At 70.8% G+C, this 85,117-nt stretch carries 79 protein-coding genes, 5 tRNA genes and 3 pseudogenes; 70 read left to right on the top strand and 17 right to left on the bottom strand.

All coding sequences use genetic code 11. The features are described 5' to 3' along the window. Positions 1 to 3,093 (bottom strand): sensor histidine kinase (locus tag ACXJMZ_RS17270; protein ID WP_457030922.1); only part of this gene is annotated, 3,093 nt, incomplete at its 3' end. A gap of 775 nt (positions 3,094 to 3,868) precedes the next feature. Here ACXJMZ_RS17270 and ACXJMZ_RS17265 point away from each other — a divergent pair. The 7 genes from ACXJMZ_RS17265 (at position 3,869) to ACXJMZ_RS17235 (ending at position 6,906) form a co-directional block, all read left to right on the top strand. Continuing rightward, positions 3,869 to 4,669, top strand: coding sequence for a fumarylacetoacetate hydrolase family protein (locus ACXJMZ_RS17265; protein WP_457030921.1), 801 nt, complete (start codon positions 3,869 to 3,871; stop codon positions 4,667 to 4,669). Further along, positions 4,662 to 6,170, top strand: coding sequence for a glutamate--tRNA ligase (gene gltX, locus ACXJMZ_RS17260; protein ID WP_457030920.1), 1,509 nt, complete (start codon positions 4,662 to 4,664; stop codon positions 6,168 to 6,170). The genes ACXJMZ_RS17265 and gltX overlap by 8 nt, the downstream gene beginning before the upstream one ends. A 207-nt stretch (positions 6,171 to 6,377) precedes the next feature. Continuing rightward, positions 6,378 to 6,449, top strand: a tRNA-Gln gene (locus ACXJMZ_RS17255). Positions 6,450 to 6,468: 19 nt separating this feature from the next. Continuing rightward, positions 6,469 to 6,541 (top strand) — tRNA-Glu (locus ACXJMZ_RS17250). Between the two features lie 19 nt (positions 6,542 to 6,560). Then, positions 6,561 to 6,636, top strand: a tRNA-Glu gene (locus tag ACXJMZ_RS17245). Positions 6,637 to 6,707: 71 nt separating this feature from the next. After that, positions 6,708 to 6,783, top strand: a tRNA-Glu gene (locus ACXJMZ_RS17240). Between the two features lie 48 nt (positions 6,784 to 6,831). Beyond that, positions 6,832 to 6,906: transfer RNA gene (locus tag ACXJMZ_RS17235), tRNA-Gln, on the top strand. 106 nt (positions 6,907 to 7,012) lie between these two features. Here ACXJMZ_RS17235 and ndgR read toward each other — a convergent pair. Next, positions 7,013 to 7,726 (bottom strand): IclR family transcriptional regulator NdgR, encoded by a 714-nt coding sequence (gene ndgR / locus ACXJMZ_RS17230; RefSeq protein WP_057232382.1) that lies wholly within the window; start codon positions 7,724 to 7,726, stop codon positions 7,013 to 7,015. Positions 7,727 to 7,958: 232 nt separating this feature from the next. Between ndgR and leuC the strand changes: the two genes are divergently transcribed. The 4 genes from leuC (at position 7,959) to ACXJMZ_RS17210 (ending at position 11,256) form a co-directional block, all read left to right on the top strand. After that, positions 7,959 to 9,380: a 3-isopropylmalate dehydratase large subunit gene (gene leuC / locus ACXJMZ_RS17225; RefSeq protein ID WP_457030919.1), complete on the top strand. Its 1,422-nt coding sequence runs from the start codon at positions 7,959 to 7,961 to the stop codon at positions 9,378 to 9,380. A gap of 6 nt (positions 9,381 to 9,386) precedes the next feature. Next, positions 9,387 to 9,983, top strand: coding sequence for a 3-isopropylmalate dehydratase small subunit (leuD, locus tag ACXJMZ_RS17220; RefSeq protein ID WP_457030918.1), 597 nt, complete (start codon positions 9,387 to 9,389; stop codon positions 9,981 to 9,983). Between the two features lie 134 nt (positions 9,984 to 10,117). Next, the gene (locus ACXJMZ_RS17215; RefSeq protein ID WP_457030917.1) at positions 10,118 to 10,399 is read left to right on the top strand and encodes an SCO5555 family protein; all 282 of its coding nucleotides are present in this window, start codon (positions 10,118 to 10,120) and stop codon (positions 10,397 to 10,399) included. A 134-nt stretch (positions 10,400 to 10,533) separates the two neighbouring features. Beyond that, positions 10,534 to 11,256 (top strand): HU family DNA-binding protein, encoded by a 723-nt coding sequence (locus ACXJMZ_RS17210; protein ID WP_457030916.1) that lies wholly within the window; start codon positions 10,534 to 10,536, stop codon positions 11,254 to 11,256. On the opposite strand, the gene ACXJMZ_RS17205 is transcribed toward ACXJMZ_RS17210, so the two are convergent. After that, on the bottom strand, positions 11,244 to 12,002 hold the full coding sequence (locus ACXJMZ_RS17205; protein ID WP_457030915.1) for a GntR family transcriptional regulator: 759 nt from the start codon (positions 12,000 to 12,002) through the stop codon (positions 11,244 to 11,246). The genes ACXJMZ_RS17210 and ACXJMZ_RS17205 overlap by 13 nt on opposite strands. Before the next feature lie 164 nt (positions 12,003 to 12,166). On the opposite strand from ACXJMZ_RS17205, the gene ACXJMZ_RS17200 reads away from it, so the two are divergent. Both ACXJMZ_RS17200 and ACXJMZ_RS17195 read left to right on the top strand, forming a co-directional pair. Further along, positions 12,167 to 12,397: a hypothetical protein gene (locus tag ACXJMZ_RS17200; protein WP_457030914.1), complete on the top strand. Its 231-nt coding sequence runs from the start codon at positions 12,167 to 12,169 to the stop codon at positions 12,395 to 12,397. Further along, on the top strand, positions 12,394 to 12,657 hold the full coding sequence (locus ACXJMZ_RS17195) for a hypothetical protein (protein WP_457030913.1): 264 nt from the start codon (positions 12,394 to 12,396) through the stop codon (positions 12,655 to 12,657). Before ACXJMZ_RS17200 ends, ACXJMZ_RS17195 begins: the two co-directional genes overlap by 4 nt. A 9-nt stretch (positions 12,658 to 12,666) precedes the next feature. Here ACXJMZ_RS17195 and ACXJMZ_RS17190 read toward each other — a convergent pair whose 3' ends face one another. Beyond that, positions 12,667 to 12,894: a hypothetical protein gene (locus ACXJMZ_RS17190; protein ID WP_457030912.1), complete on the bottom strand. Its 228-nt coding sequence runs from the start codon at positions 12,892 to 12,894 to the stop codon at positions 12,667 to 12,669. 192 nt (positions 12,895 to 13,086) lie between these two features. Beyond that, positions 13,087 to 13,782 carry a 2-phospho-L-lactate guanylyltransferase gene (cofC, locus tag ACXJMZ_RS17185; RefSeq protein WP_457030911.1) on the bottom strand — a complete coding sequence of 232 codons (696 nt, stop codon included), beginning with the start codon at positions 13,780 to 13,782 and terminating at the stop codon, positions 13,087 to 13,089. Between the two features lie 76 nt (positions 13,783 to 13,858). Here cofC and ACXJMZ_RS17180 point away from each other — a divergent pair, with 76 nt between their 5' ends. From ACXJMZ_RS17180 to ACXJMZ_RS17170, 3 genes are read left to right on the top strand one after another with little or no spacing between them, the layout of a single operon-like run. Next, positions 13,859 to 14,677, top strand: a complete 819-nt coding sequence (locus ACXJMZ_RS17180) for a lysophospholipid acyltransferase family protein (RefSeq protein ID WP_457030910.1) — start codon at positions 13,859 to 13,861, stop codon at positions 14,675 to 14,677. Continuing rightward, positions 14,674 to 15,675, top strand: a complete 1,002-nt coding sequence (locus tag ACXJMZ_RS17175) for an NAD(P)H-dependent glycerol-3-phosphate dehydrogenase (RefSeq protein WP_457030909.1) — start codon at positions 14,674 to 14,676, stop codon at positions 15,673 to 15,675. The genes ACXJMZ_RS17180 and ACXJMZ_RS17175 overlap by 4 nt, the downstream gene beginning before the upstream one ends. Before the next feature lie 59 nt (positions 15,676 to 15,734). Further along, entirely contained in the window at positions 15,735 to 16,874 is a 1,140-nt protein-coding gene (locus tag ACXJMZ_RS17170) for a D-alanine--D-alanine ligase family protein (RefSeq protein WP_457030908.1), read from the top strand. Between the two features lie 170 nt (positions 16,875 to 17,044). Here the strand turns inward: ACXJMZ_RS17170 and ACXJMZ_RS17165 are convergent, their stop codons facing one another. Both ACXJMZ_RS17165 and ACXJMZ_RS17160 read right to left on the bottom strand, forming a co-directional pair. Continuing rightward, complete coding sequence (locus tag ACXJMZ_RS17165; protein ID WP_457030907.1) at positions 17,045 to 17,542, bottom strand: DUF3515 domain-containing protein; 498 nt, start codon at positions 17,540 to 17,542, stop codon at positions 17,045 to 17,047. 20 nt (positions 17,543 to 17,562) lie between these two features. Then, positions 17,563 to 17,796, bottom strand: coding sequence for an Lrp/AsnC family transcriptional regulator (locus ACXJMZ_RS17160; RefSeq protein ID WP_057232247.1), 234 nt, complete (start codon positions 17,794 to 17,796; stop codon positions 17,563 to 17,565). Positions 17,797 to 17,954: 158 nt separating this feature from the next. Between ACXJMZ_RS17160 and ACXJMZ_RS17155 the strand changes: the two genes are divergently transcribed. The 3 genes from ACXJMZ_RS17155 (at position 17,955) to thiD (ending at position 20,947) form a co-directional block, all read left to right on the top strand. Further along, on the top strand, positions 17,955 to 18,923 hold the full coding sequence (locus tag ACXJMZ_RS17155; RefSeq protein WP_457030906.1) for a thiamine-phosphate kinase: 969 nt from the start codon (positions 17,955 to 17,957) through the stop codon (positions 18,921 to 18,923). A gap of 179 nt (positions 18,924 to 19,102) precedes the next feature. Further along, positions 19,103 to 20,128, top strand: coding sequence for a 6-phosphofructokinase (locus ACXJMZ_RS17150; RefSeq protein WP_457030905.1), 1,026 nt, complete (start codon positions 19,103 to 19,105; stop codon positions 20,126 to 20,128). A gap of 24 nt (positions 20,129 to 20,152) precedes the next feature. After that, the gene (thiD, locus tag ACXJMZ_RS17145; protein WP_457030904.1) at positions 20,153 to 20,947 is read left to right on the top strand and encodes a bifunctional hydroxymethylpyrimidine kinase/phosphomethylpyrimidine kinase; all 795 of its coding nucleotides are present in this window, start codon (positions 20,153 to 20,155) and stop codon (positions 20,945 to 20,947) included. Positions 20,948 to 21,075: 128 nt separating this feature from the next. Here the strand turns inward: thiD and rpmB are convergent, their stop codons facing one another. Further along, positions 21,076 to 21,261, bottom strand: a complete 186-nt coding sequence (gene rpmB / locus ACXJMZ_RS17140; RefSeq protein WP_082598345.1) for a 50S ribosomal protein L28 — start codon at positions 21,259 to 21,261, stop codon at positions 21,076 to 21,078. A gap of 306 nt (positions 21,262 to 21,567) precedes the next feature. Here rpmB and ACXJMZ_RS17135 point away from each other — a divergent pair, with 306 nt between their 5' ends. The 9 genes from ACXJMZ_RS17135 to mutM all read left to right on the top strand — a co-directional run bounded on the left by ACXJMZ_RS17135 (position 21,568) and on the right by mutM (position 31,189). Continuing rightward, positions 21,568 to 23,184, top strand: a complete 1,617-nt coding sequence (locus ACXJMZ_RS17135; protein WP_457030903.1) for a DAK2 domain-containing protein — start codon at positions 21,568 to 21,570, stop codon at positions 23,182 to 23,184. Between the two features lie 36 nt (positions 23,185 to 23,220). Continuing rightward, entirely contained in the window at positions 23,221 to 25,428 is a 2,208-nt protein-coding gene (gene recG, locus ACXJMZ_RS17130) for an ATP-dependent DNA helicase RecG (protein WP_457030902.1), read from the top strand. Between the two features lie 662 nt (positions 25,429 to 26,090). Further along, a complete protein-coding gene (gene rsmD / locus ACXJMZ_RS17125; RefSeq protein WP_457030901.1) occupies positions 26,091 to 26,675 on the top strand; it encodes a 16S rRNA (guanine(966)-N(2))-methyltransferase RsmD in 585 nt (194 codons plus the stop codon). Between the two features lie 37 nt (positions 26,676 to 26,712). Next, complete coding sequence (coaD, locus tag ACXJMZ_RS17120; RefSeq protein ID WP_057232264.1) at positions 26,713 to 27,201, top strand: pantetheine-phosphate adenylyltransferase; 489 nt, start codon at positions 26,713 to 26,715, stop codon at positions 27,199 to 27,201. A 196-nt stretch (positions 27,202 to 27,397) separates the two neighbouring features. Then, positions 27,398 to 28,579 carry a cell division initiation protein gene (locus ACXJMZ_RS17115; protein WP_457030900.1) on the top strand — a complete coding sequence of 394 codons (1,182 nt, stop codon included), beginning with the start codon at positions 27,398 to 27,400 and terminating at the stop codon, positions 28,577 to 28,579. A gap of 142 nt (positions 28,580 to 28,721) precedes the next feature. Then, on the top strand, positions 28,722 to 29,366 hold the full coding sequence (locus ACXJMZ_RS17110) for a YceD family protein (protein ID WP_457030899.1): 645 nt from the start codon (positions 28,722 to 28,724) through the stop codon (positions 29,364 to 29,366). A 2-nt stretch (positions 29,367 to 29,368) separates the two neighbouring features. Beyond that, a complete protein-coding gene (gene rpmF, locus ACXJMZ_RS17105) occupies positions 29,369 to 29,542 on the top strand; it encodes a 50S ribosomal protein L32 (protein ID WP_030056747.1) in 174 nt (57 codons plus the stop codon). Positions 29,543 to 29,559: 17 nt separating this feature from the next. Further along, positions 29,560 to 30,333 (top strand): ribonuclease III, encoded by a 774-nt coding sequence (rnc, locus tag ACXJMZ_RS17100; RefSeq protein ID WP_057232270.1) that lies wholly within the window; start codon positions 29,560 to 29,562, stop codon positions 30,331 to 30,333. Between the two features lie 22 nt (positions 30,334 to 30,355). Continuing rightward, positions 30,356 to 31,189, top strand: a complete 834-nt coding sequence (mutM, locus tag ACXJMZ_RS17095; protein WP_457030898.1) for a bifunctional DNA-formamidopyrimidine glycosylase/DNA-(apurinic or apyrimidinic site) lyase — start codon at positions 30,356 to 30,358, stop codon at positions 31,187 to 31,189. A gap of 174 nt (positions 31,190 to 31,363) precedes the next feature. On the opposite strand, the gene ACXJMZ_RS17090 is transcribed toward mutM, so the two are convergent. Continuing rightward, positions 31,364 to 32,275 (bottom strand): hypothetical protein, encoded by a 912-nt coding sequence (locus ACXJMZ_RS17090; protein WP_457030897.1) that lies wholly within the window; start codon positions 32,273 to 32,275, stop codon positions 31,364 to 31,366. 169 nt (positions 32,276 to 32,444) lie between these two features. Here ACXJMZ_RS17090 and ACXJMZ_RS17085 point away from each other — a divergent pair, with 169 nt between their 5' ends. From ACXJMZ_RS17085 to smc, 7 genes are all read left to right on the top strand, one after another. After that, positions 32,445 to 33,776 (top strand): hypothetical protein, encoded by a 1,332-nt coding sequence (locus ACXJMZ_RS17085; protein WP_457030896.1) that lies wholly within the window; start codon positions 32,445 to 32,447, stop codon positions 33,774 to 33,776. Between the two features lie 88 nt (positions 33,777 to 33,864). Then, positions 33,865 to 34,179 (top strand): WXG100 family type VII secretion target, encoded by a 315-nt coding sequence (locus ACXJMZ_RS17080; RefSeq protein ID WP_457030895.1) that lies wholly within the window; start codon positions 33,865 to 33,867, stop codon positions 34,177 to 34,179. Next, a complete protein-coding gene (locus ACXJMZ_RS17075) occupies positions 34,176 to 35,198 on the top strand; it encodes a WXG100 family type VII secretion target (protein WP_457030894.1) in 1,023 nt (340 codons plus the stop codon). The genes ACXJMZ_RS17080 and ACXJMZ_RS17075 overlap by 4 nt, the downstream gene beginning before the upstream one ends. Then, entirely contained in the window at positions 35,195 to 35,788 is a 594-nt protein-coding gene (locus tag ACXJMZ_RS17070; protein WP_457030893.1) for a hypothetical protein, read from the top strand. The genes ACXJMZ_RS17075 and ACXJMZ_RS17070 overlap by 4 nt, the downstream gene beginning before the upstream one ends. A gap of 44 nt (positions 35,789 to 35,832) precedes the next feature. Then, on the top strand, positions 35,833 to 36,117 hold the full coding sequence (locus ACXJMZ_RS17065; RefSeq protein WP_457030892.1) for an acylphosphatase: 285 nt from the start codon (positions 35,833 to 35,835) through the stop codon (positions 36,115 to 36,117). A gap of 403 nt (positions 36,118 to 36,520) precedes the next feature. Further along, the gene (locus tag ACXJMZ_RS17060; protein ID WP_057232290.1) at positions 36,521 to 36,724 is read left to right on the top strand and encodes a hypothetical protein; all 204 of its coding nucleotides are present in this window, start codon (positions 36,521 to 36,523) and stop codon (positions 36,722 to 36,724) included. Positions 36,725 to 36,951: 227 nt separating this feature from the next. Further along, entirely contained in the window at positions 36,952 to 40,542 is a 3,591-nt protein-coding gene (gene smc, locus ACXJMZ_RS17055; protein WP_457030891.1) for a chromosome segregation protein SMC, read from the top strand. On the opposite strand, the gene ACXJMZ_RS17050 is transcribed toward smc, so the two are convergent. After that, complete coding sequence (locus ACXJMZ_RS17050) at positions 40,529 to 40,924, bottom strand: hypothetical protein (RefSeq protein ID WP_457030890.1); 396 nt, start codon at positions 40,922 to 40,924, stop codon at positions 40,529 to 40,531. The genes smc and ACXJMZ_RS17050 overlap by 14 nt on opposite strands. Positions 40,925 to 41,016: 92 nt before the next feature. Between ACXJMZ_RS17050 and ftsY the strand changes: the two genes are divergently transcribed. Next, the gene (gene ftsY, locus ACXJMZ_RS17045; RefSeq protein ID WP_457030889.1) at positions 41,017 to 42,192 is read left to right on the top strand and encodes a signal recognition particle-docking protein FtsY; all 1,176 of its coding nucleotides are present in this window, start codon (positions 41,017 to 41,019) and stop codon (positions 42,190 to 42,192) included. A 104-nt stretch (positions 42,193 to 42,296) separates the two neighbouring features. Here the strand turns inward: ftsY and ACXJMZ_RS17040 are convergent, their stop codons facing one another. Then, positions 42,297 to 42,977 carry a bifunctional DNA primase/polymerase gene (locus tag ACXJMZ_RS17040; RefSeq protein ID WP_457030888.1) on the bottom strand — a complete coding sequence of 227 codons (681 nt, stop codon included), beginning with the start codon at positions 42,975 to 42,977 and terminating at the stop codon, positions 42,297 to 42,299. 477 nt (positions 42,978 to 43,454) lie between these two features. Between ACXJMZ_RS17040 and nsdA the strand changes: the two genes are divergently transcribed. The 7 genes from nsdA (at position 43,455) to ftsH (ending at position 53,641) form a co-directional block, all read left to right on the top strand. Then, the gene (nsdA, locus tag ACXJMZ_RS17035; RefSeq protein WP_457030887.1) at positions 43,455 to 44,909 is read left to right on the top strand and encodes a transcriptional repressor NsdA; all 1,455 of its coding nucleotides are present in this window, start codon (positions 43,455 to 43,457) and stop codon (positions 44,907 to 44,909) included. Positions 44,910 to 45,262: 353 nt separating this feature from the next. Then, a complete protein-coding gene (locus tag ACXJMZ_RS17030) occupies positions 45,263 to 46,591 on the top strand; it encodes an ammonium transporter (RefSeq protein ID WP_457030886.1) in 1,329 nt (442 codons plus the stop codon). Next, positions 46,591 to 46,929, top strand: coding sequence for a P-II family nitrogen regulator (locus tag ACXJMZ_RS17025; RefSeq protein ID WP_057232299.1), 339 nt, complete (start codon positions 46,591 to 46,593; stop codon positions 46,927 to 46,929). Before ACXJMZ_RS17030 ends, ACXJMZ_RS17025 begins: the two co-directional genes overlap by 1 nt. 103 nt (positions 46,930 to 47,032) lie before the next feature. Further along, on the top strand, positions 47,033 to 49,456 hold the full coding sequence (locus tag ACXJMZ_RS17020) for a [protein-PII] uridylyltransferase (RefSeq protein ID WP_457030885.1): 2,424 nt from the start codon (positions 47,033 to 47,035) through the stop codon (positions 49,454 to 49,456). A 99-nt stretch (positions 49,457 to 49,555) separates the two neighbouring features. After that, entirely contained in the window at positions 49,556 to 51,130 is a 1,575-nt protein-coding gene (ffh, locus tag ACXJMZ_RS17015) for a signal recognition particle protein (RefSeq protein ID WP_457030884.1), read from the top strand. A 63-nt stretch (positions 51,131 to 51,193) separates the two neighbouring features. Beyond that, on the top strand, positions 51,194 to 51,742 hold the full coding sequence (locus ACXJMZ_RS17010; protein WP_457030883.1) for a GNAT family N-acetyltransferase: 549 nt from the start codon (positions 51,194 to 51,196) through the stop codon (positions 51,740 to 51,742). A 66-nt stretch (positions 51,743 to 51,808) separates the two neighbouring features. Next, positions 51,809 to 53,641, top strand: a complete 1,833-nt coding sequence (ftsH, locus tag ACXJMZ_RS17005; protein WP_457030882.1) for an ATP-dependent zinc metalloprotease FtsH — start codon at positions 51,809 to 51,811, stop codon at positions 53,639 to 53,641. 76 nt (positions 53,642 to 53,717) lie between these two features. Here ftsH and ACXJMZ_RS17000 read toward each other — a convergent pair whose 3' ends face one another. Then, complete coding sequence (locus tag ACXJMZ_RS17000; protein WP_457030881.1) at positions 53,718 to 54,527, bottom strand: class I SAM-dependent methyltransferase; 810 nt, start codon at positions 54,525 to 54,527, stop codon at positions 53,718 to 53,720. A gap of 199 nt (positions 54,528 to 54,726) precedes the next feature. Between ACXJMZ_RS17000 and proS the strand changes: the two genes are divergently transcribed. From proS to ACXJMZ_RS16910, 18 genes are all read left to right on the top strand, one after another. Further along, a complete protein-coding gene (gene proS / locus ACXJMZ_RS16995; protein ID WP_457030880.1) occupies positions 54,727 to 56,139 on the top strand; it encodes a proline--tRNA ligase in 1,413 nt (470 codons plus the stop codon). A 415-nt stretch (positions 56,140 to 56,554) separates the two neighbouring features. Further along, positions 56,555 to 57,133: a hypothetical protein gene (locus tag ACXJMZ_RS16990; protein WP_057232311.1), complete on the top strand. Its 579-nt coding sequence runs from the start codon at positions 56,555 to 56,557 to the stop codon at positions 57,131 to 57,133. Positions 57,134 to 57,446: 313 nt separating this feature from the next. Beyond that, a complete protein-coding gene (gene rpsP / locus ACXJMZ_RS16985) occupies positions 57,447 to 57,878 on the top strand; it encodes a 30S ribosomal protein S16 (protein WP_457030879.1) in 432 nt (143 codons plus the stop codon). Between the two features lie 2 nt (positions 57,879 to 57,880). Further along, on the top strand, positions 57,881 to 58,120 hold the full coding sequence (locus ACXJMZ_RS16980) for an RNA-binding protein (protein WP_030306741.1): 240 nt from the start codon (positions 57,881 to 57,883) through the stop codon (positions 58,118 to 58,120). A 219-nt stretch (positions 58,121 to 58,339) separates the two neighbouring features. Further along, positions 58,340 to 58,933, top strand: coding sequence for a ribosome maturation factor RimM (gene rimM, locus ACXJMZ_RS16975; RefSeq protein WP_457030878.1), 594 nt, complete (start codon positions 58,340 to 58,342; stop codon positions 58,931 to 58,933). Between the two features lies 1 nt (position 58,934). After that, positions 58,935 to 59,753, top strand: coding sequence for a tRNA (guanosine(37)-N1)-methyltransferase TrmD (gene trmD, locus ACXJMZ_RS16970; RefSeq protein WP_457030877.1), 819 nt, complete (start codon positions 58,935 to 58,937; stop codon positions 59,751 to 59,753). 153 nt (positions 59,754 to 59,906) lie between these two features. After that, positions 59,907 to 60,257, top strand: coding sequence for a 50S ribosomal protein L19 (rplS, locus tag ACXJMZ_RS16965; protein WP_057232319.1), 351 nt, complete (start codon positions 59,907 to 59,909; stop codon positions 60,255 to 60,257). Positions 60,258 to 60,439: 182 nt separating this feature from the next. After that, complete coding sequence (gene lepB, locus ACXJMZ_RS16960) at positions 60,440 to 61,282, top strand: signal peptidase I (protein ID WP_457030876.1); 843 nt, start codon at positions 60,440 to 60,442, stop codon at positions 61,280 to 61,282. Positions 61,283 to 61,442: 160 nt separating this feature from the next. Next, positions 61,443 to 62,282 carry a signal peptidase I gene (gene lepB / locus ACXJMZ_RS16955; RefSeq protein ID WP_457030875.1) on the top strand — a complete coding sequence of 280 codons (840 nt, stop codon included), beginning with the start codon at positions 61,443 to 61,445 and terminating at the stop codon, positions 62,280 to 62,282. A gap of 237 nt (positions 62,283 to 62,519) precedes the next feature. Next, positions 62,520 to 63,422 (top strand): signal peptidase I, encoded by a 903-nt coding sequence (gene lepB / locus ACXJMZ_RS16950; RefSeq protein WP_457030874.1) that lies wholly within the window; start codon positions 62,520 to 62,522, stop codon positions 63,420 to 63,422. Positions 63,423 to 63,575: 153 nt separating this feature from the next. Next, on the top strand, positions 63,576 to 64,319 hold the full coding sequence (gene lepB / locus ACXJMZ_RS16945; RefSeq protein WP_457030873.1) for a signal peptidase I: 744 nt from the start codon (positions 63,576 to 63,578) through the stop codon (positions 64,317 to 64,319). A gap of 70 nt (positions 64,320 to 64,389) precedes the next feature. After that, positions 64,390 to 64,926 carry an NUDIX hydrolase gene (locus tag ACXJMZ_RS16940; protein ID WP_457030872.1) on the top strand — a complete coding sequence of 179 codons (537 nt, stop codon included), beginning with the start codon at positions 64,390 to 64,392 and terminating at the stop codon, positions 64,924 to 64,926. Continuing rightward, entirely contained in the window at positions 64,923 to 65,249 is a 327-nt protein-coding gene (locus ACXJMZ_RS16935) for a DUF2469 domain-containing protein (protein WP_057232326.1), read from the top strand. The genes ACXJMZ_RS16940 and ACXJMZ_RS16935 overlap by 4 nt, the downstream gene beginning before the upstream one ends. Before the next feature lie 193 nt (positions 65,250 to 65,442). Next, positions 65,443 to 65,973 (top strand): YraN family protein, encoded by a 531-nt coding sequence (locus ACXJMZ_RS16930; protein WP_457030871.1) that lies wholly within the window; start codon positions 65,443 to 65,445, stop codon positions 65,971 to 65,973. A 1-nt stretch (position 65,974) separates the two neighbouring features. Then, positions 65,975 to 67,624, top strand: coding sequence for a YifB family Mg chelatase-like AAA ATPase (locus tag ACXJMZ_RS16925; protein WP_457030870.1), 1,650 nt, complete (start codon positions 65,975 to 65,977; stop codon positions 67,622 to 67,624). A 188-nt stretch (positions 67,625 to 67,812) separates the two neighbouring features. Then, on the top strand, positions 67,813 to 68,985 hold the full coding sequence (dprA, locus tag ACXJMZ_RS16920; protein ID WP_457030923.1) for a DNA-processing protein DprA: 1,173 nt from the start codon (positions 67,813 to 67,815) through the stop codon (positions 68,983 to 68,985). 269 nt (positions 68,986 to 69,254) lie between these two features. Beyond that, positions 69,255 to 70,169 (top strand): RNA polymerase sigma factor WhiG, encoded by a 915-nt coding sequence (gene whiG / locus ACXJMZ_RS16915; RefSeq protein WP_457030869.1) that lies wholly within the window; start codon positions 69,255 to 69,257, stop codon positions 70,167 to 70,169. 134 nt (positions 70,170 to 70,303) lie between these two features. Further along, on the top strand, positions 70,304 to 70,933 hold the full coding sequence (locus ACXJMZ_RS16910; RefSeq protein ID WP_457030868.1) for a TetR/AcrR family transcriptional regulator: 630 nt from the start codon (positions 70,304 to 70,306) through the stop codon (positions 70,931 to 70,933). 92 nt (positions 70,934 to 71,025) lie between these two features. Here the strand turns inward: ACXJMZ_RS16910 and ACXJMZ_RS16905 are convergent. Beyond that, positions 71,026 to 71,619 (bottom strand): annotated as a pseudogene (locus tag ACXJMZ_RS16905) (peptidoglycan DD-metalloendopeptidase family protein); the annotation flags it as partial. A gap of 502 nt (positions 71,620 to 72,121) precedes the next feature. Between ACXJMZ_RS16905 and rpsB the strand changes: the two are divergent. From rpsB to rlmN, 6 genes and pseudogenes are all read left to right on the top strand, one after another. Beyond that, positions 72,122 to 73,051 carry a 30S ribosomal protein S2 gene (gene rpsB / locus ACXJMZ_RS16900; protein WP_457030867.1) on the top strand — a complete coding sequence of 310 codons (930 nt, stop codon included), beginning with the start codon at positions 72,122 to 72,124 and terminating at the stop codon, positions 73,049 to 73,051. A gap of 130 nt (positions 73,052 to 73,181) precedes the next feature. Then, on the top strand, positions 73,182 to 74,021 hold the full coding sequence (gene tsf, locus ACXJMZ_RS16895) for a translation elongation factor Ts (protein WP_057232335.1): 840 nt from the start codon (positions 73,182 to 73,184) through the stop codon (positions 74,019 to 74,021). A gap of 270 nt (positions 74,022 to 74,291) precedes the next feature. Beyond that, on the top strand, positions 74,292 to 75,047 hold the full coding sequence (gene pyrH, locus ACXJMZ_RS16890) for a UMP kinase (RefSeq protein WP_403041950.1): 756 nt from the start codon (positions 74,292 to 74,294) through the stop codon (positions 75,045 to 75,047). A 120-nt stretch (positions 75,048 to 75,167) separates the two neighbouring features. Continuing rightward, a complete protein-coding gene (gene frr, locus ACXJMZ_RS16885; RefSeq protein WP_369824227.1) occupies positions 75,168 to 75,689 on the top strand; it encodes a ribosome recycling factor in 522 nt (173 codons plus the stop codon). Continuing rightward, the gene (locus ACXJMZ_RS16880) at positions 75,689 to 76,708 is read left to right on the top strand and encodes a phosphatidate cytidylyltransferase (protein ID WP_457030866.1); all 1,020 of its coding nucleotides are present in this window, start codon (positions 75,689 to 75,691) and stop codon (positions 76,706 to 76,708) included. The genes frr and ACXJMZ_RS16880 overlap by 1 nt, the downstream gene beginning before the upstream one ends. 81 nt (positions 76,709 to 76,789) lie before the next feature. Continuing rightward, positions 76,790 to 77,752: pseudogene (rlmN, locus tag ACXJMZ_RS16875) on the top strand (23S rRNA (adenine(2503)-C(2))-methyltransferase RlmN); the annotation flags it as partial. 28 nt (positions 77,753 to 77,780) lie between these two features. Here the strand turns inward: rlmN and ACXJMZ_RS16870 are convergent. The 4 genes from ACXJMZ_RS16870 to ACXJMZ_RS16855 all read right to left on the bottom strand — a co-directional run bounded on the left by ACXJMZ_RS16870 (position 77,781) and on the right by ACXJMZ_RS16855 (position 81,738). Further along, entirely contained in the window at positions 77,781 to 78,929 is a 1,149-nt protein-coding gene (locus tag ACXJMZ_RS16870; RefSeq protein ID WP_457030865.1) for a hypothetical protein, read from the bottom strand. A gap of 2 nt (positions 78,930 to 78,931) precedes the next feature. Beyond that, positions 78,932 to 79,660 (bottom strand): ABC transporter ATP-binding protein, encoded by a 729-nt coding sequence (locus ACXJMZ_RS16865; protein WP_057232348.1) that lies wholly within the window; start codon positions 79,658 to 79,660, stop codon positions 78,932 to 78,934. 216 nt (positions 79,661 to 79,876) lie between these two features. Next, positions 79,877 to 81,268, bottom strand: a complete 1,392-nt coding sequence (locus ACXJMZ_RS16860) for an aspartate aminotransferase family protein (RefSeq protein WP_457030864.1) — start codon at positions 81,266 to 81,268, stop codon at positions 79,877 to 79,879. After that, the gene (locus ACXJMZ_RS16855) at positions 81,265 to 81,738 is read right to left on the bottom strand and encodes an Lrp/AsnC family transcriptional regulator (protein ID WP_057232352.1); all 474 of its coding nucleotides are present in this window, start codon (positions 81,736 to 81,738) and stop codon (positions 81,265 to 81,267) included. Before ACXJMZ_RS16855 ends, ACXJMZ_RS16860 begins: the two co-directional genes overlap by 4 nt. A gap of 265 nt (positions 81,739 to 82,003) precedes the next feature. Here ACXJMZ_RS16855 and ACXJMZ_RS16850 point away from each other — a divergent pair, with 265 nt between their 5' ends. The 3 genes and pseudogenes from ACXJMZ_RS16850 to ACXJMZ_RS16840 all read left to right on the top strand — a co-directional run. Then, positions 82,004 to 83,449, top strand: coding sequence for a gamma-aminobutyraldehyde dehydrogenase (locus tag ACXJMZ_RS16850; protein ID WP_457030863.1), 1,446 nt, complete (start codon positions 82,004 to 82,006; stop codon positions 83,447 to 83,449). Between the two features lie 133 nt (positions 83,450 to 83,582). Next, positions 83,583 to 84,941 (top strand): aminotransferase class III-fold pyridoxal phosphate-dependent enzyme, encoded by a 1,359-nt coding sequence (locus ACXJMZ_RS16845; protein WP_457030862.1) that lies wholly within the window; start codon positions 83,583 to 83,585, stop codon positions 84,939 to 84,941. A gap of 21 nt (positions 84,942 to 84,962) precedes the next feature. Beyond that, positions 84,963 to 85,117: pseudogene (locus ACXJMZ_RS16840) on the top strand (spermidine/putrescine ABC transporter substrate-binding protein); the annotation flags it as partial.

Raw genomic sequence — 85,117 nt, 5'->3', positions numbered from 1 at the left:
GCCGTCCGCGGTCCGGGCCCGGCCGGGCAGCGGCTGGCCGCCGCCCTGACCCTGCGGGCCCTGGGGCTGCGGGCGCTGGCCCTGGCCCTGCTGCGGAGCCTGCCGAGGCCGGCCCGCCTGTGCGTCCTGCGGACGCGTCCACTGCTGAGTGTCCTCCGTGCCGGGCCCGGTCGGCAGCGCCATCGGCTGCTGCTGGACCGGCTGGGGCAGCGGCTGCGGGGCGTGCTGCTGCGGTGCCGGGGTGGGCACGGTGGGCAGCACCGGCTCGACCAGCCCGAGCCCGAGCGGGTCACGCGGGTCGATCTCGCTGGCCTCGAACCGGGGCCGGGCGAACTGCACGGTGCCGTCCGGCGTGCCGGACTCCAGCGGGGCCGGAGCCTGCTGCTGCGGGGCCTGGACCTGCTGCTGGGCGGGAGCCTGCGGGGCGCCCGGCCCGAACGGCTGACGCTGGGCCGGCTCCTGCGGACGACGCCGGGCGGGGTCGGGCGAGGTGGCCCGGCCGTGCTGCGGCTGGTCGGCCCAGGCGGTGTCGGCGGCGTTCCCGGTGGGCTCGCCGACCGGCTGCCGACGCTGCTGGCCGGGGCCGGGACGGCCCTGACCCTGGCCGAAGCCCTGCTCCTGCGGAGTACGGCGCTGCTGGCCGGCCCCGGGGCCGGTCAGGCCCTGCAGGCCGGGCGCACCGGAGGCGCCGGGGACGCGACGCGGCGGCTGCCCGTCGCCCTCGCGCATCGGCTGGGCGGACTCGCGGGTCGGCAGTGCACCGGCGGGAGCGCCGAACAGACTGCCGGTACCGGGTGCGGCAGGAGCGCCGCCAGGACCGCCGGGGCGGCCACCCTGAAGCTGCGGGCGACCGGCCGGAGCGGCGCCGGGGCCACCCTGGCCGAGCGCGGCCGCGCCACGGCCGGCCAGCGCCTCGGCGACGTTCGGACGGTTCTGCTGACGCGGCGTCGGGCCGACGCCGCGCTGCTGCTTGCCCTGGGCGGAGCCGGGGCGGCCGGGGCCGCGCCGGTCACCCGAAGTGGTGACGTCGAGCGGGAGCATGACCAGCGCGGTGGTGCCGCCGGAGTCGCTCGGGCGGAGCTGGATCCGGATGCCGTGTCGCAGCGACAGCCGGCCGACCACGAACAGGCCCATCCGGCGGGAGACCGAGACGTCCACCACGGGCGGGTTGGCAAGACGCTCGTTGATGTCGGCCAGGTCGTCGGGGGAGAGGCCGATGCCGGTGTCGTGGATCTCGACCAGCACCCGGCCGTCCGGCAGCGCGTGGCCGGTGACCCGGACCCGGGTCTGCGGGCTGGAGAACGAGGTGGCGTTCTCCAGCAGCTCGGCGAGCAGGTGGACGAGGTCGTTGACGACGCGTCCGGCGACCTCGGCCGACGGGACCGAGGCGAGTTCGATGCGCTCGTACTGCTCCACCTCGGAGGCGGCGGCGCGGAGCACGTCGACCAGCGGGACGGGGCGGGTCCAGCGGCGGCCCGGGTCCTCGCCCGCGAGGACGAGCAGGTTCTCACCGTTACGGCGCATACGGGTCGCGAGGTGGTCGAGCTTGAACAGGTTGGCCAGCTGGTCCGGGTCGGCCTCGCGGCTCTCCAGCTCGGAGATCAGCGAGAGCTGACGCTGGATCAGGCCCTGGCTGCGGCGCGAGAGGTTGGTGAACATCGCGTTGATGTTGCCTCGGAGCAGCGCCTGCTCGGCGGCCAGCGAGACCGCCTGCTTGTGCACCATGTCGAAGGCGTGCGCCACGTGGCCGATCTCGTCCGCCGAGTCGACACCGACCGGTTCGACGGTGACGTCGACGTCGTGCGGGTCGCTCTCGGAGAGGGTCTTGACCAGCTCGGGCAGGCGGCGCTCGGCGACATCCTCGGCCGCGACCTGCAGCCGGGTCAGCGAGCGCACCATGCCACGGGCCACCAGGGCGGCGCCGGCGATGGCGACGATCAGCACCAGGGCGATCAGCGCACCGTTGACCAGGGCCTCGGTGTCGGCCTCGTCCTGGAGCTCGCCGGCCTTGCCGTCCAGCGCCTCGAGCAGCTTGGTCTCGCTCTTCTGCTGGGCGTTGATCTTCACGCTGGCCTGGTCGTACCAGAGCTTGTACGAGAGCGGCTCGGTCTGCTTGATGCCGTTCGCGCTCAGCACCCGCTTGGTGTAGCGGTCCGAGTCGGCGATCTGCTGGTTGCGGGCCATCCCGGCGTTGAGCGCCTGGGCCTCGCCGTCACCGTAGATCGCGGTGAAGTTGGTGAGCGCGTTGCCCTCGGAGATCTGCAGCCGGATGCCGAAGGACTCGTCGGAGGAGTTGAGGTGCGGTCCCTCGGGGCCGGGGAAGGCCAGTGCGGCGCTGATCAGCGCGCGCTGCATGGAGGTGTTCTCCTTGGCCAGCGAGAACTGCTGCAGCGCACGGGTGATCTTGACCAGCTCGGTCGAGTTCGACGCGATCGCGATGTCCTGCGTGATGGACAGCAGGTTCTTGATGATCACGTCGTAGTTGGTGATCGTCGCCTGGATGTTGTCCGGGTCCCGGTAGGCGTTGCTGCGGGCCTCGGAGAGCTGGTTCAGGTCGCGGCGGACCTGCAGCAGCAGGGCCTTGCCACCGGCCAGGTCGAGCTCGTCGAAGTTGTCGGAGCTGGTCGCGAAGGCCTTGCTCAGCGCGTCCGAGTTCTTCCGGGCGGTGACGATGTCATCGTCCTTCGCCCGCTCGGGGCCGCCGTTGGTGAGCGGGCCCGCGCTGATGTCGCGCTCGGTCTGCAGGGCGCTCGCCAGCGCGGTGGCCTTCTTCGCCAGGTCGGCGAGGTTGGCCATCTGCGAGAGCTGCTTGGAGTTCTGCAGCGAGGACTCGACCCGGAGGCCGCCCAGGACCAGCGCGACCACCACGGGGAGCAGCAGCAGGGCGATCAGGCGGGTACGGATTCGCCAGTTGCGCATCGCGAACCGGCGCAGACCGGTGGCCCGGCGCCTGGTCAGCGTGTTGCGCAGCCGGGAGCGGCCGCGGTCGGAATGCTCCGCGCCCTCCGGGCCGTCCTGCGGCTCTGGCTCGCCGCCGCCGACTATCTGCTCACCGGGGCCGGTGAGCGGCGTTGCCTGGTGGGGGCCTGCCACGGGCTCACGCGACTCCGGGTCTCCCGCGGCGCCGCTGCCCCTCTTGAAACGTCCCTGCACTGGCGTCGCAACCTCTGGACCGGGCGCCCCTCCCCGCTTGCGCGGATGGGGCGGTGTCGAGTTTTTCCGTCGCATTCCAGCACAGCGGGAGAAGTCCAACAAGGGGCGTTACCTGTCGGTGTCCTGGGCTACCCACTGCGCGCACCGTCTCACGGAGTGTGCGACAACCGGCCCGGAATACCACCCTTTTCGGACACTCGCCTGATACATGCCAACTGGACCGTAGATCACCCGGAGTCGCAGACGTGCCTGAATGTCCGAGATATCGGAATTGTCGCAATGCCTCGTCTGTGCGAAATGCCCGACATGACGGCATTGTTCGTCAATTTGTGAGCAAAATCACAGCCGGAAATGTAGCCGGGATCAGGACGCCTGTGGAAAGAGCTCCGGATATCGGACTTCCGGACCGTCTACCCTAGGGCGCGTTGCCCAGGCGACAGCCTGCCCAGAATCACCGTCGCCGACTCCTGCGAGCGACCCCGAACCCGAAGGTGTGACGCAATGTCCCAGCCGGCGAACCAGGCCACCACGTCCACGCTCGCGAGCGGCTCGACCGCGAATCCGCGCCGGACGTCGCTGGCCTCGATCGAGGACTTCGGCCAGCTGCCCGGCGTGCGGCAGACAGCCGGGTCGGCGCCCCTCTCGCGATAGCCTGGGGACCGTTCGAGCAGGGCCCGGTAAGGCCGGCGCCCGACAGACCGAGAGGCTCCCCACCGTGCGAATTGCCAGGTTCTCTGTCCGGGAAGGGAGCCCTGCCGCCGGCAGCGTCTCCTTCGGCGTGGTGGAGGGTGACCCCGCCCAGCCCGAGTCTCTGGTGGTGCACGGCCTGGCCGGCCACCCGATCGTCTCGATGCAGCTCAGCGGCGAGAGCTACCGGATGCAGGACATCCGCCTGCTGTCGCCGATCCTGCCGAACAAGGTGGTCGCGGTCGGCCGCAACTACGCGGCGCACGCCAAGGAGCTCGGCAACGAGGTCCCGGACGTCCCGCTGACCTTCTTCAAGCCGTCCACCGCCGTGATCGGCCCGACCGAGGCGATCGCGTACCCGCCGTTCTCCTCGGACGTCCAGCACGAGGCCGAACTCGCCGTGGTGATCGGCCGGATGGGCCGCGAGGTCCCGCTGGAGCGGGTCCCCGAGATCATCTTCGGCTACACCTGCGCGAACGACGTGACCGCCCGCGACGTCCAGCAGCGCGAGGGCCAGTGGGCCCGTGCCAAGGGCTTCGACACCTCCTGCCCGCTCGGTCCGTGGATCGAGACCGAGCTGGACCCGAGCGACCTGGCGATCACCTGCACCGTCAACGGTGAGCTCAAGCAGACCGGCCGGACCTCCCTGATGGTCCGTTCGATCGCCGAGCTGATCGTGCACATCTCGGAGGCCATGACCCTGCTGCCCGGTGACGTCATCCTCACCGGCACCCCGGCCGGGGTCGGCCCCATCAACGTCGGCGACGAGGTCGCCGTCTCCATCGAAGGCATCGGCACTCTCACCAATAGGGTGATCAAGCGTGGCTAACACCGCTGACCTGGACCCGACCGTCCGGGTCCGTTTCTGTCCCTCCCCGACCGGCAACCCGCACGTGGGCCTGGTCAGGACCGCCCTCTTCAACTGGGCCTTCGCCCGCCACCACGGCGGCAAGCTGGTCTTCCGGATCGAGGACACCGACGCGGCCCGGGACTCCGAGGACTCGTACCACCAGCTGCTGGAAGCGATGCGCTGGCTCGGCTTCGACTGGGACGAGGGCCCCGAGGTCGGCGGCCCGCACGAGCCGTACCGGCAGTCGCAGCGGATGGACATCTACGCCGACGTCGCCCGCAGGCTGGAGGAGGGCGGTCACGCCTACCGCTGCTACTGCTCGACCGAGGAGCTGGACGCCCGCCGCGAGGCGGCCCGCGCGGCCGGCAAGGCCTCCGGCTACGACGGCCACTGCCGCGAGCTGACCGCCGATCAGGTCGAGGTCTACCGGCAGGAGGGGCGTCAGCCGATCCTGCGGTTCAAGATGCCCGACTCGACCATCGTCTTCGACGACCTGGTCCGCGGGAAGCTCAGCTTCGAGCCGGAGAACGTGCCGGACTACGGCATCGTCCGGGCCAACGGCGCGCCGCTCTACACCCTGGTCAACCCGGTGGACGACGCCCTGATGGGCATCACCCACGTGCTCCGCGGTGAGGACCTGCTCTCCTCGACGCCCCGTCAGATCGCCCTCTACGCCGCGCTGGCCGAGATCGGCGTCGGCGACGGCTCCACCCCGCGCTTCGGCCACCTGCCGTACGTGATGGGCGAGGGCAACAAGAAGCTCTCCAAGCGCGACCCGCAGGCCAGCCTCAACCTGTACCGCGAGCGCGGCTTCCTGCCCGAGGGCCTGCTCAACTACCTGGCGCTGCTGGGCTGGTCGCTCTCCGAGGACCAGGACCGGTTCTCCATGGAGGAGTTCGTCGCGGCCTTCGACATCGCCAAGGTGAACGCCAACCCGGCCCGCTTCGACCTCAAGAAGTGCGAGTCGATCAACGGCGACCACCTGCGCCTGCTCGACCCGGCGGAGTTCGTCCGCCGCCTGGTGCCGTACCTGCAGGCCCCCGGCCTGCTGCCGGCCGAGCCGACCGCCGAACAGCTCGACCTGCTGGCCAAGGTGGCGCCGCTCACCCAGGAGCGGATGGTCGTGCTGAGCGAGATCGTCAACATGGCGGGCTTCCTCTTCGTCGACCCGGCCGACTTCACGGTCGACCCGGAGGACGCCGCGAAGGTGCTCACCGCGGACGCCCGCCCGGTGCTGGCCGCCAGCATCCAGGCGCTGACCGAGCTGGCCGACTTCACCCCGGAGCCGATCCAGGCGGCGCTGCGCGAGGCGCTGGTGGACGGCCTGGGCATCAAGCCCAAGTTCGCCTTCACCCCGCTCCGGGTGGCCGTCACCGGCCGCCGGGTCTCCCCGCCGCTCTTCGAGTCGATGGAGCTGCTCGGCCGCGCCGAGACGCTGCGCCGGCTGACGGCGGCGCTGGAGCTCACTCCGCAGGCCTGATCCTGCCTGCCCCGAGGGGCTGCGTTGACCAGCGACGCAGCCCCCCGGGGGCCTGCCTGCGGTTATGGATTTTGGAGCGGGGCCGGGTGTCGGGTAATGTTCTTTCTGCGCCGCCCGGGAGGGACAGGGCGAGGGACCAGAAACCTCGTCAGGGACAGACCAGCGGTCGCAACGCCGAGCAAAACCCCGTCAGGGGTTGAACTCTGGTGGGGTATGGTGTAATTGGCAGCACGAGTGATTCTGGTTCATTTAGTCTAGGTTCGAGTCCTGGTACCCCAGCGCAGTAAGTGAAGTACAAGCCCCCGTTGTGTAGCGGCCTAGCACGCTGCCCTCTCACGGCAGTAGCGCCGGTTCGAATCCGGTCGGGGGTACGCAACAAATAGAGATCAAGCCCCCGTTGTGTAGCGGCCTAGCACGCTGCCCTCTCACGGCAGTAGCGCCGGTTCGAATCCGGTCGGGGGTACCAGATCCTTTCCACTGTCACCACCGGACGAGTTCGCAACCCCGGTCCTGACGAAGCATGGGATCACCAAGTTTGCCCCCGTTGTGTAGCGGCCTAGCACGCTGCCCTCTCACGGCAGTAGCGCCGGTTCGAATCCGGTCGGGGGTACCAGAGCAGAACGGCCGGTGGGCTTCGCAGTCCACTGGCCCGATGCTTTGTTGGGGTATGGTGTAATTGGCAGCACGAGTGATTCTGGTTCATTTAGTCTAGGTTCGAGTCCTGGTACCCCAGCCAGTAGGACAGCCCCGGAGATCCGGGGCTTTTTTGCTTTTCTGCCCCGCGTACGGGAAAAGGAACGGCCCCCGCCTCGGCGGGGGCCGTTCGTCGTTTCCGGACGGTTCTAGCCGCGGCGCAGGGCCTCGGTGAGGCGGTTGGCGGACTCGATGATGGCCTGGGCGTGCATCCGGCCGGGGTGGCGGGTCAGGCGCTCGATCGGTCCGGAGACCGAGACGGCGGCCACCACGCGGTTGGAGGGGCCGCGGACGGGCGCGGAGACGGACGCCACGCCCGGCTCGCGCTCGCCGATCGACTGGGCCCAGCCGCGCCGCCGTACGCCGCTCAGCGCGGTCGCGGTGAAGCGCGCGCCCTGGAGGCCGCGGTGCAGCCGCTCGGGCTCCTCCCAGGCCAGCAGGACCTGGGCGGCGGAGCCCGCCTTCATCGGCAGTGTGGAGCCGACCGGTACGGTGTCGCGCAGACCGGAGAGCCGCTCGGCGGCGGCCACGCAGATCCGCATCTCGCCCTGCCGACGGTAGAGCTGGGCGCTCTCGCCGGTGACGTCGCGCAGGTGCGTGAGCACCGGCCCGGCGGTGGCGAGCAGGCGGTCCTCGCCTGCTGCGGCGGAGAGTTCGGAGAGTCGGGGGCCGAGGATGAACCGGCCCTGCATGTCCCTGGTGACCAGGCGGTGGTGTTCGAGTGCGACGGCGAGTCGGTGGGCGGTGGGCCGCGCCAAGCCGGTGGCGGCGACCAGCCCCGCCAACGTGGCGGGGCCCGACTCCAGTGCGCTGAGCACCAGAGCGGCCTTGTCGAGAACGCCGACGCCGCTAGAGTTGTCCATGCCCTGATACTGCAGTCTCATTCCGCGAGACGCAAGTTCAATTCTCCGGGAAAAGCGCCACTCTTGGTGGAGCAGCCCGGGAGACACCCAGCTTCGGACCATCATCCAACGTCCGCATGCTGGACACGATCCGGCGTGCAGGTCGTCCGGACAAGAGCCTCACCAGGCCGGCGGGACATACGACCTCGATCACACGAGAAGGCCGGCAGAGCGGCCGGCTGGAGGGAAAGCGATGGGACGGACACTCGCAGAGAAGGTCTGGGACGACCACGTCGTCCGGCGCGCCGAGGGCGAGCCCGACCTGCTCTACATCGATCTGCACCTGCTGCACGAGGTGACCAGCCCGCAGGCCTTCGACGGTCTCCGGCTGGCCGGCCGGAAGGTCCGCCGGACCGATCTGACGATCGCGACCGAGGACCACAACACCCCGACGCTGGACATCGACAAGCCGATCGCGGACCCGGTCTCCCGGGTCCAGCTGGAGACGCTGCGCGCCAACGCCGCCGAGTTCGGGGTCCGGATCCACTCGCTCGGCGACGTCGAGCAGGGCGTCGTGCACGTGGTCGGCCCGCAGCTCGGTCTGACCCAGCCCGGCACCACGGTGGTCTGCGGCGACTCGCACACCTCCACCCACGGCGCTTTCGGGGCACTGGCGTTCGGCATCGGCACCAGCCAGGTCGAGCACGTGCTGGCCACCCAGACGCTGCCGCTGGCCCCGTTCAAGACGATGGCGATCACGGTCGAGGGCGAGCTGCCCGAGGGCGTCACCGCCAAGGACCTGATCCTGGCCATCATCACCAGGATCGGCACCGGCGGCGGCCAGGGCTACGTCCTGGAGTACCGCGGTTCGGCGATCCGCAGCCTCTCCATGGAGGCCCGGATGACGATCTGCAACATGTCGATCGAGGCGGGCGCCCGGGCCGGCATGATCGCCCCGGACCGGACCACCTTCGACTACCTGGAGGGCCGCCCGCACGCCCCGCAGGGCGCCGACTGGGACGCGGCGGTGGAGTACTGGAGCACGCTGGCCACCGACGAGGACGCGGTCTTCGACGCCGAGGTGGTCATCGACGCCACCGAGCTGACCCCGTTCGTCACCTGGGGCACCAACCCGGGCCAGGGCGCACCGCTCGGCGCCAACGTGCCGGACCCGGCCTCGTTCGCCGACCCCTCGGAGCGGGTCGCGGCCGAGAACGCGCTCAAGTACATGGGCCTGGAGGCCGGTACGCCGCTGCGCGAGGTCAAGGTCGACGCGGTCTTCGTCGGCTCCTGCACCAACGGCCGGATCGAGGACCTGCGGGCCGCCGCGGCCGTCGTCGAGGGCCGCACCATCGCCGAGGGCGTCCGGATGCTGGTCGTCCCCGGCTCGGTCCGGGTCGCCCTGCAGGCGATCGAGGAGGGCCTGGACAAGGTCTTCACCGCCGCCGGCGCCGAATGGCGGCACGCGGGCTGCTCGATGTGCCTGGGCATGAACCCGGACCAGCTGGCCCCGGGCGAGCGTTGCGCCTCGACCTCGAACCGCAACTTCGAGGGGCGGCAGGGCAAGGGCGGCCGTACCCACCTGGTGTCCCCTCAGGTCGCCGCCGCCACCGCCCTGCTGGGCCGGCTGGCCGCGCCCGCCGATCTGTCGTCCGACGTCGCTGTGGAGGTCTGAGCAGCCATGGAGAAGTTCACCACGCACACCGGCCGGGCCGTTCCGCTGCGCCGCAGCAATGTCGACACCGACCAGATCATCCCGGCGCACTGGCTGAAGAAGGTCACCCGCAGCGGATTCGAGGACGGGCTGTTCGAGGCCTGGCGCAAGGATTCCGAGTTCATCCTCAACCAGCCCGAGCGGCAGGGCGCCTCGGTGCTGGTGGCCGGCCCCGAGTTCGGTACCGGTTCCTCGCGCGAACATGCGGTCTGGGCACTTCAGAACTACGGTTTCCAGGCCGTCATCTCGTCCCGATTCGCCGACATCTTCCGCGGTAACTCGCTGAAGAACGGTCTGCTCACCGTGCTGCTGCCGCAGGAGACGGTGGATCAGCTCTGGGCGCTGACCGAGGCCGATCCGACCGTCGAGATCACCGTTGACCTGGAGACCAGGGAGGTTCGCGCCCCCGGCGTGACCGCCTCTTTCGAGTTGGACGACAACGTCCGCTGGCGCCTGCTCAACGGCCTGGACGACATCAGCATCACGCTCCGGAACGAAGGCGACATCGCCGAGTTCGAGGCCACCAGGCCCAGCTTCAAGCCGCGTACGCTGCCGGTGCTCTGAGCCCCTGATTCCTGACGGTCCGCCGGATGGCCCACCCCTCCCGAGGGGTGGGCCATCGGTCTGTTCCGGGCCCGAGTTGAGCCCCGGATAAACCCCCGGGCAGCGCAACTCCGTACAGATGGCACAATCGTTGCATGCACCGGCACCATGAACCTCCGTACGGGGACTGCGAACCAGCGTCCTCGGAGGGGATGGTCGACCCGGAAGTCACCGCGCTCTTCGCGCTGGTGGCCGAGCGGTTGAAGCAGGCACACGCCCGCGTTCATGCGCTGAACGTGTCAACCGAGGCAAAGACCGCTCTCACCCGCCAACTGTTGATCGTCACGGAGACCGCCAAGCGCGATCTTCCGGGGGCGGCAAGGCGGTTGGCGCGCTTTGTGCAAGACCTCGACGAGGGGCACCTGCCTCTCGGGTGAGGTCCCGGACGCGCAAATCCATTGCGACACTAGGGTGATTCGCGCGTTTGGTAATTGAAAGTCCGCAGATACATACCTAACGTGCGAAATGAACGGATGGAATCATCCGGCGCCCGTTTCCGAAGGGGAAGACGTTGAACAAGGCTCAGCTTGTCGAAGCGGTGGCCGAGCAGCTGGGCGGTCGCAAGGCTGCCGCAGAGGCCGTCGACGCAGTGCTCGACACCATGGTGCGTGCCGTTGTGGCCGGTGACCGGGTGTCGGTCACCGGCTTCGGCACCTTCGAGAAGGTCGACCGCTCCGCGCGGTTCGCCCGCAACCCGCAGACCGGCGAGAAGGTCAAGGTCAAGAAGACCGCCGTGCCGCGGTTCCGTCCCGGCCAGGGCTTCAAGGACCTGGTCAGCGGCAGCAAGAAGCTGCCGAAGGAGGGCCCCTCGGTCAAGAAGGCCCCCAAGGGCTCGCTGACCCCGGGCAAGAGCGGCACCACCGCTGCCGTCAAGCGCGCCGCCACCAAGCGCGCTGCCACGGCCGCCGCTGCGACTCCGGCCAAGCGCACCGCGGCCAAGAAGGCCACGGCGGTCAAGGCCACTGCGGCGAAGACCACCGCGGCGGCCAAGAAGGCCACCCCCGCCAAGAAGGCGACGGCGGTCAAGAAGGCTGCCGTGGCCAGCAAGACCGCGGCCGCGAAGAAGACCACCGCGGTCAAGAAGGCCACCCCGGCCAAGACCACCGCGGCGGCCAAGAAGGCCGCTCCCGCCAAGAAGGCGACGGCGGTGGCGAAGAAGACCGCTCCCGCGAAGACCCCCCCCCCCCCCCCCCCCCCCCCCCCCCCCCGGGCTCTTTTCCGTTATGACTCCTGACGTCCGATCGGGAGTTCGTAGCTGATATCCCAGCGCGAATCCGGTACGACCAGTTCGGCGGTCTCCACCGCCCGGCCCTCACGGTCGTAGTAGGTGCGCTCGATCAGCGTCACCAGGTCGCCGGCCGAGACGCCGAGCAGGTTGGCCTGCTGCGCGGTGGCGCGGGAGGGGCGGGTCCGCTCCACCGCACGCTCCACCTGCACTCCGATCGCCGCCATCCGCCGCACCACGCCCTGGCCGGCCAGTGGGCCGTACTCGGGGCAGATCACCGGCGAGCCCTCGGTCAGCGCCAGCGGCTCCCAGCTGTTGGCCAGCAGGACGGGCTGACTGTCGATCAGGAACTCGTAGACGGTGTGCACCGTAGGCGCCCCGGGGTCGAGGCCCAGCCGGGCGGCCACCTCCGGCGGGGCCGGACTGTTGGTCTCGGTGGTGGACTCCCAGCTGCCGGTGCCGTCGATCTCGCCCAGATCGGCCCGGAAGGACGCCGGGGTGCCGATCCTGGAGCGGACCATCGCGCGGCGCAGCACGGGGCGGCGGACGTAGGTGCCGGAGCCGGTGCGCCCCTCCAGCAGGCCCTCGGTGATCAGCAGCTGCTGGGCGCGCTGGAGCACGTTCGCGTCGACGTCGTACTCGATCGCCAACTTGGCGCGGGACGGCAGGACCTCGCCGGTCTGCCACTCGCCCCGGCCGATGCGGAGGCGCAGATCGGCGGCGATGCGCTGGTACTGGCGCTCAGCAGGTGACATCTGGCTCTCCCGGCGGCAGGCACGACCCGGCCGAGTTCGGCAGGGCGGGTGATTCAGCGTTGACAATCTAATGCATCAGGTGGAATCTAATTACTTAGATTCACGTTCCGTAACCAGCTGCTCGCGGGGAGAGTCGTTGCGTGCGAACCACCAGGGTGTTTGACGTGGCGAACCGCCTGGCCAGGGCCACCGGAGGGCGGCCCAGGGTCCGCATCGGGCTGGACGGCGGCTGGCGGCTGTACCTGGTGCTGCCGGAAGGGCTGAGCGCCGACGCCCAGCTCGCGGTGCTGGATCTGCTGGCCGGGGCGGACCGCTTCGGCCATGACCGGACCGACACGGCCCAGCGGGTCTGGGCCGACTTCGACCGTGACCACGAGCAGGAGCCGACGCTGTGAGTACCACCGGGGGCTACACCGTCTCCATCGAGGACATCGCCCCGCCCGCGACCTTTCAGCACCTGCCGGACGCGCTGGCCGCCCTCTGGCAGGCCCTGCGGGTGCTGCCGCTGGGCTGGACCCAGTACGAGGCCTACCGCTTCTTCCTCGGTGCGGGAGCGGTCGAACGGGTCACGGAATTCCTCGACCGCGACGGCGAGTTGACGCTCAGTTTCGCGATCGGCGGCCGGTCCCACGCGATCCAGCTGACCCTGGCCTGAGGCCGGGCGTCAGCTCGCCCGGTCCGCCGGGTCGGGGAAGGTCTGCAGGGTCAGGAAGACCACCCGGCGGGCCTCGCCGCTGCCCTCGGTGCGGATCCGCAGCCGCTGGCCCGGGCGGAGCAGCCGCAGGCCGCCCGCGTCGAAGGCCGCGGCGTCGAACGGGACGGGGGTGCCGTCGTCCAGAAGGACCGAGCCGGTGTGGGTGGCGGGGTCGAAAGTGTACGAGGTGGCCTGCATGGCAGCAGCATAGCGACGGGCCAGGGCGCGTCGTTCGGATCGCGCCGGGCGGCCGACGCCGGGGCACGCACCTCGCCGACTTCTCGTCGGTCGCCGATGCTCCGCATGGACTCCCTCCTCGGCACCGCCGAGGCACGCACCCCGACGCCGCCCGCTGATCCGGCGCGATCCGAACGACCCGCCCCCCCCGCGTCAGGAGCAGACCGGGCTCAGTCCGCGCGCGGAGGCGACGGCGGCGGTGTGCGGCCCGACGCCGAGCGCCAGCGCCTCCAGGAGGTCCGCCCCGGTGTCCACGTCCCGGCGCACCGACGGCACGTCACCCGGGCTCAGCTCGGCGGCGCCGCCGGCCGCGTGCCGGGCCCGCGAGCCGTCGCCGAACCGGGGAGCCAGTGGGTGGCCCGGCGGACAGGCCAGCACGGTGGTGCCGAGCCCGGGGGAGTCGGCCAGGAAGGACCGTCCGCCGTGCGCCGCGGCGGCGGCCAGCACCCGGCCCAGCTCGGCGCTGCGCAGGGCGGGCAGGTCGGCCGAGAGCACCGCCAACGGGGCGTCAGGAGCCAGCCGCCGGGCCAGCTCGGCACCGTACGTCAGCGCCGGATTGAGCCCGCCGCCGGGCTCGTCCGCCACCACCAGCGCCCCCAGCCGGGCCAACTGAGCCCCGGCAAGCGCGTCCTGGGTGACCACCAGCACCCGGGCCACCAGCGGACACGCCAGCGCGGCCGCCACCGTGTCCAGCGCGAACGCCAGGGCCAGCGCGGGCCTGCGCGCACCGGCGTACGGCTCCAGCCGGCTCTTCGCCACGGCGAGCGGCTTCACCGGCAACACCAACGACCACTCGGGGTGGGGCGTGGGCACGGGCGGCACTGCGAGGCGTACGGTGTCCTGGGTCATCGGCGCCATTCTTACGCCGGTGGCAGACCCCTGACCAGGCGGCCCACATGCCGCAGCCCTAGGAAGAGGAGCAGGAGTGGCTCGCCGCTCGTACGCCAGGTTCGGCAACGCCGACTACGGGATCTGGTACCGCTTCGCGGCCGCGCTGGTGAAGCCGGTGACCACCGCGCTGGTGAAGCCGGACTGGCACGGGTGGGAGCAGTTGCCCGAGCGGGGCGGCTTCCTGGTGGTGGTGAACCACAACTCGCTGATCGATCCGCTGATCTACGCGCACTGGCAGTACAACAGCGGCCGGCCGCCCCGAATGCTCGGCAAGGCCGGGGTGTTCTCGGTGCCGTTCATCGGCTTCATGCTGAGGAAGACCGGCCAGATCCCGGTGTTCCGCGACTCCACCGACGCGTCCAAGGCGTTCCGGGCCGCGATCGCCGCCGTCGAGCAGGGCCAGTGCGTGCAGTTCTACCCCGAGGGCACCCTCACCCGGGACCCGGACGTCTGGCCGATGGCCGGCAAGAGCGGCGCGGCCCGGGTCGCGCTGATGACCGGCGCGCCGGTCATCCCGGTCGCGCACTGGGGCGCGCACGAGATCATCCCGCCGTACGGCCGGGGCGGGAAGGGCAAGTTGAACCTCTTCCCCCGGCACAAGGTGACCGTGGCGGCCGGGCCGCCGGTGGACCTGACCAGGTACCAGGGCCGGGAGCTGACCGCCGAGGTGCTGCGGGACGCCACCGAGGACATCATGACCGCGATCACCGAGGTGCTCGCGGGGATCCGCGGCGAACAGCCGCCGGCCGAGCGCTACGACATGCGGAAGGCGGCCCAGCAACGGGCCGACGACCACGCCGCCAAGAAGGACCGCGCCGCGGGCCGCCGGAACGACGAAGAGAGCACCAAGTGACCCGCTGCGCCGTGTTCGGGACCGGGTCCTGGGGGACCGCGTTCGCGATGATCCTGGCCGACGCCGGCTGCGAGGTGAGCCTCTGGGGCCGCCGCCAGGAGCTGGTGGACGCGATCAACGCGACCCACGCCAACCCGGACTACCTGCCGGACACCCGGCTGGCCGAGACCGTCCGGGCCACCACCGACCCCGCCGAGGCGCTGGCCGGGGCGGAGTTCGCGGTGCTCGCCGTGCCGTCCCAGACGCTCCGTCAGAACCTCGCCGCCTGGGCGCCGCTGCTCGGCCCCGACACGGTGCTGGTCTCGCTCATGAAGGGCATCGAACTCGGCACCGCCAAGCGGATGTCCGAGGTGATCCAGGAGGTCGCCAAGGTCGGCCCCGAGCGGGTCGCCGTGGTCAGCGGCCCCAACCTGGCCCGGGAGATCGCCAACAAGCAGCCCGCTGCCAGCGTGGTCGCCTGCACGGACGAGCTGGTCGCCAAGCGGCTCCAGCGGGCCTGTCACACGCCCTACTTCCGCCCGTACACCAACACCGACGTGGTCGGCTGCGAGCTCGGCGGCGCGGTGAAGAACGTGATCGGCCTGGCGGTCGGGATGGCCGACGGGATGGGCCTGGGCGACAACACCAAGGCCACCCTGATGACCCGTGGGCTGGCCGAGATCACCCGGCTCGGGCTGACCCTGGGCGCCGACCCGCACACCTTCGCCGGGCTGGCCGGGATGGGCGACCTGGTGGCGACCTGCTCCTCGCCGCTCTCCCGCAACCACACCTTCGGCACCAACCTCGGCCGCGGCATGTCTCTCGAGGAGACCATCGCCGCCACCAAGCAGACCGCCGAGGGCGTCAAGTCCTGCGAGTCGGTGCTCGACCTGGCCCGCCGGCACGGGGTCGACATGCCGATCGTGGCGGCCGTGGTGGACGTGGTGCACCACGGCCGGCCGACCCAGGAAGCGCTGGCCGGACTGATGGCCAGGTCGGCCAAGCCCGAACGTCACTGAACTCACCACAGCGCGGGTTACTTTCACCGAAACGCCCGCACGGTAGTCTCGAACACGATATGAGCATCGAAAAGACCTCCCCCAACGCGGCCAAGCCGCGCGTTGCGATCGTCTTCGGCGGCCGCAGCTCCGAGCACGGCATCTCGGTCGTCACGGCCGGCAGTGTGCTCAGGGCGATCGACCGGAGCAAGTACGAGGTGCTGCCGATCGGCATCACCCATGAGGGCCGCTGGGCCCTGGTCGGCGACGAACCGTCCCGGATGGCCATCACGGACGGGAAGCTCCCGGACGTCGACGGCGTCTCCGAGTCCACCGAGGGCCAGGTCGCGCTGCCCGGCAGCCCGGTCAGCCGCGAGGTGGTCTGGAGCGAGCCCGGCGCCGCGCCCAAGGTGCTCGGCGAGGTGGACGTGGTGCTGCCGCTGCTGCACGGCCCGTGGGGCGAGGACGGCACCATCCAGGGCCTGCTGGAGCTCTCCGGCGTCCCGTACGTCGGCTCCGGCGTGCTGGCCAGCGCGGCCGGCATGGACAAGGAGTTCACCAAGCGGATCCTGGAGTCGCACGGCATCGGCGTCGGCACCTACACCGTGGTGCGCCCGCGCGAGTGGGAGACCGAGACCGGCCGCGCCGCCGCCCGGGAGCGGATCGCCGCGCTCGGCCTGCCGCTCTTCGTGAAGCCCTGCCGGGCCGGCTCCAGCATGGGCATCACGAAGGTCAAGAACCTGGCCGACCTGGACGCCGCGATGGCCGAGGCCCGTCGGCACGACCCCAAGGTGATCGTCGAACTGGGCGTCGAGGGCCGCGAGATCGAGTGCGGCGTGCTGGAGTTCGAGGACGGCCCGCGGGCCAGCCTGCCGGCCGAGGTGCTGGTCGACGGGGACTACGAGTTCTACGACTTCGAGGCGAAGTACATCGACTCCTCCGAGGTGCAGATCCCGGCCCGGCTGACGGAGAGTGAGACGGCCGAGATCCGCCGGCAGGCGGTGCTGGCCTTCGACGCGCTCGGCTGCGAGGGCCTGGCCCGGGTCGACTTCTTCCTGCTGCCGGACGGCAGCTGGATCGTCAACGAGATCAACACCATGCCCGGCTTCACCCCCATCTCGGCCTACCCCAAGATGTGGGAGGCCACCGGCCTGCCCTACTCGGAGCTGATCGACCGGCTGCTCACCGCAGCCCTCAACCGCTCCACCGGCCTCCGGTAAAGGCATCCGCCGAGCTTTTTGGCAGGTGCTGAGGCATCTACGGTCAGGGGCTCGGGGAACTGCGACGCCGACCTCGTAAAAGGGTGATCCGGGCGTAAACGGTCAGGCACTTTCGCAGTGACCCGCACGCCAGATCTCGTCGCTGTTCCCCGATCCCCTGGGTAGTGCACCTACAAGCCGTCCGGAACAGTCGCCTTGATGGCGTCCGTCAACGAGCTGAGCGGGTCCAGGTAGTTGGGGTAGGCGCCCTTGGGCACGGTGACCTCGACGTACGCCTTCCGCAGCGTGGTGACGAAGCGGTAGCCGCCGTCCGGATCCTGGGTCATGCCCCACTGGACGTCGTTGACCTCCGGGGCGGCGGCCAGCGGGTCGTCGTCCAGGTAGCCGGGCCGGGCCAGCCCGCACTTCAGCACCGTCCGGGGCGAGCTGCCCCAGGCAGCGGTGTATGCCGAGGCGGGTGACGGGTCGTCACGGTCGTGACCGAGTACGGTCCCGGGCAACGCCTTGTCGAGCGCCTCGCAGAAGCCCGCCTCGGCGGCCCGGGGCGTGGGGGGAGTGACGTCGGCGGGCAGGCTCCAGCTCCAGCCCAGCAGACCGGCACAGGTCAGCAGGACGGCGGGCGGGACACCCCAACGAACGGTCGCAGGCAGGCTGCGCAGACGGCTCATCCCGCGATGGTAGCCAGCCCTTACAGCCGGACCACCGGGCAGGTCAGTGTCCGGGTGATGCCCTCGACCTGCTGGACCTGGGCGACCACCAGGCGGCCGAGGTCGTCGATGGTCTCGGCCTCGGCGCGCACGATCACGTCGTACGGCCCGGTGACGTCCTCGGCGGTGAGCACTCCGTCGATCTTCGCGATCGACTGGGCCACCGCGGTGGCCTTGCCCACCTCGGTCTGGATCAGGATGTATGCCTGTACCACGGGGGACCTCCAGCGGGGTGGGCTGATCGGCAGTCTGATCACCACGCTACCGCCCGGTGGGCCAGGTACGGGAGACCTCGGTACGGCCCGAGGGCGTACGCTGCGCGCGGGGGCGCGCAGGAGCGGCCTGGAGTCAGGTCAGTGAGAGAGGACGGCAGATGCAGGGGACCGTGGGCGAGCTCGGCGAGTTCGGACTCATCAGGGAGCTCACCGCCCGGCTGCCGCTCACCCCGGCCGTGGAGCTCGGGCCGGGCGACGACGCGGCCGTGGTGAAGACGCCCGACGGCCGGGTGGTGGCCACCACCGACGTGCTGATCGAGGGCCGGCACTTCCGCCGGGACTGGTCCACCGCGTACGACGTCGGCCGTAAGTGCGCCGCGCAGAACCTGGCCGACATCGCTGCGATGGGCGCGGTGCCGACCGCGATCCTGCTCGGCCTGGTCACCCCCGCCGACCTGCCGACCACCTGGGCCACCGAGCTGATGGACGGCCTGCGGGACGAGTGCCAGGTGGCCGGGGCGACCGTGGTCGGCGGCGACGTGGTGCGCGGGGAGACCATCACGCTGGCGATCACCGCGCTCGGCGACCTGCAGGGCCGGGCCCCGGTGAAGCGCTCCGGCGCCCAGCTCGGCGACGTGGTCGCGGTGACCGGCTGGCTGGGCTGGTCGGCCGCCGGGCTGACCGTGCTGTCCCGGGGCTTCCGCTCGCCGCGGGCCTTCGTCGAGGCGCACCGCCGTCCGGAGCCGCCGTATCACGCGGGCCCGGCCGCCTCCGACCTCGGCGCCACCGCGATGATCGACGTCAGCGACGGTCTGGTGGCCGACCTCGGCCATGTCGCCAAGGCCAGCGGGGTGGACATCGACCTGCGGGCGGCCGACTTCGACGTGCCTGCCCAGATGGCGGACATCGGCCAGGCGGTCGGGGTCGATCCGCTTGTATGGGTGCTGTCCGGTGGGGAGGACCACGCGATCGTGGCCACCTTCCCGAGCACCGTCCAGCTGCCCGCCCGATGGCGTGTGGTCGGCGAGGTGGTGCGCACGGCGAGCGCGGCCCGGGGTGGACAGGTCACCGTGGACGGCGCTCCGTGGGACCGGGCCGGCGGCTGGGACCACTTCGCTGCGGAGTAGCGAGATTGACACTTCGCTGCGGAGTAGCGGCTTCGAGGCGCAGGATTTGAGCTGACGCAAGGTCGGGCGGGTAGCCTGAGCGCTGTCGGCATGTCCGGTCTGTCCGGGGTGTCCGGTTCGTACGAGAATCCATCAACTCGGGGGCCTGCGCTGCCCCAGGAGCGGGAGAGCACGCCCCCATGAGAATCGGCGTCCTGACCAGCGGCGGAGACTGCCCCGGCCTCAACGCGGTGATCCGCTCGGTGGTACACCGCGGCACCGACGTGCACGGCGACGAGATCGTCGGCATCGAGGACGGCTTCCTCGGCCTGATCGAAGGCCGTGCCCGGCCGGTCTCGCACGACGACGTGACCGGTCTGCTCACCCTCGGCGGGACCATCCTCGGCTCGGCCCGGGTGCAGCGGGAGCGGATCGACTGGGCGGTGGAGAACGCCGACCGGCTGGCGAAGAACATCGGCATCGACGCGCTGATCGCGATCGGCGGCGAGGGCACGCTGACCGCCGCCAAGATGTTCAGCGACGCCGGGCTGCCGGTGGTCGGCGTACCGAAGACCATCGACAACGACATCGACGCCACCGACGTGACCTTCGGCTTCGACACCGCCGTGCACGTGGCCACCGAGGCGATCGACCGGCTGAAGACCACCGCCGAGTCGCACCAGCGGGTGATGGTGGTCGAGCTGATGGGCCGTCACACCGGCTGGATCACGCTCACCGCCGGGATGGCCGGCGGCGCGCACGGCATCCTGATCCCGGAGAAGCCGTTCGACATCGAGGCGGTGGCCCGGATGATCGAGGAGCGCTTCCAGCGCGGCAAGAAGTTCGCCATCATCGCGGTCGCCGAGGGTGCGAAGCCGATGCCGGGCACGCTCCGCTTCGACCACGGCGCGGTCGACCAGTACGGTCACCAGACCTTCGGCGGGATCGGCACCAAGCTCGCGCACGAGCTGGAGGACCTGCTCGGCAAGGAGTCCAGGCCGGTGATCCTCGGGCACACCCAGCGCGGCGGCACCCCCACCGCGCGGGACCGGGTGCTGGCCACCCGGTTCGGCTGGCACGCCGTGGAGGCTGTGCACAAGGGGGCGTTCGGGCACTTCACCGCGCTGCGCGGGACCGAGATCGTGCTGGCCCCGGTCGCCGAGGCGGTCACCCGGCTGAAGACCGTGCCGCAGGACCGCTGGGCAGAGTCCGAAGCCGTCCTCTGACGGCTGGTTCGGTAGGTTGGCGGCATGGTTGCTCCTCCTCGCGTACTCACCGTGGCCGGCTCCGACTCCGGCGGCGGCGCCGGCATCCAGGCCGATCTCAAGACGATGCTGGCGCTCGGCGTGCACGGCATGAGCGTGCTCACCGCCGTCACCGCGCAGAACTCGGTCGGGGTCCAGGGCTACTGGGAGCTGCCCGCCGAGGCGGTCCGGGCCCAGTTCCGCTCGGTGGTCGACGACATCGGTGTGCAGGCCGTGAAGACCGGCATGCTCGCCTCGGTCGAGTTGGTGGAGACCGTCTCGGAACTCCTCGCCGGGGTCGACGCCCCGGTGGTGGTCGACCCGGTCGGCGTCTCCAAGCACGGTGACGCGCTGCTCGCCGCCGAGGCGGTGGCCACCGTACGGGAGCGGCTGCTGCCGGTGGCCACCCTCGCCACGCCCAACCTGCACGAGGTGACGCAGCTCACCGGCCTCGAGGTGACGGGCGAACGGGACATGGCGGCCGCCGCCGAAGCCCTGCTCGGGTACGGCCCGGCCTGGGTGCTGATCAAGGGCGGCCACCTCGAAGGGGAGGCCGCCGACCTGCTGGTCGGCGCGGACGGTTCGGCGCACTGGTACCGGGCAGCCCGGTACGACAACCGGCACACCCACGGCACCGGCTGCACGCTGGCCAGCGCGATCGCGGCCGAGCTGGCCAAGGGCGCGGCGATGCCGGAGGCGGTGGCGGGCGCGAAGGAGTACGTGACCGGCGCGATCCGGGGCGGCTTCGCGCTGGGCGCGGGCATCGGCCCGGTGGACCACGCCTGGCGCTGGCGCGACTGACCGCGGAACGACCGAAGGGCGGACCCGAGGGTCCGCCCTTCAACCGGTGCGGTGGGGCAGTAAGACAGAAAGCCGACCCACCCGAGGGTGAATCGGCGATCTGGAGGACCGGCTAACCGGTCTGCGCGTCAGCGCGAGACCTTACCGGCCTTGATGCACGAGGTGCAGACGTTGAGCCGCTTCGGCGTCCGACCGACCGTCGCACGCACCGTCTGAATGTTGGGGTTCCAACGACGGGGAGTACGGCGGTGCGAGTGGGAGATGCTGTTGCCGAAGCCCGGCCCCTTGCCGCAGACGTCGCAGTTGGCAGCCACAGGAGTCACTCCAAGACTTCAGATCATTTACGTTCGAAAACCCCGGCTGAACCAACCGTGCCACTCGCGTGGACCGGACCGCTTCAAGGGGTGAGCCCGGACTGTTCCAGGCAACCGGGAGAGCATACAACGACGACTCCCGTTCAATGAAATTACCACGGTCCGGCCCTTGATCATCCCCCGGCAGCCCGTCGGCCAGCAGCGATCGCCACCCCGGCCCGATAACCTGCCAGCATCGCCCCAGCCACCGCGTCCACCTGTGTCCCGCCCAGGGTTCGGGTGGCGTTCACCCGGAGGAGAGACCTGGTGCTGGACACGCTCGACGCCACCACCGTCCGCACCTGGTGCCGCCTCGCCCTGACCGCGCTCGGCCAGGCCCGCGAGGAGATCGACGCGCTCAACGTCTACCCCGTCCCGGACGGCGACACCGGCACCAACCTCTACCTCACCGTGGAGTCCGCCGCCGAGGCCGTCGAACGGTGCTTCGCCGAACAGGCCGACCCCGAACTCGGCAGCGCGATGGCGGCCGGCGCCCGGGGCGCGCTGATCGGCGCCCAGGGCAACTCCGGGGTGATCCTGGCCCAGTGGCTGCGCGGCCTGGCCGAGGTGCTCGCCCTCGGTGGCGAGCCCGCCGACCTGCGCAAGGGCCTGCTGCGAGCCGCCGAATCCGCCTACCAGGCCGTCGCCGAGCCGGTCGAGGGCACCCTGCTCACCGTCGCCGCCGCTGCCGCCCGGGCCGCCGCCCAAGGCGCGGGCTCGTTGGCCGAGGCCACCGACACCGCCTACCGGGCCGCCCGGGAGGCACTGCTGCGCACCCCCTCCCAACTCGCCGTCCTCGCCGAGGCCGGCGTGGTGGACGCCGGCGGCCGCGGACTGGTCGCCATCCTCGGCACCCTCTCGGACGCCGTCACCGGCAAGACCCCGATGGGGCCGCTTCGGCAGGAGTTCGTCCGCGAGGTCCGGCCGGCCGGCTGCGAGGGTCACGAACGCCCGCCGGGCCCCGGCCACCCCGCCTTCGAGGTGATCTACCTGTTGGACGCCCCGGACCAGGCACTGCCGACGCTCCGTGCCGAACTGGCCGGGCTCGGCGACTCCCTGGTGGTCGGCGGCGGCGACGGCCTGTGGAACGTCCACGTCCACGTGGACGACGCGGGCGCCGCCGTCGAGGCCGGGGTCCGGGCCGGACGGCCGTACCAGATCCGGATCACCCACTTCGCCGAGGCCGCCGCCCGGGCGGGGGAGCGCGACCGGGAGACCACCGCGGGCCGGGCGGTGCTCAGCGTGGTGGCCGGCGCCGGACTGGCCGAGCTCTGCGAACAGGCCGGGGCGCACGTCCTGCACGCCGACCCGGACCGGCCGCCCGCCAGTGCCGAACTGGTCACCGCCGTCCGCCGCTGCGCCGCGCACGAGGTGATCCTGCTGCTCAACGACCCCGAGCTGCGGGCCGCCGCCGGTGCCGCCGCCGACCAGCTCCGGCAGGACGGCGTACGGATCGCCGTGCTGCCCACCCGCTCGCCCGTGCAGGGCCTGGCCGCGCTGGCCGTGCACGAGCCCGCGCGCCGGTTCGACGAGGACGTGGTCGCGATGACCTCCGCCGCCGGGGCCACCCGGTACGCCGAACTCGCGGTCGCCGAGGGTGAGTCCTGGACCATGGCGGGGGTGTGCCAGGCCGGGGACGTACTCGGCCTGATCGACGGCGACGTGGTGGTGATCGGCGAGGACCTGGTCGTGATCGGCGAGGAACTGCTCGGCCGGATGCTCGCGGCCGGCGGCGAACTGGTCACCCTGGTGCTCGGCGAGGGTGCCCCGGCCGAGCTGGCCGACCGGCTGGTCGCGCACGCCCGTCGCCAGCGCCCCGAGGTGGACACCGTGGTCTACGACGGCCGCCAGCAGTCGGCCACCCTGCTGATCGGGGTGGAGTGATCCTGGCTGTCGCCCCCGTGGTGTCCAATAGGTCCGATGGGCGCTCTCGATGAATCTCTGACCAAGCTGGTCGGCGACCGCACCGCCAAGGTGCTGGCCGACAGCCTCAAGCTGCGCACGGTCGGCGACCTGCTGCACCACTACCCCCGGCGGTACGTGGAACGCGGCCAGCTCACCAGCCTGGACGATCTCGAGGTGGACGAGCACGTCACCGTGCTGGCGCGGATCGAGAAGGTCACCCTGATCCCGTTCAAGGCCCGCAAGGGCGACCGCCTCGAAGTGGTGGTCACCGACGGGCGCGGGCGGCTCAGCCTGGTCTTCTTCAACCAGGGCTGGCGGCAGAAGGACCTTCGCGCCGGCTCCCAGGGCCTGTTCGCCGGCAAGGTCGGCGTCTTCAACGGCAAGCGCCAACTGGCCTCGCCCGACTATCAGTTGATCGACGCTGAGGACGGCGCTCCGGAGGCCGACAAGTTCGCCGGGCGGCTGATCCCGGTCTACCCCGCGAGTGCCCAGATGCCCAGCTGGAAGCTCTCGCTCTGCGTCGAGGTGGCCCTCGACAAGCACCTCGCCGACGTCGGCGAACCCCTCCCGGCCGAGCTGCGCGGCAAGCACGAGCTGATCCCGCTCCCCGAGGCGCTGGAGCTGATCCACCGCCCGCGCAACCAGGCCGACAAGGAGCGGGCCCGGGACCGCCTGCGCTGGGACGAGGCCTTCGTCCTGCAGGTCGCCCTGGCCCAGCGCCGGGCCGCCGACTCCGCGCTCCCCGCCGTCGCCCGCAAGCCCGTCCCCGACGGTTTGCTGGACGCCTTCGACGCCCGCCTCCCGTTCGAGCTGACGGACGGGCAGAAGACCGTCTCCGCCGAGATCTTCACCGACCTCGGCACCGAACACCCCATGCACCGCCTGCTCCAGGGCGAGGTCGGCAGCGGAAAGACCCTGGTGGCACTGCGGGCGATGCTGGCCGTGGTGGACGCGGGCGGGCAGGCGGTGCTGCTGGCGCCGACCGAGGTGTTGGCGCAGCAGCACCACCGGTCGATCGTCGAGATGATGGGCGACCTGGCGGAGGGCGGCATGATCGGCGGCTCCGACCTGGGGACGAAGGTCGCGCTGCTGACCGGATCGATGGGGACGGCCGCGCGGCGGCAGGCGATGCTCGACATGGCCTGCGGGGACGCCGGGATCGCGATCGGCACGCACGCCCTGATCGAGGACAAGGTGCAGTTCCAGGACCTCGGTCTGGTGGTGGTGGACGAGCAGCACCGGTTCGGCGTCGAGCAGCGGGACGCGCTGCGGGCCAAGGGGGACCAGCCGCCGCACCTGCTGGTGATGACGGCCACGCCGATCCCGCGCACGGTGGCGATGACGGTCTTCGGCGACCTGGAGACCTCGGTGCTGGACCAGCTGCCGGCCGGGCGCTCGCCGATCTCCACCCACGTGGTGCCCGCCGTCGAGAAGCCCAACTTCCTGGCCCGGGCCTGGGAACGGGTCCGCGAGGAGGTCGGCAAGGGCCACCAGGCGTACGTGGTCTGCCCCCGGATCGGCGACGAGCCGGAGGACGGGCCGGGGAAGAAGAAGCGCAAGGCGGTGACGGACGACCCGGAGGACCTGGGCGCGGCCAGTGACGAGAAGCGGCCGCCGCTGTCGGTGGTGGAGACCGCCGAGATGCTCACCAAGGGACCGTTGGCCGGGCTGCGGGTGGAGATCCTGCACGGGCGGCTGACGCCGGAGGCCAAGGACGACGTGATGCGGCGGTTCGCGGCCGGTCGGGTGGACGTGCTGGTCGCCACCACGGTGATCGAGGTCGGCGTGAACGTCCCCAACTCGACCGCGATGGTGATCATGGACGCCGACCGGTTCGGCGTCTCCCAGCTGCACCAGCTGCGCGGCCGGGTCGGCCGTGGCTCGGCCCCCGGGCTCTGCCTGCTGGTCAGCGACATGCCCGCGGCCAGCGCCGCCCGGGCCCGGCTGGACGCGGTGGCCGGCACCCTGGACGGCTTCGAGCTGTCCCGGATCGACCTGGAGCAGCGCCGGGAGGGCGATGTGCTCGGCCAGGCGCAGTCCGGGGTGAAGTCCTCGCTCAAGGTGCTCTCGGTGCTGGACGACGAGGAGGTCATCGCGACCGCCCGCGAGGAGGCCGCCCGACTGGTCGCCGAGGACCCGTCACTGGCCGCCCATCCGGAGCTGCGCACCGCCCTGGAGAGCCTGCTCGACGAGGACCGCGCGGAGTACCTGGAGAAGGGGTAATTCCCCTGCTCGGCAAGGCTGTTGGACCCCCTGAATTGTCAGTGCCGGGCGAGAGAATGTAGTTGTTCGGGACGCACCCCCAAGGTGCGCTCCCGGCACGACACCTGGGGGTTCCGCCTTGGCTTTCCGTCATCTCAACGAGCTTCCGCTGGGCGACAAGGTCTTCCGGATCGAGCTGGCCAGCGAGGACGACCGTGAGGTCACCCTCACCCTGACCGGCTGGCGCGAGGGCGCCGCCGCCACCCCGCTCGCCACCGGCAAGCTCCGGCTGCCGGTGGAGGACGTGGCCAACCTGCGGATCGCGCTGAACCGCGCGCTGCGGGCGATGGCCATCGTCGCCGACGTCTCCGAACCCATCCCCGACCGCGACGTGCTGCGCGAGCTCTACCCCGGACACGGCGCCCCCTGGGTGCCGCAGCACGAGGAGGAGCTGACCCGTCGGTTCCACGACGGCGACACGGTGGCCCGGATCGCCGCCCGCTTCGGCCGGACGCCCGACTCGGTCCGCACCAAGCTGCGCGAGCTCGGCCACGACCCCCCCGCCCCCCCCCCCCCCCCCCCCCCCCCCCCCCCCCCCGCTGCGCGTGCGCCCGGCGGCCGGCCAGCGGATAGCGTGTCAGATGCATCCAGGCAGGGTGTATCCAGAAGGGACCGCACTTCTCATGACCCGCGTGATCGCCGGGGTGGCCGGTGGCCGCCGTCTCTCCGTGCTCCCAGGCCGGACCACCCGCCCGACCTCCGACAAGGCGCGGGAGGCGATGTTCTCCACCCTGGCCGCGCTGCGCGGCACCCTGCACGGGGCCCGGATGCTGGACCTGTTCGGCGGATCAGGGGCGGTCGGCCTGGAGGCGCTGTCCCGGGGTGCCGAGCACGTCCTGCTGGTGGAGGCGGACGCGGGTGCCGCGAAGGTGATCCGGGAGAACGTCCGGATCGTCGCCCTGCCGGGCGCCGAGGTGCGGGCCGACCGGGCCGAACGGGTGATCGCGGGCCGGGCCCCGGAGACGCCGTACGACCTGCTCTTCCTGGATCCGCCGTACTCGGTCACCGACGAGGAGGTGCGGGAGATGATGGTCACACTCCTGGCCGGGGGCTGGCTCACGGCGGACGCACTCGTCACCGTGGAACGCAGCACCAGGGGCGGCGAGTTCGGCTGGCCCGAGGGTTTCGAGGCCGAGCGCTCCCGGCGCTACGGCGAGGGCACCCTCTGGTACGGTCGCGCCGCCAACGGACCTGCCGAAGACTCGTAGCAGCCCACCCATCAGGCCCCACAAGGGAGTCCATGTCATGCGCCGCGCCGTCTGCCCGGGTTCCTTCGACCCGATCACCAACGGACACCTCGACATCATCGAGCGTGCCTCCAAGCTGTACGACGTGGTCCATGTCGCGGTGGCGATCAACAAGAACAAGCAGGGCATGTTCACCGTCGAGGAGCGGATCGCGCTGATCGAGGAGACCACCGCCCAGTACGGCAACATCGTGGTCGAGTCGCACTACGGCCTGCTGGTGGACTTCTGCCGGGAGCGCGGCATCCCGGCGATCATCAAGGGGCTGCGGGCGGTCAGCGACTTCGACTACGAGCTGCAGATGGCCCAGATGAACCGCGGCCTGTCCGGCGTCGAGACGCTCTTCGTGCCGACCTCGCCGACCTACAGCTTCCTCTCCTCCACCCTGGTCAAGGAGGTCGCCTCGTACGGGGGCGACGTCTCGCACCTGCTGCCGGAGACCGTGAACCGCCGGCTGGTCGAGCGGATCGCCGAGCGGGCGAAGCAGTAGCACCCGAACAAATCGGATCAGGTCTGGCGAAGCGTCACATACCGTCCCCCGCCCGGCCGAGCGGCTGGCCTCGGACATTGTGAGCTCTCCCCGCTCTGGACGTACAGTCTGTACTCCTGCCCGGAGGCGCCACGCCGAAGGGCACTGCCTCCGCCGCAGCTCGGCGGCACACGGAAAGACAGAAGCCCCCGTGGACGTGCAGAACAGACTTGACGCGATCGTCACGGCGGTGGAGAACGCCCGCTCGATGCCCATGTCGGCGTCCTGCGTGGTGAACCGGGCCGAGCTGGTCGGCCTGCTCCAGCAGCTCCGCGAGGCGCTGCCCGCCGAACTCGCCCAGGCCCAGTCGGTGATGGCCGACCACGAGCAGGTGGTCGCGGACGCCCAGGCCCAGGCCGACCAGATCATCCAGGGTGCGCACAGCGAGCGCGGCTCGCTGATCTCCGACACCGAGGTGGTGCTGCGCGCGCAGGCCGAGGCGGACCGGATTCTCGGCGAGGCCAAGACCGAGGTGCAGACCAAGCTGGCCGAGGCCGACGACTACGTCGACTCCAAGCTGGCCAACTTCGAGGTGGTGCTCACCAAGACGCTCGGCGCGGTCGGCCGCGGCCGGACCAAGCTGCGCGGCGACGCCAGCGTCTTCGAGCAGCCCTACGACGAGGACGCGACCGACGGCGAGGAGTTCCGCTCCCGGGTCAGCCCGAGCCCCGAGGTCGACGAGTACGTCGATGTGAAGCTCGCCACCCTGGAGACGGTGCTCAGCAAGACCCTCGAAGCGGTCGGCAAGGGCCGGGACAAGCTTCTCGGCAAGGCCTCGGTCGACGAGCTCGGCGCCTATCTGGCCGCCGCCGACGAGGCCCAGCAGCTCAAGGACCGGGCCGAGGCGGTCGCGGCCGGCTTCTCCGAGGACGGCTTCGACCCCAGCGGCGGCGGTGGCTTCGACGCGAACGGCCAGGAGCAGCCCTGGTACCGGGCCGAGGTCCCGCAGCAGCAGAGCTGGCCCGAGCCGACCCCGGCGGCAGCCGGCTGGCAGGCCCCGGAGGCCGACCAGTACGCCGCCGCGCAGTACACCGAGGTCTACGGCGGCGGCTACGACCCGGCCGGCCAGCCGCAGACCGACCCGTACGGCTACCCGCAGCAGCCGCAGCCGAGCTACGGCGGCCAGGGTTTCGACACCCAGGGCGCCCAGGGCTTCGACTACGGCTACCAGCAGCAGCCGGTCTACCAGGAGCAGCCGCAGGAGCAGCAGGCGTACGACGCCTACGGCTACCCGCAGCAGGCCGCCCAGGTGCCGCAGCAGGCCGCGCTGGACGAGACCAGCTTCTTCGACACCAGCATGATCGACATGACCCGGCTGCGGGAGCTCGGCGGCAGGTGAAGTTGGGCCAGGCCGGAGTGTCCGGTAGTCTGACCACTCCGGCCTGTTCGTTGCTGGGCTGTTCTGCTGCCTCGAAGCAGCCGGATCGAACCAAATCCGCGCCACGCAGGGATGCGTGCCGCCTCCAGGAAGTCAGGACACCTTGAACCGCCTCGACCACCGCGACCCGCTCGTGTTCGACACGCATGAGCTCGGCCGTCGCCCGGGATCGTTGCGCAAGATGGTCCGCACCGTGGAGGCCCCGGAGGGTCTTGGCATCATCGATGTCATCGCCGTTCCGGTGAAGAGCGAGATCGAGATCGAGCTCCGTCAGGAGTCCGTGGTCGAGGGCGTGCTGGTGACCGGCCGCGCCAGGGCCAGGGTCGAGGGCGAGTGCGTGCGCTGCCTGGAGCCGATCGAGGACCGCCTGCGGGTTGAGTTCCAGGAGCTCTTCTACTACCCCGAGTCCGACGAGCGCACCCGCGCCCGGACCGCCGGGGCCGACGACCTCGACGAGGAGTCGGACGACGAGACTTACCGTCTGGAGGGCGATTTCTTCGACCTCCGGCCGGTGCTGCGTGACGCGGTGGTGCTCGCACTGCCGCTGCAGCCGGTGTGCCAGGAAGACTGCCTGGGCCTGTGCTCCGAATGCGGAGCGCGCCTGAGCGACGACCCGGCCCACCACCACGATGCCGTCGACCCCCGGTGGGCGGCTCTGCAGGGACTCTCCGCCGCCCCCGGCGACGAGGGTGACGGAATCAAGAACAGCGACACCCGTGAGGGTGGAGCCGAGAACCAGGAGAAGTAGCCGTGGCTGTTCCGAAGCGGAAGATGTCGCGCAGCAACACGCGCCACCGTCGGTCCAACTGGAAGGCCGTTGTCCCGGCCCTGGTGGCGTGTGACCGCTGCCACGAGCCGAAGCTTGGTCACATCGCGTGCCCGAGCTGCGGCACGTACAACCGTCGCCAGGTCCTCTCGGTCTGATCGGCGGGTACGGATCGATGTCGGACAGTAACTCACCCCGCAAGTCGGCTCCTGCCAACGGGAGCAAGGCCGGCGGTCCGGCTTCGACCGAATACGACGTTCTGGAAGGGCGCCTCGGGTTCGTACTCGAGCGCGCCCTTCTGGTGCGTGCCCTGACGCATCGTAGTTTCGCCTACGAGAACGGCGGGCTGCCCACCAACGAGCGCCTGGAGTTCCTCGGCGACTCGGTGCTGGGCTTGGTCGTGACGGACACCCTCTACAAGCTCCACCCGGAGGTTGCCGAGGGCACGCTCGCCAAACTGCGTGCCGCGGTGGTCAATTCGCGCGCCCTGGCCGAGGTCGGCCGTGGCCTCGAACTGGGCACCTTCATCAGGCTCGGCAAGGGCGAGGAGGGGACCGGTGGCCGTGACAAGTCGTCGATCCTCGCCGACACCGTCGAGGCCGTGATCGGCGCCATCTACCTGGATCAGGGGCTGGACGCCGCGACCGACTTCGTCCACCGCCTGTTCGACCCGCTGATCGAGGAGTCCTCTCAGCTGGGCGCGGGCCTGGACTGGAAGACCAGTCTTCAGGAGCTCACCGCCTCGGTGGGCATCGGCGTACCCGAGTACGTGGTCGCCGAGTCCGGCCCCGACCACGAGAAGACCTTCGACGCCGCCGCGCGGGTGGCCGGCGAGGACTTCGGGCACGGCAGCGGCCGGTCGAAGAAGGAAGCCGAGCAGAAGGCAGCGGAGAGCGCCTGGCGCGCGATCCGGGCCAAGTACGCGGAGCAGCTCAACCCCACCAGCTGACACCAGAGTTGAGGCGGCAGGCGTGCCCGAACTCCCCGAGGTCGAGGTGGTCAGGCGCGGCCTGGCCCGCTGGGCCGCCCCGGGGCGGCCCCCCCGGGCGGCCCGGCGCCCGCGGGGCGGCGCCGACGAGTTCGCCGCCCGGCTGACCGGGACGACCCTGGGGGAGGCGCAGCGCCGCGGCAAGTACCTCTGGGTGCCGCTCGGCGGCGACCAGGCGCTGATCGGCCACCTCGGCATGAGCGGCCAACTCCTGGTCCAGGACGCCTCGGTGCCGGACGAGACGCATCTCCGGGTCCGGCTACGGTTCACCGACGGCGGGCGCGAACTGCGCTTCGTCGACCAGCGCACCTTCGGCGGCCTCGCGGTGGAGGAGTCCGAGCCGGGCGACCCCGAGTCGACCCCGCTCTCCATCGCCCACATCGCCCGCGACCCGCTGGACTCGCGCTTCGACGACGGTGCCTTCATAACCGCGCTGCGGGCCAAGCGGACCACCGTGAAGCGGGCCCTGCTCGACCAGACGCTGATCAGTGGCGTCGGCAACATCTACGCGGACGAGTCGCTCTGGCGCGCCAAGCTGCACTACGAGCGCCCGACCGCGACCCTCACCCGGGCCCAGGCCGCCACCCTGCTCGGCCACGCCCGCGACGTGATGAACGCCGCCCTCGAGGTCGGCGGCACCAGCTTCGACAGCCTCTACGTCAACGTGAACGGCGAGAGCGGCTACTTCTCCCGCGAGCTGGACGCCTACGGGCGCGAGGGCGAGCCCTGCCGCCGCTGCGGCACCGCCGTTCGGCGCGAGCCGTGGATGAACCGCTCCAGCTACTTCTGCCCCAAGTGCCAACGCCCGCCGCGTTAGGCACACGCCCAGGTAGTACACGCCAGGGGCTCGGGGCTCTGCTGATGGGCGGCTCCGCCGCGGGGCGACGCCGACCTCTGCAAAGGTCACCCGTGCGTTGGTGGGCAGGCACTTTCGCAGTGACCCGAACGCCAGATCTCCTCGCAGTTCCCCGAGCCCCTGGACCGTGGACGGTCAGCGCACCGAGGTGAGTTCAGCCTCCTGGGCGGTGTCCTCTTCGCCCTGGCCGTAGTAGGCGACGCCGACCGCGCTGACGACGGCGAGGACGAAGCCGAAGGCGGCCAGCCAGCCGAGGCCGGCCCGGGAGGAGTCGCCGAGCCAGATGACGCCGACCGCGCCGGGGATGACGGTCTCGCCGACCACCAGGGCGGCGGTGGCCCCGTTCACCGAGCCGATCTGCAGCGCGATGGTGTGCAGGTACATCCCGCCGATCCCGCCGATCAGGATCGCGTACAGGGCCGGGTCGGAGACCAGCTGCCCGAGGTCGAACGGCTCGATGCCGTTCAGGATCCGAACCCCGACCCCGAGGGCGCCGAAGCCGAGCCCGGAGAGCAGACCGGCCACGATCGCCCCGCTCGCCCCCAGCCGCCGGACGATCAGCGCGCCGCCGCCGATGATCGCGACCGAGGCGCCCAGCAGCCACCAGTGCACGGACATCGCGGCGTGGTGCCCGCCCTCGGGCCCGGCCGCCACCGCGAGCAGGATCAGGGCGGCGCACAGGATCGCGATCGAGGCCCACTCCGGCCGCTTCAGCCGGATGCCGAGCAGCTTGATGCTGAGCACGGCGGTGACCACCAGGTTGGCGCTGATGATGGTCTGGGAGAGGAAGAGCGGGAGCAGCCGGGCGGCCAGCGCGCCGAGCCCGAAGCCGATCAGGTCGAGCACCGTGCCGAGGATGAACTCCCAGGTGACGGCGGCCTTGGCGGTGGAGGAGAGGTTGGGCCCGCCGTGTTCGGTGACTCCGGCGGAGCGGCCGTTGGCGGCCGCCTCCTCACGGGCGGAGCGGCGTGAGCCGACCGCCTGGAGTACCGAGCCGGTGCCGTAGCAGGCGGATGCCGCGACGGCGGTGACGAGGCCCAGGATCACCGGGTGCTCCGATCTGGATGTGGCAGGCGTGGTGGATCAGGCACCACTATGCCCGCTCCGGCCGGTGGTCTCGTCAGCCACCAGGAGGACCGGAGCTCGTCCCCACGGCGGGGGAGCCGCCGACCGGAGGTATGGGGCCGAAGGCCGTTCGTACGAGTAGCGTCGAAACATGAGAACCACGCAGCTCTGCCGCTCGAAGGCGACCGCCCTCCTGGCGCTGGTGCTGGCCGCCCTGCTGCTCCTGCCCGCCACCGCCGCCTCGGCGGCGGCGAGTGGGGTGGAGGAGGCGGCCCGGGTGCTGAAACAGGGTCAGGTCTATGTCGACCCGGCGATGGCCGGGCGGTTGTCCACGGCCGAGGCGGCCGCGCTGACCGAGCGGATCAGGCAGGCCGACAAGCCGGTTTTCGTCGCGGTGGTCCCGGCGAGCGATCAGTACCCGGCCCGTACGGTTGCCACCGATCTGCGGACCAGGGTCGGCGTGACCGGCCTGTACGCGATCTGGCGGGGCGAGGAGTTCAGGGCCTTCGCGGACCCGGCGGCGATCTCCACCGCCGCTGCGAACAACCTGGCCGGTGCGGCGTTGCGGGCCCACCCCGGGGACGTCAACGGCACGTTGAACGACTTCGTGGGCCAGGCGGTCGGCCAGGTCAAGGGCAAGGGCGTGGCGGCCTCCGCCGACAGCGGCGGGGGCGGGGTGGCGGCGATCGTGGTGCCGGTGGCGCTGCTGGCGTTGGCCGGCACCGGCGTGTTCCTGCTGTTCCGCCGGTCGAAGCGGCGCAAGGAGGAGCAGGCGCAGGTCGCGCTGGCTCAGCTGCGGGTGGTGGTGGACGAGGACATCACCGCGTTCGGCGAGGAGCTGGACCGGCTGGACTTCGCGCCCGGCGACCCGGCGGCGGACGACGCCCAGCGGGCCGACTACGCGCACGCGCTGGACAGCTACGACGGCGCCAAGCGCGCGATGGACTCGGCGACCGCGCCAGGGCAGGTCCGTCCGGTGACCGAGGCACTGGCCGACGGCCGGTTCGCGCTGGCCACCCTGACGGCCCGTCGGGAGGGGCAGCCGCTGCCGGACCGGCGTCCGCCGTGCTTCTTCGACCCCCGGCACGGCCCGTCCGCCAAGGACGCGGACTGGGCGCCCGCCGGGGCGGCGCGCCGTACCGTCCCGGTCTGCGCCGCGGACGCGGCCCGGCTGGCGGAGGGTCGGGAGCCGGAGATCCGTACCGTGCAGACCGAGCACGGCCGGGAGCCGTACTGGAACGCGGGCCCGGCGTACAGCCCGTGGGCCGGTGGCTACTTCGGCGGCGGGATGCTGCCGGGGCTGCTGGTCGGCACCATGCTCGGCTCGATGATGGCCTCGCCGGGCACGGCCTGGGCGGCCGGCGGTGAGGGCTACCAGGGCGGCGACAGTTCCGGTGCGGACTTCAACCCCTCGGACTTCGGCGGCTTCGACGGTGGCGGCGGCGGTGACTTCGGAGGCGGAGGGGACTTCGGGGGCTTCTGAGGCGGGTGGTGTGAAGCCCCTTGCTTGCTGATCATCAGAGCGCTATCAGTACGATGATCAGCTAGAACCGCAGCGAGGGGCAGTTTTCATGGGGGAGCAAGGCTTCCGGGTAGAACCGGGTGCACTCAGGGCGTACGCGGCGCTGGTCGAGGCCCAGGCGGAGCGGATCGCGGAGATCCAGTCCCGGCTGGCCTCGGTCACGCTGAACTCGAACGACTTCGGCATGCTGCCGGACGCGCAGAACCTGTACGAGGCGTACGAGGAGCACGCGGAGGTGGAGCAGCAGAACTTCGCCGACCTGCGCGAGTTGCTGACCGACACCGCCGAGGGCCTGCAGCACTCGGCGGACAACTACGAGAGTCACGACACCGCGATCGCCTCGGTCTACGGGGGTGGCCGGTGATCCCCGGGACGGACGTCTCCTTCGGGGAGGCGGGAGCCGCGTACAAGTGGACCCGCGACTTCGTCAACACGCCCTTCGAGGCGCTGCCCAGCTTCACGAACCCGGTCTCCGAGGGTCTGGACGCCGGGCTGGACGAGTTCGTCAAGGGCGCGCTGGACTTCCTCGGGCTGATGGACATGCTGGAGGAGGTCACCGGCGAGCTGGAGACCCTCACCAACGCCGCGCAGGAGTGGCAGGCCCAGGCGAAGGCGATGCAGGAGGTCGCCAACGCGCTGCGCGAGGGCGGCACGACGCTGGCCGGCCAGTGGGAGGGCCAGGCGTCCGCCGCCTTCGGCACCCACATGGGCACGGTGGTCGAGGCCATCGAGAGCACTGCCGCCGACATGAACGAGGTGGCCCAGATCATCAGCCAGGCCGCCGCGGCCTGCGAACTGGCCGAGAACCTCGTCATCGGCCTGATCCGCGAGGCGATCGAGGTCCTGATCGGCACCATGGCCGCGATGATCCTGGTCGACATCATCACGCTCGGCGCCGCCACCGTGGTCAACGCCCTGGTGGTCGAGGCCGAGGTGTCGGTCTACGTCATGCGGATCGCCTCGGTGTCGCGCAAGCTGGCCACGGCGCTGGGCAAGCTGATGGACGCGGTGCGCAAGATCCAGACCACCGGGAAGTCCTTCAAGAACATCAAGGAGGGCCTCCAGGCGGCCAAGGCGGTCCGCAAGATCGGCGGCGCGGGTAACCGCTTCGGCACCGCGAAGGACCTGCTGACCAACCCGAACCTCGGCACCCTCGGCGAGTTCGCCACCGCACGCGGGGTGAAGACCGTCTTCGGAGCGGTCAAGGGCGGCATCGCGACCGGCGTCGGGATCGGTATCGGCGCGGGTGACTTCGGCGGCGCCTTCACCGATGCGGCCAAGGACGACGCCGCGGTCGACGCCGCCACCGGCGCGCTGGACGGCGGCCCGCACGCGAAGCCGTACCGAGTGCCGCAGACCCGGGTCGAGGAGGCCTTCGGATGAGCCAGTACGTCGAGCCGCGCCCGCTGGGCGGCGAGTCCTACCGCCCGCTGTTCGCCCCGCTGCTGCAGCCGGGCGAGCAGATCCACGCGGTGGCCGAACTCACTCTCAGCGACCTGATCCGCCGGGTCCCGCGCAAGTACCGCCCGGGGGCCGCGACCAGGGGGGCGATGGCCGCCTTCGGTGCGTTGTTCGAGCTGGTGGCCGTCATCGCGGAGCTCCTGTTCGAGGCGGTCTTCGGCTTCTTCCGGATGATCCGCCGGATCACCCGGGGCCGGGGCCTGCAGGGTGGCTGGGGCAGCCAGGCCGGACAGTTCGTGATCGCGGTGCGGCACGGGTACGAAGGCGCGGCGCCGATGGACAACAACCGCGCGGTGCTGGCCTTCACCGACCGCCGCATCCTGCTGGCCGACCACCTGGTCAGCGTGGGCCTCAAGCCGCTCGGTGAACTGCCGTACGGACGGATCCGCCGGGTCGAGGACCGCACCGGCGGCGTCTCCGACCGGGTCGACCTGCACTTCGCGGACGGCTCGCTGGCCGCCCTCTCCCAGGGCACGGACGAGGCCCGGGCACTGGTCGCACTGATCCGCTGAACCCGCGGACGGCCCCGTTGCTGTGCATCGCCTAGGGTCGAGCCATGCACAGCAACGATCCGGTCCGCTGCACCGCCTGGGTGCGCGGCAAGGTGCAGCAGGTCGGCTTCCGCTGGTGGACGCGGGCCAGGGCGATGGAGATCGGGCTGACCGGGTACACCAGCAACCTCGGTGACGGCCGGGTGCAGGTGGTGGCGGAGGGCAGCCACGCCGACTGTGAACGCCTGCTGGCCCTGCTCCGCGGGCCCGACACCCCCGGCGCCGTCACCGGTGTCACCGAGATCTGGAGCGCGACCGGCGACGGTTACGAGACCTTCTCGATCCGCTGACCATCCGCTGACGCCACCCGCACGGGGGCGGCCCGGCAAGTGCCGGTGTCAGGCGGTTGCCTTCTGGGCAGACTCGTGGTTGACTCCGCAGCGAGCAGTGATCCATCTGATGCACGGATGGACCCCCGCCCGGCCGCACGGCGTGTCCTTCCCGCCATGCAGGTGACAGGGTCGCGGTAGCGTGCGGTGATCGTGTTGACCCGTACCGTCTTTGGTGAGACGCTGAAAGCCCGCGCACCAATATGCGTTCTCCCGGCAGGGTCATGCCGTCGTGAGCCCAGCTCACACGGCTCTCCCGTAGTGCCCAGCCAGCACTTCCGGCCCGCGGACGGGTGCGTGACTCCCCTTCCCCCTAGACCCATACCGCACAGGTTCGGTCACTCAGCGTGGAGGACCATTCATCATGGCAAAGGCGCTTCTCGGGTACGTCGGCGGCCCCGACCCGCGAATGCTTTCCGAGATGCGACGGCTTCAGCAGCGCGTCCAGGACCTGGAATCCGAGCTCATTCGGATGCAGGCCGAGAACGACGCACTCATCGCTGTCGCTGACGAGCACTCGCTGCTCAGCAGCATCGAGTTGGATCAGCGGGAGCCGGCACTCACCTGATCCGGACCCGGTCTTCACTGATCGACGCTGCTGCGCACTGAGCTTCCCGTACGGGTCGCAGCTTTCGAGGGACGCCCGCGTGGCGTCCCTTCGTCGTACGCGGAACCTTTTGCCAGGGAGAGTGCCCAGCCCCGGCGTGGCCAAACCGCCGCCTGCCCGGTCGCCGTCCGTACTGCCGGATACAGTCGGCAAACGGACGAAGAAGCCGAGGTGAGGAGAGCGGGCGCGTGCATCTGAAGAGTCTGACGCTGCGCGGGTTCAAGTCCTTCGCCTCCGCCACCACGCTGCGCTTCGAGCCCGGCATCACCTGCGTGGTCGGGCCGAACGGCTCCGGCAAGTCGAACGTGGTGGACGCGCTCAGCTGGGTGATGGGCGAACAGGGGGCCAAGTCGCTGCGCGGCGGCAAGATGGAGGACGTCATCTTCGCCGGCACCAGCGGCCGCCAGCCGCTCGGCCGGGCCGAGGTCAGCCTCACCATCGACAACTCCGACGGCGCGCTGCCGATCGACTACGCCGAGGTGACCATCACCCGGACGATGTTCCGCAACGGCGGCAGCGAGTACGCGCTGAACGGCGACACCTGCCGGCTGCTGGACATCCAGGAGCTGCTCTCCGACTCCGGCATCGGCCGGGAGATGCACGTGATCGTCGGGCAGGGGCAGCTCGACTCCGTGCTGCACGCCGACCCGATGGGCCGCCGGGCCTTCATCGAGGAGGCGGCCGGGGTGCTCAAGCACCGCAAGCGCAAGGAGAAGGCGCTGCGGAAGCTGGACTCGATGGCCGCCAACCTCAACCGGGTGCAGGACCTGGTGGCCGAACTGCGTCGTCAGTTGGGCCCGTTGGGCCGACAGGCGAAGATCGCCCGGCGGGCCGCCGGGATCCAGGCCGAACTGCGGGACGCCCGGCTGCGGCTGCTCGCCGACGACCTGCTCACCCTGCGAAAGGCCGTCGAGGCCGAGATCGCGGACGAGCTGGCGCTCCGGCTGCGGCGTTCCACCGTCGAGCAGGAGCTGAGCCGGGCGCAGCAGCGCGAAGCCGTTCTGGAGGCCCAGGTCCAGCAGCTCGGGCCGCAGCTGGAGGAGACCAGGCAGACCTGGTACCGGCTCTCCGCGCTGGCCGAGCGGACCAGGGGGACGGTCGGGCTGGCCGAGGCCCGGGTGCGGCACGCGGTCAGCAGTGCGCAGGGCGAGGAGCGGCGCGGGCGGGACCCGGAGGAGCTGGAGCGGGAGGCCGAACGGACCCGGGAGGAGGAGGCCGCGCTGACCGAGGCGCTGGAGGAGGCGCAGTACGCGCTGGCCGAGGCGGTCGAGCGGCGGGGCGAGCTGGAGCGTGAACTGGCGGTCGAGGAAGGCCGGTTGAAGGCTGCGGCGCGAGCCATCGCGGACCGCAGGGAGGGGCTGGCCCGGCTGCAGGGCCAGGTTGCCGCCGCCCGTTCCAAGGCGGCCGGGGCGCAGGCCGAGATCGGTCGGCTGGCCGAGGCCGGGGACGAGGCGGTGTTGCGGGCCGAGGCGGCGCAGGCGGAGTTCGAGGAGCTCCAGGCCCAGGTGGACGAACAGGCGGCCGGGGACGAGGAGTTGGACGCCGCCTACGAGCGGGCCCGGGCCTCGACGGCCGGTGCGGAGGCCGGGGTGGCCGCCGTCCGGGATGCGCTCGGGCTGGCCGAGCGTGAGCGGGCCGGGCTGCTGGCCAGGCACGAGGCGCTCTCGCTCGGGCTGCGGCGCAAGGACGGCAGCGGGGTGCTGCTGGCGGCGGGGGAGCGGTTGGCCGGGGTGCTCGGTCCGGCCGCCGAGCTGCTCAAGGTCGAGCCCGGGTACGAGACGGCGGTGGCGGCGGCGCTCGGCGCGGCGGCGGAGGCCGTCGCGGTGGACGGGTTGGACGCGGCGGTGGCGGCCCTGCGGTTGCTGCGCGGCGAGGATGCCGGGCGGGCGGCGCTGCTGATCGGCGGGGTCCGGCCAGGGGGCGGCGAGCGCGGCGGTGCGGCCGGGTTGGTGAGCGGACCAGCCGAGCTGATGCCCGCCGTGGCCGCGCTGCTAGCCCGTACCGTGGTGGTGGACGGGCTGGACGAGGCGCGTCAACTGGTCCAGGACCGGCCGGAGTTGACCGCCGTCACCCGGGACGGCGACCTGCTGGGCGCCGGGTACGCGCAGGGGGGTGCGGCCGGGGCGCCGAGCCTGCTGGAGACCCGGGCGGCGGTGGACGAGACGGCCCGGAGGATCGAGCAGCTGGCGGAGCGGTGCGAGCGGCTGGCCGGCGAGCTGGCCTCGGTGACCGCCGAGCGACGTGAACTGGCGGCCGGAGTCGAGGAGTTGGCGGCCCGTCGGCGGGCGGCCGAGAAGCAGCGGGCCGGTGTCGCCGGAGCGCTCGGCAGGCTCGGCGGGCAGGCCAGGGCGGCGGCGGGGGAGGCCGAACGGCTGGCCGCCTCGGTACGGCGCGCCGAAGAGGGCCTGGCCCAGGCGCTGACCGCGGCCGAGGAGCTGGCCGAACGCCTGGAAGGGGCCGAGGAGTTGGCCGACTCCGGGGAGGACGAGCCGGACGGCGCCCGGCGGGACGAACTGGCCGGCGGAGCCGCCGAGGCCCGGCAGGCCGAGCTGGAGGCCAGGCTCGCGGTCCGTACCCACGAGGAGCGGGTGCGCGGTCTGAGCGGCCGGGCCGACCAGCTGGACCGGGCGGCCAAGGCCGAGCGCGAGACCAGGGCCCGGGCGGCCGAGCGGCGGGCCCGGGCCCGGTACGAGGCCGAGGTGGCCGGGGCGGTGGCGGCCGGGGCGCGGCAGCTGCTGGCCAGGCTGGAGATCTCGCTGACCCGGGCCGAGGCCGAGCGGGCCGAGGTGGAGCAGGCCCGTGCCGAGCGGGAGACCGAGCTGCGCACCGGTCGTGAGCACGGCCGCGAACTCAAGGGCGAGCTGGACAAGTTGGTCGACGCGGGCCACCGGGACGAGGTGCTCCGGGCGGAGAAGCGGCTGCGGATCGAGCAGTTGGAGGCCAAGGCGCTGGAGGAGTTCGGCATCGAGGGCGAGGAGCTGCTCGCCGCCTACGGCCCCGCGCAGTTGGTACCCCCGCCGCTGCCGGAGGAGGGTACGGAGCCGGGCGAGCCGCGCCCGTACGTCCGGGCCGAGCAGGAGAAGCGGCTGCGGGCCGCCGAGAAGGCGTACCAGCAGCTCGGCAAGGTCAACCCGTTGGCGCTGGAGGAGTTCGCGGCGTTGGAGGAGCGGCACCAGTTCCTCGGTGAGCAGTTGGACGACCTGAAGCGGAGCCGGCGGGACCTGCTGGAGATCGTCAAGGACGTGGACGTCCGGGTGGAGCAGCTGTTCACCGCCGCGTACCACGACACGGCGGCGCAGTTCGAGGGTGTGTTCTCGCGGCTCTTCCCCGGTGGGGAGGGGCGGTTGGTGCTGACCGACCCTTCGAGCATGCTGACCACCGGGGTGGAGGTGGAGGCCAGGCCGCCGGGGAAGAAGGTGAAGCGGCTCTCGCTGCTCTCCGGCGGTGAGCGCTCGCTGACGGCGGTGGCGCTGCTGGTGTCGATCTTCAAAGCCCGCCCCAGCCCGTTCTACGTGATGGACGAGGTGGAGGCGGCCCTCGACGAGACCAACCTGCGGCGGCTGATCGCCATCATGGAGGAGCTGCGGGAGAGTTCACAGCTGATCGTGATCACCCATCAGAAACTCACCATGGAGTCGGCCGACGCGCTGTACGGCGTCACCATGAAGGGGGACGGGATCTCCCAGGTGATCAGCCAGCGGATGCGGGAGGAGCACCGCGAACGCCCGGCGCGCGCGGTGCCCCGGCAGCAGCAGGAGACCTCGGTCAGCTCGGAATGAGCTCGCGGGGTTCCTCGGTCTCCGGCTCGGTCTCCACGGCAGCCGTCCTGGCCTGCGGGAGCAGCGAGCAGACCAGCGCGCCGACCACGATGGTGACCACCCAGGCCAGGCCGTTGCGGCCGATCCAGCTGTCCGCCCACGGCCCGGCGAACCAGACCTCGGTGGGGCTCGGCGCCGCCCGGGTGAACATCAGGCCGGTGCCGATCGCCAGCACCCAGGCGGTGAGCGCCTGCCGGCAGAAGCCGCCCTTGAACCAGTACGCGCCGCGCGGGGTGGTGTCGGGTTCCGGCCGAGGCCGGTGACCACCGCGCACCCGGCCGTGGCGCTCGCTGTCGGGGACGGGTTCGATGCCGCGGGTCTCGGCGGCGTGCTTCTCGGCCATGGGGCAAAAAGGTATAAGTTGCCCCGAATAAGTCATAAGGGGCGAATGTCACCGTTCTCGGGGACGGGTCTGTCGCGGATACTGGGTCTGTTATGGACTATCTGATCCTTGCCGTAGTCATCGCCGTGGTCGCCGTCGGTGCGATCGCGGGCCTCGTCGTCAGCGGCAGACGACGTAAGCAACTGCCTCCCAAGGCCGAGGCGCCCGTCATCACGCCCCCGCGCGAGCCCGGGGTCGGCGAGGAGTCAGCGACCCCGACTCCCGAGCCGGTCAAGACCGTCGAGGAGGTGACACTCCCGCCGGAGGCGCTCGTTGTCGAGGCGCCTGCTCTGGAGGTGCCGGAGCCCACCGCCGGACGACTCGTCAGGCTGCGCGGCCGACTCTCCCGTTCGCAGAACTCGCTCGGCAAGGGGCTGCTCACGCTGCTCTCGCGCGAGCGGCTGGACGAGGACACCTGGGAGGAGATCGAGGAGATCCTGCTCACCGCCGACGTCGGCGTGACGCCCACCCAGGAGCTGGTGGACCGCCTGCGTACCCGGGTCAAGGTGCTCGGCACCCGGACACCGGACGACCTGCGGGCCCTGCTGCACGAGGAACTGGTTGCCCTGATCGGCACCGAGGCGGACCGCTCGCTGAAGACCGCCAAGCACGAGGACGGCCGTCCGGCCGTGGTGCTGGTGGTCGGCGTGAACGGTGTGGGCAAGACCACCACCTCGGGCAAGCTCGGCCGGGTGCTGGTCGCCGACGGGCGCAAGGTGGTGCTCGGCGCGGCCGACACCTTCCGTGCGGCCGCCGCCGACCAGCTGCAGACCTGGGGCGAGCGGGTCGGCGCTGCCACCGTCCGCGGCCCCGAGGGCGGTGACCCCGCCTCGGTCGCGTTCGACGCGGTCAAGGAGGGCATCGCCGAGGGCGCGGACACCGTGCTGATCGACACCGCAGGACGGCTGCACACCAAGACCGGCCTGATGGACGAGCTCGGCAAGGTCAAGCGGGTCGTCGAGAAGCACGGCCCGGTGGACGAGGTGCTGCTGGTGCTGGACGCCACCACCGGTCAGAACGGGCTGGTGCAGGCGCGGGTGTTCGCCGAGGTGGTGGACATCACCGGGATCGTGCTCACCAAGCTGGACGGGACCGCGAAGGGCGGGATCGTGATCGCGGTGCAGCGGGAGCTGGGCGTGCCGGTGAAGCTGATCGGACTGGGCGAGGGCGCGGACGATCTGGCGCCGTTCGAGCCGGGGGCGTTCGTGGACGCGCTGATCGGGGAGTAACCGAGTCAAGGCATAGCCAGGGGCTCGGGGAACGGCGGCGATCACCTTTTTTGAGGTTGGCGTCGCAGTTCCCCGAGCCCCTGGTCGTTGCTGTCCGAGCGCAGCTAGGCCGTCCAGGCGGGTTCGGCGGTGCGTTCGCGGGTGCGGTGGCAGGCGTACGCGATGGTGCCGAGGAGGAGGCGGGCCTCCGGGGGACAGGCGGCGCTGTCACGGCAGGGGCGGCGGAGCCAGCGCGCGGGGCCGAGCGCGCCGAGGATGGTGGGCGGGGCGGCCACGTAGTCGCCTTCGCCGTGGCAGGCCAGGTCGAGGGTGGTGTCGTCCCAGCCCATCCGGTAGAGGAGTTCGGGCAGTCGCTGGGCGGCGCCGGGGGCCACGAAGAAGAGCAGCCGGCCGGTCGGCAGGCCGAGCACGGGGCCGACCTGGGTGCCCATCCGTTCCAGTCGGACCAGGGCCTGCAGGCCGGGTTGGGCCGGGGCGTCCAGGACGTCGAACGAGCGGCCGGTCGGCAGCAGCAGGGCGGCCTCGCCGCCGCGCAGGCGGTTCAGGTCGGCGGTGCCCACGCCGGTGGCCGGGTCGACGGTGTGCGCGGGGCCGAGCCCCTGGTGCAGGCCGGGTGCGGCGCAGTGGGCGGCCGGGCAGGCGCAGCGGCCGTCGGTGCGGGTGGTGCCGGTGCCGACCGTCACCGCCCAGCCCCAGCGGCCGGTGTACTCCGCGGCCGCTTCGAACGCGGTACCGCGAAGACGGCGGCGGGAGCCGAAGCGCAGCTCGCCGAAGAGGTTGTCCATGCCTCCCCCAACAGGTTCGGATTGCCGGTGGTTACGGGGATGTGACGGTCCGTCGATTGTCCGGCCTGAAGCGGGTCGCGTGTTGGCGGCGCGCAGCAGTCGGAGTGCTCCGATTCGCGCGGTCAGGGCCAGGAGGCTCCTTGCGTCGGTGTCACGGATACCGGATCGTCGGTGCTGCACGGGAGTCCCCTTCCTGGCCGGATGGCCTGTCGGGCCGTCAAGATCCCTGTGAATTCGGCGAGTTGGGCCGCTGCTTCATCGACTACCAGTGAAGCGCGCGGTGCCCTTGCGTAGTTCACTCGTGGGGGTGGCGAAAGGTGGCGATTCTCGGGTGATGCTCCCCCGGATGGCGGTTGCCACGTTACGTTCAGCACACGGAACGCAGCGGACCGTCCACATCGGGCGGGTAAGAGGCGGACAGAGCGGGCGAAGACGAGCGGGGCCTCTGGCGGGGCCGGGCGGGATGGGGACGTTCCCATGGCAGAGAAGCAACCGAACGAGAAGCTGACCTCGTGGTTCGGCCGGAGTGGCTGGTCCAAGGGCGAGTTGGCCCGTCAGGTGAACCGCAGGGCTCGGCAGATCGGCGCGCACCACGTCAGCACCGACACCTCCAGGGTGCGCCGCTGGCTGGACGGGGAGCAGCCCAGGGAGCCGATCCCGAAGATCATGTCCCAGCTGTTCTCCGAGCGGTTCGGCTCGGTGGTCTCGATCGAGGACCTCGGGCTACGCACCGCCGTCCCGGTGAGCACCGTGGAGAGCGGCGTCGACCTGCCGTGGAGCGCGCCACAGACGGTGCAGCTGATCAGCGAGTACTCGCGCAGCGACCTGATGCTCAACCGCCGTGGCTTCCTCGGCACTTCGCTCGCGCTGACCGCGGGCGCCGCGCTGATCGAGCCGATGCAGCGCTGGCTGACCCCCAACCAGGGCGGCGTGCCGACCCCGATCCTCGCGGCGGCCACCGGCGGTGAGCAGTTCTCCGGCCGGCTCTCCGAGCCCGAGCTCCAGCTGCTGGAGCAGACCACGGTGATGTTCCGTCAGTGGGACGCGCAGAACGGCGGCGGCCTGCGCCGCAAGGCGGTGGTCGGCCAGCTGCACGAGGTCACCGACCTGCTGCAGGAGAGCTACCCCGAGCAGACCACCAAGCGGCTGTTCCGGCTGACCGCCGAACTCGCCCACCTGGCGGGCTGGATGTCGTACGACGTCGGCATGCACCCGAGCGCGCAGAAGTACTACGTGCTCGCCCTGCACGCGGCCAAGGAGGCAGGGGACCGGCCGTTCGGCGCGCAGATCCTGACCGACATGAGCCGCCAGATGATCCACCTGAACCGGGGCGAGGACGCCCTGGAGCTGATCCACCTGGCCCAGTACGGCAGTCGGGACAGCGCCAGCCCGCGCCAGCAGTCGCTGCTGTTCGCGATGGAGGCCCGGGCCTACTCCACCATCGGCGAGGTCAACCGCTGCGCCCGGGCGGCCCGGCTGGCCGAGGACACCTTCAGTGACTGCGCCCGGGGCGACAACGACCCGGACTGGCTGAAGTTCTTCTCGCTGGCGGAGCTGAACGCGGAGAACGCCCACTCCTACCGGGACTTGGCGTACCACACCACCCGCAGCCCGCTGTACGCCTCGATGTCCGCGCCGGTGATGGAGCGCGCGGTGGACCTGTTCCGGGAGGACCCGGACCACGTCCGCAGCTACGCCTTCAACCTGATCGGCATGTCCAGCGTGCACCTGCTGCAGAACGAGCCGGAGCAGGCCGTGGTGATGGCCAAGCAGGCGGTGGACATCGCCACCCGGGTCCGCTCCGAGCGGCTGAACACCCGGATCAGGAAGACCTCGGCCGCCGCCACCCGGAACTTCAGGGACGTCGCCGAGGTGGGTCAGCTGGCCGACCTGGTGGTGCAGGACATCCCGGAGTTCGTCCCCACCGGCTGATCCCACGTCACGGTTCGGTTTCGGCCAACTCCACCCCGTACCCCGGCCGTGGGGCCACCAGAGGTCTGTACGCGATCGGGCTCCCCCGCCCCCGCCGCCCCTGGAGCCCCACGGCCGGTGACCGTCCGGGCACCCGGCGTCCGACCGGGCCGTACGGTAACCCATGGTCTGTCATGGCACGGCCGTAGTTCATCTCCTCGTAACGTCGTGGTCCGGCCCGTCACGGTCGCGAAACACCGAGCCGCATCGGCCGAAATCAGCCTTCGGCACTCTCCTCTTCATCGCCGACACTCCAGGTGGCACGGGACAGGGATCCTGCGGGTGGAGCGGCATTCATTCACGAGGAGACGCCGATGCCGGACGGCTTCAGCGCGGGCGATACCGCCTTTGTATTCATCTGTGCGGCCCTGGTCATGGTGATGACACCTGGCCTGGCCTTCTTCTACGGCGGAATGGTCAGGGTCAAGAGCACGCTCAACATGCTGGTCATGAGCTTCATCTCGCTCGCGATCGTCAGCGTGCTCTGGGTGCTCTACGGCTACTCGCTCGCCTTCGGTCCGGACGCGGGTGCCGGCCTGATCGGCAACCTCGACTTCCTGGGCATGCGCGGCATCGGCCTGAACGACCTCACCGGCACCATCCCGGTCACCGCGTTCTCCGCCTTCCAGCTGATGTTCGCGATCATCACCCCGGCGCTGATCAGCGGGGCTGTCGCGGACCGCGCCAAGTTCGCCGCCTGGGGCCTGTTCATCGGGCTCTGGGTGACGGTGGTCTACTTCCCGGTCGCGCACTGGGTGTTCTTCTTCGACGGCGGCAACGGCGGCTGGCTCGGCGACCGCAACGGCGTGATCGACTTCGCCGGCGGTACCGCGGTGCACATCAACGCCGGTGCGGCGGGCCTCGCGCTCTGCCTGGTGCTCGGCAAGCGGATCGGCTTCAAGAAGGACCCGATGCGTCCGCACAGCCTGCCGCTGGTGATGCTCGGCTCCGGTCTGCTCTGGTTCGGCTGGTTCGGCTTCAACGCCGGTTCGGCGCTGGCCGCCAACGGTGTCGCGGGCATGGCCTTCATCAACACCCAGGTGGCCACCGCCGCAGCGGTGCTCGGCTGGCTCGCCTACGAGAAGATCAGGCACGGCGCGTTCACCACGCTGGGCGCCGCCTCCGGCGCGGTCGCCGGTCTGGTCGCGATCACCCCGGCCTGTGGTTCGGTCAGCCCGCTCGGCGCCATCGCGATCGGCCTGATCGCCGGTGCGGCCTGCGCCGCCGCGATCAGCCTGAAGTACCGCTGGGGCTTCGACGACTCGCTCGACGTGGTCGGCGTGCACCTGGTCGGCGGTGTGATCGGCTCGCTGCTGATCGGCCTGTTCGCCACCGGGCACGTCGGCCAGACCGCGCAGGGCCTGTTCTACGGCGGCGGGGTCGAGCAGCTCGGCAAGCAGGCGATGGGTGTCGTCGTGGTCGGCCTGTACTCCTTCGTCGTCTCCTGGCTGCTCGGCCAGGCGATCGACAAGACGATCGGCTTCCGGGTCTCCGAGGACGTCGAGGTGTCCGGCATCGACCAGGCCGAACACGCCGAGTCCGCCTACGACTTCAGCGCGGTCGGGGCCAGCCTGGGCCGGACCGCCGTCGCCACCCCCGTCGCTGCCGCCACCGCTGAGAAGAAGGCCGAGGTCGACGCCTGATGAAGCTCATCACCGCAGTCATCAAGCCGCACCGTCTGGACGAGGTCAAGACCGCGCTCCAGGAGCACGGGGTGCACGGACTGACCGTCACCGAGGCCAGCGGCTACGGCCGGCAGCGCGGCCACACCGAGGTCTACCGGGGCGCGGAGTACACCGTCGACCTGGTGCCCAAGGTCCGGGTCGAGATCCTGGTCGAGGACGACATGGCCGAGGAGGTCATCGAGGTCCTGGTGAAGGCCGCCCGCACCGGCAAGATCGGTGACGGCAAGGTCTGGAGCGTCTCGGTCGACACCGCCGTCCGAGTGCGGACCGGCGAGCGCGGGCCGGACGCGATCTAGCATTCGACGCAAGGTCCTTGGCGGGCCGGTCACCCCTCGGGGCGGCCGGTCCGCCGGACGCATATCCGGAAGTCCCGCAGCACCGACGGACGGGGAACTCGCCGTGAGCAGCACCGACCAGCCCTCCGAGTACGCCGCCGCCCGGACCCGCCTGCTGGCGGAACCCGGCCTGGGCGGCACGGCCCGCCGCACCGCGCTCTCCCGGCTGGCCGACGGCTGGCTCGCGGGCCTGTACGCGACAGCCGGCGCCCCGTCAGGTACCGCGCTGGTGGCGGTCGGTGGCTATGGCCGCGGCGAGCTCTCCCCGCGCAGCGACCTGGACGTGCTGCTGCTGCACACCGGCCCGATCGACCCGGCGCTGCCGGAGCGGATCTGGTACCCGGTCTGGGACGGCGGCGCCGCGCTGGACCACGCGGTCCGCACCCCCGCCGAGGCCCGCGCGGTGGCCGCCGAGGACCTCAAGGCCCAGCTCGGCCTGCTGGACGCCCGGCACCTGGCCGGTGACCCGGAACTGACGGCGGAGCTGCGCTCGAACGTCCTGTCCGACTGGCGGGCCACCGCGCCGAAGCGACTCCCCGAACTCCGGCAGTCCTGCCTCGAACGGGCCGAGCGGCACGGCGAGTTGTCGTTCCTGCTGGAGCCCGACCTGAAGGAGGCCAGGGGCGGCCTGCGGGACGTGGTGGCGCTGAACGCGATCGCCGCCAGCTGGCTGGCCGACGCCCCCCGGGACGGTCTGGAGGCGGCCGCCGCCCGGCTCGCCGACGTCCGGGACGCGCTGCACCTGACCACCGGCCGGGCCACCGAACGGCTCACCCTGCAGGAGCAGGACCAGGTCGCCGCCCGGCTCGGTGTGCTGGACGCCGACATCCTGCTCCGGCAGGTGTACGAGGCCGCCCGCACCATCAGCTACGCCGGGGACGTCACCTGGCGGTCCGTCGAACGCGTGCTGGCCGCCCGCACCGGCCGGGGCCGCCGGGTCTCCCGGCTGGCCTTCCCGTTCACCGGCGTCGGCCGGGGCAGCGGCGCGGTGGCGCGCGGCGTGGTGGACCGCCGGCCGCTGGCCGAGGGCGTGGTCGAGCAGGACGGCGAGGCGGTGCTCGCCCAGGGCGCCAGGCCCGGGCAGGACCCGGTGCTGGCGCTGCGCGCGGCGGCCGCCGCCGCGCAGGCCGGTCTGACGGTCGGTTACGCCACCGTGCGCCGGCTGGCCACCGAGGCCAGGCCGCTGCCGGTGCCCTGGCCGGACGAGGCCAGGGAGCAGCTGATCACCCTGCTGGGCGCGGGCGAGGCGGCCATCCCGGTCTGGGAGGCGTACGAGGCGGAGGGTCTGATCACCCGTCTGCTGCCGGACTGGGAGCGGGTCCGCTGCCGTCCGCAGCGCAATGCGGTGCACCGCTGGACGGTGGACCGGCACCTGATCGAGACCGCGGTGAAGGCCGCCGCGATGACCCGCCGGGTGGCCAGGCCCGACCTGCTGCTGGTGGCCGCGCTGCTGCACGACATCGGCAAGGGCTGGCCCGGGGACCACTCGGAGGCGGGCGAGGTGATCGTCCGGGACGTGGCGGCCCGGATGGGCTTCGACAAGGCGGACACCGACACTTTGGCCCTGCTGGTGCGCCACCACCTGACGCTGGTGGACACCGCGACCCGGCGCGACCCGGACGACCCGGCCACCGTCGACCTGATCACCAAGGTGGTCGGCACCCTGCCGCACCTGGAACTGCTGCACGCGCTGACCGAGGCGGACGCCACCGCCACCGGACCGGCCGCCTGGAGCGGCTGGCGGGCCTCGCTGGTGCGCGGTCTTGCCGAGCGGGCGGCCGAGCGGCTGGCCGGCGGCAGCTCGTACCCGGCGGACGCCGAGCCGACCGCCGAGGAGGAGCGGCTCGCGGTGGAGGCCGGACGCACCGGCGGCCCGGCGCTCACCCTGCTCGCGCAGACCCAGCAGGACTCGTTCGCCACCGAGCCGATGGGCGTCGAACTGACCCTGGCGCTGCCCGACCAGCCGGGCCTGCTCGGCACGGTGGCCGGGGTGCTGGCGCTGCACCGGCTGACGGTCCGTTCGGCCGGGCTGCGCGAGCTCGACCCGGTCGGGGCTGGGCCGGTCCTGCTGCTGTCCTGGACGGTGGCGGCGGAGTACGGCGAGCTCCCGGAGGGCGCGCGCCTGCGGGCCGACCTGCGCCGGGCGCTGGACGGCTCGCTGGACGTGGCCCGCAAGCTGGCCGAACGGGACGCGGCCGCCCCGCGCCGCCGGGGGATCGCCACCCCGCCGCCGGTGGTCACGGTCGCACCCGGCGGCGCGTCCAGCACCGCCACCGTGCTGGAGGTCAGGGCGCACGACGCCCCCGGCCTGCTGCACCGGATCGGCCGGGCGCTGGACGCGGCGGGCGTCCGGGTCCGTACCGCGCACGTCTCCACCCTCGGCGCGGACGCTGTGGACGCCTTCTACGTGACCGATCCGGCGGGTCGTCCGCTGACCGCCGAGCGGGCCCGCGAGGTGGCCTCGGCGGTGCAGGCGGCGTTGGGGTAGCCGGGTTTCGACCGGGGTGGGGACCGTTGGTGAAGCGGCCGGATACCCTGGGGGCGACGACCGTACTAGTACCGATGCCGCAAGGGACCCGCGACCGACGTGTTCGACACTCTTTCCGATCGCCTCGCAGCGACGTTCAAGAACCTCCGGGGCAAGGGCCGCCTCAGTGAGGCGGACATCGACGCCACCGCCCGTGAGATCCGGATCGCGCTGCTGGAGGCGGATGTCGCCCTCCCGGTGGTCCGGGCCTTCATCAAGCAGGTCAAGGACCGTGCGCTCGGCGTCGAGGTCACCGGCGCGCTGAACCCGGCCCAGCAGGTCGTCAAGATCGTCAACGAGGAGCTCATCAACATCCTCGGTGGCGAGACCCGACGCCTCCGCTACGCCAAGACCGGCCCGACCGTCATCATGCTGGCGGGTCTGCAGGGTGCCGGTAAGACCACCCTGGCGGGCAAGCTCGGCCACTGGCTGAAGAGCCAGAAGCACACCCCGCTGCTGGTCGCCTGCGACCTCCAGCGCCCGAACGCGGTCACCCAGCTCGGCGTGGTGGCCGAGCGCGCGGGCGTCGCGTTCTACGGCCCGCAGCCCGGCAACGGCGTCGGCGACCCGGTGCAGGTCGCCCGCGACTCGATCGAGTACGCCAAGCAGAAGCAGTACGACGTGGTCATCGTCGACACCGCCGGCCGCCTGGGCATCGACGCCGAGCTGATGCAGCAGGCCGCGGACATCCGCGCCGCGGTCGACCCGGACGAGGTCCTGTTCGTGGTCGACGCGATGGTCGGCCAGGACGCGGTGGTCACCGCGCAGGCCTTCCTCGAGGGCGTCGACTTCACCGGTGTGGTGCTGTCCAAGCTGGACGGTGACGCCCGCGGTGGTGCCGCGCTGTCGGTCGCGCACGTGACCGGCCGTCAGATCATGTTCGCCTCCAACGGCGAGAAGGTCGACGACTTCGACGCCTTCCACCCGGACCGGATGGCCTCCCGGATCCTCGGCATGGGCGACATGCTGTCGCTGATCGAGAAGGCCGAGCAGACCTTCTCGCAGGCCGAGGCCGAGAAGATGGCCGCCAAGCTGCAGGGTGGCGGCAAGGACTTCACGCTGGACGACTTCCTGTCCCAGCTGGAGCAGGTCCAGAAGATGGGCTCGATCTCGAAGCTGCTCGGCATGCTGCCGGGCATGGGCCAGATCCGGGACCAGATCAACAACATCGACGACAAGGACGTCAACCGGGTCGGCGCGATCATCAAGTCGATGACGCCCGCCGAGCGGACCGAGCCGAAGATCATCAACGGCTCGCGCCGGCTGCGGATCGCCAAGGGCTCGGGTGTCCAGGTCGGCGAGGTCAGCAACCTGGTCGAGCGGTTCTTCGAGGCCCGCAAGATGATGGCCGCGATGGCCTCCGGCAAGGGCATCCCCGGTATGCCGGGCATCCCCGGCATGGGTGGCGGCGGCAAGAAGGCGCTGAAGAAGGCCCCGGCCGCCAAGGGCAAGCGCAAGTCCGGCAACCCGCTGAAGCGGGCCCAGGAGGAGGCGGCCGCCGCCGAGCGCAAGGCGCTCGGCCCGGGTGCCCCGGCCGCGCCCGCCGAGGGCGGCACCGGTGGTGCGTTCGGCCTCGGCGCGGGCAAGGGCCCGGCCGACTTCCAGCTGCCCAAGGAGTTCAAGGACCTGCTCTGAGCGGTCCACGGCCGACGGCCCGTCAACCCGACCGGGGTGGCGGGCCGTCGTGCTGTTCCCGGCATGTTCGATGATGGAGGGGTGCGAGTGACGATTCGACCCCCGATGACAGCCGACGCCGGACCGTACGCCGAGGCGGTGCGCCGCTCCGCCGAGCACGTCGGGCGGTGGAACCCCGTCGAACCGGACGGCCTGCCCGAGCTGTTGGAGCGTCAGGGCCCAGGGCTGCGGACCTTCCTGATCGCCGACCTGGCCACCGGCGGCCTGGTCGGCAAGTGCAACGTGGCCAACATCGTGATGGGCCGGTTCTGCAACGCCGCCCTCGGCTACGACTCCTACCTGCCGTACGCCGGCACCGGGCGGATGACCGAGGGCATGCGGCTGGTGGTGGACCGCTGCTTCGGGCCGCAGACCGACGGCGGGCTCGGGCTGCACCGGCTGGAGATCAACGTCCAGCCGGAGAACGAGCGCTCCATCGCACTGGCCCGCCGGCTGGGCTTCCGGCACGAGGGCTTCACCCCCCGGATGCTGTTCCTGGACGGCGCCTGGCGCGACCACGAGCGGTTCGCCCTGACGGCGGAGGAGTGGACCGGCGTCACGCCCGGTCGGTGAGGAACGCGGTCACGCCCGGCGGCGCGGTCCGAGGGAGCGCCGCCCCCGCCCCCGCCGCGCCGGAAGATGCCCGGCGGTTGGATCGGACTGGTGCTCACCGCGCTGGCCGTCTTCCTGATCGCCGAAGCGCTGCTGAACTACTTCGGGGGTGGGGCCAGTACGACGATCTCGTACACCGAGTTCAACAGTCAGCTCGGCAAGGGCAACGTCACCAAGATCTACTCCAAGGGCGACGCGATCGAGGGCACCCTGAAGGCCGCCGCCCCCAAACCGGACGGCGGCCGCGGGGACTACACCGAGTTCACCACCCAGCGCCCGGCCTTCGCCGACGACCAGCTCTGGACCACCCTCCAGCAGCAGAACGTCACCGTCACCGCCGAGCCCGTGGTCCAGCAGCGCAGCTTCCTGGCCAACCTGCTGCTCTCGCTCGCCCCGATGCTGCTGCTGGTGCTGATCTGGGTGCTGGTGGCCCGGAAGATGGCCGGTGGGATGGGCGGCGCGGGCTTCGGCAGGAAGGCCCCGCCGAAGCCGGTCGCCCTCGAGGACGGCAAGCGCACCACCTTCGCCGACGTGGCCGGCATCGACGAGGTCGAGGCCGAACTCACCGAGGTGGTCGACTTCCTGAAGAACCCGCAGGAGTACCGCAAGCTCGGCGCCAAGATGCCGCGCGGCGTCCTGCTGGCCGGACCGCCCGGCACCGGCAAGACCCTGCTGGCGCGGGCCGTGGCCGGCGAGGCCGACGTGCCGTTCTTCTCCGCCTCGGCCTCCGAGTTCATCGAGATGATCGTCGGCGTCGGCGCCGGCCGGGTCCGCGAGCTCTTCGCCGAGGCCAGGAAGGTGGCGCACGCGATCATCTTCATCGACGAGATCGACACCATCGGCCGCCAGCGCGGCGGCGGCGGGGGGATGGGCGGCCACGACGAGCGGGAGCAGACGCTCAATCAGATCCTCACCGAGATGGACGGCTTCTCCGGCTCCGAGGGCGTGATCGTGATCGCGGCCACCAACCGGGCCGAGGTGCTCGACCAGGCACTGTTGCGCCCCGGCCGTTTCGACCGCCGGATCACCGTCAGCCCGCCGGACCGGGACGGCCGGGCCGCGATCCTGGCGATCCACAGCCGGGCCGTCCCGCTCACGCCCGAGGTCGACCTGCGCCAGGTCGCCAAGGTCACCCCCGGGATGACCGGCGCCGACCTGGCCAACCTGGTCAACGAGGCAGCCCTGCTCGCGGTCAAGCGCAAGCAGGAGCAGGTCAACCCGGCCGACCTCTCGGACGCCCTGGAGAAGGTCCAACTGGGTGCCGTCCGCCCGCTGGTGATGCCGCAGGAGGAGCGCGAATGCACCGCCTTCCACGAGAGCGGGCACGCGCTGCTCGGCATGCTCCAGCCGGGCGCCGACCCGGTCCGCAAGATCACCATCGTCCCGCGCGGCCGGGCCCTCGGCGTCACGCTCTCCACCCCCGACACCGACCGGTACTCCTACACCGAGCCCTATCTGCGCGGCCGGATCATCGGCGCACTCGGCGGGATGGCCGCCGAGCAGGTGGTCTACGGCGTGATCACCACCGGCGCGGAGAGCGACCTGGAGCAGGTCACCAACATCGCCCGGGGCATGGCAGGACGCTGGGGGATGAGCGAACGGGTCGGCCGGCTCACCGCCGTGCCCAACGACACCCAGGGCGCGTACGGGCTGTCGGCCGCCCCGACCACGCTGGACGCGGTGGACGAGGAGGCCCGGCGGATCGTCGCGGAGTGCTACGACGACGCGGTCCGGCTGCTGAAGGAGCACCGGCCGCAGTTGGACGCGCTGGCGGGCGCACTGCTGGAGGCGGAGACGCTGGACGAGGAGGCGGCGTACCGGGCGGCGGGGGTCGATCGGAAGGCGCTCGACCTGGCCTGAGTCCCGACCTGGCGTGAGTTGCGGGGATCGTGGGGCGCGTCCGATGTCGGGCGCGCCCCTTGGCGTCGGTACGCGTTCAGTTCACCCGGTCGCCGACCACGTAGCGGAACACGTTGACCATCCGGACCGAGGTGTCCGGACGGACGAACGGGTGCAGCGCCTCCTCCAGCTCCTTCACCACCAGGGCCGACCCGGCCGCCGTCACGGCCGGGTCGAACAGGCCGGTGGAGAGCATGCCGCGGACCGCGCTGTCCAGATCGGCGTAGGCGAACGGGCAGGTCACCCGGCCACCACCGGCCGGCCGAAGCCCGGCCGCGCCGAGCAGCTCCTCCAGCCGCCCGGGCGCGCCGAGCGCGAAGGGGTCACGGACCGGCGTACGCCCCGCCTGCCGCAGGGCCACCTCGAGCACGGCCGCGCTCTCGCAGCGCTCCGGCGGTCCCCAGGAGGCCAGCACCAGCTGACCGCCCGTCAGGGTCCGCCGGGCGGCGGCGGCCACCAGCCGGGTGGGCGAGGGGGTGGTCTGCAACTGCTCGAAAACCGTGACCAGGGAGTGGGCCGAGTGGGCGACGGACTCCGCCGTCCGGGGAGCCTCCTGCACCTGCAGCCGACGACCCTGCGCCAGCTCGCGCAGCTCGGTGTCCGACTCCAGCCCGGCCACCTGGGCACCTCGTTCGGCAGCCAGCAGCAGAGCCAGCCCCGACCTGCAGCCGAGGCCCAGCACGGACGTCGCCGGACCGACCTCCAACCGCTCGTAGACGGCCTGGTAGAGCGGGACGAGCATCCGCTCCTGGATCTCCGCCCAGTCCCTGGCCCGACTGTGCGGGCCGGTACAGACGGGTGTGCGGAGTCGCTCCGAGGTCGTGCCGGTCACCTGCGCCGAAGCCATCGCGGCCTCCATCCGGTCCTTGGGTGATTGCTGCCAACGCGCCCCCCAGAGTCCCGCCCCGAGACCAGCGAACAGCGCCCGGGCTCCGGCGTCCAGAGGTGTACCGGGTGGTGTCCGCGCGCCGGGCCGGTGCGCCCCCAGCGCTCCCCCGCTGAAACGGATTCACAGTCAGGGCCTTCGGCCCCGTACCATCTGCCCCATGGCTAAGGCACCCGTTCTCACTCCTCAGGCGGACGACTTCCCGCGCTGGTACCAGGACCTCATCAACAAGGCCGAGCTGGCCGACAACGGTCCGGTGCGCGGCACCATGGTCATCCGACCGTACGGCTACGGCCTGTGGGAGCGGATGCAGCAGGAAATGGACGCGCGCATCAAGAAGGCAGGCGCGCAGAACGCCTACTTCCCGATGTTCATCCCGCAGTCCTACCTGACCAAGGAGGCGGAGCACGTCGAGGGCTTCGCCCCCGAGCTCGCCGTGGTCACCCACGGTGGCGGCAAGGAGCTCGACGAGCCGATCGTGGTCCGGCCGACCTCCGAGACGATCATCAACGAGTACTTCTCCAAGTGGGTGCAGAGCCACCGCGACCTGCCCCTGCTGATCAACCAGTGGGCCAACGTGGTCCGCTGGGAGCTGCGCCCCCGGATCTTCCTGCGCACCACCGAGTTCCTCTGGCAGGAGGGCCACACGGCCCACGCCACCTACGAGGACGCGCAGGCGTACGCCTCGATGATCCACACCGCCGTCTACGGCGACTTCATGACCAACGTGCTGGGCATCGACGTGGTGCTCGGCCGCAAGACCGCGAAGGAGCGCTTCGCGGGCGCCATCAACACCCTCACCCTCGAGGCCATGATGGGCGACGGCAAGGCGCTGCAGATGGGCACCAGCCACGAGCTGGGCCAGAACTTCGCCAAGGCCTTCAACACCACGTACCAGCTGCAGGGCGCCGAGCGTGAGTTCGTCTGGCAGACCTCCTGGGGCGTCTCCACCCGGATGGTCGGCGGCCTGATCATGTCGCACGGCGACGACAACGGGCTGCGGGTGCCGCCGCGACTGGCCGCCGTGCAGGCCGTGGTGCTGGCCATCAAGGGCGACGACGCGGTGCTGGCCAAGGTCCGCGAGATCGGCGCCCAGCTGGAGGCAGCCGGCATCCGGGTCGTGGTCGACGACAAGACCGACACCCCGTTCGGCCGCCGCGCGGTGGACTGGGAGCTCAAGGGCGTACCGCTGCGGATCGAGGTCGGCCCGCGCGACCTGGAGAACGGCACCGCGATGCTGGCCCGCCGGATCCCCGGTGGCAAGGAGCCGGTCTCGATCGACGGCCTGGCCGCGCTGCTGCCGGGCATCCTCGAGGAGGACCAGGCGCTGCTGCTCCGTCAGTCCCGCGAGCGCCGGATCTCCCGCACCGTCGAGGTCAAGAACCTGGACGAGGCCGTCGAGGCCGCCGCCACCGGCTGGGGCCGGATGTCCTGGGCCGAGCTCGGCCCGGCCGGCGAGGCCAAGCTGGCCGAGCAGGGTGTGTCGGTCCGCTGCATCGTCGCCGCCGACGGCTCGGTGCCGCTGACGGACGATCAGGAAGGCAACATCGCGATCGTGGCTCGCGCTTACTGATCGCGATCCGACGGGTGATTACCTGACCGGTGCTTACCGATCGCGATCGGTCCGGTCTTTGTGAGTCATCGAGCACGACTAATGCGGTGCGATTGTTGTACCGCTAGCTGACTGTCTGGTGAGACTACTGACCGGTCAACTCCCGGTCGTGCTGAACTAGCGGTACGGTGTACGGCCCGTGGCCCTGTCAATTTCGACGCTGCCACGGGCCGTTCGTCTAAGGGGGCAACCGTCCCCATGGCGATAGCCGAGAGCCTGGCGAGGTTCGCCGGGCCCAAAGTTGCAGGGGGTTGGTCTTGCGTCAGATACGGGCAGCGCAATTCACGCGCGACAGCGCATTCCTGGGAGTTCGCTGGGAATTCCCGGAGAACGGGAACTCGCGGAACATCGGCGCTCACTGCATCGTTGGTCTAGCGTGAGCACGACACAGCCTCTCGTCCTCGCGGCCGAACTGGCCGCCGCCTGGAGTGACATCCAGGCCCATCACCAGGACCTCCCCGACCTCGCCTCGCCTGAGGCCCTGATCGGCGAGTCGTCCTCCGCCTGTGGCAGCCAGCTCGGCTTCGAGCGACTGCTGCACGAAGCCGCCCACGGCCTGGCCGCGGCCCGCGACATCCGTGACACCTCACGGGCAGGCCGCTACCACAACCGGCGTTTCCTGCTGCTCGCCTCCGAGCTCGGTCTGGCGCACCCGGTCGAGCCGCACGCCAGTAGCGGCTTCTCCCAGGTGACCATGCTGATGGAGACTCAGGAGCGGTACTCGGGAACGATCGAGCGGCTCGACCGCGCGCTCGGCGCACACCAGCTCGCCGTCAACGGCGAGGGTGGACACCGCGCGTTCCGCGGCCCGGCGGCTCGGCACGGTTCCTCCGGTGGCGGTGTCCGGGTCAAGGCGATCTGTGGGTGCGGGCGCAACGTCCGGGTGGTGCCGTCGGTGCTGGCTCAGGCGTCGATCGTCTGCGGTGCCTGTCAGCAGCCGTTCCGGATCGCGTGACCGTAGTTCGGCCCCGCTTTCCTGCCGGTGCCAGTGCCGGTGCCGGTGTCCCGTCCTGTTCCTGCCGTCCGTTGCCAGCGGGCTGTGCCGCACGTTCTGCATCACCTGTAGTGCTGAGACTCGGCTCAACCGGGGGCGGGGGCCCTCGGTCGGGCCGACCGGCGCGGTGTGGCAGAATGGACAGCTGAGTACTCGGCAGCCGAGCAGGACCCCTCTCTCCTACGGCTGGCGTGTCCCTTGAACGGCCGCCCTCGCAACCCCACGCGGTGGCAGCGGCTGTTCACCCACGTCAACACCAGGAGAACCCACTCCCGTGGCAGTCAAGATCAAGCTCAAGCGTCTCGGCAAGATTCGCGCCCCGCACTACCGCATCGTCATCGCGGACTCGCGCACCAAGCGTGACGGTCGCGCCATCGAGGAGATCGGCATCTACCAGCCGACCTACAACCCCTCGAAGATCGAGGTCGACACCGACCGCGCGCAGTACTGGCTGTCCGTCGGCGCCCAGCCGACCGAGCCGGTCCTCGCCATCCTGAAGCTCACCGGTGACTGGCAGAAGTTCAAGGGCCTGCCGGCCCCGGCCCCGCTGCTGGTGGCCGAGCCCAAGGTCGAGGACTTCTCGCACCTCTTCGCGAAGGCCGTCGCCGGCTTCGAGGACAGCACCACCGGTGTTGCCATCACCCCGAAGGCCAAGAAGGCGGACAAGGCCGAGGCTGAGGCCGACGCCGCTTCCACCGAGGCCTGAGCGTGATCGAGGACGCCCTCGACCACTTGGTCAAGGGCATCGTCGAGCACCCCGACGAGGTGCAGGTGCGTTCGCGCAACCTGCGTCGGGGCAACACCATCGAGGTGCGCGTGCACCCCGATGACCTCGGCAAGGTGATCGGCCGGGGCGGCCGAACGGCTCGCGCTCTGCGCACCGTGGTCGGCGCCCTCGGCGGTCGCAACGTCCGGGTCGACCTGGTCGACGTGGACAGCATTCGCTGACGCTCGACCGTCAGGTTTCTGGGACCGGCCGGGACGCATGTCGTCCCGGCCGGTCCTTCTGCATTTCCGGGCCGGACGGTGCCGGTTTCCCCGGGCTTTGCCGGGGTGTCGCCTGCGCTTTCTCCTCCTTCCCGTCCTGCTCGGCTTTCTCGCCATTCACCGTCTTTCGGCTCACCGGACCCAACGCATCGCCGGTACAGATTCAGGAGAACGATCACCGTGCAGCTCGTCGTCGGCAAGATCGGCCGTGCCCACGGCATCAGGGGGGACGTCAGCGTCGAGGTCCGTACCGACGAACCCGAACTGCGGCTCGGGCCCGGCGCGGTCCTGCTCACCGACCCGGCCACGGTCGGCCCGCTGACCATCGAGTCGGGCAAGGTGCACAGCGGCCGGCTGCTGCTGCGCTTCGCGGGGGTGAACGACCGCAACGCCGCCGAGGCGCTGCGCGGCACCATGCTGATCGCGGAGATCGACCCGGAGGACCGGCCGGACGATCCCGAGGAGTTCTACGACCACCAGCTGATCGGCCTGGACGTGGTGCTGCTCGACGGCACCCTGGTCGGCGAACTCAGCGAGGTGGTCCACCTGCCGTACCAGGACCTGCTGACCGTCACCCGGCCGGACGGGACCGAGGTACTGGTGCCGTTCGTCACCCGGATCGTGCCGACCATCGACCTGGAGAACCAGCGGGCCGTCATCGACCCGCCGCCCGGGCTGATCGACCCGGCGGAGGCTGTGGTGGTCCGCTCGGACGATGCGGATGCTTCTGATGCCGGTGCTTCGGATGATGTGGCTGGTTCCGAGGGTGAGTGAGATGCGGATCGACGTCGTCACGATCTTTCCGGAGTACCTGGAGCCGCTGAACGTCTCGCTGGTCGGCAAGGCCAGGGCCCGAGGCCAGCTCGACGTGCACCTGCACGATCTGCGCTCGTGGACCACCGACATTCATCGCACGGTCGACGACACCCCGTACGGCGGGGGCCCCGGCATGGTGATGAAGCCGGAGCCGTGGGGTGCGGCGCTGGACGCGGTGCTCGCCGGCGGGCCGGAGGGCGAGGTCCCGACCCTGGTGGTGCCGACGCCGAGCGGGCGGCCGTTCACGCAGGAACTGGCCCAGGAACTGGCCGGACGGCCGTGGCTGGCCTTCGCTCCCGCGCGGTACGAGGGAATCGACCGCCGGGTGATCGAGGAGGCCGCCACCCGGATGCCGGTGGTCGAGGCTTCGATCGGCGACTACGTGCTGGCCGGTGGCGAGGTCGCGGTGCTGGTGATGGTCGAGGCGATCGCCCGGCTGCTGCCCGGGGTGCTCGGCAATGCCGAGTCGCACCGGGACGACTCCTTCGCCCCGGGCGCGATGGCGGATCTGCTGGAGGGCCCGGTCTACACGAAGCCGGCCGAGTGGCGTGGGCGCGAGGTGCCGGAGGTGCTGCTCAGCGGTCACCACGGCAAGATCGCCCGCTGGCGACGGGAGCAGGCGTTCGCCCGGACCTTGGCCAACCGGCCGGACCTGGTCGAGCGCTGGGAGCTTGGCACCTTCGACAAGAAGGAGCGCGAGGCGCTCAGCATCCTGGGGCTTGCCTGGGACGAGAGCCTCGGCCGATTTCGGTCTCTGGCGGAAGCTGTGGAAGAATAGGCGACTGTTGTCTGCCGTCGGACTTCCCTTGTGGAAGTCGGTGGAGCGTTGCCCCCGCCACGGGGGGACCATCGCGAACCGAAGCGGCCCGCAGCACACCCCATTGTGACGAACTTCCGTGGGCGGCCCGTGGCGCCTGCGATGGAGAGCAAAATGAGCAACAAGCTCGCTGCTGTCGACGTGGCTTCGCTGCGCGACGACATCCCGGCCTTCCGCGCCGGTGACACCCTGAAGGTTCACGTCCGGGTCATCGAGGGCAGCCGCTCCCGTGTCCAGGTCTTCCAGGGCGTCGTCATCCGCCGCCACGGCGCCGGCATCGGTGAGACCTTCACCGTTCGCAAGGTGTCCTTCAACGTCGGCGTGGAGCGCACCTTCCCGGTGCACACCCCGGTCGTCGAGAAGATCGAGGTCGTGACCCGCGGTGCGGTTCGCCGCGCCAAGCTGTACTACCTGCGTGACCTCCGCGGCAAGGCCGCGAAGATCAAGGAGAAGCGCGACCGCTGATCCGCTGACCCCGGCCCTGGCCAGGGGTTCAGTACGCTCGGGTCGAGTGGAGTCCCTTCGGGATAGGCTCTGCCCCGATGAGCACGCAAGAACCAGTCGCGGACCGCGACGGCAGTGCCGCACCTCCGGGTGCGGACTCGCCGTCGCGGTCTGCGGTCGTTTCAGGTCCAGGTGTCGGCGGGGTGCCCACCGTCACGGACGGAGCGCCCGGACTGGATGGCGGCCCCGATGCAGCTCCTGGAGGCGACGTCGGAACCTCCGCCGGACTCGCTGAACCAGACCGGTCTGCGGATAGCGCTGAAGCGGCTGAGGGATCAGGAGAGGAGGGGGAAGCCGACGAGAGCGGTTCCGAGCTTCCGAGACGCTGGTCCGCACGTGACCTCCTACGGATCGTCGCGGTCTGCGTCCTGACGCTGATGCTGGTCAACGCGTTCGTCGCCCGGCCGTTCGCGGTGCCCTCCGCCTCGATGGAGAACACGCTGCGACCGGGGGACCGGTTGGTGGTGAACCAGCTTGCCTACGCGTTCGGCGGGCACGTCCGCCGGGGCGAGGTGGTGGTCTTTGACGGAACGGGCTCCTTCCTGCCTTACGCGGAGGAGACGCCGGCTGTGCGACGCTTCCTGTCGGCCGTGGGCCTCGGTTCCGGGAACGGTTCGGTGTACGTGAAGCGTGTGGTCGGCATCGGGGGTGACCGGGTGACGTGCTGTGGGGCGGACGGGCGGCTCAAGGTCAACGGGGTGCCGTTGGATGAGACGGCCTACCTCTATCCGGGTGACGCTCCCTCAGCGGTGCGGTTCGACGTGGTGGTCCCGGCCGGGAAGCTCTGGGTGATGGGGGATCACCGGAGCGACTCCCGGGACTCGCGAGATCATCTGGGGGAGCCGGGCGGTGGGTTCGTACCCGAGAAGAGGGTGATCGGGCGGGCGGACTGGATTGTCTTCCCGATCGGCCACTGGACGTCGTTGGACCGGCCCGCGAGCTTCGCTGCGGTGGAGGGGACGGGTGGCCATGGGGGACAGAGGTAGAGCCAGGACCATCACCACCCCGGCGGCTGTCGATGACCAGGCCGCTGTCCTGGTGACGCCGGTCGGAGCGACGGGGACGGGAGTGGCGGCCGCTCCGGCCCGAGGCCGCGCGGAGCGGCGAAGGTCCGCCCGTCGGGCAGCTCGGCGTAGGCGCCGGTCGTTGCTGCGCGAGATTCCGCTGATAGCCGTGGCTGCGTTGGTGATCGCCCTGGTACTCAAGACTTTTGCGGTTCAGGTCTTCGTGATCCCCTCGCCGTCGATGGAGCAGACCATCCTGATCGGCGACCGGGTGCTGGTGGACAAGCTGACGCCGTGGTTCGGCAGCCGGCCGAGCCGGGGCGAGATCGTGGTCTTCAAGGACCCGGGCGGCTGGCTCGAGCCGGTCCACAAGTCGGAGCAGGACAACTTCGTGCTGCGAGGCGCGAAGCAGGCACTCTCCTACGTCGGGCTGATGCCGTCGGACAACGAGCAGGATCTGATCAAGCGCGTGATCGGTGTGCCCGGGGACACCATTGAGTGCTGTGACGCCAACGGCCGACTGACAGTCAACGGCACACCGCTGGAGGAGCCTTACCTCGCGCCAGGGAACGTGCCGTCGAAGCAGCCTTTCAAAGTCACTGTCCCGGCAGGGCGGTTGTGGGTGATGGGGGATCACCGGGATCTCTCCGCCGACTCCCGCTACCACCTGACCGAGGCCGGCCAGGGCACTATTCCGATGGACAACGTGGTCGGCCGCGCGTTCGTGATCGCCTGGCCGGTTCAGCGGATCGGTCAACTCGGTGTTCCCGCCTCCCTGTCGGCGCTTCCCGTGCGGACCGAGGCGTTCGGGCGTAGCGTTCCGGGGACGAGTGGATACCCGAGCGAGTCTGATCGGGCTAAATCGCCTGGAACTCAACCGGATCTTGCGGAACCTCCGCTCGTTATGGGTGTGTTGGGCGTCATCCCGCTCCTCGTGCGGCCCAGGCGCGCGCGAGTGCGGCGCGCGCCGCCCGTCGGCTGATTCGCCCGTCCTGCCGTGTGGGAGCACGGGCGTCGTGCCCTGGAGTGGTAGAGAAGTGCTGGAGTGCGCGGTGTACGGTCCGATCGCCTCCGGAGGCTGTGCTGGTGTGCCGGTATCAGATCGCCCTGTGACGGGCAGAGCTGATGCGGGCTGACGGTCGGTCACAGAACGTGGTGCCCGCTGTGCGGCACTTTGAGCGCGGGCGCGCGGGCGTCCGCACAGCAGGGAGGAGATGTTGTGGGGGATCTGGTGATCGGTGCCCGTTCCGGGGGCCCTGAGCCCGAGGGCGAAGGCGCTGAGCAGTTGGACGGCTCCGACCGGTCCGCGGACGCCGCTTCGGCGGCCTCGGCTGATGACGAGGCAGGGAGTCCCAAGAAGAAGCCAAAGCAGCGTTCCTTCTGGAAGGAACTTCCGATCCTGGTCGGAATCGCGCTGATTCTGGCTCTGGTGATCAAGACCTTCTTCGTCCAGGCGTTCTCCATCCCCTCGGGATCGATGCAGAACACCCTGCAGATCGGCGACCGGGTGCTGGTCGACAAGCTGACGCCCTGGTTCGGCGCCGAGCCCGAGCGCGGCGAGGTCGTGGTCTTCCACGACCCGGGCGGCTGGCTGAGCGACGAGCCGGCCCAGCAGAGCGACAACGCCTTTGTCCGCGGTGTGCAGGACGTACTCAGCTTTGTCGGGCTGATGCCTTCGGCGAACGAGAAGGACCTGATCAAGCGGGTCATCGCGGTCGGCGGGGACACGGTCGAATGCCAGGGCAGTGGGCCGGTCAAGGTGAACGGGATCGCGCTCGACGAGCCGTACATCTTCCCCGGCAACACCCCGTGCGGGGACAAGCCGTTCGGGCCGGTCCAGGTGCCGGACAACCGGATCTGGGTGATGGGCGACCATCGGGCCGACTCGCTCGACTCGCGGTTCCACCAGGACCAGCCCGGTGGCGGCACCGTGCCCGTGGACAACGTGGTGGGGCGGGCCTTCGTGGTGGCCTGGCCGATCAGCAACTGGGCGACGCTGCCGGTGCCTGACACCTTCGACCAGAAGGGGCTTGCGGCCGCCGCACTGCCCTACGCGCCGCCCGCGGCCGGTGCGGCGATCGCACTGCCTGCGGTCTGGTGGCTGCGGCGTTACCGCCGCTGACCTCCCCGGCTGATGCCGATGAGGTGAAGCAGGGTCTTGCGCGGGCCGTGGTACTGGCGAGTAATCTGCTCGCACGTGCCACGGCCCGCCGGCTTTCCCGGACCCGCCGTGGCCCACCCGTGCGGGTTGCGGGTCGACCTGGAGGTGGCGGCGATGAGTGACGTGATGACCCCGAGGGCTGCCCCGCCGCGTCCGGCGAAGGCCGGACGAAGTGTCGGGGCCCTGCTCCACGGGCTGGTGATCGGGATCGGCTTCGTGCTCCTCGTGGGAGCGTTCGGGGTGCTCGCCGTGCAGTACCGGCCGTACCGGATCCCGACCCAGTCGATGACCCCGACCCTGACCACGGGCGACACGGTGCTGGCCCGGTCGGTGAGCGGCGACTCGGTGGGCAGAGGGGACATCGTGGTATTCCAGAGCGAGCTCTGGGGCAATGTCCCGATGGTCAAGCGGGTGGTCGCGGTCAGCGGTGACACTGTGGTCTGCTGTGACGCGCAGCATCGGCTGGTAGTGAACGATCACCCGATCGACGAGCCGTACCTGGCAAAGCAGCAGCTCAACGACAAGCTGTTCACCACCGTCGTGCCGTCGGGGAGGCTCTTTCTGATGGGCGACAACCGGGATGCCTCGCTCGACTCCCGGAGCCACCTCGACCTGGCGGGCGGCACGGTGGCGACCACCGAGGTGCTCGGCCGCGTCGAGGGGACGGTCTGGCCTGCCGACCGAGCTGGGCTGAGCGAGCGTACGGTGGCCTTCGACGGGCTGGCCGGCCCGACGGCCGCCAAGTCTGGACTGCTCGGGCCCGCCGCGATCACGATGGCGACCGGTGCGGCGATGATCGTGTTGGCCTCGCTGGTGGGCGGTCTTGCCTCGCTGGCCCGACGGTTCCGCCGAGGCTGACCGGCAGCAGCAACAACAGGCGCAGCAGGAACGTCGGGGCGATCCAGGTGACTGCGCGGAGGAGTCGGCGATGGCGGTGGAACGGCGCCGGGCGGCGCGAGTCCTGCTGTTGGACGAGGCGGACCGGTTGCTGCTTTTCCGGGGCACGGATCCGGCGGTGCCCGGAGTGTTCTGGTGGTTCACCCCCGGCGGGGGAGTGGAACCGGGCGAGGAGCTGCGCGCTGCGGCGTTGCGTGAGCTTGCCGAGGAGACCGGCTTGACCGGCGTGGAGCTCGGGCCGGTGGTGGCGTACGACACGGTGTCCTTCTCCTATCTGGAGCAGCGGTACGAGCAGGATCAGTGGTTCTTTCCGGCTCGTACGCGTGAGACCGAACTGAGCATGCCGGAGGCGGCTGAGGCCGAGGAGCATGCCCAACTGCTGACGGCGCGGTGGTGGACGGTGGCAGAACTTCGGGAGACCGAGGAGACGGTCTACCCGTTCGAGCTGGCGGATCTGGTTGAGCGGCTGCTGGCGGACGGCCCGCCAGTCCGGCCGGTACGGCTCTGTGGAAGGGCCGGGTGGTCCACAATGGGGTGGACGTATCGAGTTGAGGGGACACCTGGATGAGTGCCGAAGACCTCGAGAAGTACGAGACCGAGATGGAGCTCAAGCTCTATCGGGAGTACCGGGATGTCGTCGGCCTGTTCAAATACGTGATCGAGACGGAGCGGCGTTTCTATCTCACGAACGACTACGAGCTCCAGGTGCACTCGGTGCAGGGGGAGGTCTTCTTCGAGGTCTCGATGGCGGACGCGTGGGTCTGGGACATGTACCGGCCGGCCCGGTTTGTCCGAAAGGTGCGAGTGCTGACCTTCAAGGACGTCAATATCGAGGAGCTGGCCAAGAGCGATCTCGAGCTGCCCTCGGACGACGCCTCCTTCGGTAACTGAGCGGACAGGACAGCTGCGTTGTCCTCGCGAGGAGACGCTCTACCAGCCTTGGCCTCGATGTCCAGAGGATGTCCGAAAAACCTCCCGCAAGGGTGATTTGGTTATCCACAACCCCTGAGTTATCCACAGAAATCACGAACTCTGGCCCGCTTTCGGACTGATGCGACAGCCTCCTGGCACGGAGGTGATTGCCGTGCAGAGTTCCAACAACGGTCTCGGCCGTTACGGCGAAGAAGTCGCAGCCCGCTGGCTCACTGCGGGCGGGCTGCGAATCCTGGAGCGCAACTGGCGTTGCGCCGAAGGAGAGTTGGACATCATCGCGCTGGACGGGGACACCATCGCCGTCTGCGAGGTGAAAACCCGCTCCGAGCGAGGGTTTCAACAGCCGAGCGAAGGCATCGACCAGACCAAGGCCGCGCGGCTCCGTCACCTGGCCGAGCGCTGGCTCGGTGAGCGCTGGCCCGAGCATTTCGCTCGCCTCGCCGACTCGGTCCAGTCATCGGGAGGGCTACCCGCACAGCTCCCGCAGGAGCAGACAACTGAGGCCGAATCCAGCAAGGCCCGCCCAGGTAAGGGCAGCCGGAGTAACAAGCAGGTCGTAGAGCCCGCAGCACAGGCTCTTCCAGTGCCCTTGCCTCCCGGAGGGGTGCGGATCGACCTGGTTGCCGTGGTCAACCGCCTGAAGGGTGCCGCCCTGGTGGAGCACCTGCGTGGGGCGGTCTGAGATGGCATTCGCCCGCACCTGCTCAGTGGCCCTGGTCGGGGTGGACGGAGTGGTGGTGGAGGTACAGGCAGATCTTGAGCCTGGCCTCGCGACCTTTGCCCTGGTCGGCCTCCCGGACAAGGCGCTGTCCGAGGCCAAGGACCGAGTTCGGGCCGCTGTCGTGAACAGCGGAGAGCCTTGGCCACAGCGGAAACTGACGGTCGGTCTGAGCCCCGCCTCGGTCCCGAAGAGTGGCAGCGGCTTCGATCTCGCTGTCGCCTGCGCCGTCCTGGCGGCCGCCGAACGGCTCGATCCGGCCACCATTGCCGACCTGCTGATCATCGGTGAGCTGGGACTGGACGGTAGGGTCCGGCCGGTCCGGGGCGTACTGCCCTCGGTACTCGCGGCGGCCGACGCCGGGTACCGGCAGGTCATCGTCGCTGAGCAGACAGCGCCCGAGGCCGCGCTGGTCCCGGACGTCTCGGTGCGGGGCGTCCGCAGCCTGCGCCAGCTGATCGCGATCCTCACCGGCGCCCCGGAGCCTGACGAGCCGGCCGACCACGGTGTCGGCCGCAGGGATTCGGCACTGGCCGGGCTGATGCTCCCCGGCGCCGGAGTCCGAGGGCTCACCGCTGAGAGGGCCGCCGAGCTTGACCTGGCCGACGTGGCAGGCCAGCACCAGGCTCGCCGCGCCCTGGAGATCGCGGCCGCGGGTGGGCACCATCTGTTCCTGAAGGGCCCGCCAGGTGCAGGGAAGACGATGCTGGCCGAACGGCTGCCGGCGCTGCTCCCGCCGCTGACCCAGATTGAGGCCCTGGAAGTGACGGCCGTTCACTCGGTCGCGGGGCTACTGCCGACTGACCGTCCACTCATCGACAGCCCTCCGTACTACGCGCCGCACCACTCGACCACGATGCCGGCGATCGTCGGAGGCGGTAGCGGCCTGCCCAGGCCGGGAGCAGTGTCGCTGGCGCACCGGGGCATTCTGTTCCTCGACGAAGCGCCCGAGTTCCCGGTGCGGGTACTCGATGCCCTGCGTCAGCCGCTGGAGTCGGGGGAGGTGACCATCGCGCGCTCAGCCGGTTCGGTGCGGCTGCCCGCCCGCTTCCAGCTCTGCCTGGCGGCCAATCCGTGTCCATGCGGACGCCATTCCCGCCGGGGCGAAGGCTGCGAATGTACCCCGACGATGGTGAGCCGCTATCAGAGCAGGCTCTCCGGCCCCTTGTTGGACCGGGTCGACCTTCAGGTCCAGGTGGAGCCGGTGACCAGAGCAGAGCTGATGGGACAGAGCCGGGCCGAGGGCACCCGGGAGGTGGCGGCCAGGGTGCTGGCGGCCCGTGCGCGAGCTGCCGAGCGGCTCGCCGACACGCCATGGCGAACCAACGCGGAGGTGCCAGGCCACACACTCCGTACGCGCTGGCGGCTTGCCCCGGGCGCACTGGCCGATGCCGAACGGGATCTGGAGCGCGGCCTGTTGACAGCGCGTGGCCTGGACCGAGTGCTCCGCGTCGCCTGGACGGTGGCCGACCTGGCCGGACGTGACCAGCCCACCCGTATCGACATTCGGACGGCCCTGGTGCTGCGCACAGGTGTGCACCGCGGTCTGCCCGAACGGGACCCGGCTGTCCGCTTCGGTGAGGAGCCGGACGCAGACCTCGGCGGCGAGTTCTGAGAGCACGGTCCGACAGCCGGACAGGGGACCGGTGCCGCTCCTCCGAGCATTGCCCGTCCGACCCATTCGATCCGCCCGGCGTTCGATTCGTCAGACCCGTCGTCACCGTGGAGGCGCAGGTGAACCGCAGTAACCAGACCCCGACAGCCCCCGCCACCCCCCGGGCCGCACCAAGGATGCGCCCGTCCATGCCGTCGGCGGCAGAGCCGACACCCCAACCGGCGGCCGATGCCGAGCGCCGCGCTCGGGCCGCGCTCACCAGACTGATCGAGCCCGGTGATGCCGTCATCGGCCGGTGGCTCGGTCAGGTCGGGGCACCCACCTTGGTCGAGGCTATTCACCGCCGTACCGTCCCGGGCTACCTCGACCTGGACGCAGACCGTCTCGGCGCCTACCGCGCCAGGCTCCCGCTGGTCGACGTCGATGCGGACCTGGAACGAGTGGGTGCCGCCGGTGGACGGTTCATCATTCCGGGCGACATCGAGTGGCCGTCCCAGCTCGACGACCTCGGCGACGGCCGGCCCATCGGCCTCTGGGTCCGTGGCACCGGATCTCTGCGGATGCTCGCCCTGCGCTCGGTGGCCATGGTGGGCGCCCGAGCCTGTACCGCTTACGGCGCGCACGTCGCGGGTGAGCTCTCGGCCCAACTGGCCGAGCGAGGCTGGGTGGTGGTCTCGGGAGCGGCCTATGGCATCGACGCGGCAGCTCACCGGGGCGCGCTCGCGGTCGGCGGAGTCACTCTCGGAGTACTCGCCTGCGGAGTGGACGTGGCCTACCCGGCCGGCAACTCGGAGCTGATCGCCCGAATCGCTGCCCAAGGTCTGTTGCTCAGTGAGCTGCCTCCGGGCGAGCACCCGAACCGGTTCCGATTCGTGCTCCGTAACCGGGTGATAGCCGCACTGACCCGGGGCACCGTGGTGGTCGAAGCCGCCATGCGCAGCGGGGCGCTGAGTACCGCTCGTCGGGCCCGTGACCTGAACCGGCACACCATGGGTGTGGCCGGCCCGGTGACCTCCGAGCTGTCGGCCGGGGTCCACGCGCTGATCCGTAGCGGTGGCGCCACGCTGGTGACGGACGCGGCCGAGATCGGCGAGTTGGTCGGCGCGATCGGGGACGACCTGGCGCCACGCCGGTCCGGCCCGGTACTCCCCAGGGACCTGTTGCCTCCACCGGTGGCCCGGGTGCTGGAGGCTGTGCCCGCCTCGGCCGAGGGCGCGCCGGTGGAGCGGCTGGCTCGGCAGGCAGGGCTCTCGCCGGACGAAGTCCTGCAGCGGCTCTACGAGTTGGGATCACTCGGGTTCGTCGAGAGATGTGGCGCGCACTGGCGACTGGTGCGCAACGGCCGAGCTCGGAAGGAGTGACACCGAGGGGTCGGCGCGGAGCGCGCCACGCCGGGTGCACCACCGGTTCGGGCGACGACCGAGTGGCGGTAGCACTGTGCAGCGACTTGGTCACGCTACGCTCGCAGTGGCTTCCCTATCAGCACATGACTCGGCAGAACGGCGCAGACCAACGTATGCCCACACACATTCCCGGACACAGGGTGACCGGCGCTCTCCGGTCCTCGGGAGGGCCAGGGCCGGGGGCCGAGGCACGACCCGCCGCCGAGGCGCAGAGCAGAACGCCAGGGGTGAAGGAGATGACCAGGCAAGCCGGTCGGGTGCGAGCCCGAACCGCGGCGGAGGACACCGCGGTCCAGCTGCCTTCCCGCCCCCCGGCAGCCCGCCGCGAAGCCGAGGCGGCAAAGCCGCCGACGTCAAGCGCAGCAAAGCCTGCTGTTGACGACCGGTCAGCTCTGGAGCTGCTATGGCGCTCGTACAAGGAGACCGGGGACGCCAGACTGCGGGAGCAACTGATCCTGCACTACTCACCACTGGTCAAATATGTGGCAGGCCGGGTCGGAGTCGGTCTGCCGGCCAATGTGGAGCAGGCTGACTTCGTCTCCTCCGGGGTGTTCGGTCTGATTGACGCGATCGAGAAGTTCGACATCGAGCGCGCGATCAAGTTCGAGACCTATGCCATCAGCCGGATTCGCGGTGCGATCATCGACGAACTCCGGGCGCTGGACTGGATCCCACGATCCGTTCGGCAGAAGGCCAAGGCGGTGGAGCGCACCTACGCGACCCTTGAGGCCCGACTGCGCCGCACGCCGCATGAGCCCGAGGTGGCTGCGGAGATGGGTATCGCGCTCGAGGAGCTGCACGCGATCTTCAGTCAGCTCTCGCTCGCCAACGTGGTGGCGTTGGACGAGTTGCTGCACCCGGCCGGGGAGAGCGGTGACCGGCTCAGCCTGATGGACACCCTGGAGGACACCGGCGCCGACAATCCGGTCGAGGTCGCCGAGGACCGGGAGCTGCGCCGTCTGCTCGCCACCGCGGTCAACACCCTGCCGGAGCGCGAGAAGACCGTGGTGACCCTCTACTACTACGAGGGCCTCACGCTCGCCGAGATCGGCCAGGTGCTCGGCGTCACCGAGAGCAGGGTCAGCCAGATCCACACCAAGTCGGTGATCCAGCTTCGCGCCAAGCTCTCCGAGGTGTGCTGAGCCCTACTGGCACACCCAGCAGCCGCGGCAGAGCGTACGTCGAAGTGAATGCGCCGGAGTGTTGCACCACATGCACGCCCGGCGATCCCCATGGCGCTGTCCCGGAAGTTCGTCGGGCTCCGTACAGTAGGAGCGTGCCGAAGATCCAGGCGGCCACGGTGGCCGAGCATCGTCAGCTGCAGCGCGCAGCCCTTCTCGACGCTGCCCGCACACTGCTCACCGAGGGTGGCATGGAGGCGATGACCTTCCCTGCGCTGGCCGCGCGGGCCGGGCTCGCGCGCTCATCGGTGTACGAGTACTTCCGTTCGCGCGCGGCCGTGATCGAGGAGCTGTGCGCGGTCGACTTCCCGCTCTGGGCGGCGGAGATCGAAGCGGGGATGGCGGCCTGCGACACCCCGCACGCCAAGGTCGAGGCCTACGTTCGCGGCCAGCTCGCACTGGCCGCCGACCCCAGGCACCGCGCCGTCGTCGCGATCTCGGCGCTGGAACTCGACGAGGCCGCGCGAGGCCGGATCAGGACGGCACACCACGCGCTGGTCGACCTGGTGGTCCAGGCCTTGCAGGAGCTCGGGCACGAGCAGCCCCGGGTGGCGGCCGCGCTGCTCCAAGGGGTGGTCGAGGCCGCTGTGCGCCAGGTAGAGCGGGTCGGCGAGGAGGGGGCCGGTTCGGTCTCCGACTCCGCCGTGTCGATGGTGCTGCACGGGCTCTGCCCCGCCCACCGGCCCGGCGCCGACGAGACGGCCCCGAAGCCCGCCACCGCCTGAGCGGTGGTCCGGCGCTGAGCCTGCGTCACTTCGCCGTCCAGTGGCAGCAGCCGCGCCTGGCCGGTCCCGAGCAGAGCCAGCGGGTCCAGGTAGCGCTTCCCCCGTAGCAGTCCCCAGTGCAGGCAGCCCGTCGCGCAGTGCCCGACACCGGTCGCCAGTACCCCGATCGGCTCGCCGCCGGCGACGGCCGTGCCGACCGGCACGCTGCCGGTGACAGGCAGATAGGTGGTGCGCAACGGGGGATTCCCCGAGGCGGGGTGAGTCACCGTCACCACCGGCCGGCCCGCGACCATCCCGGCGAACGAGACGACCCCGGGCGCGGCGGCCCGCACCGGCACTCCGACCGAGGCAGTCAGGTCCACACCGCGGTGCCCTGCCGCCCAGCGCACCGGCGGCGGGTCGAACCGCTGGAGCAGACCGCCCGGCCCACCCACCGGCCAGGCGCGTCCGGGCCCCGGACCGACCGCAGGGGCCCCACCCCTACCTCCAACCCCAACCCCAACCCCAACCGCAACCCCAGTCCCGGACGCCGAAGGCTGCGGCAGCCCCACGAACAGCAACGCGGTGAGCAGTGCCACCAGCAGCACCACCACCCGCCGGTCCGGCGGATGCGGCGGGTGCGGCGGCGGCCCCGCGCCCGGTCCGGTGACGATCGGCAGCAACAGCGGAAAGAGAGGAGCACTCATGCCGAGCAGGCTTCCGACCGCCGCCGTCAGTGGCCAGCGCCCCCACCTGTCCTGTGGACAACCCGCTCCTGGGGACATCGGCGTTCCCCCGCAAGGGTGATTCCGCCGGGCGGTCCGCACCCCGCACCGGGCAGTGAACGAAGAGCGTGCGGCCGGTACAGCGCGGTCGAACCCCGGCCGTCCCACCCCGAAAGGTCGGAGTCGCTCCTGGCTCGGGGCTTCCCGTACACTTCACACGCGACCCGGTCTGCCGGGTCGACTTCGCACGCCCCGCCACCGACGGCAGAGGTCACCCCGCAAGGGTGCCGAGGCCCGTTCGGTGCGAGTGCCGCTCGGTCCGCCGAGCCTGGCGCGGTCCAGTCACCGCACAGGCTCAGGTGGCTCGGCACGTCGGGGCGTCAGGCGTGGCGGTCGCCCGACCGGCACGGAACAACCGAGAACACCTGGCACCCCGGGTCCGTAAGGACCAGGCGCGCCGGGCAGAACACCGAGGAGCACGGCCATGGCCGTCGTCACGATGCGGGAGCTGCTTGAGAGCGGCGTCCACTTCGGTCACCAGACCCGTCGTTGGAACCCGAAGATGAAGCGCTTCATCTTCACGGAGCGCAACGGCATCTACATCATCGACCTCCTGCAGTCGCTGAACTACATCGACCGCGCCTTCGAGTTCGTCAAGGAGACGGTTGCCCACGGCGGCAGCGTCCTCTTCGTCGGTACCAAGAAGCAGGCCCAGGAGGCCATCGCCGAGCAGGCCACCCGCGTGGGCATGCCCTACGTGAACCAGCGCTGGCTCGGCGGCATGCTGACCAACTTCCAGACCGTCTACAAGCGCCTTCAGCGGATGAAGGAGCTCGGCGAGATCGACTTCACGGATGTGGCCGGTTCCGGTCTCACCAAGAAGGAGCTCCTGGTCCTCGAGCGCGAGCACACCAAGCTCGAGAAGACCCTTGGCGGTATCCGTGACATGCAGCGCGTTCCCAGCGCTGTCTGGATCGTCGACACCAAGAAGGAGCACATCGCGGTTGGTGAGGCCCGCAAGCTTCACATCCCGGTCGTCGCGATCCTGGACACCAACTGTGACCCCGACGAGGTCGACTACAAGATCCCGGGCAACGACGACGCGATCCGCTCCGTCACGCTGCTGACCCGCGTCATCGCCGACGCCGTCGCCGAGGGCCTCAAGGCCCGTGCCGGTGTCGCCAAGGGCGACGTCAAGGCCGAGCCGGGTGCCGACCAGCCGCTGGCCGACTGGGAGAAGGACATCCTCGAGGGCGAGCCGAAGGCTGACGAGGCCGCCGAGGCCCCCGCCGCCGAGGCTGTTGCCGAGGCCGTCGAGGCTCCGGCCGCCGAGGTCGAGGCCCCCGCCGCCGAGGCCACCGAGGCTGCTGCCGAGACCGTCGAGGCTCCGGCCGCCGAGGCCGAGCAGGCCTGACGTACCAAGGGTGAGGGGCACTCGCCGGTACGACACCGGTAAGTGCCCCTCTCTCCCGTGCCAGGGGCTGTATCCAGCCGCCAGGCACCTCCCCACGCAGACACGCGAGACGCGAGAAGAGATTCACACCATGGCGAACATCTCCGCCGCGGACGTCAAGAAGCTCCGTGAGCTCACCGGCGCCGGCATGATGGACTGCAAGAAGGCGCTGGACGAGGCCGAGGGCAACGTCGAGAAGGCCGTCGAGCTGCTTCGTATCAAGGGCCAGAAGGGCGTCGCCAAGCGCGAGGGCCGCGACGCCTCCAACGGTGCCGTTGCCGCGCTCATCGCCGAGGGTGCCAAGTCCGGCGTCCTGGTCGAGCTGAACTGCGAGACCGACTTCGTCGCCAAGGGCGGCAAGTTCGTCGAGGTCGCCAACGCGATCGCCGCTCACGTGGCCGCCACCTCCCCGGCCGACCTGGAGACCGCGCTGGCCTCCGAGATCGCCGCCGGCCAGACCGTCCAGCAGTTCGTGGACGAGGCCAACGCGACCCTGGGCGAGAAGATCGTGTTCCGCCGCTTCGCGCAGTTCGACGGTGACGGCTTCGTCGGCGTCTACATGCACAAGTCGGACCCGGACCTCCCGCCGACCATCGGTGTCCTCGTCGAGCTCGACAAGGAGAACGCCGAGGTCGCCAAGGACGTCGCGCAGCACATCGCCGCCTTCGCGCCGAAGTACCTGTCCCGCGAGGACATCCCGGCCGAGGACATCGAGAACGAGCGTCGGGTCGCCGAGGCCACCGCGCGCGAGGAGGGCAAGCCCGAGGCTGCCCTGCCGCGCATCGTCGAGGGTCGCGTCACCGGCTTCGTCAAGGAGAACTCCGTTCTGGAGCAGGCCTTCGCGAAGGACAACAAGAAGACCGTCGCCAAGGTGCTCGAGGAGAACGGCGTCGCCCTCAAGCGCTTCGCCCGCTTCCGCGTCGGCGCCTGACCCACGTTCCGCAGCGCTTCCCGCCTAAGGTAGGAAACGCCCGGCCGCTCACCAGGGTGGCCAGGAACGCGCCGATCGGGCTCGACCAGCGCCAGGAAGTCAACGGGCGGGCCACGTCGGCATCATGAACGACGAGGAGGCCATTGCCGTGCAGGACACCGTACCGGTTCCCGCGGCAGTGGCCTCTTTGCGTGTACGCGCAGGTCAGGGGCCCGGCACTGCCCGCCGGCGGCCCCGTCTGTGAACCAGTAGGTGGAGAAGGAGAAGTCCATGACGGAGACGCAGGAGACCGTGCAGGAGAGCAACCGTCGGCGGGTTCTGCTCAAGCTGTCCGGTGAGGCGTTCGCCGGCGGTGGCGGCCTCGGCGTCGACCCGGATGTCGTGCACAAGATCGCCCGTGAGATCGCCACGGTGGTCCGCGGTGGTACCGAGGTGGCCGTGGTGATCGGCGGCGGCAACTTCTTCCGCGGCGCCGAGCTGCAGGTCCGCGGCATGGACCGGGCGCGCTCCGACTACATGGGCATGCTCGGCACCGTGATGAACTGCCTGGCGCTGCAGGACTTCCTGATCAAGGAAGGCATCGAGACCCGGGTCCAGACCGCCATCACGATGGGTCAGGTCGCGGAGCCGTACCTGCCGCTGCGGGCCGTCCGGCACCTGGAGAAGGGCCGCGTGGTCATCTTCGGCGCCGGAATGGGTATGCCGTACTTCTCCACCGACACCACCGCCGTGCAGCGCGCCCTGGAGATCCACGCCGAGGTGCTGCTGATGGGCAAGAACGGCGTCGACGGGGTGTACGACTCGGACCCGCGCACCAACCCCGAGGCGGTCAAGTTCGACTCCCTCGACTACAACGAGGTCATCGCGCGCGACCTCAAGGTGGCCGACCTGACCGCGATCACGCTGTGCAAGGACAACGACCTGCCGATGCTGGTCTTCGAGCTGCTGGCGGAGGGCAATATCGCCCGCGCGGTGAACAGTGAGAAGATCGGCACACTCATCAGCCAGGACTCTGCCCGGGCCTGAGCAGTCGTCACCTGAGCAGCAATCAGCCGACCGGGGCATTCGCCGGCCGGGACCACAGCAGATGAACGGGACAGGGAGCAGACAGTGACCGACGAGATCCTCTTCGAGGCCGAGGAGAAGATGGACAAGGCCGTCGGGGTCGCCAAGAACGACTTCGCGGCGATCCGGACCGGCCGGGCGCACCCGGCCATGTTCGCCAAGATCTTCGCGGACTACTACGGTGCGCTGACGCCGATCAACCAGCTCGCCTCGTTCTCGGTGCCCGAGCCTCGGATGGCGGTCGTCGCGCCGTTCGACAAGACCGCGCTGAAGGCCATCGAGACCGCGATCCGCGACTCCGACCTCGGCGTCAACCCGTCCAACGACGGCTCGATCATCCGGGTGGTGCTGCCGGTGCTGACCGAGGAGCGCCGTCGCGAGTACATCAAGCAGGCCCGGGCCAAGGGTGAGGACGCCAAGATCTCGATCCGGGCGATCCGCCGCAAGGCCAAGGACGCGGTCGACAAGCTGGTCAAGGACAGCGAGATCGGCGAGGACGACGGCCGCCGCGCCGAGAAGGAGCTCGACGACACCACGGCGAAGTACGTGGCGCAGATCGACGAGCTGCTGAAGCACAAGGAAGCCGAGCTGCTCGAGGTCTGATGCACGACGCTTCCGGGCGCCGGKCYCCSSCSCCCGACTCCGCTGCTGCGGGTGACCTTGGACCCCAAACGGGTCACTCGCAGCAGCTCCCGGTGTACCGACCCGGCCTCTCGGCACAGACTCCTGTCATGCCGCACCGCCCCACCCCGACATCCGCCCCAGGGCAGGAGACAGCAGTGGCCCAGCCCGACCAGCAGCCCCGCAAGCAACGCGGTGGCCGCAACCTGCAGGCCGCGATAGGGGTGGGGGTCGGTCTCGGCGCGGTGATCGTCGCCTCGCTGTTCGTGGTGAAGGTGCTCTTCCTCTTCGTGGTGGCCGCCGCGGTCCTGGTCGGCGTGTGGGAGCTGACCAGCCGGCTGGCCGAGCGCAAGGAGATCAGCACGCCGCTGATCCCGCTGCTGGCGGGCAGTCTGGCGATGCTGGGCGCGGGGTACTGGGCCGGACCGCAGTGGGCGGCCGCGGCGCTGGCGCTGACCGGACTCGCGGTGATGATCTGGCGGATGAGCGAGCCGCCGGAGAACTACCTGCGCGACATAACGGCGGGCATCTTCACCGCGTTCTACGTGCCGTTCCTGGCCACCTTCGTGGTGATGATGCTGGCGGCCGACGACGGCCCGCAGCGGATCCTGCTCTTCCTGATCGTCACCATCTGCAGTGACACCGGCGCCTACGCGGTTGGCTACAAGTTCGGGAAGAACAAGCTGGCCCCGACCATCAGCCCCGGCAAGACCCGGGAGGGTCTGGCCGGCGGCATCGGCCTCTCGATGATCGCGGGCGCACTGCTGATGCAGTACGTGATCGACGACGGCACCTGGTGGCAGGGCCTGATCCTCGGTGCCTGCGCGGCGGTTACGGCGACGCTCGGCGACCTGGCCGAGTCGATGATCAAGCGCGACCTGGGCATCAAGGACATGGGGACCCTGCTGCCCGGCCACGGCGGCATCATGGACCGACTCGACTCGCTGCTGCCGACCGCTCCGGTGGTCTGGCTGCTGCTGGCCGCCTTCGTCGGCAGCTGACACCTCGTCAGGCCCGTCAGTTCCGGAGCCCCGGATGCCACGGCATCCGGGGCTTTGTCGATCTGCGACACTTGTTGAACCATGCCTAAGCCCGGAGAACTGACCTTTGTCGCGCCGCGTGGCGCCAAGCCCCCGCGACACCTTGCCGACCTCGCCCCCGCCGACCGCAAGGCGGCCGTCGCCGAGCTGGGCGAGCAGCCGTTCCGCGCCAAGCAGCTGTCGAACCACTACTTCGGCCGGCTCTCGAACGACCCGGGTGAGTGGACGGACATCCCCGCGGCAAGCCGGGAGAAGCTGACGGACGCGCTGCTGCCCGAGCTGATGTCGGTGGTCCGGCACGTCTCCTGCGACGACGACACCACCCGCAAGACGCTGTGGAAGCTGTTCGACGGCGTCCTGGTCGAGTCGGTCCTGATGCGCTATCCCGACCGGGTGACCATGTGCATCAGCTCGCAGGCGGGCTGCGGGATGAACTGCCCGTTCTGCGCCACCGGTCAGGCCGGGCTGACCCGGAACCTCTCCACCGCCGAGATCGTCGAGCAGATCGCGGCCGGGATGCGTTCGCTGAAGGCCGGCGAGATCCCGGGCGGCGAGGCCCGGCTGTCCAACGTGGTCTTCATGGGCATGGGCGAGCCGCTGGCGAACTACAACCGGGTGCTGGCCTCGATCCGCCGGCTGACCGACCCGGCGCCGGACGGCTTCGGGCTCTCCCAGCGCGGCATCACCGTCTCCACCGTCGGTCTGGTCCCGGCGATGAACCGGCTTGCGGACGAGGGCCTGTCCTGCCGCCTGGCGCTCTCCCTGCACGCCCCGGACGACGAGCTGCGCGACGAGCTGGTGCCGGTGAACACCAAGTGGAAGGTGGCCGAGGTGCTGGACGCCGCGTGGAACTACGCGGAGCAGTCCGGCCGGCGGATCTCCATCGAGTACGCGCTGATCAAGGACATCAACGACCAGGCGTGGCGGGCCGACCTGCTCGGACGCCTGATCAAGAACCACCGGGTGCACGTCAACCTGATCCCGCTGAACCCGACGCCGGGGTCGACGATGTCCGGGCCCCACTGTCATACCGTCAGCCCAGTGCGCCCGCCGCGAGCACCGCGGTCAGCCCGCTGGTGAGCAGCACCACGGTGCCGACCGTGAGCACCCGCAGCGCGGCCGCGCCGAACAGCAGCCGGGGCGCGGCGCCCAGCCGGAGCAGCGTGGAGCTGACGTCCCGTCGGGCGCTGCGCACCTCGGCGGCCCGGACCAGCAGGGCGGCCAGCGCGCAGGCGACCACCAGCAGGCCCTCGACGCTGGTCAGCGTCTCGGAGCTGCCGGGGCGGCCGATCCAGTAGCGGAACGCGGCCAGCACGGCGGCCCCGGCCAGCCCGAGCACGGCCAGCGGGGTGCCGATCCGCCGGGCCTCGGCGGTCAGACCCCGGCCGGCCAGCAGCCGGAGCGGGGTGGGGCGGCCGAGTGCGAGCAGCTGGCCGGCCAGTGCCAGCAGCGGGGCGGTGAGCAGGGCCAGGCCGAGCGCGGCGAGCGACCAGCCGGCCAGGGCCGCCACGCCGGTGTCGCCGAGCCCGCCGGGCAGCGCGACCGGGCGGCCGTCCACCGAGGCGCCCGGCCGCAGGCCGTACAGCTCCAGGGCGATCCCGGTCAGCAGCAGGCCGGTGGGCAGGGCGATCCGGAGCGGGCCGAAGCCGGTCGGGGCGGTGTGCTCCCGGCCGGTCGGCAGCGGGTCGGTGAGCGGGACGGCGCAGGCTGCCGAGACCCCGGCCACCAGCGGGACCAGGACCAGCAGGGTGACCGGGGCGGCGGTGGGCAGTGGGCTGCCCATGCCGAGGTCGGCGGCCAGCGAGGGGTCGGCGATGTCGTTGCGCAGGACCAGGAAGAACAGCAGGGCGAGCGCGCTGCCGACGGTGCAGGCGAGCGCGATCTCCCCGGCGACCAGCAGCCGGATCCGGACCGGTCCGGCCCCGGCGGCGGTCAGGCCGTTGATCCGCTCGGGGCGGGCGGCGGGTACGGCGCGGGCCGCGACGGCGGCGAACCAGCCGACGGCGGCCAGCGGTGGCAGGCACCAGAGCAGCCGGGGCAGTGAGCTGACGGCGGGTTCGCCGAGGGCGCGGCCGAGCGCGCGCAGCAGCAGGGCCGCCACCAGGGCGGCGGCGGTCGCGGTGAGCAGCCAGCGGCCGAGGTCGGCGGGCCGGTAGCCGCGGGCCAGGCGGAAGTACAGCATGGTCAGCGCCCCGCGGTGAGCGCGGCGGCGCCGCGCGGTACGGGGGCGACCGGCCCGGTCAGCCGTCCGTCCAGCAGGGCGACGGTCCGGTCCGCGTACTTGACCAGCTCGGGGTCGTGGGTGGCGAGCACCAGGGTGAGCTGGTGCGAGCGCGCGGCGCTGGCCAGTATCCGCAGCACCTGGTCCTTGGCCTCGCGGTGCAGCGGGGCGGTCGGGTCGTCGGCGAAGACCACCGCGGGCAGCGGGGCGAGCGCGCGGGCGACCGCGATCCGCTGGCGCTGACTCTGGATCAGTTCGGCGGGGCGGCGCTTGGCGTGGTCGGCGACGTCCAGCCGCTCGAGCCACTCGGCGGCCGCGGTGTACGCGGCCTTGTGACCGGCGCCGGAGAGCAGCAGCGGAAGGGCGACGTTCTCCCGGGCCGTCAGCTCCGGGACCAGGTGCGGTTCGGAGCCGACGAAGCCGAAGCGGTCCCGGCGCAGCCGCTCCCGGCCGAGCCGGCTCAGGGTGTGCACGGGGGAGCTGTTGAACCAGACCTCGCCCTCGTCCACCGGGAGCAGCCCGGAGAGGCAGCCCAGCAGGGTGCTCTTGCCGGAGCCGCGCGGGCCGGTGACGGCGAGAACCTCGCCCTCCCGGACGCCGATCGAGATCCCGCGCAGGGCGGGGGTGCCGTGGTGGGACTTGACGATCCCTCGGGCCCACAGCACGTCGTTGTCGGGCGGGGCCGCTGACATGAGGTCCATCCTGGTGCCGACGGGGATATGACAGTCGTCAGATTAGAACGACCGGGGCGGGTCGAGGATGCGGCACACTGACCCAATCAGGTTCAAATCCTGGCGAATCCGGCGTGTTGGCCGCAAGAAATACCCTCCGGTACGGCCGGGAACGCCCGAAGGCGGCCCCGAGAGAGCGGGGCCGCCTTCGGCGGAGGGTGGGACAGAAAGCCGAAATCAGATCTTGGCCCACGCGTCGGTGAGGCTGACCCGCAGGATCTGCTCGATCTCGTCGAAGGTCGACTGGTCGGAGATCAGCGGCGGGGCCAGCTGGATGACCGGGTCGCCACGGTCGTCGGCGCGGCAGTACAGGCCGTTGTCGTAGAGCGCCTTCGACAGGAAGCCGTAGAGCACGCGCTCGACCTCGTCGTCGTTGAACGACTCCTTGGTGACCTTGTCCTTCACGAGCTCGATGCCGTAGAAGAACCCGTTGCCGCGCACGTCGCCGACGATCGGGAGGTCACGCAGCTTGTCCAGGGTGCCGAGGAAGTTCGCCTCGTTGTCCAGGACGTGCTGGTTCAGGCCCTCGCGCTCGAAGATGTCGAGGTTGGCCAGCGCCACCGCGGAGGAGACCGGGTGGCCACCGAAGGTGTAGCCGTGCAGGAAGGTGTTGTCACCCTTGTAGAACGGCTCGGCCAGGCGGTCCGAGATGATCGTGGCGCCGATCGGGCTGTAGCCCGAGGTCATGCCCTTGGCGCAGGTGATCATGTCGGGCTGGTAGCCGAACTTGTCGGCGCCGAACATGGTGCCCAGACGGCCGAAGGCGCAGATGACCTCGTCCGAGACGAGCAGCACGTCGTGCCGGTCGCAGATCTCGCGCAGCCGGGCGAAGTACCCGGGCGGCGGCGGGAAGCAGCCACCGGCGTTCTGCACCGGCTCGACGAAGACGGCGGCGACGGTGTCGGCGCCCTCGTTGAGGATCGCCACCTCGATCTCGTCGGCGGCCCAGCGGCCGTACGCCTCGGGGTCGATCTTGCCGTCGCGCTCCAGGAAGGCGGGGGCGCGGTAGATGTTGGTGTTCGGCGCCTTGTGGGTGCCCGGGACCAGCGGCTCGAACGGGGCCTTCAGGCCCGGCAGACCGGTGATCGACAGGGCGCCCTGCGGGGTGCCGTGGTAGGCGACGGCACGCGAGATGACCTTGTGCTTGGTCGGCTTGCCGGTCAGCTTGAAGTACTGCTTCGCCAGCTTCCAGGCGGTCTCGACCGCCTCGCCGCCACCGGTGGAGAAGAAGACCTTGTTCAGGTCGCCCGGGGCGTAGTTCGCCAGACGCTCGGCCAGCTCGATCGCCTTCGGGTGGGCGTAGCTCCACACCGGGAAGAAGGCGAGCTCCTTGGCCTGCTTGGCCGCGGCCTCGGCGAGCTCCTCGCGGCCGTGACCGGCCTGCACGACGAACAGGCCGGCCAGGCCGTCCAGGTACTTCTTGCCCTTGTCGTCCCAGACGTACGTGCCCTTGCCCTTGACGATCGTCGGCACGGGGGAGTTCTCGTACGACGACATGCGGGTGAAGTGCATCCACAGGTGGTCGTAGGCGGTCTTGGAAAGGTCCTTCTGCGCCGGGTCGGCAGTCATCTGGTGCCCCAGGTGTAGGTCTGTTTCCGGAGCTTCAGGTAAACGAAACTCTCGGTGCTCCGCACGCCGGGAAGCGCGCGGATGCGCTTGTTGATCAGTTCGAGCAGGTGCTCGTCGTCCTCGCAGACCAGTTCGGCCAGCAGGTCGAACGAGCCTGCGGTGCAGACCACGTAGTCGACCTCGTCGAGGGCGGCCAGCGCGTCGGCGACGGGTTCGATGTCGCCTTCGACGTTGATCCCGACCATCGCCTGGCGGGTGAAGCCGACGGTGAGGGGATCGGTGACGGCGACGATCTGCATCACGCCTTGGTCGAGCAGCTTCTGGACCCGCTGACGTACCGCCGCCTCGGACAGGCCGACAGCCTTGCCGATGGCGGCGTACGGGCGACGCCCGTCCTCCTGGAGCTGCTCGATGATCGCCTTGGAGGCGGCATCGAGGGGAACGCTCGCGTTCCGGTCGCGGTTGGCCACGTCGCCACTGTGCCTGATCGTCTCGTCGGACGCAACCGTGTCAGCTGCTGATTTCGTCGTGGTTTGGAAAAATGCATACGGATTACGTGGCACTTGTCCAAGACCACTGCCGAGAACCGAAGGCAACCGGCTACCCTGGTCAGGTACACGCGGAGGCGTGCACACCACATCAGTGGACCGCGGCTCCCACAGCCCGGCCACTCGGCGCCGGAGTACCCTGGCGCCGGTTCCTGCAACGTGGCAGGCCCCGACCGAGGAGAGACCCGTGAGCGAGCTTCGTACGCTGCGCAACTACGTCAACGGTGAGTTCGTCGATGCTGCGGACGGCCGCACGCTGGACGTGATCGACCCGACCACCGGCGAGGTGTACGCGACGTCGCCGCTGTCCGGTGCAGCGGACGTGGACGCGGCGATGGCCTCGGCCGCCGTGGCGTTCCCCCTCTGGCGTGACTCCACGCCGTCCGTTCGGCAGAAGCTGCTGCTCAAGATCGCGGACGCGGTCGAGGCGCGGGCCGACGAGATCGTGGACACCGAGTGTCGCAACACGGGCAAGCCGCGGTCGCTGACGCTGTCCGAGGAGATCGGTCCGATGGTGGACCAGATCCGGTTCTTCGCCGGCGCCGCCCGCCTGCTGGAGGGCAAGGCCGCAGGCGAGTACATGGAAGGGATGACCTCGATCGTCCGCCGTGAGCCGGTCGGCGTCTGTGCCCAGGTCGCGCCGTGGAACTACCCGATGATGATGGCCGTGTGGAAGTTCGCCCCGGCCATCGCGGCGGGCAACGCGGTCGTGCTCAAGCCCTCCGACACCACCCCGGCCTCCACCCTGCTGCTGGCCGAGATCATCGGCGGCGTGCTGAAGGAGCTGCAGCTCCCGGCCGGTGTCTTCAACGTGATCTGCGGTGACCGGGAGACCGGCCGTCTGATGGTCGAGCACTCCACCCCGGCGATGGCCTCGATCACCGGCTCGGTGCGCGCGGGCATCCAGGTCGCCGAGTCGGCGTCCAAGGACGTCAAGCGGGTGCACCTGGAGCTCGGTGGCAAGGCGCCGGTGGTGGTCTTCGAGGACGCCGACATCGCCGAGGCGGTCGAGGGCATCTCGGTCGCGGGCTTCTTCAACGCCGGCCAGGACTGCACCGCCGCCACCCGGGTGCTGGTGCACGAGTCCATCCACGACGACTTCGTGACCGCGCTGGCCAAGGCCGCCGCCGACACCAAGACCGGTGGGGTGGACGAGGAGGACGTGCTCTACGGCCCGCTGAACAACGCCAACCAGCTCAAGCAGGTGGCCGGCTTCATCGAGCGCCTGCCCTCGCACGCCAAGGTCGAGGCCGGTGGCCACCGGGTCGGCGACATCGGCTACTTCTACGCGGCGACCGTGGTCTCAGGCCTGAACCAGGACGACGAGATCATCCAGAACGAGGTCTTCGGCCCGGTCATCACCGTGCAGAAGTTCACCGACGAGGACCAGGCGGTGGACTACGCGAACGGCGTCGAGTTCGCGCTCGCGTCCTCGGTCTGGACCAAGGACCACGCGCGGGCGATGCGGATGTCGCGCCGGCTGGACTTCGGCTGCGTCTGGATCAACACCCACATCCCGCTGGTCGCCGAGATGCCGCACGGTGGTTTCAAGAAGTCCGGCTACGGCAAGGACCTCTCCTCGTACGGCTTCGAGGACTACACCCGGGTCAAGCACGTCATGACGGCGATCTGACGCAGAGTCATGTAGGAGGGGGCGCGGAGACAACCTCCGCGCCCCCTCTATTTGTCAGGCTGTCGGGTGAGACGCGGACCGCCTGACAGGATGCAACTGCACCTCGGCCGGACGGTTCCCTACGCTTATCGGCATGAGCACCCCCACTGCTGACTCGGCCGCCGGACAGGCTGTCAAGGCCACCGACCGCGCGCACGTCTTCCACTCGTGGTCCGCCCAGGCGCTGATCGACCCCCTCGCGGTGGCCGGTGCCGAGGGTTCGTACTTCTGGGACTACGACGGCAACCGCTACCTCGACTTCTCCTCGCAGCTGGTGAACACCAACATCGGTCACCAGCACCCCAAGGTGGTCGCCGCGATCCAGGAGCAGGCCGCCAAGCTCTGCACCATCGCCCCGGGCTTCGCCCAGGAGTCACGCAGTGAGGCGGCCCGGCTGATCGCCGAGCGCACGCCGGGGGACCTGGACAAGATCTTCTTCACCAACGGCGGCGCCGAGGCGAACGAGAACGCCATCCGGATGGCCCGGCTGCACACCGGCCGGCAGAAGATCATGTCGACTTATCGCTCGTACCACGGCGCCACCGCCAACGCGATCGCGCTGACCGGCGACCCCCGTCGCTGGGCCAACGAGACCGGCGTCTCCGGCATCGTGCACTTCTGGGGCCCGTACGCCTACCGCTCCAACTTCCACGCCGAGAACGAGGCGCAGGAGTGCGAGCGCGCGCTGGAGCACCTGGAGCAGGTGCTTGCCTTCGAGGGCCCCGGCACGGTGGCCGCGATCATCCTGGAGACGGTGGTCGGCACCGCCGGCATCCTGATCCCGCCGGCCGGCTACCTGGCCGGGGTGCGGGAGATCTGCGACCGGTTCGGCATCGTCTTCATCCTGGACGAGGTGATGGCGGGCTTCGGCCGGACCGGTGAGTGGTTCGCCGCCGACCACTGGGGCATCGTCCCCGACCTGCTGACCTTCGCCAAGGGCGTCAACTCCGGCTACGTCCCGCTCGGCGGCGTGGCGATCTCGGCCGAGATCGCGGCCACCTTCGCGGAGCGGCCGTTCCCCGGCGGGCTCACCTACTCGGGTCACCCGCTGGCCTGCGCCTCGGCGGTGGCCACCATCAACGCGATGGCCGAGGAGGGCATCGTGGAGAACGCCAAGCACATCGGCGACACCGTGATCGGCCCCGGCCTGCGGGCGCTGGCCGAGCGGCACCCCTCGATCGGTGAGGTGCGCGGGCTCGGCGTGTTCTGGGCGCTCGACCTGGTGAAGAACCGGCAGACCCGGGAGCCGATGGTCCCGTACAACGCCGCCGGTGCCGCCAACGCGCCGATGGCCGAGCTGGCCGCCGCCTGCAAGCAGCGCGGGCTCTGGCCGTTCGTCAACATGAACCGATTCCACGTGGTGCCGCCGTGCACGGTCACCGAGGAGGAGGCCAAGACCGGCCTGGCGATCCTCGACGAGGTGCTCACCCTCACCGACGCGCACACCAGCTGACGTACCGTCGTCGCGGCCCCGGGCTGCATCAGCCCGGTGCTGGCCCAGGGCGGCGACCCGGGCCGTGACCTGATGGTGGTCAGCGACTGGATGGCCGGACGGTACGTGGCACTCGGCTGGGTGCAGCAGTTCGACGCGGCGAACATGCCGAACGTCGCCAGGTACCTCGACCCGCA

The sequence above is a fragment of the Kitasatospora sp. P5_F3 genome, from assembly GCF_054049135.1.
This window is presented reverse-complemented; position numbering and strand designations above follow the sequence as displayed.

What these genes read in the sequence shown, in the direction of transcription:
- ndgR (WP_057232382.1), bottom strand. Translation starts at nt 7,726, where the DNA reads ATGGACAACTCTAGCGGCGTCGGCGTTCTCGACAAGGCCGCTCTGGTG.
- leuC (WP_457030919.1), top strand. Translation starts at nt 7,959, where the DNA reads ATGGGACGGACACTCGCAGAGAAGGTCTGGGACGACCACGTCGTCCGG.
- leuD (WP_457030918.1), top strand. Translation starts at nt 9,387, where the DNA reads ATGGAGAAGTTCACCACGCACACCGGCCGGGCCGTTCCGCTGCGCCGC.
- ACXJMZ_RS17215 (WP_457030917.1), top strand. Translation starts at nt 10,118, where the DNA reads ATGCACCGGCACCATGAACCTCCGTACGGGGACTGCGAACCAGCGTCC.
- ACXJMZ_RS17205 (WP_457030915.1), bottom strand. Translation starts at nt 12,002, where the DNA reads ATGTCACCTGCTGAGCGCCAGTACCAGCGCATCGCCGCCGATCTGCGC.
- ACXJMZ_RS17190 (WP_457030912.1), bottom strand. Translation starts at nt 12,894, where the DNA reads ATGCAGGCCACCTCGTACACTTTCGACCCCGCCACCCACACCGGCTCG.
- cofC (WP_457030911.1), bottom strand. Translation starts at nt 13,782, where the DNA reads ATGACCCAGGACACCGTACGCCTCGCAGTGCCGCCCGTGCCCACGCCC.
- ACXJMZ_RS17170 (WP_457030908.1), top strand. Translation starts at nt 15,735, where the DNA reads ATGAGCATCGAAAAGACCTCCCCCAACGCGGCCAAGCCGCGCGTTGCG.
- ACXJMZ_RS17165 (WP_457030907.1), bottom strand. Translation starts at nt 17,542, where the DNA reads ATGAGCCGTCTGCGCAGCCTGCCTGCGACCGTTCGTTGGGGTGTCCCG.
- ACXJMZ_RS17155 (WP_457030906.1), top strand. Translation starts at nt 17,955, where the DNA reads ATGCAGGGGACCGTGGGCGAGCTCGGCGAGTTCGGACTCATCAGGGAG.
- ACXJMZ_RS17150 (WP_457030905.1), top strand. Translation starts at nt 19,103, where the DNA reads ATGAGAATCGGCGTCCTGACCAGCGGCGGAGACTGCCCCGGCCTCAAC.
- thiD (WP_457030904.1), top strand. Translation starts at nt 20,153, where the DNA reads ATGGTTGCTCCTCCTCGCGTACTCACCGTGGCCGGCTCCGACTCCGGC.
- recG (WP_457030902.1), top strand. Translation starts at nt 23,221, where the DNA reads ATGGGCGCTCTCGATGAATCTCTGACCAAGCTGGTCGGCGACCGCACC.
- rsmD (WP_457030901.1), top strand. Translation starts at nt 26,091, where the DNA reads ATGACCCGCGTGATCGCCGGGGTGGCCGGTGGCCGCCGTCTCTCCGTG.
- coaD (WP_057232264.1), top strand. Translation starts at nt 26,713, where the DNA reads ATGCGCCGCGCCGTCTGCCCGGGTTCCTTCGACCCGATCACCAACGGA.
- rnc (WP_057232270.1), top strand. Translation starts at nt 29,560, where the DNA reads ATGTCGGACAGTAACTCACCCCGCAAGTCGGCTCCTGCCAACGGGAGC.
- ACXJMZ_RS17085 (WP_457030896.1), top strand. Translation starts at nt 32,445, where the DNA reads ATGAGAACCACGCAGCTCTGCCGCTCGAAGGCGACCGCCCTCCTGGCG.
- ACXJMZ_RS17080 (WP_457030895.1), top strand. Translation starts at nt 33,865, where the DNA reads ATGGGGGAGCAAGGCTTCCGGGTAGAACCGGGTGCACTCAGGGCGTAC.
- ACXJMZ_RS17070 (WP_457030893.1), top strand. Translation starts at nt 35,195, where the DNA reads ATGAGCCAGTACGTCGAGCCGCGCCCGCTGGGCGGCGAGTCCTACCGC.
- ACXJMZ_RS17065 (WP_457030892.1), top strand. Translation starts at nt 35,833, where the DNA reads ATGCACAGCAACGATCCGGTCCGCTGCACCGCCTGGGTGCGCGGCAAG.
- ACXJMZ_RS17060 (WP_057232290.1), top strand. Translation starts at nt 36,521, where the DNA reads ATGGCAAAGGCGCTTCTCGGGTACGTCGGCGGCCCCGACCCGCGAATG.
- ACXJMZ_RS17050 (WP_457030890.1), bottom strand. Translation starts at nt 40,924, where the DNA reads ATGGCCGAGAAGCACGCCGCCGAGACCCGCGGCATCGAACCCGTCCCC.
- ftsY (WP_457030889.1), top strand. Translation starts at nt 41,017, where the DNA reads ATGGACTATCTGATCCTTGCCGTAGTCATCGCCGTGGTCGCCGTCGGT.
- ACXJMZ_RS17040 (WP_457030888.1), bottom strand. Translation starts at nt 42,977, where the DNA reads ATGGACAACCTCTTCGGCGAGCTGCGCTTCGGCTCCCGCCGCCGTCTT.
- nsdA (WP_457030887.1), top strand. Translation starts at nt 43,455, where the DNA reads ATGGCAGAGAAGCAACCGAACGAGAAGCTGACCTCGTGGTTCGGCCGG.
- ACXJMZ_RS17030 (WP_457030886.1), top strand. Translation starts at nt 45,263, where the DNA reads ATGCCGGACGGCTTCAGCGCGGGCGATACCGCCTTTGTATTCATCTGT.
- ACXJMZ_RS17025 (WP_057232299.1), top strand. Translation starts at nt 46,591, where the DNA reads ATGAAGCTCATCACCGCAGTCATCAAGCCGCACCGTCTGGACGAGGTC.
- ACXJMZ_RS17010 (WP_457030883.1), top strand. Translation starts at nt 51,194, where the DNA reads ATGTTCGATGATGGAGGGGTGCGAGTGACGATTCGACCCCCGATGACA.
- ftsH (WP_457030882.1), top strand. Translation starts at nt 51,809, where the DNA reads ATGCCCGGCGGTTGGATCGGACTGGTGCTCACCGCGCTGGCCGTCTTC.
- ACXJMZ_RS17000 (WP_457030881.1), bottom strand. Translation starts at nt 54,527, where the DNA reads ATGGCTTCGGCGCAGGTGACCGGCACGACCTCGGAGCGACTCCGCACA.
- proS (WP_457030880.1), top strand. Translation starts at nt 54,727, where the DNA reads ATGGCTAAGGCACCCGTTCTCACTCCTCAGGCGGACGACTTCCCGCGC.
- trmD (WP_457030877.1), top strand. Translation starts at nt 58,935, where the DNA reads ATGCGGATCGACGTCGTCACGATCTTTCCGGAGTACCTGGAGCCGCTG.
- rplS (WP_057232319.1), top strand. Translation starts at nt 59,907, where the DNA reads ATGAGCAACAAGCTCGCTGCTGTCGACGTGGCTTCGCTGCGCGACGAC.
- lepB (WP_457030873.1), top strand. Translation starts at nt 63,576, where the DNA reads ATGAGTGACGTGATGACCCCGAGGGCTGCCCCGCCGCGTCCGGCGAAG.
- ACXJMZ_RS16940 (WP_457030872.1), top strand. Translation starts at nt 64,390, where the DNA reads ATGGCGGTGGAACGGCGCCGGGCGGCGCGAGTCCTGCTGTTGGACGAG.
- ACXJMZ_RS16935 (WP_057232326.1), top strand. Translation starts at nt 64,923, where the DNA reads ATGAGTGCCGAAGACCTCGAGAAGTACGAGACCGAGATGGAGCTCAAG.
- ACXJMZ_RS16925 (WP_457030870.1), top strand. Translation starts at nt 65,975, where the DNA reads ATGGCATTCGCCCGCACCTGCTCAGTGGCCCTGGTCGGGGTGGACGGA.
- dprA (WP_457030923.1), top strand. Translation starts at nt 67,813, where the DNA reads ATGCCGTCGGCGGCAGAGCCGACACCCCAACCGGCGGCCGATGCCGAG.
- rpsB (WP_457030867.1), top strand. Translation starts at nt 72,122, where the DNA reads ATGGCCGTCGTCACGATGCGGGAGCTGCTTGAGAGCGGCGTCCACTTC.
- tsf (WP_057232335.1), top strand. Translation starts at nt 73,182, where the DNA reads ATGGCGAACATCTCCGCCGCGGACGTCAAGAAGCTCCGTGAGCTCACC.
- pyrH (WP_403041950.1), top strand. Translation starts at nt 74,292, where the DNA reads ATGACGGAGACGCAGGAGACCGTGCAGGAGAGCAACCGTCGGCGGGTT.
- frr (WP_369824227.1), top strand. Translation starts at nt 75,168, where the DNA reads ATGGACAAGGCCGTCGGGGTCGCCAAGAACGACTTCGCGGCGATCCGG.
- ACXJMZ_RS16870 (WP_457030865.1), bottom strand. Translation starts at nt 78,929, where the DNA reads ATGCTGTACTTCCGCCTGGCCCGCGGCTACCGGCCCGCCGACCTCGGC.
- ACXJMZ_RS16865 (WP_057232348.1), bottom strand. Translation starts at nt 79,660, where the DNA reads ATGTCAGCGGCCCCGCCCGACAACGACGTGCTGTGGGCCCGAGGGATC.
- ACXJMZ_RS16860 (WP_457030864.1), bottom strand. Translation starts at nt 81,268, where the DNA reads ATGACTGCCGACCCGGCGCAGAAGGACCTTTCCAAGACCGCCTACGAC.
- ACXJMZ_RS16845 (WP_457030862.1), top strand. Translation starts at nt 83,583, where the DNA reads ATGAGCACCCCCACTGCTGACTCGGCCGCCGGACAGGCTGTCAAGGCC.